This is a genomic window from Paulownia witches'-broom phytoplasma, assembly GCF_019396865.1.
GTDB classification, from domain to species: Bacteria; Bacillota_I; Bacilli_A; order Acholeplasmatales; family Acholeplasmataceae; genus Phytoplasma; species Phytoplasma asteris.
Genome location: NZ_CP066882.1, coordinates 519044 through 634386, shown reverse-complemented (window position 1 = coordinate 634386; position 115343 = coordinate 519044). Strand labels below are relative to the sequence as shown.

The following is a 115343-nucleotide window of genomic DNA, read 5'->3' as shown; positions in this document are numbered from 1 at the left end:
ATATATATATTGTACATACTTCTTATTAGGTTAAACCCGTGGGTAAACCTAAACACCAATTCAAAAAGCCCTACAAGGCTTTTTTGAATTGGGTTGTGATAAATAATACTTAATTCGGGTTAACCTAATAAGAAAGATGTATCATTAATATTATTATATTTAATATTAAATATAATAATATTAATGATAATAATTAAATATAAAAACCCTTGATAGGTTTTTAATAGGTTTTTATATTTAATTATAAATAATAAATTTATTATATTATATCATGATTTATAATGTTTAAATTATTATATTATCTAACCAAGTGCCCGTCAAATTTTTAAATTTAACGGTCAAATTAAAATACCCCCCTAAATCCCCAAAGGGGACTTTATAGGGGGGTGTAATATATTAATTGTATCCTCGGCTGGCCGCCTAGTTCGCTACGCTCGTCTTGGAATACTAATAACATTATATAATAATTTAATAAATATATTTTAATTTGTAACTTTTAATGCATTTTTTAGTTATAATTATTTTTGGAATTGATAAAAAAATATTAAGATAATTGGTGTTAATAATGCAAAAATTAAAGAAAAAAATAAAATTATTACAAAATATGGTTTCTCACATTCAAACTATTAATAAAAAAATAGTTTTTCAATTGGTTAAACAATTTGCAAAAGACCTAAATTTAACTACCATTTTAAAAACAATTCGTATTAATCGAAGTACTTATTATTGGCTAAAAATTGAAAAAAAGTTAAAATTAAAAGAAACAAAACATTTTTTGCAACAACAACGTATTCAAACTTTATGTTTACAACATGAATATTTTTACGGTCATCGTAAAATTACTGATTTATACCAAGAAATTTTTAATGAATTTATTACTAAGAAAAAAGTTTATCTTATCATGAAAGAAAATAATATTTGTTGCAAGTTAAGGCCTAAAAAAAATAAATATTATTATAAAAATTTAGAATCTAACCTCAAAGTAGTCCCAAATTTAATTAATCAAAACTTTACTACCTCCCAACCCATGAAAAAACTATTTACCGATATTACTTATTTTCCCACTCCCCAAGGATTTATTTATTTTTCGTGTATTATTGATTCTTTTAATAAATTGCCTCCCACACTTCAAACCGACAAAATAAAGAATTAATTTTAAATACAATCAAAAAAAATCCTGCTTTAAAACCCCCTTTTATTATTCATTCTGACCAAGGTAAAGTTTATCAATCTCTAAAAGTACAAAAAGTTTTAACTAAAAAAAGGGTTTTAATTAGCATGTCTCGTAAAGCAACCCCACGTGATAACGCTGTCATTGAAAATCTTTTTGGCCAGATGAAAAGTATTTTATCCAACCAACATCCTTTTTTATTCCAAAAAACCTCAACTAAAATCAAAAAAATTATCAATCAATTTCCTTCTTTTTGGAATAATAAATGGTTATTAACTAAATTAAACAATTTATCTCCCTTACAGTATTTGCAAAATAGATAATATTTGTTAATAATATATAAACTTATAACCTTTGGAAAAAGGTTGTTTTGTTGTACATTTTTTTCTATAAAAATCAAAAACTCCGCATTATTGTGTAAAAAAAATGAAACCCATGTCGTTTTTATAGCAACTTTTTCTTTTTTTCGGCCTATATATATAGTGTAGGGATAAAATATTTAAAAAAAATATCTTTTGAAACTAGCAAATTATGAAAAAACATTAGACACTTTTTAAGTTTAATGAAATTATTTGTTAGTTTGAAAAGATAAGAAATTATCTATTTAATTTTAAATCTTAAAGAGTAATTTTGAAATAAAAAAGTGTCTAAAAAAACGGAACAGTTCAGTTGCTCCCATTAAGACAATTTTTTTATTACTACTATTAAAACCATCTAATTTATCTAATAAAGTATTAATCACATTGACTCCTCCTGAAGAAATGTTGGAATCATTACGATTTTCTAAACCTTCAATTTCATCAATAAAGATGATGGTTTTATCATGACTTTCGGCTTCTTGCCACACTTTCTCCACTTCTTCCCCCCCCCCTTCTCCGATATATTTTTGTCGGAATTTGGCAGGAATTAAATTAATAAAGTGAACGTTAGCCTCACCACAAAGGGCTTTGATTAAAAAGGTTTTCCCTGTTCCTGGCGGACCATAAAGTAAATAACCTTTGGGGCGGACTTGATCGAAGTTAATTAAGGATTGGTTGGTGCGAAAATAAGTCAATAAATCTTCTAATTCTTCTTTTTCTGTTTCCATACCGCAAACGTCTTTGAATGTCACTTTCTTTTTAGTATGAGGAAGCGGTTTATTTTCTTTTAAATGATTTAATTGGATAGTTAAATTTTTCTTTTGTTTTTCAAAAGCTAATTTTTTATCAGTTAAGAAAAGTTGAAAATCCTTGAAATTTTTTAATTCGGTTTGATTTTTTTGATATTCTTTTTTAGTTTTTAATTCTTCAATTCTTTTTTGGATTAACTTCCACATAATTAAGGGCTTGATTTAATTGAAAAATTTGTTGCTGGAGGTTTTCTTGGGTTTGGTGTTGGGCTTTTTCTTGTGCTAATTTTTCTAATTCTTCTTGTTTTTCTTTTTGATTTTGGTTTCTTTGTTCTAATAAATTATCGACTAAGGTTTGTTGGGTTTGTTGTTGGGGTTTTAGTTCGGTTAATTGTTGTTGTTTTTGGGTTTTAATGATTGGAGTTAATTGCGGATTATTAGTTAATTCGGTTTGGAGAGTTTTGATTTTAGTAATAATGTCGGTTAAAGTTTTAACATTTTCATCAATTTGGGTTTTTAAGGTTTGATCTTTTTGTTGTAATTCTTTGATTTTAGCTTGTTCTAACTTGATTTGGTGGTCGATCTCTTGTGGGTTTGTTTATGAGGGTTGTTTAGTTAATGATGGAGTTTTAGTTGTTGAACGAGAATGAGTGATACCAAAGATTAATAAAATCAAGAAACCTAAACTTAATAATCCGATCAAACTCAGATATTTTTTTTTATTTAATTTCATGAATAACCTCCTTTCTTAGGTTTTTAAAAGAAAATAATTGGGTTATTTTAAAATTAAAGTTTTCGCTTGGTCTTTGATGGTTTTAGAAAGTTTGAAAGTTACTACGGTTTTGGCAGGAATTTTTAGTTTTTTCTTTGTTTTAGGATTTATGCCAATGTAGGCTTTTCTTGATTTTAATTTGAATTTGCCAATTTTAGAGGATAAAGACACTTCTTCATTTGATATGATTGCTTTGATTAGAGTATTCTCAAATGAGTTATAAAAATCTTCTGTTTTAGAAATTGAGGTTTTATTTACCTCAGCGATTTTTTTAATTAATTCTTTTTTTGTCATAATGATTTGACTCCTTTTTTGATTTTTTTTGAAAATTAATGTTATTTAAATTAAAATAGAGTTTCGCTTAAAATTTAATGATGTGAAACGATAGTGAAAATTTTAATTCTACTCATAATTTTTAATAATGATTTCTTGATTGATGTTTTTATTGGTGAGATGATGGCTAGTTGTTGTTTTTATTTTAATGATGTTATATTTTGAAAATAAATTAATAATTGGGGTTGTTTCGTAATTGGTATATAACCATTTGACACCCCTTTTGGTTGCTTGGTGTAATTCTAAGGCTAATTGTTGATGATCAGTAAAAGAAAATGGTTTTTGGTAAAAATCTTTAACTTTAATCCCTTCATAATAATATGGTGGATCGATAAAAAGAAAATCGCCTTGTTGACTATTGGCGATAACTTTACGAAAATCCATGCAATATAAAACATGTTTTTTCTTTTGGAATTGATGTTGGAAGGCGATCAATTCCTTTAAATTGATGATTAGAGTTTTTTGTTTGGGTTTATAACCTAAATTTGTTTTTAAATTACTTTGCTTATCATAACGAGTAATACCACGAAAAGCGTATTTATTTAAAACATAAAAGATAGCTGACCTGGTTAATTTTTTTCTTTTTTTTTGGCATTTTGATTATATTGGTTTAATAAATGCTTAAAAGTTTGTTTTTGGTTCTTTTGGTTTTGATATTGGTAAATATAATTTTCTATGGCTTTGACCTTGTTAACAAAATGATGGGTATTTTGGAGACTTTGTTTCCACATAGTGATTAATTGGTTATCATTATCGTTTAAAATCGCTTTTGATGGTTGTAAATAAAAATAAAGAACCCCACTTCCTAAAAAAAGGTTCGTAATAGGTTTTAAATTTAGAAGGTAAATGAGCAATAATTTGTGGTAAAAGTTTTTTCTTACATCCAATCCAATTGATTTTCATCTTTCTTCTCCTTATTCCATAAATAAAATAAAAAGAAAATATCAGAAAAGATGGTAATTGTAGCGTTAAATTTTAATCCTAATTCCAAATTGAAAAATAAAACCATGATATTACTGATGATGAAAAATAAATAGGAAATGGTTAATAAAATAGGATATCTTTTTTTCATTTTGTCTCCTTTATTTTTTTATTTCTTTTGGTATCCTTACCAATTTGTTGTTTTTTCAAATAAAAAACCCCTTTTGAAAAGGGGTTAAATGATTAAGTTTATTTGATTATTATTGATTTTTATGAATTGATTGTTTTAAAAAGGTAAAGTTTCTTGAGGTTTATTATCTAAAAAGATCACGTTTTGAAGAATAACTTTAGTGTTAGTTTTAGTTTGTCCTTCATTATTCGTGTATTTTTGGATAGATAAACCTCCTTCAAGATAAATTTTTGAACCTTTATGTAAATATTTCTTCATGTTGTCAGCTTGTTTTCGAAAAGCGACACAGGGGATGAATTGGGTTATCTCTTTGTTATTAACCACTAATTGAAAATCGATTTTAGCTATTTGTTCGTTGTTTGAATTGATATATTGTTTTTCTAAATCATGGCTTATACGGCCGATTAATTGAACTTTATTTAACATAATTTTATTTTTCCTTCTTTTTGATATATATTCTTTTTATTTATTCATAGATAAAATTTTTGAAAACGAATGTATTGAACGACTAATTTGATTGATTGATGTTGGAATCATTTATTACTGTTGTTTCAAAAGTTTTATGCTTGATTTTGATATAAAAAAAGATTACTTTGAAAGTAATCTGGTTTTTATTTTTTTATTGTTTCAAATAACTAGTTTAACGTCATTACAGACGAGAAAGGTTAACGTTTTTTGTTTTTTTTAATTTTTTGATAGCGATGTTTTTAATATTTTCTACTTGTTTTAAAGATAAATGGAGTTTTTGGGCTATTTCTTCATTCGAATAACTAGTTTGATAATTTTCGTTGATATTTCCTAAAGGAACACTAAAACTTAAATGGATAATTTGAAATTCGTTTTCACTTAATTTAGCTTTCATTTTTTTTAAAAAGTTTTCATGCTTAACTTGTTTTAACCATAATTGATGAGGATTTAGTTTATTTATTTGATATGGTTCGAAAAACTCTTCTTGAAAAGAAAGATTATCCTTTTTATGATTTTTTTGTGGGATTGAAGGAGAATGGTTTTTTCTTATTATTTTTCTGATTTCCGATTTGATGGTTGTAGTAGCATAAGCGATAAAGTCATAACCTAAATCTACATAATTATCTAAAGCCTTGATCAATCCTAAAACCCCTTCTTGGTATAAATCCTCTTTTTGAAGGATACGCGGATAATATTTAAATTGCTTAACTAATTTATTTACTAATGGCAAATGTAAATCGATTAGTTGATAACGAATTGTTAAATTCTTTTTATTTTTTAAAAAATCTTTAAATAATTCTTCTCTTAACATTTAATCCCTTTCTAAAAACGTTTTTTAGAAAAGATAAGAAATTATTTTTTTTTAGTCTTAGAAAAAAAAGACTAACTTAATAGTTATTCTTAAAGAATTTTTAAAAAGCAAAAAGTGTCTAAACTTTTGGAACACCTCACCACCACCACCAGCTTATGATATAAATATAAATAAAATATTTAGAAAATTCCCAACTAAGGAATCCACTGCTTCCATTAATATTTAAATTTAATATTTTTACCCAATAATTATTAGTTTCTTCATTACCATCTTCTTTAATTCGAATAATTGTTTTAAAAAATCATTTTTATTCTTTTCAATTATATATAAAGAACCAAACCAAGTTATGTGTTGAATTAAAACAATAAATAAAAACCATAATATATATTTTTTAAGATATTTATTTTTACTATTTGTTTCTTTTTTTCTAAATTGTTTCTTTGTAAAGTTTGTTTTTCCATTTTTAATAATTTAAACTCCTGTTATTTTTGTTATTTATAATATTGGATTTTATAATGATAATTTATTAAAAATTAAAAAAACGATATAAAAAAATAATAAAAATAAATTATTTTATAAAATTAAAGAAAACAAAAAAAAGAAAGAACCAAAATACTTAAAAAATAAAACCACCTTTTATATTTTTTGATAACTACAATATCATTATTTTTGATGATTTTATTTTTTAAAATAATTGTATAGAAACTAATTATTAATATCATTATAGAAGTTAGAAAAGCATAAATAAAACAATAACATAAACTCGTTAATTTCATATTTTGTTATTTCTCTCGAATAAGGATTTAACTTTTCATTATCAATTTTTATAAGTATAAACATCATTAAAAAATAAATCAAAGGATATATTATTCCTACATAATTTTTTTTTTAATTTTATTATGCTTTTGTTTCGTAAAAAATAATAAAATATAAACATCAAAGATAAAATTTTGTGTTCAAAAAAATAATTAATTTGCAAAGTACCTGTTTTTGTTTCAATTAAACAAAAAAAACATCACTATTAAACAATTAATCAAACAAACAAAACTTAAATAAAGGTAATATTTTGATTTTTTAAATTTATTATTTAAAGATAAGGGTAAAAAGATATTCACCGATAATGTGTTTTGTCTTGTGAATAAACCTAAAGTAAAAAAATTTCTTTTATTTTTATCATATGAAATTGTATCAATAGCCAAAAGAGAAGTGATACAAGAAATAATTAAAGGCACATAAACTAAAAACTTTTTTGAAAAAACATTTTTTGCTTTTCTGTTTGTATTTGTATCTAAATTATTTTTATACATAAACATAAAAAATCCTTTATAATATTGTTTTTTAATTTTTAGATAAATAATATTTGATTAATTTAGAAAAACTTTTACTTATTTTTTTAATCCTTTTTTATTTTTAATAATTTTTTTATTTCTTGTTAGTATAATGTTGTTTTTAAAAAATTATTTAAAAGTATAACAGTAATATTATAACATTTTTATATTTTTGAAAGTTTCTTTTTTTAAAATATGATTTTTATTGACTCTAACTATTTTATTTATTTAGTCAAATTAATATTTATTTTTTTTGCTTACTTTATTTTACTAAGTAATAATTTATCCTTATTTTGCCTTTGAATCTTATTTTTGCAATATTTTTTGTGGTATAATAAACTTGTATTTACAATTTTAATTTATTATGTAGTTCAAAATAAGTTAATAAAAAACTAATAAAAACAAATTTACAATAGATATTAAAAATTCAAAAAAACAAAACAATTTAAAAAACACCTTAAACAAATACATTCTATCAAACATTTAGTAATTTAAAAAATTTAATAATATCAAAGAAATCCTAAATATAAATAAATGCAGACAAACGGAAAATAAAAATGATTACTGAAATAACTAGCATAAAAGAAGCTATTTTGTGGATTGAAAAAAGAGAAATTTTAGGCATGCGTTTAGGACTTTTGCGTGTTTTGGCTTTGTTAAAATTATTACATCATCCTGAAAAAAAATTAGCTATGATTCATATTGCAGGTACTAATGGCAAAGGTTCAACTGTTAATTATTTAAGTTCTTTATTGCAACAAAGTTGTTCCAAAGTAGGAACTTTTATTTCTCCTCATATTCAAAATTACAATGAAAGAATTAAAATTAATGGCGAGACTATTTCTTGTAATGATTTAATAATTTGGGTTCGTAAAATTAAAAAGTTAGTAGACCAAGCAAGCCCCAATTCTGCTTTATTTAGCATTACTCCGTTTGAAATTATCACCGCTATTGCTTTTGATTATTTTTATCATAAAAAAGTTGATGTTTGTGTAATTGAAGTAGGTTTGGGAGGTCTTTTAGACAGTACCAATGTTATTTATCCCATCTTAACTGGAATTACTACCATTGGCAAAGATCACGAACATATTTTAGGAAAAACTCTTAAAGAAATTGCTTTTCAAAAAGCAGGAATTATTAAACCCAAAATTCCCTTAGTTACAGGAAATATTTCTCCAAAAGCTTTGTTAGTTATTGAACAACAAGCCATCAAAAACAAAACTCCCATTTATAAATTCAAAAAAGATTACAACATAACTTATTTAGGAATGCAAACTTGGCAAGAATGTTTTAATTTTAAAACAAAACAAATCACAATAAAAGCCATCAAAACTCCTTTAATAGGAAAATATCAACCTGAAAATGCTGCAATGGCAATCAAACTTTATTATTTATTTTGTCAGCTGAAAAAATTTCCTTTCTTAGAACAAAATGTTTTTACAGGCATTAGCAAAATTCAAATTCCAGCCAGAATGCAAAAACTAAATTCAAATCCTTTAATTATTTTAGATGGTGCTCACAATGTGCATGCCATAAGAAAATTAGTCCAAACAACAATCAAACAATTTAGTAACTACCGCATTTCTATTTTATTTTCTGCTTTGGAAAACAAAAATGTAATTTCTATGTTGTACCAATTATTAAAAATTCCCAAAGCCCACATTTATTTAACAACTTTTAATCATCAAAATAGTATTGAATTAGTACAAAAATATTTGTTTATTGCTCCACAAAGAATTACAAAAGTTTTTGATTGGCAAGATAAATTGAAGGATTTTTTACAACAAAACCAAACTCAAAATTGTAAAGATTTATTGTTAATTATAGGCTCTCTATATTTTGCCTCAGAAGTAATTCATTTTTTTGATATTTAAATATTTTTAATATTTTAAAAACATCAAATTTAATTTATACAACTTTAAAAAACTTAAAGAGGAGTCAAAATGAAAATAGGTTTTTTACTGATACATACTTACCAATTATTGGAGGTATTCCTATCTCTGTTAAATCTCATAAAGATAGTTTAGAAAAATTAGGACATAAAGTTTATATAATTACTCCTCAAGGACCTAAGAATTATGAAGAAAAAGATGCTTCAATAATAAGAATTAAAGGAATACCAATACCTTTTAAAGGTATTGAAGGTCATCGTGTCGTATTGAGGTTCAAAAAATATTTATCTCTTGTAAAAGATCTTAATTTAGATATTATCCATATTCATACTGAATTTCCTATGGGTAAATTAGGTATTTATGCTTCTCAAAAATTAAATATACCATCCGTTTATACTATGAACACCATGCACGAATATTTTTTTAATAAAAGCAAAAATATTGGAATAAAAATATTTAAATTATTTTTTATATTAGCTAATAGAAAAGCTTTAAATAATTTTATTTTCAAAACACATTCTACAATTGTTCCTACTCATAAAATTTTAACTTTATTAGAAAAAGATTATAATATCAAAGGAAAATATAATGTTGTTCCTACAGGAATCAATTTAGAACAATTTTATTCCCAAAACCACCCTTTAGAAGAAATTCAAGCTTTAAAAGTTAAATTTAATTTAGTAAATGATTTTGTTTGTCTTTATGTAGGTAGGTTGTCGCCTGAAAAAAGACATTTCTTATTTGATTAGTGCTTTTGATTCTTTTTGTCAAAATCATCCTCAAAATAAATTTGTGATTGTTGGCGATGGTCCTGAAAAAAAAGCTCTCAAAAAACAAGTAAAACAATTACAAATCGAAAATAATGTTTTGTTTTTGGGACTTTTTCCTTATGATAATTTAGGAATTTATTATCAATTGGGAAATTGTTTTTGAGTGCTTCTTTATTTGAGACTCAAGGTTTAACTTTTGTAGAAGCGATGGCATCTTCTTTGGTTTTGTTAGCTAGACACGATCAAGCATTATATGGTTTAATTGATAATGGAAATAATGGCTTTTTTATCATCAAAAAGAAGAATTAATCAATTATTTAAGTCTTTTATACAATGATAATAAAAAACTAAAACAATGTCTATGAATGCCAAAAACTCAATACTTAATTATGATCAAACAAGTTTTGCTTCTAAAATGATCCAAATTTATAAAGAAGCGATAAAAACTAATAAAGAAAAAATAACCATAATTAATTATTTTTACCCTTTTTATTATTTTTCCTTATTCCCTAATTATTTCAACTTTTTAGTTATTAAAAAATATAAATTTATTTTTTATTTTTGTTGCTATTACTATTACAATTTGCTATGTTTTCATTAAGATAAAAAAGTATGACAATGACAATAATAAGGAGGTTTTTGCTTGAAAATAGGAATTTTTACCGATTCATATAAACCTTTAATTAGTGGTGTTGTTGTTTCTTGTGATTCTCTAAGAGAAGGTTTGGAAGCTTTGGGACATGAAGTCTATATTATTACAACTAACTGTCCAAAAGTCAAACAAGAAAAAGATTCTCGCGTAATAAGAATTAAAGGAATGCCATTGCCTTTTAAAATTTTTAAAGATCATCGTTGGGTTTTAAGTTATAAAAAACATCTTTTTAAAATCAAAGCCCTTAATTTAGATGTAATTCATGTTCATACTGAATTTGGGGTAGGTTCTTTAGGGTTTTTAGCTAAACAAAAATTAAATTTGCCTTTAGTTTATACAGCACACACAATGTATTTTGCCTTTTTTGATACTCAAAAATCTTTTATTGTTAAATGTTTTAAAAAACCCATTTTAAAATATGTAGACTATCTTTTTACTAAATTTATTTTTAATAGTGATGTCAATATTTTACCTACTAAAAAAGTGTTGTATTTTTTAGAAAATCGCTATTCTAATAAAGTTAATGATACTTCTAAAATCAATTATCAAATTGTTCCAACAGGTTTTAATTTAGAAAAATTTTATTGTCACAATCATTCATCAGAAAAAGTTTTTTCATTAAAACAACAATTAGGACTTAAAGATTCATTTTTATGTCTTTATGTAGGAAGAATATCTGCTGAAAAAGAAATTGATTATTTGATGGATGCTTTTACTTCTTTTCACCTTCAAAATCCCAAAAGTAAATTTTTAATTATTGGTGATGGACCTGAAAGAAAAAATTTAGAAAAAAAAGCCAAAAAACTTAATTTAGATGATAAAATCATTTTTTTAGGATTTGTTGCTTATGATAAGTTAGGAATTTATTATCAATTAGAAAATGTCTTTATTAATGCATCTTTATTTTGAAACTCAAAGACTTACATATATTGAAGCACTAGCTGCTTCTTTGCCTTGTGTAGTGCGTTTTGATCAAACATTAGAAGGAGCAATTAAACATTAACAAAATGGATTTTTTTATCATAACCAAGAACAATTAATTACAATTCTTACTTCCTTATATCAAAATCCAGATAATTTTAAACAATTATCATATCAAGCTCAAAAATCAGTTAATTTATATACTCAAAAGACTTTTGTAACTAATGTTTTAGAAGTTTATAATCAAGCTATTAATAATCATAAATTAAAAAAACAAAAATTAATTCAACATCAAAAAGAAACTTCAGATAAGATTTAATTATAAAGAACAAAAAAAAGATTAAATTATTTATTTTTAATAAGTAATTTAATCTTTTAATATTTTATTTATTATGATGTTATTTTGAAAGTTTTCAAAAAATTATTTTACTATTTTGAGAATCTAAATATATTTCTATTAATTGAGATACATTAAAAACACTTATCCAAAACCATTTTTTATTTGATAAAGGTATTTTATCATACCAATTTTCTTTATAAGTTCCTTTTGTTTTTATTTTTGAATACACTTTTATTTTAACTAAAAAAACAATTAATAAAACAACAAATTATTTATTTTTCATCAATTTTATTCACATCTTATTTCATTTTTACAAAAATTCCCAACTTTAAAATTACTTTTTTATTTTTTTATTACCTTATCCAACTAAAAAACCTATAAATATTAAAGTTTTGTCATCTAATTAACTCAAAAAAATATTTTTTTGTTATAATATTAATGTCTTATAAATTATAAAATAAAATGCTTATTCCTTGTCTTTACAATTTAGAGATAAAGACCGCGTAGGCCATAAGGAGAAAAAAATGAAAAAATACGAAATAATGTATATTTTACGCCCCAATTTAGACACCAAAGACGTTAAAAAAATTAATGACACTTTGCAAAATGTTTTTTTACAAGCCCCAAATCAAATTTTGGAACAAAACGAAATAGGATTAAAAGACCTAGCTTATCTTATTGATAATCATAAAAAAGGATATTACAATTGGTTAATGGTAAAAGCAGATAATGATGCTGTTTTAGAATTTAATCGTATTGTTAAAATTACTGAAGAAATTATTAGATTTATCTTTATCAAAGATAAAGAATAAGGAGTTTAATTCATATGATTAATAAAGTTATTTTAGTAGGTCGCATTACCAAAGACCCAGAACTAAAAAATACTAATAGTGGTACTTATGTTGTTAAATTTACTTTGGCAGTTAATAGAATTGTAAGTGCTTCTAGCGAAAAAAAAACTGATTTTATCAATTGTACTGTTTTTGGTAAACAAGCTGAAAATTTAGAAAAATATATTTCTAAAGGTGCTTTAATAGGTGTTGAAGGAAACATTAGAGTAGAAACTTGGGAAAAAGACGGTGTAACTAATTGGCAAACTAGTGTTGTTTGTAACAATGTCCAATTCTTAGAATCTAAAAAAAATCCTGATAATGCTTATGACAATTTCTAAAATTAAAAACAATTCTTAAATTAACTGATATAAAATAATAAACAAATATCACAATCAAATCTTAAAACAAAAACATTAAATACAAGCGAACCAAACCAAACAACAATAAATATTTTCAATTTCAAAAGGAGCTACAAATGAAATTTAATAATAAAAAAAATACTTTTAAAAAACGTCGCAAAGTTTGTTTTTTTACTGAAAACAAAGTAACTAAAATTGATTTTAAAGACATAGAGCTTTTACAAAGATTTATTACTGACCGTGGAAGAATTCTTTCTAGAAGAGTAACAAATACTTCTGCTAAATGGCAACGTCAATTGGCAATTGCTATTAAAAGAGCTCGCCATATGGCTTTAATTCCTTTTATCCAACAATAAAAACAGGTGTTGCATCCTGTTTTTTTTATTAATTGCAAATATTAAAAACCAAATTTATCTAATTATTTAAATGCAAATGAGGGCAAAAAAAATTATGTTTTCTAAAAATAAACATAACACAAAATTTATTGTAATTGCTTGTGTAATTGTTGTTTTAATTTTAATTCTTTTTTGTTTGGATTTCCAAAATATCCAAGAAATTATCGAAACAATTAATCAATTAACCAACAATCAAAACCCAAACCAAAATACTGCCAGCGAAATGAGTGGTATGCGTCGTAAAATCATTTTTTTCATTTTTAACTTTTTTGGAAAAATCATTTTAGCATCCTTTGTTATCAGTTTTTTGCTTCACATTAAAAAAAACGCCCAAATTAAAAGATTAAAAAATAAACTTTCTTTATGGTCTAAATTATCTTTTCACGTAAGTCAAATTGGAGAAGAAGTACTTAACGAACTTCCTATTGGTATTGTTTTAATTGATATTTCTAGTCAAGAAATTCAGTGGCTCAATCCTTACGCCAGTTTTATTTTGAAAAATCCTGAAATCAATTCGCCCTTAGCTCAAATTAATGAAAATATGGCACAACTAATAAGCACTTCTGATGCAATCCCCAAAACTATTATCACTTTGGAAAACCAAAAATTTGAATGTTTTTATAAAAAAGATTTAAATGTTTTTTACTTGTTTGATGCTACCGAAAAAGAACAAATCAAACATTTATTTTTACAAAAAACCTTAGCTCTTGCCATGATTGCTTTTGATAATTTAGCAGAATCCTTAATTCGTTATGATCTTTCAGAACAATCACAAATACAAGGTGAATATTTAAGTGCTTTATCTGATTACATTGAACCTTATGAAGGTTATTTAAAACAATTTATAGACGACCGTTTTTTACTTCTTCTTAACCGCCAAAACTTAGATAAAATGTTAGAAAATAAATTTAGTATTTTGGATACCATCCGCAACATTTCTTACAAATATCAATTAAAAGTTACTCTTTCTATGGGAATTGCTTGTTGGAATTTGTCATATGAAAAACTGGCTACCTACAGTCAAAATGCAATTGAATTAGCCCAAAAAAGGGGTGGCGATCAAGTAGTTGTTAATATTGAAAATGAAAAAATTAAATATTTTGGTGCCAAAATTGCTTCTTTAAGTAAACAATCCAAAGTTCATGCCCGTATTAATGCCCAAAATTTGGTCGATATTTTGAAAAAACACCCCCATTGTTTTATCATGGGACACACTCACACCGACCTTGATGCTTTGGGTTCTGTCATTGCTTTTTACAAAATTGCAACCACTATCCATCCTGAAAGCAACAATTATATTATCCTTGATGAAGAAAAATTAGACAAAAGCCTCATTCCTGTTTATCATCAATTAATTAAAACTGAGGCAAAAACATCTCTAAATATTATTACAACCCAACAAGCCTCCAAAATGATTAAAAACAATTCCTTAATTGCAGTTTTGGATACTCAAACTAAAGATATGTTAAATAGTCCCGAACTTTTGTCACTAACGTCCAATATTGTAGTTGTTGATCACCACCGCGCTACCGAAGAAATTATTACTTCTATTTTTTCTTACGTCGAATCATCTGCTTCTTCAACTGTTGAATTGCTTGTTGAAATTATGGGATTTTTGGAAAAAGAAGTCCACATTACTGCTTTTGAAGCAAGCATTATGTATGCAGGTATTTTAATTGATACTAACGCTTTTATTTATCGTACAAGTTCTAGAACTTTTGAAGTAGCTTCCAAATTAAAAGATTTAGGCGCTGATGCAATTGAGGTTAAAAGTTGGTTACGTAAAGACTTTGATAAAGTTTTAGAAATTAATAAACTGATTTCTGAAATGGAAATTTTTATGGATAGATTTGCTATTATTCAAAGTTCTGAAATTTATGAAAATCGTTCTTTTTTAGCTCAAGTGGCAGAAAGTGTTCTAAACATTCGCAACGTTGATGCTGCCTTTATGATAGCTCAAATAGCAGATAATAAAATAGCAATTAGTGCTCGTTCTTACAATGAAATTAACGTTCAAACTATCATGGAACAAATGGAAGGCGGAGGACATCTCAATAGCGCTGCTACTCAATTAGAAGGAACTAATATCAAAACAGTTACAGACACTTTAAAACATTTTTTAAAATTAGAATATGAAAAAGGTGAAAAGAATATGGAAATTATTTTGTTAACTGACATTCCTAATAAAGGAAAAAAACACGAAATTATTAAAGTTAATAATGGTTATGGCAATTTTTTAATTCAAAATAAAAAAGCTCTTTTAGCAGACAAAACCAATTTAGCTGCAATTAAACAATCCCAAATGTTAGAACAAGAACAAAAACGTAATCACGAACTTTTAATGCATAAATTAAAACAAGAAATTGATGACAAAAAAATTACTCTAGATATTCAATTAGGACCTAAAGGAAAAATTTATGGAAAAATTACTCTCAAACAAATTGCTGAAGAATTTTTAAAAGTTCATAATATTACTCTTGACCGCAAAAAAATATCTTTAGAAGGCGAAATCATTACTATTGGTATTTATCCTGTTGATGTTTTTCTAACTGATCAAATTAAGGCTACTTTTTTCCTTAATGTGACTGAAAGAAAAAGCAAATGACCAATTATTCTAAAAATGTTCCTTCAAGTCCTGAAGCAGAACGCGCTTTGTTAGGAGTTTTACTTTTAAGCCCTGAAAAAATAGCTTTTACCTTAGATATGATTGCAGAAACTGACTTTTACAGTTCTCATCACCAACATATTTTTAGAGCAATGAAAACTTTGCATGAAACTAACAAACAAATTGATTATTCTTCAGTAAGTGCTATTTTAGACAATGAAAAATTATTACAACAAATAGGAAATATCGATTATTTAAATGAATTATCTGATTTGATGCCTTCTACTCAACATATAGAAACCTATATTGATTTAATTAAGGAAACTGCTTTAAAAAGAGAAATTATCGAAACTGTCACTTCATTAGCACAAAAAGGATACGAAAACATTGATGTCCAAGAATATTTGGATTTTTCAGAAGAAAAAATCTTTAATTTAACTAAAAACAAAAAAACCAGTGAATTATTAAAATTAAAAATTTTGTTAAAAGACACTAAAGAAAAAAATATTCTTGCCAAACGCCATAAAGATTTAGTAGGTCTTTCCACTGGATATGATAATCTCAACAATATTACTTTAGGATTTAAGCCCGAAGAATTTATTATTTTAGCTGCTCGTCCTTCCATGGGGAAAAGTACTTTTATGCTTAATTTAGCTCTCAGAATTGCAAATCCCAAACACAATTATCAATCCCCTCATATTGCTATTTTTAGTTTAGAAATGTCAAACGAACAATTAGCTATGCGCATGTTAAGCACTCAATCAAAAATACAGCACAAAAAAATTCAATTGGGTAACACAAACAGAGAAGAAAAATTTTTGTTAGAAATATCAATGGAAAAAATGGATGATCTAAATATTTATTTTGATGATTCAGCTACAGTAAATATTTTAGATATTAAAGCTAAATGTCGCAAACTTAAAAGTCAAAACAAACTTGATATTGTAATGATAGATTATTTGCAACTTATCCGCAAAAATAATAAACACAACCGTCAAGAAGAAGTAGCAGAAATTTCTCAAAGTTTAAAACAAATGGCACGTGAATTAAAAATTCCTGTTATTGCCCTTTCACAATTATCAAGGGATGTAGAAAAAAGAGAAGACAAACGTCCCATTTTGGCTGACCTCAGAGATTCAGGTTCAATTGAACAAGACGCCGATATTGTAATGTTTTTGTACCGAGAAGGTTATTATGAAAAGGACAAAAAACCCGATTCTTCTGGACACACCCAAGTTATTATTGCCAAAAATCGTCAAGGATCAATTGGTATTAGAGAATTTATACTTGATTTTGATCATATGTTTTTTTCAGAAATCGAACCCAATATAAATGAATAAAAAAGCATTTTGATTGATTAAAATATTTTTTTACCCCCCCATTCTTTTTTAAAAAACAAAGAGGTAAATATGCTTGACAGATTAAAAATAATAAAACAAAAATATCAAGATTTACAAAAACTTTTGTTAAACGAACAAAAAATAAACCAAAAAATTGACATTTTAAAAAAAATATCCAAATTAGAACCCACAGTAGAACTTTTTAACCGATACTTAAATTTAGAAACCGAATTTACTCAAATACAGACCATTTTAGAAACCCAACAAGATCAAGAATTATTGCTTTTAGCACACCAAGAAAAAGATACTATTTTGTCAGAAAAAAAAACTACCTTAGATCAATTAAAAATTTTGCTCTTACCCCAAGATCCTTTTGATAAAAAAAATGTTGTCTTAGAAATTAAAGGTGCAGCTGGTGGCAACGAAGCAAATCTTTTTGCAGCTGATTTATTACGAACCTATGTTAAATACGCCGAAAGCAAAAAATGGAAAGTCGAAATCCTCAATCTAAATCCCAGCATTAAAGGCGGTCTTTCTTCCGTAGAACTTTTAATTTCTGGACAAAATATTTATTCTTTTTTAAAGTATGAATCAGGTGTGCATCGCGTCCAACGTGTTCCTGCTACCGAAGCCCAAGGGCGAATTCACACTTCTACTGCTGTTGTTTTGGTAGTTCCCGAAGCAGAAGAATTAGAATTAAAAATTGATTGGCATGACATTCGCACCGACACTTTTAATTCTAGCGGACCTGGTGGACAATCAGTAAACACTACTAAATCAGCTGTTAGACTTACTCATATACCTTCGGGAATTAGTGTTGCTTGTCAAGAAGGAAAAAGCCAGCACGAAAACAAAGATAAAGCATTTACCCTTTTAAAAACACGCATTTATAATCAAATGTTAACCACTAAACAAGAAGAAGAAAACAAACACAGAAAAAATTTAGTAGGAACTGGTGAAAGAAGCGAAAAAATAAGAACATACAATTACCCCCAAAATCGTATAACAGATCACAGAATTGGACTTACTTTACAAAAATTAGATATTATTATGGAAGGTAAACTCGATTTAGTTATTGAACCTTTGATTCATGAAACCCAAAAAGAACAACTTGCCCAAAGTTAGTTTTGATCCAATTTCTTTTAAAAAACCAAAATCAAAACAATTCAATTAAAAAAACCAGTTTAAGATAAATAAAGGAATTATTGTGAAACCAAAAGATATTATTATTTTTCCAACCGATACAGTTTATGGTATGGGCGCTAAATTATATGATAAAAAAGGACTCAATTGCATTTATCAAATTAAAAAAAGACCTTTAAATAAAAGTATTGTTGTTTTGTGTGCATCTTTACAACAAGCAAAAAAATTGGTCCAATTTAGTCCCCAAAGCCTTAAATTAGCTCTGCATTTTTGGCCAGGCCCTTTAACTTTAATCCTGCCTACCACTTTGAAATATTTTTCTAAAACAAAGGCAAAAACTTTAGGAGTAAGAATTCCCAATCATCCTTTAGCTTTGGAAATTTTAAAAAAAAATGGTCCTTTAAAGACCACTTCTGTTAATCAAAGCAATCATCCTCCATTAAATGATTACCAAACTATTTTTAATATTTATCACAATAAAGTCGCCTTAATTTATCAAAACTATCACCCGATTTTAAAAATATCTTCCACTATTGTTGATCTAACCACTTTTCAACCAGTTATTTTAAGGCAAGGAAAAATTACTCAAGAAGAAATTTTACAAATCTTAAAACCTTTGTGACCGTCAAAAAATTGTAAGTTATGTAATTAGTTTTCAAATTACAAAAAAACCTTTTGCTTACCCAATAAAAACATTTCCAAACCGATATCTTTATTTACAGCACCCATTTTAATTTGATATTCTAATTCTATTAATTCTAAAAACAGTGTATTTAATTTTTGCGTTTCAATCAATTTTGCTTCTTTCATTAAAAAAAATACTTTGCCTTGTGAAACTGGCAAAACTTTTTGCACTTCTTCTGGGCTTTTTTTTTGTTGCAACATTTCTTTTACCAATAACAATTCTTTAATTTTATGAGTTAATTGATTTATAACATGAAAAGCATTGATTTTTTGCGTTTTTAAGGTTTGATACATTTGATAAGCATCAATATAATTTTGTTTTAAAAAAAGATTAATTAATCCAAAAATATTGTCATTTTCTTTAAAAGCATTGATTTTTTGTACTAATTGCCAAGTTATATTTTTATCATTTGATTGAAATAATTTGATTTTTGTTATTTCTTGATGCAATAAATAAAGATTATAGTTAGTTTTGCTCACTAATTCTTGGATAGCTTTGGTATCAATTTGAAAACCATCTTTTTGAAAAACTTCCATGATATATTTAAAAAAATCTTTTTGCTCCAAACTGTTTGTTGTTTTGCAAAGACAATATTTTTCCCAAATTTTTTGAACTTCAGATGCTTTAGTTGTTTTTTCTGCAAAAAAATATAAATCTAAATTGTTGTAAGGATTTTGTAAATAAGAAATTAAAAAAGCCATTTCTTGAGGTTTTTTTTGAAATAAAATTTCACTGTGATCCACCAAAACTACTTTTTTCCATGCGCTTTCAATCAAAGAAGTGGTTTGTAGTTCTTTTTGCAGCTCTGTTACAAGATCTTTTTGCATACAATAATAAACTACATCTAATTGTTTTTGTTTGCAAATATTAATTATTTTTTTTATTTTTTTTTCTAGAAAAAACCTTTGTTTTCCCCAAATTAAATGTATGTTATTTGTTTGTTCCAAATTAAAAACCTCATTTTGCCCTTTTATTATTAATTAATTGTTTGTTTTTTAAATGTTTTGCAAAAGATCAATTCAACATTATTATCATTATCACTATTTTTATTTTATCAAAAAAATATTATTATAAAACGATATCACAAAATATAAAGCAACAAAAATAATAATTTGCTATAATAATATTTGAAAAGGAAAAACCAAAATGATTAAAAAAGCCACTTTTGTGCGTAGTATTGTCCATTTTAAAGATATTCCTTTGAAAAAACAACCCGAAATTGTTTTAATGGGCAGAAGCAACGTTGGCAAAAGCACTTTCATCAATGCTTTAACTCAAAGAAAAAAATTAGCTAAAATTTCTCAAACGCCTGGCAAAACCATCACCCTAAACTACTATGACATTAACGAATCTTTTTATTTGATCGATACTCCTGGATACGGTTATGCTAAAAAAAGTAAAGAAATTCAAAAGCAGTTATTGCCGATGATTATTTCTTTTTTGGAACAAACTTCTCATCTCAAAGCAGTCTTTCAGCTAATTGATTTTAAAGTGGGCGCTACCCAAGAAGACGATAGAATCCATCAAGCTCTTTTGCAAGCGGGTTTTGAGGTTGTCTTGTTATTTGTTAAAAAGGATAAAGTTAAAAAAAATCTTGTGCCCAAACAATTAAAAATGCTTGTTAATCACTTTCCCCAGATTAAATATTTTTTTTTGATTTCTTCAAAACAACAAGAAGGGTTGGAAGAATTAAAACTGTTTTTAAGTCAATTAATGGATCCAAATGCCAATGATTAAAAAAGGAGTCCCTTATTTTTTGGCTCTTTTATTTTTAGTTTTTCCAACTTTTTCACTTTGCAAAAAAATTTGTAATTTTTTTTATTTCCTCCAATCCATTTAAACATTTTCAAAACCCCAAACATAACCCCCAAAAAACTTTTAAAACCCAAAAAACTTCAACCCTAAAAAAAGAAAATAGAAAGAAGCTAGCTTTTATGCAAACTAAATATGATTTTAAAAAAGTAGAACATCAAAGATACCAACAATGGTTAGAAAAAAAATATTTTTGTGCCAATCCAAACGCCAACAAAAAAACTTTTACTATTTTAATTCCGCCTCCCAATGTAACAGGAAAACTGCATTTGGGACACGCTTGGAATAACACCATTCAAGATATTATTATAAGATTTAAAAAAATGCAAGGCTTTGATGTGCTCTTTTTGCCTGGGATGGATCATGCAGGAATTGCCACTCAAAATAAAGTTAAAGAACAATTAAAACAAGAAGGGCTTTTGACCAAAACTTTAAGTAAAGAAACTTTTTTAAAATATGCGTGGCAGTGGAAAGAAAAACATGCCCAAAATATTAGGCAACAATGGCAAGTTTTAGGGCTGCATCTAGATTATAATTTTGAAAAATTTACCCTTGATCCTGATTTGAGCCAAACAGTTCAAGAAGTTTTTGTTAAATTATACCAAAAAAAATTAATTTACAGAGATTATAAAATTATTAATTGGGACCCCGAAACTAAAACAGCCCTTTCTAATGTAGAAGTAAATTACCATGAAACTGAAGGAAAATTATATTATATTAAATATTTTTTGGTTGATTTTCCAACTAATTCCAATTTGTCTGACGCTTCTTTGGTTCCTTCTTTTTTAGAAATTGCAACCACTCGCCCCGAAACCATGTTTGCCGATCAAGCTTTAATGGTAAATCCTAACGACCCTAGATATCAATCTTTTATTGGCAAAAAAGTTTTTATTTCTGATACTAACATCCAAATTCCTGTTATTAGTGATAATTACGTAGATATTAATTTTGGTACAGGAGTTGTAAAAGTGACACCTGGACATGATATTAATGATTTTGAAGTAGCTAAAAGACATCAATTAAAAGCTTTATTATGTATGAATGAAGATGGCACTATGAACGACTTAGCCTTGCAATATCAAGGATTAGACCGCTTTGTTTGTCGTCAAAAGTTAGTGCAAACTCTTAAACAAAAAGGATTTTTTACAAAAACCGAAAATCACCTTCATAAAGTAGGATATTCAAGCATTTCGGATGCCATCATCGAACCACGTCTTTCTTTACAATGGTTTTTAAAAACCAAAGCCATCGCCCAAATTGCTTTAAAAACGAACAAAATCAATTTTTTTCCGCTTCGTTTTGAAAATATTTTTAATAATTGGCTCCAAAATATCGAAGACTGGTGTATTTCGCGTCAATTATGGTGGGGTCATCAAATTCCTGCTTGGCATAAAGGACAAGAAATTAAAGTTCAAATAGAAAGTCCTGGTCCAGAATGGAGCCTTGATTGTGATGTTTTGGATACTTGGTTTTCTTCTGCTTTGTGGCCTTTTAGCACTTTGGGATGGCCTAATTGCAATGCCACTTTATTTCAAAATCGTTTTCCTACTGATGTTTTAGTAACAGGTTATGACATTTTAACTTTTTGGGTATCAAAAATGGTTTTTCAAAGTATTTTATTAACCCACAAAGACCCTTTTAAAGATGTTTTATTACATGGTTTAGTAAGAGATCACAAAGGACAAAAAATGTCTAAATCAAAAGGTAATGGTGTTGATCCTTTGGAAGTTGTTGCCAAATATGGTACCGATGCTCTTAGATGGTTTTTAACTACTAACGCTGCTCCTGGGTTTGATTTATTCTATGATGAGACTAAAGTTGCTTCATCTTGGAATTTTATTAATAAATTGTGGAATATTAGTCGTTTTGTAAAATTAAATACCAGCACCTTAGACACTGATTTTGATATCAATCTTTTGACTTTGACCCAAAAAGCCCTTTTAACACAATTGCATTTAACAACTCAAAAAGTAACAACTTTATATCAAAAATATGAATTAAAAGAAATTGGAAAAATTTTATATCACTTTGTTTGGGAAGATTTTGCTAATTGGCATTTAGAATTTGCCAAACATGATTTAGATCAGAATAACTCCAATTTAACAAACTTGCACAACAGTCAAAAATTTTTAGTTTATATGATGAAACATATTTTGCAACTCTTGCATCCTTTTATTCCTTTTGTAACTGATGCTCTTTATGAAAATTTTGACAATAAAACGAACATTACTCAAACCACTTTGCAAAAAACTTCTTATTGTAATTTAGATGCTTTAGCTGATTTTGAAAATCTTAAAAACTTAATTATTAAAACACGTCATTTAAGACAAAAATCCAATATCAATTGTAAATTAAATTTAGAATTAGAAGTTGCATCTCAATTTTCAACTATCCTCCAAGATTTCGTAAATTTGCAACAAGCTTTAGAAAAATTTTTCAAAACTTTACAAATTAAAATTACTAACAAAGTTACCAATTCAAAAAAAACTATTTGGTTAATTGAAAAAAATTTAAGTCTTTATATTGACCGCAAAACCCTAAACGAACTTAATGAAACCAAATTTGAAAGTAATTTTTTACAACAAAAAAATACCCTTCTTAAAGAAATTAAAAGAAGTGAAACCATTTTAAATAATCCATCTTTCTTGCAAAAAGCCGCAAGTGCCAAAATTGAAATTGAAAAAAAGAAATATGAAAGTTATTGTAAGCAATATCAAAAATTGTTAGAAAGTAAAAACAATTCTAATCCGCTAAATCCCAACAAAAAATAAAAAATTTAAATAAAACTATAAATGAATAATTTAAGCTTTGAAATTAAAAAACATTACAAGCAAAACCCCAACCCACTAATATTTTCCAAACCCAAACCATTTATTAAAGGAACTAACCAATGTCAAAAGATGATTCTATTAAAAAAACTGTTACTATAGGGCTGAGTGCTGCGATATTTTTTGTTTTAAGTTGTTTTGCCTCTATTCCTGTGGGATTTAATGTAAGTATTGAAACTTCAGTCGCTTTTTTAGCTTTCATTGCTGTTGCTTTTGGCCCTGCGGTTGGTTTTTATGTAGGACTTATAGGACACACCATTAAAGATTTTATTTTGTTTGGAAATGTTTCTTGGAATTGGGTTTTATGCTCTGCTCTTATTGGATTTATTTACGGATTGCCGCATAAAATAATTGATCTTAAATATCAAGTGTTTACCAAGAAAAAAATTGTTTACTTTTGGCTTTATCAGGTTGCTTGTAATTTTATAATTTGGGGTTTTTTTGCTCCTCAAAGTGATTTATTGATTTACGGACAACCACCTAAACTAGTTTATTTACAAAGTTTTTTGATAGTAATTTCTAATATTTTAGCTTATAGTGTAGTAGGAATTAAATTAATGTCTATGTATTCTTGTCATTACGCTAAACAAGCTACTTTAATTAAAATTAATAATTCTTAAATATTTTTAAACATCCTTAATCAATTTTTTTATTTTATAACTTCAAAGAGGAACTTTATGCCAAAACCATTAATCATTTTTAAAGATTTTAGTTTTCAATATTATAGCCAACAAACACCAACTCTAAATCAAATTAATTTAACTATTTATGAAGGACAAAAAGTTTTGATTGTGGGCAAAAATGGTAGCGGTAAATCTACTTTTTTAAAATGTATTAATGGTTTGATTCCTCATAGTTATCAAGGAAAAATTACAGGTACTGCTATTATTAAGGATAAAGTCTTGACACAAACCAATATCTTTGATCTATCTTTGGATGTGGGTACCATTATGCAAGATACAGATAATCAATTTGTAGGTTTAACAGTAGCAGAAGATATAGCTTTTGCCTTGGAAAATGATGATTTGCCTCAAAGTGAAATATATCAAAAAGTAAATATGTGGGCACAAGATTTAGGATTGCAATCCTTTTTAGATTACAAACCACAAGAACTTTCTGAAGGTCACAAGCAATTAGCATCGATGGCAGGAGTTTTAATTTATAATCCTTCTATTTTGTTATTTGATGAATCTCTATCCAATCTTGATCCTGCTTCAAGAGCCAAAATGACTGCTTTAATAAAAACTATTCATCAAAAATACCATTCGACTATTTTAGTTATCGAACATTATTTAGAAGATATTTTAGATGATTCTTTTGATAGGATAATAGTATTTGAAGATGAAAAAATTATTTATGATAATTCTCCCCAAAAATTAATTTTAGAAAATATTTTAACTAAACAAGGTATCCAAGAACCAACTTATATTAGTGCTTTGAAAAAGGTTGGTATCAATTTGGGGAGCCTTCCTTATTTATTAAATTTGCCTGCCTTACAATCCTTAGATTTTGTTCAATATTTTTCCAATCAATTAACAAATTTAAAAAAATGTGCTATTTCTCAAAACGACCCAACTCAATTATTGCCTTTTTCCCCCAAACAATTTGCCCCATTTTGCCCCATTTTGCAATTACAAAATATTTCTTATTGCTATGAATCCAAACAACCCAATATTTTAAATGACATTTCTTTGGATTTATTTCCAGGAAAAATGATTAGTATTGTTGGTAAAAATGGTAGTGGTAAATCTACTTTAGCCAAAGTTATTTGTGGTTTTTGTAATCCTCAAACAGGAACTATTTTATTAAATAATCAAGATTTAACACATTTGTCTTTACAACAAAGATCAGAAAAAATTGGTTTTGTCATGCAAAATCCCCACCATATGATTTCTCAAAAAACTGTTTTTGAAGAAGTAGCATTGGGGCTTTTAGGAAAACAACTTTCATTAACTGAAATAAAAACCAAAGTGCATGCCATTTTGAAAACTTGTAATTTGGATTGTTTTGTTAACTGGCCTATTTCTGCTCTTAGTTTTGGACAAAAAAAAAGACTTACCATTGCTTCTATTTTAGTGATGCAACCCCAAATTCTTATTTTGGATGAACCTACCATAGGACAAGATTTAAAACATCACACACAAATTATGACTTTTTTACAAAAGTTAAATAATAAAGGAATTACCATTATAATTATTACTCATGATATTTCTTTAATGCTTAATTATACTCAAAGAACTTTGGTTTTGGAACAAGGAAAAATTATTGCAAATACTACTCCTTTAAAAATTTTTACAGATATGTCTTTAATGCAAAAAACTTCTCTCAATCCTATCAGCTTGATTGTTCTTATCAATAAATTGCCATTTACATCAGAACAAAAAAATGTTTTGTTAACTCAAATGTTGGCTTTTTTAAAGGAGGATTGTTGTTATGGCAAATAGTATGTTACAATATTTACCAGGTAATACTTTCATTTATAAAATCCAAGGAGCAACTAAGTTATTGTTTTTAATTTTGGTTTCAGTTGCTTGTATGATGGTCTATCATGTATGGTTTTTGTTAGGACTTGTCTTTTTTTCTTTGTTTTTGTTTTGGTGTGCTCAAATTAAATGGCAGCAAGTAGCGTTTGTAGTTAAAGGAACTTTCTTTTTTTTGTTTGTAAACAATATTATTATTTTTTTTTGTTTTAGAAATTATGGTACTCAAATATATAACTCCAAAACCCCCATTCCTTTATTTTTTAATCTTTTAACCCAAGAACAATTATTTTATCAATTTAATGTGTTGTTAAAATATTGTTGTATTATTCCTTTATTTTTAATCTTTATTATAACTACTAATCCCAGTCAATTAGCTGCTAGTTTAAATAAATTAGGGGTTAGTTATAAAATTAGTTATGCTTTTGCCCTTACTATTCGTTATATTCCTGAAATTCAAAAAGATTTTAAAAATATTTCTCTCAATCAACAAGCACGAGGTATTAAAGTTGTTAAAAAAACTCATTTTTTGGCTCGTATTATTGTAGATATTAAAAGAATTGCCCTTATTATTCCTCCTTTGATTTTCTTTAATTTAGATAAAATTGATGTAATTACTAATGCTATGCAATTGAGGCGTTTTGGTAAATACAAAACAAGAACTTGGTATTATGAAAAATCTTTTAGTATTCTTGATTTTTTTACTTTTTTATTAGGATTGGCACTTCTTTTGCTTGGTGTGTGGCTTTTGTGCCTTTATGATAGGTTTTATTATCCTTTTGCCCAAAACCCTTTTTGATAAAATATTGCCAAATTATTAACATCAAACAATTAAATATTTTGAAAAATTATAAGATCAACTCTAAAAAGTTGGTTTTTTGTTATATAAAATTGCAAGGAAAAAACTCATGATATAAAGATGAGTGAGCAAAAAATTCCTTTTTTTGTGATAAAATGATGTAATAGCAATATTTTTTATTTTTAAATTGCTGTTGTAAAAAAAGATAAAGGGGTGAAAAAGTGTTAGGTGGTTAATAAAAAAATGTCAATATACTTTTAAAGTATTTTTGATGCAATTTAGCAAAAAAATTGTATTTTTGTATTTTTAGTGTATTTTTAATTTTTTAAGTTTTTAAATATTGAGTTTTTTGTTTTTAAAATATATTTTTATTTTTTAGTTTTATTTTTTAATTGTTAAATATTTTTCTTATGAATCTCAGTTTATATCAAAATAATACTAAATATTTATTTTTATTTTTAATTTTAAAAAAACTTAACTTATTTGGTGTCATGTGTTATATCTTTAAAATATTAAAATACGTGATACAATATTTAAATAGCAAAATTACTGCAATTTTACTATTTATATAAAACAATATTAGAAAGTATTTTTGCAATATTATATAAAACATAAAATCATATAAAAATCTTATAAAAAGAAAAGGAAATAAAGGGAAAATAAATGTCAAACAAAAATAAAGGAGTTCCAAAAGCCAATCAAGCAAATCGGAAATCAAAAGTAAAGAATTTTTTTAGTGCGTTAAAAAAATATTTTTGTACAGATTTTACCAAAAAAAGGTTGTTACATGGACAGTACTTGCATTATTAGTAGTATAGGTGGTGTACTTGGTTATCTTTTATGGCCTAAATCACAAGTTTTAAAAGTGAAATTTTATAATCAAGAAGGAAAAGTTGTCAAAGAGTTTAAAGTTGATAAAAATACTAAACTTTTAGATAAAGATACTAATAAACAAGATTTTGAATCACTTGGTAATAAATTTAGATGGTGTTTGGAATCTGATAAAAATAAACAAGTAGATTCAAACCGAGTTAAAGATTTTCAACCTTTATATGAAAAAGTAACTCAAAGTTTAAATTTATATCCGTTAGTTTTACCAGATGATAAAAAACTAGTTATTTTTAATTTTAAAAAAAGGTAATAAAGTTAATGCTTTGGTAGTTGATAAAGGTGCTGATAGTGCTGATGTAAAGACCAAAGTAGATCAATTAGAAAAATCTGCAAATGATAACTTGAATTTTTGTGGTTGGTTTCGTTTTGGATATGGTGGTGAATCTTTTTTTAGAACCGTATCAATTTGGAACAAAAGAAGAAAAAGAACAAAGAACAAAAGATCAAAAAACCTCTAATCAAGTAAATGATGATTTAGTTTCACATGCTTATTTAGAACCTAAAGATTCTAAAGCTGTAACTTATAGTGATGATGAAACTTTTAAAAGTAATATGAAAACAAATGTAGAACACATCAATCCTTTTACTTGGGGAAAAGGTACGCAAATTGATTTTTTAAAACTTTTATCTGCTTCTTTTGTAGATACAGAAGAAATAGATTGGGACAAAGCTGTTCGAGATGGACACGCTTCTTATGCACATGATTTTTCTAAATTTTCACAAGAACCTAATGGTTCAGGAAAAGTTCAAGAAGGCACAACTGGGACTTTATCAACAAAGGTTTTAAAAAAGAAATTTATGCCTGGTTTATTACAAGATTTACCATTTCATGAAGAATTAAAAGATCTTTCAGGTAATGAGTATTATGAAAAATCAAAAGAAGTAACTGCTACTAAGTTTACATTTAAGTTTAAAGAAGATTTAAAATTTGAAAATGGAGAACCTATTAACGCAGAAACTCTAAAATATACTCTTAAAAGAAGAATAGATCCAAATTGTAAAAATAAACAAGCAGAATATATATATATATATATATATATGATGATGAACGATATTTAGAATTGAAAAATGCTAAAAAGTATTATGAACAAAAATCAGAAACTAAAGTTGATTTTGAAGAAGTAGGTGTTAAAGCAGTTCAAGGGGGTCCTTTAACATTTGAATTACATTGCGATCAACCCAAAAGTTTATTCAAAGTAGTAAATAGTTTAAATATGGTTATTTTAGTGCCTCCCAAAAGTTATGATGCTGCTTTTCAAAATGATGCCCAAACCCAAAGTTCTTATGGAACTGTTAACTTCCCTTTCCAATCTTACGGACCTTATGTATTGAAAGAATGGAGTAATAATCAAAAATTTGTTTTTAATAAAAATTATAATTATTTTGATAAAAATAAAGTTGCTTATAAATCAATTGTTAAAAGAGTTGTTATGGAAAATAATGTATTTGAATCTATGTTTGAAGAGAAAAAAATTAACGCATTACCTTTAATGAATGATCCGATGTATCACAAATATAAACAACATCCTTTATTAAAAATGAGTCCTGTTGATAAAAGACAAACATTATGTTTTAATAATGTAAAAAGAGGAGATAAAAAAGCAACTCCTAAATTATTAGAAGATCTAGATTTTAAAAAAGCAGTTTTATTTGCTCTTAATAGAAGTGATGTAGGAGAAACTGTGGATGTATTTAGTGATGGAGAGTTGGCTGTTGTTCCTAAAATAACTTCTTTTTTAGAAGAACCTTTAATGTATAATGAAAGCGAAGAACACAAAGCAAATATTCAAGATTTTGAACCCGAAAATAAAGGTTATAATCCAACTAAAGCTTATGAATTATTTAAAAAAGCTTATAATCATTTATTTGATGCAGATAAACAAAAAACAGTTGAAATAGAATTTTTAGTTGCTAAAACACAAGAAGAAAGAGTTAACTTGGCTCGTTTTGTAAAAAAAACCAATTAGAAAATTGTTTTAATCAAGAAGGAAAAAAAGTAGAAATAAAAGTTAATGTGGTTGCTGAATGGAATAATTTTGTTAACCAACTATTGCTGCCTTATAATTATGATATGGTATTTGAACCTGTATCAGGTAGCTCTATGGATACATACTTTTTCAACATGCTAGAACTTAGCCCTAAAAAATGGAGTTTTGGAGTAGGATTTGAATTAGATAAAAAAGTCCTTGATCTAGATTTTGTAGAATTAAAAAAAGATCTAGATGCTTCTTCCAACAAACCAGCTTGGTACAAACAATTTACCCAAGGTCTAGATAGAGTTGTAGAAAAACAAAAAGTTAAAGTTTTAGATGGAACTGGCCAACCTCAAAAAGGTTCAGACGGTAAAGAAGTTTATCAAGAGCAAAAAGATGCAAATGGCGAAACTTTAAAAGATGAAAACGGAAATGTTATGTATGTAGAAAAAGAAGTTGAAATAGAACCTAAAGTGCCAGGAGTAAACGAACAAGGAAAATGGCAAGGAACTGTTTCACAATTTAAAACTTTTTTACTAAAACATTAAATGATTCTGCCAATTATTCTCAATATAAACAAAAAAACATTACTTTATGTTTTTGGAAAGTTAGAAAAAGTTGTTTTTGATAATTTAGTTGATGCGCCTTTGTCTACTGTAAGAGGTGGATCAGTATACAATGATATGAAATTTTTATTGCCTAATTTTAGTGCTGAATGGAGTTGGGGACCTGATTATTATAAACACTTAACAAGTGATCCAAATTATAAACTTTAATTATGTTAAAATATATTATTAAAAGATTGCTTTTAGCTATTTCTTGCTTTTTGTTAATTATTTTTTGTTGTTTTATTCTTACTAAAATATCAATTACAAAACCTTTACAACCTCCTTTAATGTCTGATTTAGCATGGAAAGATATGTGTGAAAAAGAAGGTTATGACAAACCAGCCCTAACTCAGTTTTGGAAATGGTTTAGTCATGTTTGTAAAGGAGATTTTGGTTTTTCAACTAAATTAAATCAAAATGTTTATGATGTTGTTAAAAGTAAAATCCCCATTACTTTTAAGATTAATATTATTCCTACTTTATTATCAGTTCCATTAGGGATTTTATTAGCAATATTAACTACTATTAAAAAAAATTCTTGGATAGATTATAGCATTATTTTTTTTGCTATTATTGTTATGACTTTAGGAACTTTAGTAATTGCCATTATGGCACAATATCTTTTTGTTCATGTGTGGCATTTATTTCCTTATCAAGTATCAACTTCGATGGAATGGAAAGAAAAAGGCTTTTGGTTTGGAGTTAATTCTTATTTACTTCCCTTAGCAGTTATGACTTTGTTAAGTATGGTTTTTTACATTAGAAAAATTAGAGCCGAGTTAATTGAACAAACCAATAAAAATTATTTTTTGTTAGTTCGCTCTAAGGGGCTAACTTTTAGCCAAACTATTAATCTTCATGCCTTAAAAAATTCCTTAGTACCTTATGCTCCTGTCTTTTTTGATGAATTCGTGGGTTTAATTACAGGCAGTTTTTTAATTGAAAGAATTTTTTCTATTGATGGTGTAGGAAGACTTATGATAGAAGCATTCCAAACTCAAGATTAACCTTTATTAATGTTTTGTTTTGGGTTTTATACCTTCATTAGTTTAATTGCTAATATTTTATGTGATTTATCATATCGCTTATTAGATCCAAGAATTAAGATAGGGAGTAAAAAAAGATGAAAATGCTTGATCCTAAAGATTTTGTTCTGATAAATCAAACTTTGCTTGATAAAAATATTACTTCTGAAAATAAAATTGTTGGTTATTATCGCAATACTTTTAAAAAATTATGGAAAAAGAAAAGTACCAAATCAGCTTTATTTATGATTTTGGTAGTCTTATTTTTTACTGCTGTAGGACCTTTTATTAATCCTCTTCCTAAAACTACTCAAGAAAAAGAAAAATCTTGGATTGCTTTATTACCTCCAAAAATCCCTTTTTTAGAAAAATTTGGTATTTGTGATGGTACTAAAAAAGTAGTTTTATATTTAGATGAAATTGAAAAAATTAAAAAATTTAATCCTAATATTATCAAAAAACAACAAGCCATTAAGGACAACAAACAAACAGTTATTTTAGATGCTTATCTTTATTGTGAATATGAAAAGTCATCTATTAATTTAACTTTTACCCAAAAAGAATATGATCGTGCCAAACAAAATAAAAGCCTTTATTGAAAGTACTCCTTTGCAAAATGGATTGTATAGAGTAAAAATTCGTTTGTTTAAATATGTATTTAACAAAACGTCTGAAAAAACTTATTTTTATTTTGGTACTACTCATGAAGGAAATGATTTGTTTACTCAAATATGGAAAGGTTCTTTTATTTCTCTTTCCTTTGCTTTTATTGTTTCGGTTTGTACTTTAATTATTGGTACTATTATTGGAGCTATTTGTGGTTATTATGGTGGCTTAGTTGATTTGATTGTTAATAGTATTGTTGATTTTTTAAGCTATTTGCCCTTTATGACTTTGGTGTTGGTGTTAATGCTAAAAGTAGGTATTGCTTTTTGGACTATTATTGGTGTTTTTCTAATTAAAGGTTGGATTTGAGCTTTTTATTATGCACGCGCTTCTTTTTATCGTTATAAAAATAAAGAATATATTATTTCTGCAAGAATGCTTGGAGCCTCTGATTTGCGTATTATGTTAAACATATTTTTCCCAACATCATAGGACTAATGATAACTAGTTTTGCTCTTGCTATTCCAGGATTTATTTTAACTGAGGCAGTTTATAGTTTTGTAGGAGTTATTAAATATCCTGAAGGATTTATTAGTATTGGTGAATTGCTTGATAAAAGTTTTGATAAAATTGGGTCTTTTTCTTATTTATTAATTTTTCCGATGAGTTATTTAATTTATTTAATGTTTGCTTTTAATTTGTTGGGAAACAACCTTAGAGAAGCTTTTGATCCTGCTTCTAATTAGTTAGAATGGTGCATTTTATTTGTAAATGTTTGATACAGTTTTGATATAATTAAATTTAATAAACAATTAAAATAAAAAAATATCCAAAATCATAAAAGAGGTTAGATAATGGTTGATTTTAAAAAAGAAGTTTGAAAAAGAAAAAATGCTTTAATCGAGACTTTTCAAAAATTATTAAGAATTAACACTGAACTTACCACCTTTGATCCTCATAGAAAAGGAGTTCCTTTTGGCGAAGGCAACCAACAAGCCCTTAATTTTATGTTGGATTTAGGTAACCAAAGTGGTTTCAAAACTCTTAATTTAGAAGGTTACGCAGGTCACATGGAATATGGAGAGCAAAAAGAATGGGTTGGTATGATTGGTCATTTGAATGTTGTTCCTGCAGGAACTGGTTGGACTTATCCTCCTTATGAAGCTTTAATTGTGGATGATAAAATTTATGGTAAGAGGTTCGCAAGATAACAAAGGGCCTGTGATAGCTTCTTATTTTGCTTTAAAAATATTAAAAGAACTCAATTTGCCTTTATCAAAAAGAATTAAATTTATTTTAGGTGTTGATGAAGAAACAGGATTTCGTTGTATGAAACACTATTTTACCAAATTACCTGAAATGCCTGTATCTGGTTTTGTTCCTGATAGTCATTTTCCTGCTGTTTATTGTGAAAAAGGACTTGCATTTTTTAATTTTGAAGGTGAAGTTTCAGATAACAAAATTGTAAGTATCCAAAGCGGGCAAGCCTCTAATGTAGTTCCTAATTTGTCAGAAGCACTTTTAGTTTATGATCCTGTTTATAAAACTTTATTTGATGAATATATGCAAAAAAGTGATATGAAAGCATCTTTAAAAATATTCTAATTTGTGGAAATTAAATGTTTATGGCAAATCAACTCATGTTTCTACTCCTGAAAAAGGAAAAAACGCTCTTTATGATTTGATGAAAATGCTAAAAGCATTAGGAATCAAAAATAATTTAGTTAATTTTTATGATAAATATTTAGTAGATAGTTTAGATGGTAAAAAATTAGGGATTGATCATTATGATGAAGAAACTTATAATATGGTTTGTTTTTCTGGAGTTTGTAAATTAGAAAAAAATAAAACTTCATTTGCTCTTAATTTGAGATATCCTAAAGGAATTATGTTTGAAAAAATCCTTTTTCAATTAGAAAAGGCAGCTAAAGAGAATAATTTTCTTTTAAAACAAGGGCTTCATTATCCTATTATTTATGTTGATCCCAAAAGTGATTTAATGAAAACATTAGTAAAAATTTATCAAAAACATACTCTTGATTTTACTTCTAAGCCTATGTGTATAGGAGGTGGTTCTTATGCAAAATGTGCTCCTAATTTAGTTCCTTTTGGAGCTGCCTTTATTGACTTAAAAAAATTATCTCATCAAGTGGATGAATTCTTTACAATTGATCAATTACTTACTTTAACTACAATTTATACTGAAGCTTTATATCTTTTATCTAAATAAACAACCAAAAAAACATCTAATAAACAATCAATCCCCCAACTAAAATATATTTATATACAAATTAAGCAAATATATAAAGGAGTTATTTTTGAAAAAAGAAATACTTAAAATATGTGATCTAAATCTTAATTTTCGTGTTAAAAAACATTTAATCTATGCACTAAGAGGGATTAATTTGTCTCTTGGTGAAGGCGAAATTTTGGGGTTAGTAGGAGAATCGGGGAGTGGTAAAAGTGTTATTTCTAAAGCTTTAATGGGACTTTTACCTGATAATGCCTTTAATACAAAAAGGTTCTATCCTTTATAAAGACCTAGATTTAGCCCAAATGAAAGACAAACAATTTAATAAAATTAGAGGAAATGAGATTTCTAATTATTTTTCAAAATCCTCTTTCAAATCTTAATCCTTTAATTAAAGTTGGTAAACAAATCTATGAAAGCCTACAATTAAAAAAGACTAAAAGCACTCATCAACAACGCAAAAATCAAGTATTAAAATTTATGGAAGAAGTAGGAATGCCCGAACCTATGAAGGGTTTTTCAATCAATATCCTCATCAACTTTCAGGTGGGTTGTGTCAAAGAATTGTAATTGCTATTGCTCTAGCTAATGAAGCCAAAATTTTAATTTGTGATGAACCTACTACAGCTTTGGATGTAAGTGTGCAAAAAAAGATTTTGGATTTGATTAAAAAATTACAACAAGAAAAAAAGGTTTCCATTATTTTTATTACTCATGATTTATAAGTAGTTAAATATGTAGCTGATAGAATAGCTGTTATTTATGCTGGTAGGATTGTTGAATATGGGACTACTCATGAAGTTTTTATAATAGTAAACATCCCTATACTTGGGTTTTGTTGCAATCTATGACTGTTTTTGCCAAAGAAAGGCAACAAGTTAAAAAGTATTCAAGGAAATCTTCATCTGCTTACTGCTCCTATTTTGGGGGGGATGCTTTTGCTCCTCGTAATCATTATGCTTTAAAAATTGATTTTGAAAAAGAACCTCCCATGTTTAAAATCTCTGCTACTCATTATGCAAGTAGTTGGTTATTACACAATTTTGCTCCCCGAATTGAAGTCCCTGATTTAATTTTGGAGTTGCAAAAGAAAGGAGGATATTGTAATTAAAAACAATAAAATTATTTTGGAAATTAGTAATGTTTCTAAAATTTTTCCTAATAAATTTCAAGGATTAAAAGATGGTTCTCTAATTATTTATAAAGGTGAATGTTTTGGATTAGTAGGACAATCAGGTTCAGGCAAAACTACTTTAGGACGCATTATGGCAGGTATTATTCATGCTACTGCAGGAACAGTTTTATTTAGTGGTAGCGTGGATAAAAAAAACATATTTAGTTCAACAAGGTTTTAAAAAATCCCCAAAATCTTAAAGATAAACAAAAATTAAAAGAGATTCAAATGATATTTCAAGATCCTGATCAAGCTCTTAATCTAAGAATGATTGTAAGAGATTTAGTAGAAGAAGGTTTGATTTGTCAAGGAATTAAAGATAAAAATCAAAGAAAAGTACAAGTTTTGGGAATGATTAAATTAGTAGGATTGCAAGAAAGTGATTTGGCGCGTTATCCTCATGAATTTTCAGGAGGACAAAAACAAAGAATTGTAATTGCTAGAGCCTTAATTGTAAAACCTACTTTAATTATTGCTGATGAACCTGTTTCTGCTTTGGATGGTTTCCATTCAGGCACAAATTCTTAATCTTTTAAATGAATTGAAAGAAAAATTAAAACTTACTATTGTCTTTATTTCTCATGATTTATCCATAGTTAAGTATTTTTGTGATAGATGTGCTATCATGGTAATGTAGTAAAAATGGCAAATGTTAAAGATATTTTTGTCTTTCCTCAATATCAATATACTAAAACTTTATTGAAAGATGCTAATTTAAGTTAAGTTGAAGTGTGGGAAAATAAATCAATATACTAAAAACAAGATATTAAGATAAAAAGAGACTTAAGTCTCTTTTTTTTATTTAGTTCTAAAAAGACAAAAAATATTGTAATTTATATACAATACTGTATTTTATCTTTAAAACTTTTGATATCTATTATTACAAAAACTATAATGCAAATAAAAGTCCATATTAAAAATATTGCTATTTTGGCATTAGTAATGTTTAGCATTTTATTTGGAAAAATATTATTTTTGGGAAATGTAATAAAAGGAAATTGACTTTTGTGTAGATGATAAATATCTTGTTGAGAGCAAATATTAATTAGATTTCCTTGAGAATCAAAGGCAAACCAATTATTATAATAAAGGCTTTCTTCTAAGTTAAAATAATTTTCTAAAAAAGTACTATCTATTGTAATTGCTTGGCTGTTTGGGTTATCTAGTAATGCTAAATGGCTTTGAAAAATATGAGGCGCTAAGGCTTTATCAGAGATGTTATTATGATTACTAATTAAATATATTTTTTCTCCTAATAAAAGTTTTTTATTAGGAACAAAGGTACAAACAGGATAATTTGTTCTAGATTCAAAAGTTATGTAGCTAAAAGGATTATTGTGGGTGGCTATGGTTTTGTATTTTCCTTTTTCATCTTGTAAGCCAAAAGGTGTTTGGACAGTTATTTTAACGTTTTCATTACAAATATTTTGGAAAGCATCTAAGAGATAAGAAGTGTCTAGGTTTGTTCTATTTTTTTGTAAAATGACAGTATATATAAAAGTATTATCGGAATTATTTACAGTTTTTTTATCAATAATAACTCCTAAGTTGATATTTTGGGAATTGTAATAATCTTGGCATAAAACTATAGTTTTTAATATATCTTCTTTAATTATTTGTTCTTTGTTATCAAAAAGATTATAAAAAGTATTTGGTTTTGTGGGGCTTTGGAAGGTGGTTTTTGCCAATTTGATATTAGTTTCTAAAATCTTTTTTTGGTTTTCTAAAATGTTGTTATAAGAAAAAGTTTGTTTAGTAAATGATAAAAACATTTTATCTATGTCAATTTTAGGGATTTTAATTGTTTCTTCATAACTTTTTTTATTGTTATAATCAAAAATTTGAATTTGTAAAGAGATACTAAATTGATTAGTGTTTGCTAAACTAATTTCTAATTGCTTGTATTTGTGAGTATCAAAATTAACTAATTGTATTGTTTCTAAACCATGACAATTTATTGTAAGTAGAGTTTCTTGGTTGTCTTTATTTTGAAAAATTATTTTTTGTTCGGGCTGTTCTTTTATATAATTATGGAGGTCTTCTAAAAAGATGTTGGTTTGGATGTGGGTTTTTTTTTCGTTTAGTTTTTCATTTTGTAAGATGTTAAGTTCGTTTGCAATATGATTTGTATTAGTGTTAGTCGTTTGGAATGCAATATTATTTGGGTTGTTATTTGCTATGTTTTCTTTTTTGGATTTGAGTAAAGTATAAAATTGTTGTTTGATGTAGTTAATGTTAATTGATTGAGAAATACGCAAAATTGTATTATAACTCCTATTTATGCCTATTAATTTTCCTTCAGCATTAAAAAGAGGTCCTCCGCTATTGCCTGAATCTAGGGTCATATCAGAGTTAATTTCTTTTTCATTGAGAAAAGCAATAACTCCTGTTTTAAATAAATTTTGTCTAAATGGAGGTCTTTGGTGAGGCATTAGGTCAAAATACCATTGTTTCCATGTGAGTTTTGTTGGTTTTTGGAATTGGTTAGTTTGTAAGCCTTTTTGGCAACCTAATACCCAAACTTGTTCTCCTTGATGGATAGGTATTTGTATATCTTTATCAAAATTAATGTATTTGGCAAGAACTTCATCTAATTTTTTAGTAGTATCGGAGTTAGGAATAGTAAAAGTTATGATAGCTATATCGTCGTATTCACGATTGTTATTAATAAAAGCATATAGTTTTGCTTGCTTGTTTAATCCTTGATTGTTTTTGATTGTTATTTGTTTTTGGTGATTTGATGTATGATAAAAACTTTCAATTACATGACGATTAGTTAGTGCATAATATATGGTGTGGTTATTTATTTGTTCTTTGTAAACAATTATTCCTGTTCCTAGGCTATAACCAGTATTGATAAATAAAGTAATTAAATTGATGTCTTTTAGTATTTGGTTGTTGGGCGGTTCTTTTTCCTTTGTTTTTGTTTCTGTATCTTTATCTACTATATTATTTATATTATTGGGGTTGATAATTGCATTGATAAGTTTTATTATTGGAGGTTCGTCATTTATTATAGGCTTATTAAAATTTATGGAAGGAATCGCTTTAATATATTTAATTCCTTTTTCTTTTTTTATTTCAGGAGTTATTAAAAAACCAATTAAATTGCCTTTTTCAGTCCAAAAAATAGTTTGTTTATTTTTGGAATTACAACGACTAGAAATAGCAATAAATATTTCATCTAATTCATTGTTAACTTCAATATCTTCACTTATATGACTTTGTTGAAAGGCAATTGCTTGTGGTATAGTTGTAGAAAAAGAATGAATTGGTTGTCCTTGGTGATATTTGTTTTGTCTTTGTAAAGGAGTAATTATATATTGTTTGTGAGATTTAAAAGTGATAATATCAAAATCTTTTAATAAGGGAGTAAAAATATTATATTGAGTTAATACTTGATTTTGAATAGTGCCCCATTCTTCTCCTTGGGGATTTGATAATTTTATAATGTTGTTTGGTTGTATGATATTTTTAGGAGTAAGAGCAAAATATATTTTTTGTTCTGAATTGTTAATTGATGGTGTTTTTTCATTTTCATGTTCACTATTGTTTGTGATTTTGAAACTATAAAAAATAATTCCCAAAGCAGTTTTATCATTTTTATGTATTTGCCAAATTTGGTCTTTGTTGGTTTGTATTTGATTAGTATTTTTAATGTGTTCTTCCTTAATATCTTTTTTAATGTTTTCTTTTAAAATGTCTTTTTCTTGTTCCAAAGCTTTAATAGTTTGTTTAATAATTTTAGTTTGGCTATTTTCATGTAGTTTATCAAAATATAAGGAATTATTCATAAATTGACTAGTATAAGAGTAATTTTGTAATTGAATAAAACTTAGCCAAAAAAGAATAGATATGTTAAAAAATAAGATAAATTTACGATAAAAATTAATTCTTTTCATAAAACTCTTTTCTAATTATGAGCGATGCTAAATAACATATAAATAAAAGTATTTTTTTTCTTTTGGGATTTATTTCAAATGTAAAACATCCTTCATTATTATTTTACCCTAAAATTTATTTATTAGTTTGTAAAAAAATAGCAATAATGTATTGACAGTGCCAAAAATTTTTGTTAAAATAAAATTGAGCTTAAAGGATTAAATGTTTTATACATATTATAAAAAATAAAATAAATATAAGAGATTATCAAAAAAGAAAGTAAAGATTTATATTTTCATCTAAAATCGCTTTAAGTTCGAATGAACAAATTATAGAAAATCGTTTTTTCATTTTTTAAGTTAGAAAGAATAAAAAAGGAGTGATAAAAATGCTATTTAGTTTAATTAATCAAAATCAAGATTTATTAGAAAATTTATTTGAAGATTTTAAAACAAATTCTTTAACTAACAACAACAATATTATGAAAACTGATATTCAAGAACAAGATAATCAATACCTTATTACTATTGAATTACCAGGTTTTCAAAAAGAAGATGTTAAAGTTGCTTTGGAAGAAGGCTATTTAGTAGTTGAGGCTAAAAATTCTAAAAAAAATCAAATTAAAGAAGCTAATTTTATACGTAAAGAAAGATTTCAAGGATTTTTGAGACGTAGTTTTTATTTAGGTGATGATTTTCTTTTAGAAGATATTAAAGGTTCTTTGGAACAAGGTTTATTAAAATTAAGTGTTCCTAAAAAAGAAGTTAAACCCAAAGAAAAACATTATATAAAATTAAATTAAGATATAATAAAAACAAGTTAAGTAATTAACTTGTTTTTATTATATATATGATTAATATTATTAAAAGAAATAACCTCTTATAAATAAGAGGTTATTGTGAAATGCTTCAATTATGAAAATAATCATTGGTAGTTGTATTCTTAGGTGATGTAATTATCTTTTGTGCCATTGGATTTATATTCTTGTTTTTGATTAGTTTTCCTTGTGGAGTTTGGGTTTGAGTTGGTTGAGAGTTTGTTGTTTGTGGTTGTGATGTGGTTGTAAATGTTTGAGAAGGCAAGTAAGGATTTTGATTGACTTGAATTCCTGTATAAGTTCCTTCGTTATTACTATAATTAGGTTTGTAAGTTTGTGTGGGCGGTTTTAAATGTTTCTTCTTTTGTTGGTTCTTGTTTAGATTTTAAAACCCAACAAACACCTAAAATTAATTCTAACATTAATACTGTAAATGCTATTGTAAGTACAATAAAATTTTTATTGTCTTTTTGTGGTTGTTGCATATTTTTTGTTTCCTTTATCATTTCCTTTTAGTTTTATAGGGAACAAAAAACATTTCCCTTACTTTTATTTTACTCTTTTTTTTGCGTAAAGAACGCTCAATAATAGTTAAAAAAGTAGTTTTATGAGTTTAGGAGACTTAATAATTATATTAATAAACAAAAAAAGACCTCTAAAAAAGAGGTCTTTTATAAATTATTTAATTATAAGTATTAGTTTATTTTTGATTGTTTTTGGTTCTTAAATGCAAATACTTTTTTCCAGATAGTATCAAATAATAACATAACTAAAGGACATAATAATAAACATAAATAATGAGATATATTAATATCCTTAGTATGGAATATATCACTTAAAGAACTAAATTTAGTAATTAATACAAAGAATAATACTTCAATTATAATACCGTAGTACAATATTTTATTAGGTTTTTTGATAGTTTGCCAAAAGTAAAGTTTGTTAGAACGACAAGCAAATGCGTTTCCTACTTGAGCAAAGATAACAGCTCCAAATGCCATAGTAGAAGCTAGGAAGAAGTTGTCTTTTGTATTAAAATTGTAAACTGCACAAAAAAATGCTAAAGACATTAAACCTTCAACTATTCCTAAAAAGCCATAACTACGTTTTAATACTTTAGCGTCCATTAGATGGTCGTTTTTAGTACGTGGTTTTTGGACTAATAAACTTGGGTCAGTTTCTTCAGCTCCTAGAGCAATAGCAGGAATTAAGTCAGTTAAAAGATCAATTGCTAAAATTTGTAAAACATATAAGTAAGGTTCTGTAACTCCTAAAAAAGCAATAGCGACGAAAGGAAAGATTTGAGGGATATTAGAAGCAAATACATAAGTCATGAATTTTTTGATGTTTTCATAAATACAACGTCCTTCTAAAACAGCTTTAGAAATAGTTGCAAAATTATCATCTAATAAAATCATATCAGCAGCATTACGAGCAACATCAGTGCCTGCTTTTCCCATAGCAATTCCTATGTGAGCTGCTTTAAGGGCTAAAATGTCATTAACTCCGTCGCCAGTAACTCCTACTACTTCTCCATTGTTGCGGTATGCTTGAACAATTTTTAATTTATGTTTGGGAGTAGTGCGTGAAAAGACAACTGGATGAGGGCTTTTGAGGACTTCTTGTAATTGTTCTAAAGACATTTTGTCAAGGTCACAGCCGTCTAAACCAACGAACTTGTCTTGGATGATTCCTACTTGTTTACCAATGGCAGCAGCAGTAAGACTGTAATCTCCTGTAATAATAGTAATTTTTAGTCCTGCTTGAGTTAAGTTTTTAACTGCTTCTTTAACTTCTTCTCTTGGTGGGTCGTAATTAACTGCAAAACCTAAGAAAACCATATCTTCTTCTAGGGGAGGATTTTGTTCAATTTTTTTGTAAGCAAGAGCAAGAACGCGGTATCCTTGGCTTGCAAATTGGTCGTTTTGTTTAAGGAAAGATTCTTTTTCATGAGGGCTAAAAGGACTTACTTGAGAACCTTTGTATTGCATTTGACATTGTTCAAGGACAATATTAGGAGCTCCTTTAATAAAGAGATATTGTGAATTGGTGTCATATGCAGGTTCTTGGTTGTTTTTAACTAAGACACTCATTTTTTTACGTTCGGAACTAAATGGGTTTAATTGGATGATTTCTAAGTTGTTTTTTACTTCTTCAATGTTGTAACCGTATTTTTTAGCAGCAATTAATAAAGCTCCTTCAGTAGGATTACCGATTAATTCAAATTTGTGGGGGTTAGTTGGCGTAGGAACTAATTTAGCCTCAGAGCATAGAACTGATGCAATTAAGAATTTTTCAATTCCTTTTTTGGAGGCAGTATTGTTTGGGCAAACACTAAATGTTTGTTCGTCGTTATAGCCAGAACCTTTTAATTTGATAGTGCCATCAGGAGTTACAATTTTTCTTACTGTAAGTTGGTTTTGAGTTAGAGTTCCTGTTTTATCAGTACAAATAACAGTAGTAGAACTGAGGGTTTCTAGGGAAGAAATTTTTTTAACTAAAGCGTTTTGTTTAGCCATTCTTTGAGAACCAATTGCTAAACTTAGATTAACGGTAGGAAGTAAGCCTTCAGGAATGTTTGCAACTAACATACCAACTGCACAAACAATTGCTGCTCTAAAAGAATCTATATTATATTTTTCTGCTTTGAAAAAACAAATCATAAAGACCAATAAAGCTGCACAAGAAGCAATAATACTTACTTTTTTAACAATGTGGTGCATTTCTTGGTCTAGAAGGCTTTTGCCTTTTTCAATGCTTTGAACAATGCTTGAAACTTCTCCAATTTGGGTGTTATTTCCAATAGCATAAACAACTGCAAAACAACTACCTTGAGTAACTGTAGTACCTGCATAAACTAAATTAGGCATTTCAGCAATGGAATGATTATCTTCGAGGTTTGGCATTTCAGTACGGTTTAAAGGAATGGTTTCGCCTGATAACATTGAGTTGTCCACAAAAAAGCTATTAGATTGAATAATACGTGCATCTACTGGAACTTGGGTTCCTGTTTCTAAAAAGATGACATCTCCAATGGTAAGTTCAATAACATCCATTAATTCTATTTTTTTGTTGCGGTAAACTTGAACTTTTTTAGGAATCATTTTACCTAAGGAAGACAACATTTTATCAGCTTTGTATTCTTGGGAAAAAGAAAATAAGCCATTTACAATGATAACTAAAATAATAGAAATACCGATGGCTGCTTCTTTGGGATTAATTACAAAAATCATTAATGCTGCTATCCATAATAAAATAGCCATTACCGAGGTAAATTGTTTGATGAATTGTTGCCAAAACGGAAAAGATTCGGCTTGTTTGATAATATTTTTACCGTAGAGAGTTTGTCTTTCTTGGGCTTGTTTGTCAGTAAGTCCGCAAGCATCGGTGTTTAGATGTTTGACAACAGCATCTTTATCAAAACGACTGATTTGCAAAATTTCTTCTTTTTTATTCATATAAAGTTGTTTCCTTTGACTAAATTTTATATTTTAGTATTTTGTTAACTGATATATAAAAAATATTTGCAAGGCTATAATGGTGGATAAAATTCAATGGAATAAAGGAATTCAAAATAATAAGGATGATAATTGAGTAAGATAATTTTTTGGTGGGGGAGTTTGGTTGGGGTTTTGAGTTATGTGGTTTATGTGGTTTGTTAGTCTTGTTTGTGTGCAAAGTCATTTGTATGTTTTTTGCCTTCTTGTTCTTGCCTTTTTGTTTTGCATTTGCAAGTTTAATAAATTAGTTATATTGTTTTTATAACTACCAAAAATAAATCAAAAAAGTGCCACAACCAAAGTTATAAAGTATTATCTTGGGTCAATTTTGCAAAATTAAATTATTTTTTAGTTCGTTTATTCTAGTCATCTTTCTTTTGATGATCAATTATTTTTTATAAGCCTGATTAAATTATAACAAAACAAAAAATAAAAGCTAATAATAAATGTTAAAAAAATGCATTATTTTGGGAATTTGGAACCAAAAACCGTTATTTTGGGAATTATTTGGGTGGAATTGGGTGAATTCTGAAAAAAAATTGTTATTTTTTTGTATCCGTTTTAGTTAATTTTTGGCAGTTGTTGTGATTTGGGATTGGATGAAACAAAATAATAAATTTTTAAGGATGGAATTAGTTATAAAATTTTTTGAAAGTGGTTTTATTAAATATATAAATCACCCAAATGCATTCAAATTTATAATTCTTAAATCCATATTATAAAATATAATAATATATGATGTAGAATTTTAATATTTGTTTATTTGTAGTATATCATTTTGATAACTAATTATCAAGTATAAAATTTATCATCCAATTAATAAAGCACATTATTTATTATTTGCTATATGATTTTTTTTATCCAAAAAACTTTATTATTTCAAATAATATTAATCACTTTATTATGTTATTTTTTCATGTTAAATTTTAATTTAACTTTTTTAATTTTAAGGAGATAAAAAACTAAATATGATTTCTAAAATCCCAAAATTATTTTGGGCAAACATTGCTATTATTATTTTTGTAATAATTGGGATAAAAGAATTTATAGATTTGCCAAAAAAATTGTCAATTGATTTAAATACTAACCCAACCCATATTATTTGTGATGTTGTTCCTGTAGGGGCTTGTTTTACAAAACCTTCTATCAATATGTCATTAAAAAAACACCATTTATCTTCTGCAAAACCTCATTATAATATTTATACGGATGAAAAATATATTCCTTTAATGCCTGAACTTTTGGAAACTCAGTTAATGAAAGAAGGCAAAGAACACCGCGATAATAAAGCGATGCAAATTGCCATACAAGCCAAAGAGCACCAAAATAAAAAGTTTAATTGTTCTATTTTACAAGAAGAAAAAAATTTTTTAAGAGAAATCCAACCAAATGGCATAATTATTGAAGGTTTTTTAGACTCTTGTTTGCTTACACAAGTGATTTTACCAAGTGGATCTATTTTTAAATATTATATGCCAACACAAGACAATATACAAACTATTAAAGAAATTTGGTGTGCTAATGGACAAATCCTAAAACCTGATTTTTCTCATATTTTGCATTTTTCTATGATGCAAACACCAACACCCCTTACTCCTAGTCAACTAACAGCTTATCATGAAGCAGGACATGCCTTAATAGTTTTGCAATTTCCTTTTGCATTATGTTCGGTTGCCAAAATTTATATTCAAGAAAAAACTACTGATTTGACCGCTGATTCGATGTTTTTTTTTGGAAAAACAGTTGTTAGGCATCCAAAATTAAATCAAGGTTGGCAAAGATTAGTTTTACAAACTTTTGGAGGTGCAGCTGCGCAACAGTATTTAGCTAATCAAGGCAAAATTCCAAAAGAAAAAATATTTTCAGGAATTGATGATGATTTTCAATTTATAGAAAAACTTTTAATGGAAAATAATCAATTAAATAAAGTAGATTTGAATAAATTATTTCAACAAGCTTATAATATTGTTGCAAATAATAAAGATTTATTATATATTATTGCCCAAGAAATAGACCAAAAGAAACTTTTACAACAAATAGATATAGAAAGAATTATTAAAGATAATCATATTTTGGTTGCTAAATTAAGAATTGGATAAATAATTTTAATTTATTTTTTTGTTAATTTTATCGATTTATTTTTGTTTTTGTTATCAACTTAGAATTAAAATTATTGAATAATTAAAATATTTTGCCAAAATAAATCTAAATCCCAAAAAGAGGCTTTTTTAAAGTCTCTTTTTTTATTTATAAAATTGCAAGGAAAACTATCAGAATATAAGGATTAGTGAGCAAATTTTATCGTTTTTTTTGTGATAAAATGACATTAATAGCAGTTTTTTGAATCACTGCTGCTAATTTTAAAAGAGGAGCAAAAAGGATGTAAAAAATTTACCATGAAGAAAACAACAATTATTTTATTTTAACATTATCTTTTTTTAGTTTTTAGTTTTGCAATTGCAATTAGCTCATTTTATTTTAACATTTTTTAAAAAAGAAATAAATAGAAAGAAAAAAATATTGAAATTTATAAAAAATAATCTTGACAAATAAACCTAATTTCAAAGAAAATAAGACAAATTAACTATGAAAATTAAAATATTGAAAAAGGAAAGAAATGTATATGTATGGTTAGGAATTTTGGTGGTTTTAATTCTAATAGAAAGTAGCGTTTTTGGTTTTTAATATTAACAGACAAACTTCAATATAATGTTAAAAAATCTGAAGAACACACACAACCTAACTTTTCTAAAACTTTAGATTTTAATAATCTTGATTATAACCAAATTGATGAAAAAATGCTCAAAACGGCAGTACACGAAGCAGGACATACAGTTGTTGCTTTGAGTGTAGGCAGAATTATTAATTCAGTTTCTGCCCAAACTTTGAGTAATTATAATGCTGATGGTGGAACTTCTTATTATCGACTAGATGATAGCATTATGAAAGAAAAAGATTATTTAGATGAAGTTATTATTAATCTTAGCGGGCGTGCTGCTGAAGTACTTTTGTTTCAAACGGTTTTTGGTTCCAAATTCCCAAATAATCACTATTTACAACAAAGGGATGGCAATAAAACAAAAGCAACAAAAGATGTTTTAGATTATTGTTATAATGAAAGTAAAAAAAATTAATCAATCATAAATTAATATGGAAAATAATAATTCAAATGTTATTGTATAAGCAAACTTTGGATCAAAATGGCAATTTGCTCACTGATTCTATGAAAAATCTAGATAGACAACTTAATTCTTTATCTTGGATTTGGTAATAATTAATCTTTAATCATGCCAAATTAAAGCTGTATGAAGTTAAAATAAATATTTATCATTAAGAATAACTTTTTAAAAATTTATAAAATTTATAACATTTTTTATCAATTAAAAAATACTATTTAAATTTCAAAAAATATTTATAAAATAAAAGAAAAAGTGAAGGCCTTAAAGAATATGAACGATAATTTAAAACAACTTTGGATTAAAAAGAAAAAATTATTTTTAGTTACACTACTATTATTTTGTGTTGTTTCTTTGTGTTTAGGAGTTTATTTATATAAAAAATATGCCAAAACACCAATAAATAACCAAACTCAAACAGCAAATAATTTACAAGAAGTTAATCAAGATTTGATGAGAGTTGCTTTTCCTAAAGAATTAAGTCAGTTATGTCCTTTATATCCATTAGGTGCACACAATGCTGATCCTAGTGCCCTGTTCCAAAAGTTTAAACACTTTTTATTTTTTAAAAATTCTTTAAGGCTAACTATTAAGTTAGTCTTTTTTTCTTTTCTAAGACTAAAAAAAATAATTTCTTATCTTTTCTAAAAACATTTTTAGAAAGCGATTAAATGTTAAGAGAAGAATTATTTAAAGATTTTTTAAAAAATAAAAAGAATTTAACAATTCGTTATCAACTAATCGATTTACATTTGCCATTAGTAAATAAATTAGTTAAGCAATTTAAATATTATCCGCGTGTCCTTCAAAAAGAGGATTTATACCAAGAAGGGGTTTTAGGATTAATCAAAGCCCTCAATCATTACCAAGATTTAGGTTATGACTTTATCGCTTATGCTACTCCAACCATCAAAATCGGAAATAAGAGAAATAATAAGAAAAAGCCATTCTCCTTCAATCCGACAAAAAAATCATAAAAAAGATAATCTTTCTTTTCAAGAAGATTTTTGTGAACCATATCAAATAAATAAACTAAATCCTCATCAATTATGGTTAAAACAAGTTAAGCATGAAAATTTTTTAAAAAAAATGAAAGCTAAATTAAGCGAAACCGAATTCAAAATTATCCATTTAAGTTTTGGCGTTCCTTTAGGGAATATCAACGAAGATTATCAAACTAATTATTCGAATGAAGAAATAGCCCAAAAATTCCATTTATCTTTAAAAAAAGTAGAAAATATTAAAAACATCGCTATCAAGAAATTAAAAAAATATATCAAAAAGAAAGAAAAATAAAATTATGTTAAACAAAGTTCAATTAATCGGCCGTATAAGCCATGATTTAGAAAAACAATATATCAATTCAAACAACGAACAAATTCCTAAAATCGATTTTCAATTAGCGGTTAATAACAAAGAGATAACCCAATTCATCCCCTGTGTCGCTTTTCGAAAACAAGCTGACAACATGAAGAAATATTTACATAAAGGTTCAAAAATTTATCTTGAAGGGTTTTTATCCATTCAAAAATATACGAATAATGAAGGTCAAACTAAAATTAACACTAAAGTTATTCTTCAAAACGTGATCTTTTTAGATAATAAACCTCAAGAAAATTTACCTTTTTAAAAAAAATAAATTCATAAATAAAGGAACAAAATAACTATGACAAAAAAAGAATTAATTAAAAAAATCGCTGAGGTAAATAAAACCTCAATTTCAAAAACAGAAGAATTTTATCATATCTTCGAAAAGACTTAATCGAAGCAATTAATACTAATGAAGAAGTAGTTTTATCACCTCAAATCGGTAAATTCCAATTAAAACCAAGAAAAGCCTACATCGGTAGAAACCCTAAAACAAAGAAAAAACTAAAAATTCCTGCCAAAACAGTAGTCTTTTTTAAACTTTCAAAATCCATTAAAGATAAAGCGAAAACTTTAATTTTAAAATAAAAAAAGAGATTAAAAATGGAAAACCAATCGGCCAAAATCATTTTTGAAATAGTTTCGACAACTAGTTTCTTTATTGTTTTATTGATTATCTTTTTCAACTTCCAAGAAAAAACCAAAAACAATCACAATAAAAAATAAAAAAATAAATAATTTTAAAAACTCAAAGGAGAAATAATATGTCAAAATTAATTATTAAAAAAAATCAAAAAAAAGAAAAAACTAACAACAATTTATCAACTTGGTTAAAAATCAGTGCTTATTTCTGTATCATTTTAAATTCACTTTTGTCTTTAATCACTCTTTATTATGAAAACAAAATTCCTTGGTTTACTACAAAAATTAATGACTTGATTAATTTAATTATCTCAGGAGAAAAATAATTTTGAAAAATAAAACTAAAAATAAGGTTTTTGTCACTTTGGTGGTTTTATTAGTTTATTTTTCGCCATTACTTCCATTTATGCCTTAACAAATTACTTCGCTCAACAAAGAAAAGAAAAAATTCAATTAATGAATAATTACCCTTCTTTTACTATTGAAAGAACAGGAGGGAATAACGAAGACAAAACCCTTTTGCCTATTCCCGTTCCAAACTTAAATCAACAAAAATATCAACATTTAATTACAATCGAACATAAAGCTATTTTAAATTCGAACGGGATGGAAATTACCGCTCCTTTATATTTAAAAATAAGTACTTCTTATGATACTTTAAATACTTTTATTCAACCTGAAAAATATTTTAATTTTTCATTAAAAACTAATGGCTTTAAATATCAAGATACCCAACATCCTTTAATGATTTTAAACAATGATGGTATCGGAACTATTAACATTCAAATCTTTATTGAACAAAAAGAAATTATTAAGGCAAATAATCCTCAATTAGAATTAAATTGTAATTATGAATTAGTTGATGCCCAAGGAAAAAGTTTCGGCGGCGGCATTCAAACTATTGAAAACAAAATCACTCAATTAGCTTAATAAAGACCAAAAAAATTGGTCTTTTTTTCTTTAGAAAGGAACAAAAATGAATAATCCAGAAAAAAAATTATAAAAAACAAACAAAATAAAATACAATCATTATCATTACATTTGATGTTAACTATTGTCCTCTTATTTTTTCTTTTTTCTTAGGTACTTATGTGTTGATTCACCATCAAACTTTAAACAAAAAAGAAGAAGAATTAGTCACTCATCAAAATGAAATCAAAAACCAAAAGAAAAACTTAGAAATTACCACAAAACAACTTGAAAAAAACCTAAGTGAATTAGAACAAAAAATAACTCCTCAACCAACAGCATTCACAACCAATCCTGAACAATCTGCGGAAGGAGAATCACTTTTTAAACCATCTAATCCTCAAAAATTTTTATCTTTCGATAAACTAATTGGTTTTAAAAAAGAATTAGAGGCTGCTTCAGGATTTATGGATTATCTTAAAAATAAAGATAACTACCAAGGAATTGGTGAAGTGGAACCCCCATTAGGAATTTTAATGTATGGTGTGCCAGGCACAGGGAAAACCACTTTAGTTAGAGCCTTAGCCAAAGAAACTAATTTACCTTTCTTTGAAGTTTCTAGTTCTTTATTCTCACAAAAATTTAAAGGCTTAGCTCCTTGAATGGTCAAAGATTTATTTGAAGCAGCCAGAGAAGAAGCAGACAAAAAGAACGGCGCCATTATCTTTTTAGATGAATGTGAAACCATTTTTACTGATTTAAAAAAATTAGAAGCTGGTTCAGAAATCGCCAATGTAGTTAATCAATTCAAAACAGAAATGACCTCATTTGAAAATAACCCTGAAAAACCTATTTTTATTATTGGGGCAACTAATCATGAGGAACAAATTGACGAAGCCATTAAATCAAGATTTACTTTTAATATCGAAGCAAAACCTGATGATAAAGAATAACGTAAAAAATTCTTAGATTTTATTATTAAAAAAACGTAAAAATCCTTATAGCGAAGAAGCTAAACAATACTTATTTGAAGTTATCAATGAAGCTTTAGAAAACTTACCTAAAAATAAAGCATTTTTAAAATCCAATCGCACTTTAGAAAATCTTTTAAAAACAACAGTAACCATCTTCGCTAAAAACAGAGGAACTGACAAAAATAAAAGAGTTCAAATCAATCCCAAAGAATTAAAACAAGCTTATCAAATGATTATTTTTCAAAACACAGAAATATTAGATAAAATCCAAAGTTCAAAAAAAAGGAGGCGATAAATAATGTTATCGCCTTTAGATTTATTTAAGAGTTATTTTAATTTTAAATCTTATTACAGTTGTTTTTTTTTTTTTTAGCTATCTTTTTTTTGAGTGTTTTACGTTTTTTTAAAAAAAAGATTTTTACACTCATCGCCCTAGGAAAGGATATTTAATTTATTTTTTAATTATTCTTGTGTTTTTTGGTTTTGTTTATTTTTCTTTCTTTCATAAACCAAAAGAGCCAGCCTCTAAATATGTTGGGCAATTAATCAATGAAATCGATAAAGCCATTGACAAATACGACCAAATAATTAATAATTACCAAGGTCTCAAATCCGATTGGGAAGGTGAATTAAAAAAATGTGAAGATGAATTAAAAATATTATATGAAAAACAAGAACTTAACCAAGAACAAAAAGAAAAAATAAAAGAAGCTTTATCTAAAAATGAAGAAAAGATTAAAGAAATCAAAGAACAATTAAAAGAAACATCAGGTAATATTGCAATTTTAAAAGGTAAATTAATTGATTTAGAAAAACAAAAAGCTGAAAAAGAAAAAGAAATTAAAAAAACCGAAGAACAAATAAAAGATACTAATGATCAAACTGAAAAACAAAAATTACAAAAAAGATTAGAAGAACTTTGTTAAAAAAATATAGAATTAGTTCAAAAAATCTCTTATATCCGAAGAGATATAGGAATTTTAGAATCCAAAAAAAAATGTACGAAGGAATGAAGTTCAACGCCATTAAATTAAGAGGTTTTTTAGAAAGACAATATTATGACATGACTTCTAAAGAACAAACATTATTTGGCAAAATCAAAACCTTGCAAGAACGTAAAGAAAAAATCCAAAAAAATATCGACGAAATAGACCAAAAATTAAAAGAAATCGAAACTGAACTAGATTTATATAAAGTCCTTGAAAAAAAATACCTAGAAATGCATAATCGTCTGATAACCTATGAAAAAGAAAATTCCTTTTCATTCCGGTAACGCCTTTAAATTTGGTTTCAAGGCTTTCGATAAAATTACCGATTTAATTCCTGCTAAATTCGGAATTAAAACATTAGGAAAAACTATTAGCGTCACCAGAAAATATGCTCAAGGTATGGGTAAAGCCACTTTAATTCTTCACGAAGGACACCGTTTATGGCATATGTATAACGAAGTAGCAAACGAAAACAAAGAAAGTCCATTAATGATCACCAAAGAAACTTTAGACATATATCTTAACAACATCGACCGCGACTTAACCAAACTCAACGCTGATTACAAAGAATACAAAAAGAAAAAAGAAGAATATATACTTGAACAAAACGATTCTCATTTAAAAAATGAAATCGATAAAGAAAATCAACAAGAAGAAAAGATAATAGAAAGAAAAAGAATCGTAATTTATGAATATCAAAAAATTGTTTTTGAATTAGATGAAAAAATCAAACAAATAGCAGATATTCCGCATTTAAAAGAAAACGAATATGATTTTAATTTACAATTAGAAAAAGTTAAAGAAGAAAAAAAATTAGTTGAAGAGGAATTTTACAAAGAATCAAACCCTAACTATAACCGCGTTCAAAAACGAATCCAACAAAAACGCCAAACTAAAATTCCTGAAATGGTTATGATGCCTAATAAATAAAAATTTTTAAACATATTATAAATAAAATTGTATAATAGTGATATATTCAAATTTCAAGATTTGATAATAATCGCTATTATCAGAGGAGAAACAAAATTGATGAATAATAATAATTTTTTCAAAAAACATTTAGTAACTATTATTACTTTTCTTATTATCGGATCAGTCATTATTGGTTTTTATCAAATTATCAATAATAAAAAAAATATTACATATTCTAAATTTGAACATTTCGATAAAAATATTCAAAACGAAATAAATTTAACAAATGAAAAAAATCCAAGATTTTAAAAATTGGTTATTTTTATTAGAAAAAGAACTAGAACCCAAACTTATTAATTCTTCTCAATATTTTATAAAAACAGTGGAACAAGATAAAATTGTTGCTCTAAAAAAAATAAATGAATTTGAAAAAGGACAATTTGAATGGCTAATATCTAGAATTCAATATCTTATTAAAGACACCGAAACTGAAATACAAAGATATCTTTATTATTTAGAAGTTGATTTTAGTCAAAAAGTTTTAAATTTTTCTAAAGTTAGAATGAACACAAATTTATTAGATATTGAAGAATATTTAAATAAACTGAAAAATGATATTAATAACATTAAACCTAAATTTAAAACTAATTTAGAGAATTTTGAAAAAATCTCAAATTATGTTTATTCAAAAACAAATGATAAAAGTTTATTACCTTCTAATCTTACCGAAGAAGAAGAAAAATATTGCGAAACAATAAAAGAATGGTACGACCCTATTTATTGTGAAACAATAACCCCTGAAATTATCTATATCGTCTCCTCAACTGAGGAATAAATAAAATAAAGGAGTATTTGTTAAATGTTTAAATTTAAAAATAATTTATTATTATTAAATGTATTTTTATTTATTGGTTTAAGATTGTTTTTTTAATGACTAATAATAATGTAATTATGGTGATGGAAAATAATAATCTTTTAAAAATAATTTATAACATTAAAAGTAAAAATATTAACGAAAAAAGTAAACCTATAAAAATTTCTTACTATGTTAATGATAAAAATTTATCATTAGAAGATATGGTTAAAAAAATTGATATAATAAATTCAAAAAAACCAATTAGTAGATTATAAAAAAATAAAAAAGGATAAACGATAAAAATGCAAGAATTAAAACAATATTTTAAAATTTTTTTTTTGTTTAATCAGTATTATTATGTCCATTGGTATTGCTTTTTATTTTACTAATCATAATAATTTAAAAGAAAATATTAATTTGAACAGTGAACATCTAAAAAACAATATTAATCAAGTTGAAAAGAAAGTAGATGAATTAAGAAAAGAAACTAATGACAATTTCAATAAAATAGATAAAAAAAATTGGTAAATTAACAGAAACAATTATGAATATTAAAGGAAATAATAAATAAGATAGGTTATAAAAATGGATTTAAGAAAAAATTTATCTAAATATATCCTTTATATGTTTTATATTTCGATGATGATTTTATCTAATGTTATTGTTGTTAAAACTTTTTTATTTTTTCAAACCCAAAATAAAATTACAAAACTAAATCAAAGTAATTGTAATGAAATGAAAAAACAAATTAAAAAATTAGAATCAGACCTTACTGATTTAAAAATATTAATAAATGAATTTTTAGAAAAAAAACAAAAACAAATAGAAAATTTAGAATCTCAAAAAGAAATTATAAAACAAAAAAACATTAACAAAAAAATAACTAACTTTAATACAATTCTAGAAGAAACAAAATAATTTAATATAAAAATTTTATTTTTCATAATATTTACAAAGACTCTTCAGGGTCTTTTTTTATTTTGCATTCAAAAATTAGTAAGGAAAATAAACTACCTAACTGGTCAGGCCATAAACAAAATTAGGCAACATGTTCATTACAATTTTAAACACAACTGTTTCTTAAAAAACTATTTCACAAACCATATTAAATTAGGAGGTTATGAACTGTTCCAAAAGTTTAGACACTTTTATTTTTTAAAAACACTTCTTTAAGACTAACTATTAAGTTAGTCTTTTTTTCTTTTCTAAGACTAAAAAAAATAATTTCTTATCTTTTCTAAAAACGTTTTTTAGAAAGGGATTAAATGTTAAGAGAAGAATTATTTAAAGATTTTTTAAAAAATAAAAAGAATTTAACAATTCGTTATCAACTAATCGATTTACATTTGCCATTAGTAAATAAATTAGTTAAGCAATTTAAATATTATCCGCGTGTACTTCAAAAAGAGGATTTATACCAAGAAGGGGTTTTAGGATTTAGATAATTATGTAGATTTAGGTTATGGCTTTATCGCTTATGCTACTCCAACCATCAAATCGGAAATAAGAGAAATAATAAGAAAAAGCCATTCTCCTTCAATCCCACAAAAAAATCATAAAAAGGATAATCTTTCTTTTCAAGAAGATTTTTGTGAACCATATCAAATAAATAAACTAAATCCCCATCAATTATGGCTCAAACAAGTTAATCATGAAATTTTTTTAAAAAAAATGAAAGCTAAATTAATCGAAACCGAATTCAAAATTATCCATTTAAGTTTTGGTGTTCCTTTAGGAAATATATCAACGAAGATTATCAAAGATGTTATACCAACAACGAAATAGCTGAAAAACTTAATTTATCTTTAAAACAAATAGAAAATATTAAAAACATCGCTATCAAAAAATTAAAAAAACGTTAAAACCCATCGCTTGTCCGTAATGACGTTAAACAGTTATTCGAAACAATAAAAAAACCAGATTACTTTCAAAGTAATCTTTTTTTGTATCAAAACTCAACATAAAAAGTTTTATTTATTAATAATGAAATTTATTTATCAATAATTAAAAAAAGTAAAGAAGATAAAAAATGAAAACAAACAAAAAAATATTATTAGAATTTTTGCCACCAATAACATATTTATTAGATGAAGCAAAAAATTTAATTTATCGTGAATTTTTAGATGCTGTAAATGAAATTTTTTGGAATGTAGAAGTTTCAGATGAAATCGAACATTCAAAAAATTTAACTGATGATGACAAAGAAGAAATTAATTACTTTTTATCATCAATTCAACATTATTTTTACAAACTTAAAGATGACATTAGTAAAAATGTGTTTGAATCACTTAATGATGAAGTTAATAATTTATTAGAATATTGTAAAGATGAAAACATTGGAATTGTTTATGAAAATGACGATGATGACTACGAAAACAACGACGATAACGATGATGATCTAACTGTTTCATTTTTTTAAGACAACTTAATATTTTTTAATAATATAAAGACCAACTTTTGAGTTGGTCTTTTTTTTAAAGAGTTTTCTTGCATTTCTAAAAGCCCATTTGCATGTTTTATCCCCTCCTACATTCATGTTTTTCTTACTTTGTTTTTCATTTTGCATCTGCTCAATTACCTAAATAGTTTGGTAGCTTAAATATTTATTCTATACTGGGACGAATTATTTTGACGAATAAGCCTTTTCTAAAATATGTTTTTTAAGCCATTTAATGCTGCTATATTTTTTTCTTTTGATATAATATTAATATAAAATACATATTATTAGAATAATAATATAATGCATGCAAATTTAATTTATTATTTAAAATACGTAATATATTTGATAGTAAGCTAACTTATTTCAAACAATTTTAACTTTTTCATGTATTAAATTAACTGAAATGCATTATTGAAATGCAAATATGAATTAAATCAAACTGCAAAAAAAATCACAAAAAAGCCAAAGAAGCAAAAGGAGTTTTTAATGCCAGCCTTATTTCCCAAAAAAATTAAAGTTATTTATGATGGTCTCTTTCAAGGTCAAGTTTATGAAATGGCTCAAAGTTTAGACTTTTCCTTTCAACATATCCAAGATGCCCTTTCCAAATTAACCGATGAAAACGTTTTTTTACTTACTCGCAGTGTGAAATTTGGACAAGTATCTGATGATGCCAAAACTTTTTTAGACAAAAACGCTACCAAAGTAATAGGTGTTGCTGTGTCTGGCAATAAAAATTGGGGCAAAAACTATGGCAAAGCAGGCGACACCATCGCTTCTACTTACAATGTGCCTTTGGTTCTCAAATTCGAAGGTTCGGGCATGCCAGAAGAAAGAGCTTTTTTAAAAAAATGGCTTGCTTGCTATTGTAACGACCAAAAATTGCCTTCTTATCAATCCCAAACACAAGCACAACTTCAAACACTCACCCCAAAAAAAACCGTCTTGCCACCTTGGATTACACTCAACAATCAAATTATTGACGAACAAGGAAACATCAAAGACCTCAATAAAGATAAAGAAGCTTTACAAAGTTTTTTGCAAGAAGGAGTTTTGCCCAAACTAAAACGTTTTGCCACTTTGCAAGAAAAATTAACTTTTTTACAAGAAAACGAATATTATGAAAGTGCTTTTTTGCAAAAATACACCCACTCGCAAATTAAAGAAATCTACCAAATTGCCTACCAAAAAAATTTCACTTTCCCAACTTTTATGGGAGCTTTCAAATTTTACCACGATTACGCTCTTAAAACTCGTAACAAACAACACTATTTAGAAACCTACGAAGACCGCTTGTCAGTAAACGCCCTTTATCATGCCAAAGGTGACTTTGAAATTGCCAAACGCCTCATTGTATCCTTAATCAACCAAGACTTTACTCCTGCAACTCCCACTTTGCTCAACACAGGCAAAAAACATCGTGGCGAATTTGTCTCTTGCTTTTTGTTAGAAGCTGGTGACTCTTTAAACGACATTGCCCGCATTAATGAATTTTCGATGCAACTTTCCAAAATTGGCGGTGGCGTTTCGATTAACATCACTAATTTGCGTGCCAAAGGTGAATCTATCAAAGGCATCAAAGGCGTGTGTAAAGGTGTTGTAGGTGTGTGCAAATTATTAGACCACAGTTTCCGTTATGCTGATCAAATGGGACAACGTACAGGTGCTGGCGCTGTTTATTTGAACGTTTTTCACTCCGATATCATTGATTTTTTAAGTACGAAAAAATTAAGCGCTGACGAGGATGTTCGTGTCAAAACTTTATCTTTGGGCGTTGTAGTTCCTAATAAAATGATTGAACTTGCCCGCAACAACGAAGTTATGTATACCTTTTTCCCGCACACTGTTTTCTTAGAATACGGCAAAAATTTTGCTGACATCGCAGTTGATATGGACTATTGGTACGATATTTTAGTTGCCAATCCCAAAGTGCAAAAAAAAGCCATCAATCCACGCCAACTCTTAGAACTTATTGCCCACATGCAAGGCGAATCAGGCTATCCTTACTTAATGTTTTGCGACAACACCAATCAAGCAAACACTTCCGATCTGAAAGTCAAGTTTTCTAATTTATGTACTGAAATCCTCCAACCCACTATCACTTCACATTACAAAGATTACCATCAAACCCAACAAGACGAAATTGGTATGGACGTTTCATGTAATCTAGCATCAGGACACATGGGAAACATGATTACTAACAATACCATTCAAGAAACTGTTTTTATGGCGATGGAAGTAATGAACTGTGTTTCTGAAAACACTAACATTAGTTATGTGCCAGCTGTTGCCAAAGCTAATTTTCTTAACCGCAGTGTAGGTTTTGGAATTATGGGTCATCACGGTTTTTTAGCTCAAAATTACATTGCTTTTGGAAGTGAAGAAAACAAAGATTTAATTGATGTTTTTTTCAATGCCGTTAATTTTTACAGCCTTCTTCATTCTTGCAATAAAGCTAAAACCACAGGTAAAAAGTTTTATCGTTTTGAACAATCCAAATACGCTGATGGTAGTTATTTTGACAATCGCGGTGAAATTTTACCCAAAACTGCCAAAATCAAAAAAATGTTCCAAAACATCACCTTGCCCACGCAAAACGATTGGCACCAACTCAAACAAGATGTTATGCAATTTGGGCTCTACAATTCTCATCGCCTCGCAGTGGCTCCAAACGGCTCAATTGGATACATTATGGGAGCAACTCCTTCTTTGACTCCTGTAAAACAATTAGTAGAGGAACGCACCTATGGCAACTCCAAAACTTACTGTCCAATGCCTGCCTTAAAACAAACTTCCTTTATGTACAACACTGCTTATAAAATGAACAAATACGACCTCATTGATGTTATTGCCATTGCCCAAAAGCACGTTGATCAAGGTATTTCGTTTGAACTTGGTATTACATCTGATATTACTACGCGTGAATTACAAAAATACTATCTTTATGCTCATCATAAAAAGATAAAAACCCTTTATTACACACGAACCCAAAAGCTAAAAATTAATGAATGTGAGGCTTGTGGTGTTTAAAAACACCCTATAAAACCGAATAAAAAATAATTAATGGAATAAAACTTTCATTAATACACTATATTTATAAATCTCAGGCAATTTTGATTGCTTCTCGTACTTGGTTTTTGTGATTTTGTTTTTGCTAAAATAAGGCTATCAAATGGATAGTCTTTTTTTATTCTTAACAACGATTATTTCTTGCCTCAACCCTTTTTATATCAAAATAAATACCTTCATTATTTTCCAAATTACAATCCCAAATCACAACCCTTTCAATTTTATCCCAATTAATTTATACTAAAAAATTCAAAAACCCTAAAAGCAAAAAGGAGTAAATCAATGAAAACCAAAAATTCCCAACCCCACCCAACTTCTAAAAGCCCTTTTCAAGGAGCTAACTGGAATGTGTTAGAAGACAAATATACCCATTTTTTTTATGAACAAAATTTAAGCCAATTTTGGCGTCCTGAAGATATCAGTTTGCAAGGTGATCTTGCTGCTTGGAGTGAACTTACCTTAGAAGAAAAAACTGCTTATTCCCGCAATCTTTTAGTTCTTACTTTTTTAGATACTTATCAAGGTGATTTGGGTATGCCTGTTATTGCTCGTTCGTTAGAAGAACATGAACACCAAAAAAAAGCTACCCTTAATTTTATGGGAGCTATGGAAAATGCAGTACATGCTAAAAGTTATTCTAATATTTTTATGAGCTATTTAACTAACAAAGAAATTAATCAACTTTTTTTGTGGGGCAACCAGCAAACAAGCCTTCAAACTATGATGCAAGTAATTGTAAAAGTTTATGAGGCTTTGGAAGACCAAATTTATTTGAAAAAACAATCCTCCTTGCAATTTAGTGAATTGGAATTTAAAAAAACTCAGTGGCAAGCTATGGCAGTATCGGTTTTTTTAGAAACTTGGTTGTTTTACAGTGGTTTTTACTATTCTTTATATTTTTATGGTCAAGGTAAATTGATGCAATCAGGAGAAATTATTAATTTAATTATTCGTGATGAAAGTATTCATGGTGTTTATGTGGGGCGTCTTGCAACTGAAATTTATCAACTGTTTGATAAGCCTACCCAACAAACTTTAAAAACATGGTTAGATGATTTGATGCAACAACTCTATCAAGCCCAAACGTCCTTAGTCCATGCCATTTATCATAAACTAAATTTAGAAGATGATGTTAATAAATTTGTGCGTTATAATGCCAATAAAGCTTTAATGAATTTGGGATTTGATGCTTTTTTTCCATCCGAAAATGTAAATCCTGTTATCATTAATGGACTTAATACTGAGACTAAAACTATGGATAACTTTTCTATGAAGGGAAACGGTTATCAAAAAATGCGCTCTGAGGCGTTGCAAGATGAAGATTTTTATTTTTAAGACACAATCAACAATAAAAAAAAAGACTAGTTTTTAAACTAGCTTTTTTTGTTTTAAAAAACATTTAATTTTATCATAATTCCTTTCTTTTTATACTAAAATAAGTATTTTTGTGTTGCAAACTTTCTTTTCAGTGGTAAAATAAAATAAATTCATTTGCGTTTTTTTGGTAAGAAAAAAACATATCAATGAGGGAAAGATTAAAAAGGAGGTTATAAAACATGTTACAAGAAAATAAAACATGCGAATGTAATAAATAATTTGCTGTTTTTTTTGTTTCTTATGTGTTTTATAATTTTGTAATTTATCATTTCTAACAAAAAATTAATTCATAATTTATTATATTTATTGTTATAAATATTTATCATTACTCTTATCCTTTATTTTGTTGCACTAATCTATCCCAAAGAAAATAACTTATTTTATTCCAAATATATAACTTTCAAATCAAACCCAAACCTAAATCATTTTCGCCATAAATTTATTTTAGAAAACAAACAACTTATAAATTCTAAAAAAGAGGTATTTAATATGGGCTTTTTTGAATACTTAATTGATCCTTCTAAAAGAGTAAAAAAAATATTAAAACCACGTAATCCTGATGACGATATTACTTTTTTAGTACAAGAAAAAATTGAAAAAATTAAAAATCAAAAAAAATTACCAATTAAGTAAAAAAATCAAATTAGTAACTCATAATACTGTTTTTTATTAAATTTTTTATTTTATCATGTGTTTTTGTATTTGTTGGGTTATCTGCTTATCTTTTTTTCAAAACCGAATCTAATATTTATAAATATTTAGAATTTATTAAATCTTTAAAATTAAAAATTTATATTATTGATATCTCTGCATTTTGTCAACTTGCTATTGATGATTTATTAAAAGTAAATAATATAGATGCTAAAATAAAACTTTATTTTGGTATCTTAATGGTGCCCTGGGGTTTGATTTTTAGCAATTTCATCATTTCTTGTAGGCATTGGGCTTTATCTTTTCAATCCTTTATTAAAATTTGGGATTTCATTATTTGCTTTAGTTTCAGGTTTTATTTTTATAGGTTTTGTCCCTACTCTCTTGGAATTAAATAATGATCCTTTTTTAAAATCTTTGTCTTTGGTTGATCATAATCCCTATTATAGAAACTTCCTTAATTGTTGCTTTTGCCACTTATTTATATAATATTAAAAAAACTCAATTTAGTCCTCAATTTCGTTTGCAAACCAAAATCCTTTTATGATTTCTTTTTTTGGTACAATATTATTAGCTTTATTTGGTTTGGGTATCAATTTACAAAATCCATGGACTATTTTTGTTTCTTTATTGTGGTCTTTTTTTAATTTAATTATAGGTATTTTAATGTGGACTATTACTTTAGAAAATCTCGATCTTTTTGTAAAAGAACAAATTCCTAAAAAATATGAATGGTTTATTATATGTCTTTTGTTTGGTAGTTTTTTCAAATTTTTCTTTCTGTTTTTAAAATTTTAACATGCTTTGCATTGTTATTTAAAGAAAAATAACTTTTGGCACTAAAATTAAATATTTTATATTATTAAATATTTATATAAATACGCTATAAACATGATATAATAAAAATAATTCATCACGATAATGTATAAAGAAATTATGGACGATTATATTATGTGTTGTGAACTAGATAATTATTTGATTGATTTATATATTTTTATAAATTCAATAAAATGGTGGTGGTTTATATGAAAGTAATCAATCTTTTTTAATTAATATTTTAATTATGCTAAATATAAAATACATAATAAAATAAAATTTAAAAAGAGGTTATATTGTTTTTATTAAAAAAACTTTATTTTAAGAAATTACAATTATTTAGTTTTTTATTTTTAATATTATTCTATTCATTTACAAGTTCTAAAGTTATGGCTTTTAATCCTGATGATTATGAACCAAGATTATTCTCAAAAACATAATGTATTTGATTGGCGTCATTCCGATGGGAATACTTTTTCAGATAATGCTAGAGTTTTTTATGGTCTTTCAGGAATCAAACCCATTCCTTGTCATTCATATAAAGAATTTGTAAATGCAAATCATTTAATAAAAAATACTGCTTTAATAGCAAGTAATTTTGTCCCAATTCCTGGTTTTAAAAAAGTAGTTAGCTTTGGGTTTGATGCTAAAGATGAATTTTTGCCAAGTTCTAAAATTGCTATGTTTAACGATGTGCTAGATTATCATTTTAATTCAAATGTAGAACAAGGTTTTTTCTTTTTTGATCTTTCTCAATTAGACGAAATTAAACAAGTAGAACTTACTTTTTGTGATTGTACTACAGATTCTACCCTTTTTAGAAATAGCTAAAGATTTTTTTGAAGGAATAATAGATAACAATTTCGAAGCAACTGAACTGTTCCAAAACTTTAGACACTTTTTATTACTTTTTAAAAATTCTTGAAGACTAACTATTAAGTTAGTTTTTTTTGTTTCAAAGACTAAAAAAAATAATTTCTTATCTTTTCTAAAAACGTTTTTAGAAAGGGATTAAATGTTAAGAGAAGAATTATTTAAAGATTTTTTAAAAAACAAAAAGAATTTAGAAATACGAAATCAATTAATCGAGATTTACATTTGCCATTAGTAAATAAATTAGTTAAGCAATTTAAATATTATTCGCGTGTCCTTCAAAAAGAGGATTTATACCAAGAATGGGTTTTAGGATTAATCAAAGCCCTCAATCATTACCAAGATTTAGGTTATGACTTTATCGCTTATGCTACTCCAACCATCAAATCGGAAATAAGAGAAATAATAAGAAAAAGCCATTCTCCTTCAATCCCACAAAAAAATCATAAAAAGGATAATCTTTCTTTTCAAGAGGATTTTTGTGAACCATATCAAATAAATAAACTAAATCCTCATCAATTATGGTTAAAACAAGTTAAGCATGAAAATTTTTTAAAAAAATGAAAGCTAAATTAAGCGAAACCGAATTCAAAATTATCCATTTAAGTTTTGGTGTTCCTTTAAGGAATATCAATGAAGATTATCAAAGATGTTATACCAACGCCGAAATCGCTGAAAAACTCCATTTATCTTTAAAACAAATAGAAAATATTAAAAACATCGCTATCAAGAAATTAAAAAAAACGTTAACCTTTCTCGTCCGTAATGACGTTAAACTAGTTATTTGAAACAATAAAAAAAAAGATTACTTTCAAAGTAATCTTTTTTTTATATCAAAACCAAACATAAAACTTTTGAAACAACAGTAATAAACGATTCCAACATCAACAAATTAGATAATCGTCCAATACATTTATTTTCAAAAGTTTTAATAATGAAAAAATTAAAAAATATATCAAAAAAGAAGGAAAAATAAAATTATGTTAAATAAAGTTCAATTAATCGGCCGTCTCAGCCATAATTTAGAAAAACAATATATTAACAGTAATAACGAACAAATCCCTAAAATCGATTTTCAATTAGCTCTTAACATGAAAGATAAAACCCAATTTATCCCTTGTGTAGTTTTTAGAAATCAAGCCGAAAACATGAAGAAATATTTACATAAAGGTTCGAAAATTTATCTTGAAGGGCTTTTATCCATTCAAAAATATACGAATAAATGAAGGTCAAACTAAAACTAACACTAAAGTTATTCTTCAAAACGTGATCTTTTTAGATAATAAACCTCAAGAAACTTTACCTTTTTAAAAAAATAGATTTAATAACAACAAAATAAACTTTAATCATCTAACCCCTTTTCAAAAGGGGTTTTTTATTTCAAAAAAACACACAATTATTGGTAAGGACACCAAAAGAAATAAAAAAATAAAGGAGACAAAATAAAAAAAAGATATCCTATTTTATTAACCATTCCCTATTTATTTTTCATCATCAGTAATATCATGGCCTTATTTTTCAATTTTGAATTAGGATTACAATTTAACGCTACAATCGCCATCTTTTCTGATATTTTCTTTTTATTTTATTTATGGAATAAGGAGAAGAAAGATGAAAATCAATTGGATTGGATGTAAGAAAAAACTTTTACCACAAATTATTGCTCATTTACCTTCTAAATTTAAAACCTATTACGAACCTTTTTAGGAAGCGGGGTTCTTTATTTTTACTTAAAACCATCAAAAGCGATTTTAAACGATAATGATCACCAATTAATCACTATGTGGAAACAAAGTCTCCAAAATCCCCATCATTTTGTTAACAAGGTCAAAGCCATAGAAAATTATATTTACCAAAATATCACAACCAAAAGAACCAAAAACAAGTTTTTAAGCATTTATTAAATCAATATAATCAAAATGCCAAAAAAAAGAAAAAAATTAACCAGGTCAGCCATCTTTTGTGTTTTAAATAAATACGCTTTTCGTGGTATTACTTGTTATGATAAGCAAAGTAATTTAAAAACAAATTTTGGGTATAAACCCAAACAAAAAAACTCCCATCATCAATTTAAACGAATTAGTTACATTCCAAAGACATTTCCAAAAGAAAAAACATGTTTTATATTGTATGGATTTTCGTCAAGTTATCCCCAATAGTCAACAAAGCGATTTTCTTTTTATCGATCCGCCATATTACTATGAAGGGATTAAAGATAAATAGTTTTACCAAAAACCATTTTCTTTTACTTAATCATCAACAATTAACCTTGAAATTACACCAAGCAACCAAAAGGGGAGTCAAATGGTTATATACCAATTACGAAACAACCCCAATTATTAATTTATTTTCAAACTGTAACATCATCAAAATAAAAACAACAACTAGCTATCATTTCACCAATAAAAACATCAATCAAGAAATCATTATTAAAAATTATGAGTAGAAATAAAAATTTTCACCATTATTTACCATCATTCAATTGGATATGAAACTCTATTTTAATTTAAATAACATTAATTTTCAAAAAAAATCAAAAAAGGAGTTAAATCATTATGACAAAAAAAGAATTAATTAAAAAAATAGCTGAGGTAAATAAAACCTCAATTTCAAAAACAGAAGAATTTTATAACTCATTTGAGAATACTCTAATTAAAGCAATCATATCAAATGAAGAAGTGTCTTTATCCTCTAAAATCGTTAAATTCCAATTAAAACCAAGAAAATCCTACATCGGTAGAAACCCTAAAACAAAGAAAAAACTAAAAATCCTTGCCAAAACAGTAGTCATTTTTAAACTTTCCAAAACCATCAAAGATAAAGCGAAAACTTTAATTTTAAAATAACCCAATTATTTTCTTTCAAAAACCTAAGAAAGGAGGTTCTCTATGACATTAAAAAAAATTTATTTGAGTTTGATCGGATTATTAAGTTTAGGTTTCTTGATTTTATTAATCTTTGGCATCACCCATTCTCACCCACCAACTAAAAACCCACCATTAACTAAAAAACCTCCATCAACACAACAACAAGAGATCGACCACCAAATCAAGTTAGAACAAGCCAAAATTCAAGAACTCCAACAAAAAGATCACACCTTAAAAACCCAAATTGATGAAAATGTTCAAACTTTAACCGACATTATTGCCAACATTAAAACTCTGCAAAATGAATTAACTAATAACCCACAATTACCCCCAAGCACGAAAACCCAAAAAAACAACAATTAACAGAATTGAAAAACCAACAACAAACTCAACAAACCTTAGTAAATAATTTAATGGAACAAAGAAAAGCTTTAAACCAAAATCAAAAAGAAAAACAAGAAGAATTAGAAAAATTAGCGCAAGAAAAAGCCCAACACCAAACCCAAGAAAACCTCCAGCAACAAATTTTTCAATTAAATCAAGTCCTTAATTATGTGGAAGCTAATCAAAAAAGAATTGAAGAATTAAAAACTCAAAAAGAATATCGAAAAAATCAAACCGAATTCAAAAATTTCAAGGATTTTCAACTTTTCTTAACTGATCAAAAATTCGCTTTTGAAAAACAAAAGAAAAATTTAACTATCCAATTGAATCATTTAAAATAAAACAAACCTCTTCCTCACACTAAAAAACAAGTGACATTCAAAGATGTATATGGTATGGAAAATGAAAAAGAAGAATTAGAAGACTTATTAACTTATTTTCGCACCAACCAATCTTTAATTAACTTCGATCAAGTCCGCCCCAAAGGTTATTTACTTTATGGTCCACCAGGAACAGGCAAAACCTTCTTAATCAAAGCGCTTTGTGACGAAGCTAATGTTCACTTTATTAACTTAATTCCTTCCAAATTCCGACAAAAATACATTGGTGAAGGGGAAAAAGAAGTGGAGAAAGTGTGGCAAGAAGCAGAAAATCATGATAAAACCATTATCTTTATTGATGAAATTGAAGGTTTAGAAAATCGTAATGATTCCAACATTTCTTCAGGAGGAGTCAATGTGATTAATACTCTTTATTAGATAAATTAGATGGTTTTAATAGTAGTAATAAAAAAATTATCTTAAAGGGAGCGACTAATAACCTTCATAAAATTGATACGGCTTTACGCAGTCGTTTCAGTAAAGAAATCTATATCGGTCATTTAAAAGATCATGAAATTGAAGGTTATTTAAAACATATTATTGTTCCTTATCAAATTAGTTATCATACTTTCTTAGCTTTAAAAGAGATTACCCAAATTATGTCAAGGCAAAAACCTATCTAACCGTGATTTAACCACGATCATCGAAGAAGCTTACAAAAAAACCGCTAAATGGGCTCAACAAAACCCTCAAAACCACGGAGTTATTTTGCCTTCTGATATCGAAGAAGTCTTACAACTAAAATTAAAAACAAAACCCGATCATCAACAAGTGAAAAAACTCCGAACAGCTTGTGAAAATCAATACGCTCAATGGCGAGAAGGATTCAATCAATATTTAGATAAACCCAAAGACGAAACTAAAATTGAATGTCGTTATACCTTTGATGGTTTAAACGGAATTAACTATTACAATCGTCGTCATTATCAAATCCAATCTGAATTAAATGATATTAAAAGTCAATTAACTAAAATCCACCAAGAAAATAAAATTCCACAATTAGAACAAGAGTTAGTCGTTTTAAACCAAACGCTTGACAAATACAAACAAACCATCAAAGATAAAAATCAAGGGGTTTTTTGTAGGCGATTACTGAGTTTTTTCAAAATATTGTTTCTTTTTAAAAAAAATCTTTTTCTTATTACTTATATTATAGCATTAATAATTTTAATAATTTAAAGTTTTTTTAAGTTTTTAAAATTTATAAATAATTTTATTTATTTTTTCCCAACAACAAAAGCCGTCCAATAATTAGACAGCAAAATTAATTAAAAATATTGAATTTAAAATAATTTAATCAAATTAAATTAAGGAGAAAGTTGAAAACTTTGAATATAATTATTTTCAAGATATCTATACCCATATTGACATTTAACTTTATTTAATATTTTAATATCTTTTTTTTCATAATCTTTTTTAAGTTTTAATTTAAGTTTTTGTAACTTAAAATATTTTTTAAAATTCTTATTAAGAAAATGATTTTTTGGTTGAATACTAGATAAATTTAAACTAAAATAATTAGAATTTTGAAATTGATCTGAATTCATATAAGATTTAAACAATAAAGTTAAATTATGTGGAATTTTAATATTTCTTCCATTAACTCTTTGTTTAATATTCCAATCAAATATATTAGAAAAGTTAAAATTAACAATTGGAAATGGACTTAATTCTATTTCTTTAATTATATCATAAGGAAATAATGCCAAAAAAGATTTTTGCGGACAAGTAAAACATGTACGAGAAAATCCAAACAAATGACGACTATAAAAATCAATTCCTTTATTAGAATTTGTTTCAATTAGTTTATCATTTTTAGAAACATATTTACTAACATATGAAACAATTTTATTGACATAATCTTTTTTATCAAAAGTACCTTTATAAAAAGCTTTACATTTACTAATTTCAATTTTTTCAAATAAAAGATTTTTTTGATGGTCTAAAAATTTGAACGTTTTGACTAATTGGATTTAAATGTTTATAATGTTTTATATTATTTTTATTCATAACAGATGCATAAGCATTAGCCCAAAGCAAAGTAATTTTTGGCACTTTAACATTATTTTTCTCGTAATAATTTTGAGGTATTTTAATATTACCTTTTTCATCTATTTTATGCATTAAATAATCATCATAAAAAATACTCTTATTTCCTTTAATAGGTCGGTTTTTAAACCCAAAGCATAATCTTTATCAGTACATAAATAACGTGAGTATACGCCAAAAGAATTTAAAACATCAATATTAAAAATAATATGGTAATGAATAACTCCTAATTTAGTAGTTTCCAAAGACCAAAAATATCGAAAATCTTGCATTTTAGAATAAACCAACTCTTTTTTAGAGAATTGTTGAAATAAACTTGATAAATAATTTTTTCTCACTAAACGAATAAAACGTTTCCTTACTTGCCCCATAATATCAGGTTCATGAGTATATTTTATAGTTTTACCTTGTAAATCATCATAAGGAGCTGTCAAAGTAATAAAAGATATTTTTTTAGAATCTTTGAAATTATATAAAAGTTTATCCTTAGCATTTTGTGAAGAATCTCGATAATGCCTTAAAATTTTTGATTTTGGTTTAATTTCTTGAAATTTATTTTCTTTTAATTGCTTTTTTAAAGAATAATCAAATTTCAAATCATCATCACTTAATGACAAATATCTTTCTTCTTTTTTTTCTTTTGAATGTTTTTTATAACATTTAATTCGTTCCAAAGGTTCAAACATAAAATAATTAAACCCTTTTAAACGAGTTTCATAACCATTATCTTTTTTATTTACTTTATAAATATTTTTAGAAATTTCATTAAATAAAACACATAATTTTAAATAACATTTCTTATAATAAGATTCAGTAATTTGATTAAATTTATGTTGTTTTTCTAATTGGTTAACTTTTTCATTAAAAATTTTAATAGTAGTAGATAATTCATCATAATTTTCTATATCTTTTGAATTAGGTAAACAAATTTTTAAATAATCTAAATCAAAAATTTTATCGTTTAATCCTTTTGTAAAATCATCAGAAATTAATTCTTTTTTTATTAAAGAATAAAAATAATCTATAAAAATAGAAGAATCATTCAAAGTTAAAATTTCAATATCACGTTTAGCACGTGTTATTGCAGTATAAATTATTTTTTTTCTAAAACTTCATCTTGTGATTCCTTTCGATTTTGCCAATCAATTAAATAAACGGATTCTTTTTCATATCCTTTATATCCATGTATAGTTGACAAAACAATTTCATTTTCTTTACTATTATTATAAGATGTAGTAAAAGGAATTTGGTTTTTGTAAAACTCATCTTTAAGTTTTTGTAATTCACCATTACTACGGCAAAGAACAGTTGTAGAATAAATTAAAGATTTTTTAATTTTTTCACACAAATAATTAATTTGTTGATAAAAATTATCAAAAAAAGAAAAATTTATAAAATCTCTATATTTTTTTTCACTAAAAGATAATTGTAAATATTCCTTATTATCAATTAATTCATTAGCTGCTTTAACAATATTAATACCTTTGGAACGATAATTAACATTTAAAAAATGTTTTTCAGGTTTAAAATCTTTTACAAAAAGTTCCAAAATACGTTCACTAGAACCAAAAGAACTATAAATATTTTGAGTATAATCACCAAAACAATATAAAGAATTTGGTTTATTAAATAAAAGTTCTCTTATAATAAAATAATAAAAATAATTTAAATCTTGAAATTCATCAATAAAAACAGGACTATTATAAATTAAACCATTATTTCTTTCAACAAATTCAATAAAATCACTAGTTTCAATTAATAAACCATCAAAATTTATTAAATTATAATAATTTAATTTTTCATTATACAAATTTAATAACAATTCAAAAGATTTTTTTAAAACTTTATCATCAATTTTAATAAATGAATAACAGTTTTCTTTTTGAAAAGTTAAATGTATTAAATTATTTAATTCCTGTAAAAGCTTTCTAAATGAATATTTTCTTTGTTCTTTAAAATACAATTTTAAATCTTGATTTTCTTTTAAAATCAGTTTTAAAATATTTAATTTAGTTTCATCATCAATAAATTTTCGTTGTTTTGCTGTTTCATTAAAAATATTATATTTTAAATAACAAGAATAAGCAAAACTATGAAATGTTCTAATTTCATAATTATCTTTTAAATATTTTTCTAATTCATCATCATTATAAGAAGGATAATCTTCTTTTAATGATGAAAATAATTTATCATAAATAATGTTTTTAGTAGCATTAGTAGCTACCAAAATTAAAGGTTTTTCTTTTTCTTTTTGTCTTAATTTTTCAATTAAAATAGTAGTTTTGCCAGAACCAGCTCCACCATGTATATACATGCAAGAAGCATCTGAATTGATAATATCTTTTTGTTCTTTTGATAAATTAAATAACATCTTATTCTCCTTTATAATATTAAAAACCCCCTAAATCCCCAAAGCGGACTTTATAGGAGGGTGTAATATATTAATTGTAATATTCCTCGGCTGGACGCCTAATTCGCTCTGCTCGTCTTTGGATACTATTATTTATTATCTAAAAATTTATATATCCAGCAATTCTTAATTTATTCAAATCATATGAAGGCCAAACATTTATTATTTGTTGAATACTAATATATCCCATAGATTTTAATTCATACAAATTATATCCAGATCTTTCTAATTTATCTAAATTATATCCAAGATTTTCAAATTCTTTTATACTAATATATCCAACATCTTTTAAATCTTGCAAACTATATCCAACAGATATTAAATGTTCTAAAGTATATTCATTTCTTATTAAATCTGTTATTTTTCTAATGGCATATCCAGCATCTTTTAAATCTTGCAAACTATATCCAACAGATATTAATTGTTCTGAAGTATATCCAGAAGCTTTTAAATCTTTTAAATTAAAAATACGAGATTTTAAAAAAGAAGTTTCTAAATTTTTGTCATTAATAAATATTTTCTTAAAATCTGAAATATTTTTATAAAGTTTAGTTTTGAAAAATTTAACTTTACCGTTTTTATCTATTTCTTTAAATTTTTCTTGACTATCATCAAATTCTTCAATAGAACCATCAATATTTTTACGTTTGATTAATTTTGAATTAATAGGATTATATTCCATCCAAACGCCATCTGATAAGGTTTTTTTGATTAATTTACCGTGTAAACTGAACTCTTCAACATTATTATATTTATCAGTTTTTTTCAACAAAAAACCATTATTTTTATCATATTCCCAAATTGTATCATCTTTATCGATTTTTTTAACTAATTTGTGAGTAAATAAATTATAATATTCTTTTTCTCCATTATCTCTTATGAATTCATAAGGTGCAGATTCTAAATGATTAATTTTATCTTTTAGTTTTTGATTTTCTTGATGTAATTGTTCATTTAATTCCCTTGCTTTTTGTTCAATATCAGTTTTTAATAATATTCTTCTTTCTTCGGTTTCTAAATGATATTTATAAGCAAGCCCACCTATCCAAAACACAAAAAACAGTAATGTTCCGGTAGTAATTAAAAAAGGAATTATTTTATAATGTTTATTGCCTATTCTAAAACTTGACATTTTTAAACCTCTTTTCTATTACTAAAAATAATTAAAGAATTTTTTTAGCATTTTCAAATACCCATAAATATAGGAAATTAATAAAAAATGATAAAACGAAACTCAATATTATTATAACCTTTTTAAACAAAAATAAAAATAATTTTAAAACAATTGAAATAATATCTAATATTCTTAAAACAATTTTAAACAACAAATCACCTATTTTAATGAAAGAGTTTAAAAGAAAACTATTAACTTCTTTTAAAAAATAAATAACAGACCCAACAACAGTAACATTAAAAATGATCTTTGCTATTTCTTTTAATTTTTCCCACATACTTTCACTAGGGTCCATTAATTTTTGACCGGTAAGACTTGTTATAGAACTTTTAATATAACCTATAATACTACCAAAAACATCAATAAAAATTTTTAATATTTGCATTAAAAAATCAAACAATGAACTAAATAATTTTAAAGGATAAATTAAAGTTGTTAATTGTTCCCATATAAAAACAATTGCTTTTTTTATCATATTAAAAATAATTAAAAAATTATTATTCCAACCAACATTAAAACCAAATAAAAAAGATAATTTAGTAAAAAAAATACTATAAAAAATACTATATAATAAATAAAAAAAATCTTTAAAATCAAAGGAAATTAAATATTTTAAAAAATTAAAACTAAAAATCATTTTCAGTGTCATCAACAGATTCCACAATTAAAGGATTTTTTATATTATTTAATTGATTTTTTAATTTTAAATTTTCTTTTAAAATTTCATCTAAATTATTATTTTCTTTATTTTCTTGATTATTATCTTTTTCATCAAAAATACCCTCAGAAAAATTAAGTCCTCCATGTTCTCCAAATTCTTTAATCATTGTTTCAACATGTTTTCTATATATACCTAAGTAATTTCCCATATTTGCCATTAATCTAACTAAGGCACCATATTCACTAATACTAATTTTACCTTTTTTAAGATAATGGTTTACTACATCTCGTAATTCATCACTAAAATCATATTTACTTTTTTCCATTCTTTAATATAAAAATAAAGCCAATAAATAAAAATACCAAAGATAAAAGAAGTAAAAGAAATAAATATTTTAGATTCAACAATATTAATAATTGTTTGTTGTATATCCATCAATTATTCCTTTCTATAAAATTATTTAAAATTATTTAAAATGTTTTCAATATCTTTTTTATATAAATAATTTTGGTTATTATAATTTATAAAATTATTTTTTAATTTCTTTATTAAATCTAATTTTTGAGAATCAATTAAATTAACATATTTAATAATTTCTATTGGCTTTTCAATTTCCTTTATTATTTCAACTGGTTTATTATTTTGTTTAATTATTTCTATTTCTTTATTATTTTTGATAAAAAAATTAATATATAAAAATATACCAATAATTGAACCCATCAATAAACAAAAAAAATTATCAAATAAATTATTTTTTTCATATACTTTTTCAACCTTTTCATAATCTACTTTTTCAAAAAGTAATTTAGGCATAAAGTGAATTATTAAACAATATGAAAGAATACCAATACCAAAAATATCAATGAGAGTTGTAAAAATTTCATGATTAATTTGAAAAAATGAAAATAAACTCGAAAAACCAAATAATACAAAAATGCCAACAAAACTAATTAAAATCATTAAAGCCATTATTACACCAAATAAAGTAAAATCAGCATAATCCACACTTATTCCCAAATCAGTTCCGAAACATTGACAATGTTCGTAAAATTCTTTTTTTATTTTTTGTTTTTTATCCATTTTAAAAAAAACCTTACTTTTAAATTAATTTATTCATATATTATCTCTTAATGAGTGTTTTTTTTAAAAAAAACACTCATTATTTAATCCATGTAATTTTAGTTGCAACAGGAACAATAAAACCAAATTTATAAGCTGCAAATATAAAAATACAACCAAGAGCAATTAAATTTAATATTTGTCTTGAAGTCATTTTTATCCTCCTTTTTATTATTTAGCTATTGATAAATAACCTTTTGAAGCAAAATAAACAATCAAAGGAATAACAATGCCTAATGTAGCCTAATGTAGGTAAAATCCAATATGTAAAAAAACTGCTTAAAGTTAATTTATTTCTTCTAAAAGATTTTTTACTGAAATAAGAACGTCTGTAATTTCTCGCCATTTTAATCTCCTTTTTTATTATTTAATAAGAAAAATATTTTTTAGTATTTAGAAACAATAAGGAAACCAACTTAAAAGTTGGTATTTTTTTAAATGGTTCTTTAATCGCCTACAATATTCAAGAAATCATCGATATTAAAAATAATCTTAAAACTTTTCAAACTCGTGAAGAAAATTTAAGAAAAGAATTGAAATTGGTTGAAAGCCGTCGTGAACTTCAAAAAGAACCCTCTAACCTCGCTAACTACATCAAAGACCGTCATCCCTTCGACCGTTGGAATAACAGAGGTTTAACTTATGAGAAAACCTCAGTGAATGGATTTGAATTTTCTAGTTTTTATAAAGAAGATGACAGTCAATTATATTTATATTTTAGATTAGAAAAACAACTCAAAGAAGACTCAAGCGGTAATTGCTTAATCCTTAAATATAAAGGCCCTAAACACATCTTATACGACGACAAAGACTATTACCTTGGTCACGCTCATGTTTCCAACTCCAATTTCAAATTAACCGATTTCCACCTCCACTTCAACCCAAAAAGAAAAACTTTATCCCTTTACCAAGATAAACACAATAATGATAAAGCCGAAGAAACAGAAATGAAAAAAACCATCCTGGATGGACATAAAAACATTAACTTTCAAATATATTAAAAAATTAAAGGAGATTTAATAAAAAATGTTTAAATTCAATTTTATCCCCCTATCAAAAGACTCTCATTTAGAGTCTTTTTTATTTTAAAAAAACTTTTAAAACCAAAGGAGAAAACAGAAATGGAAATTATTCAAAAATATTCACCTTATATTTGTTTAATAATTTTTTTACTTTAACAACAATTATCATCTTTAATTTCAACAATCATAATTTAAAACTTCAAAACAATCATCTAAAACAAAAAATTAACCTTATTGAAAAGGAAATAGATAAATTTCAACAAGAAACCCAAAGTAATTTTAAAAAAATTAATGAAAATATAGATAAATTAGAAAAAATGATAATAAATCAAAATAAATCCAACAAAGAAAGCGAGTAAAATCATATGGTGAAACGAACAAATAAAAACAATCAAAATCAATCCAAAAACAATAAATCTAACAAAATAATTATCAAAAGAAAAACTCAAATCCCTAAAATAATTATCGAAACTCAAACTAACAAAGAAAACTGGTTTCTTAAAATCATTAAAACTTTCTTTAACATCCTCAAATGGCTCATCCCATTATTATTAATTGGTGGGGCGTTTTATTGGACTCTTTTTAAATTCTTTCCTGAAGTTTTAAACTAAATCAACACTTTTACAGCTAATGCTGCTACTAAAACTAAATTGTTTTACGATAAAGCTACTCAACCAATTCGTCAAGTTATCGAATATATCTATAATAAAGTAACAGGCAATGATAAAAATCCTAATCATACTCCTTCACCGCAAAATGAATTAGGTTATTATCTAGCAACTACTTTAAGCGTCATCGGGATTTGTTTAGGATTTGGGAAAATCGGTAATTGGTTCAAAAGTGGAAAGAAAAAGACTATCAAAAAAGGGACTAAAACTATCATTCAAAAAAAAGCTACTTCAAAAATAGCGAATGTCGGCGGTAAAATCCTTAAAATCGGTAGTAAAGTTTTATTTTGGGTTTCTTTAGCTTCAACCGCTTACGAACTTTATCAATTTCATCACGAAGAAACAAAAATACCTAATCCACCTCAACAATTAACCAATAAAATGAAAAACCCCCAATATTAAACACACAAGCGCCATCTATCCAACAACAACCAGACACTGAATTACCAACTATAGTTAACCCAACTCAAGAAGAAACAACAACAGAAGAAACAGAAGAAGAAGAAAGTAAAATTGGTAACTTTAACAATCCCTGATAATGGTTCAGTTGTTCAATCAACAACTGAACCTACCTTATTACAACAAGAACAACACCAACACACACCACCTCTTGGTGAGGAATTAAAAAAAAATAACAAAACAACGGAAACACAACAACTAACTCCTGAAGAAATCATCAAAGCCAAAAACTTATTAGAAATTCAACTTCAACAAGAAAAAATTAATAGTTTAACTTTAGAAACTCAAAAAGCTAATTTAGAACATGATTTAACTCAAAAACAAGAAGAATTAGAAAATAATCAAAAACTTTCTGAACAAGAAAAACAAGAACTTCAAAAAGAAATCAATCAACAAACTGACAAAATCCGTTCTAAAGAAAACGAAATCTTTATCCAAGATCAAAAAATTAATCAACTAGAAACTGATCTTCACCAAGAAAAAACTCTTAACACTGAAAAAGAAAAACAAATTAATGAATTAATCAATCAAATCAACGAACAAAACCAAATGACCGAAAAACTCCAAAATCAACTCCAAGCACAAAAATCCTTAATTGAAACTAAAAACCAAGAATTAATAACTAATCAAGCTTTATCTCAACAAGAAAAACAAGCACTCCAACAGGAAATCAATCAATTGACTAATAATTTTCAACAAAAAGAAAAAGAATATCAAGCAACTATCTACCAAAAAGACCAAGAAATCACCCACTTAAACCAAATAATCCACGAACAAGCCAATGAAATTAACCGTTTAAGTGAAGAATTAGAACAACAAATCGATAAATGGGCGCAACAAGGCCTTCACATTGAAGCTTTAGAAGGAACCATTAAGGCTTTAGAAAACGCTTCAGGCAAATATATCGAAGAAAACACCGAACTCCGTCATAAAATCAATAAACTCAAAGAAAAAAAGACAAGTCCTAACAAAAACCATACATGATAGACCATCATACAAGCAACTGAAACCAAAATTAAAAGAAAAGCTAGATGATTTAGTTCAAAAACAAAAAAAATTAAAAAAAATCAATTTAACTATACAAGAACAAAAGGTTAACTATAGTGACGCAATTCAACCTTTAAAAGCTTTGAGGTGTTCCTTTTTTTTAGACACTTTTTTATTTAAAAATTGTTCTTTAAGACTTAAAATTAATAGATAATTTCATATCTTTTCAAACTAACAAAGTAATTTCATTAAACTTAAAAAGTGTCTAATGTTTTTACATAATTTGCTAGTTTCAAAAGATATTTTTTAAAATATTTTATCCCTACATTATATAGTTAGGGCAAAAAAACGAAAAACTCACCTATAAAACGACATGGATTAAATTTTTTTGCGTAATAATGCGGAATTTTTGATTTTGGGTCGGTTATGCTATATAATAACAGGGTTAAATAGCAAAATGCTCACCATAAACACTAGCGAAAATGATGATAGAAGAGATAAAAAATGGAAAAAAGTGAAAAAAAATAAAACAACATACCCCCCCTCAAATGAGGGGGTCTAAATTAGGTTAAAAAAATGATTCGTTTTAATTTATGCCAAAATTGTAAAAAATAAAAGTACGCATTTACAAGGGTTTTGAAGGTCACTTAGAGGCTAAATTGAATATAAAGGGGGTCTAAATCAATCCTATGGCAAAATTTACCCTAATTTTAATTAAATCAAAGCGAGAGGGCCAAAATAATGCGTTTAAGAGCATTCCTGATTTAGGGGGGTATTTTAAAATAGTCAGTAGAAGAAATTATAATTATAATGTTTGTTGTAAAAATTAATCTTAATGGGTGTGTGTTTAATTTATTAGATCGATGAGTTAAAAAATACAATTTTATTTTATTTTTTTTAAAAATTCTTGAAAACGATGGATATTGAATAAAACATTGGTTTCCGTTAAGGTTTTTTCCAACAAAGATGCGTTTTTTCAAACCTGGACCTTCTATCACATAAATAAATTGAATATTTTTGAATTTATTGATAGTTTTACTAAATTCTACCAAACGTTTTAATTCGCTATTAATTTTGGAGCCTGAAGTGTTAAAAAACTACATTCTAAAAGATAATTTATATTATTATGTTTAAAAACAAAATCCACTCTTTTTGTTTCTTTTAATTCAACACCTTTTATAAAATGTCTGTTAAAAGAACTTCTTCTTGAAAATTGAAATTATTTGTTTTTAAAAGAGTTTTAATTAAATTAGGCAACAAAACCCCTGATTTATTTTTTCTTGAATATTGTAGGCGATTAAAGAACCATTAAAAAAAATACCAACTTTTAAGTTGGTTTCCTTATTGTTTCTAAATACTAAAAAATATTTTTCTTATTAAATAATAAAAAAGGAGATTAAAATGGCGAGAAATTACAGACGTTCTTATTTCAGTAAAAAATCTTTTAGAAGAAATAAATTAACATTAGGCAGATTTTTTACATATTGGATTTTACCTACATTAGGCATTGTTATTCCTTTTATTGTTTATTTTGCTTCAAAAGGTTATTTATCAATAGCTAAATAATAAAAAGGAGAATAAAAAATGACTTTTAGACAAATATTAACTTTAATTGCTCTTGGTTGTATTTTTATATTTGCAGCTTATAAACTTGGTTTTATTGTTCCTGATGCAACTAAAATTACATGGATTAAATAAATGAGTGGTTTTTTTAAAAAACCACTCATTAAGAGATAATATATGAATAAATTAATTTAAAATTAAGGAGTTTTTTAAAATGGATAAAAAACAAAAAATAAAAAAAGAAAACGAATATTGCGAAACTGATTTGGGAATAAGCGTGTGTTATTCTGATTTTACTTTATTTGGTGAAATAATGGTTTTAATGATTTTAATTAGTTTAGGTGGAATTTTTGTATTATTTGGATTTAAGTTTATTTCATTTTTTCAAATTAATCATGAAATTTTTACAATTCTTTTTAATATTTTTTCTATTTGTGGTCTTTCATTTTGTTTAATAATTCACTGTATACCTAAATTGCTTTTTAAAAAAGTAGATTATGAAAAGGTTGAAAAAGAATAAAGGAAAATTAGATGAAAAAATATAATTTATTTGATAATTTTATTTGTTTATTGATGGGTTCAATTATTGGTATATTTTTATATATTAATTTTTTTACCAAAAATAATAAAGAAAAAGAATTAGAAACAATTCAAAAAGATAATAAGCCAGTTGAAATAATAAAGGAAATTGAAAAGCCAATAGAAATTATTAAATATGTTAATTTAACTGATTCTCAAAAATTAGATTTAATAAATAAATTAAAAAATAAATTTATAAATTATAATAACCAAAATTATTTATATAAAAAAGATATTGAAAATATTTTAAATAATTTTAAATAATTTTATAGAAAGGAATAATTGATGGATATACAACAAACAATTATTAATATTGTTGAATCTAAAATATTTATTTCTTTTGCTTCTTCTATCTTTGGTATTTTTATTTATTGGCTTTATTTTTATATTAAAGAATGGAAAAGTAAATATGATTTTAGTGATGAATTGCATTGTGTAGTAAATAAATATATTAAAAATGGACAAATTACTGTTAGAGAGTTTGGAGCTTTAATTAGGATAATATCTCAAATGAGTAATTATTTGGGTATATATAAAGAACATGTTTATAAAATGATTAAAGAATTTGGAGAACATGGAGGACTTAGTTTTTCTGAGGGTATTTTTGATGAAAAAGATAATAATAAAGAAAATAAAGAAAATAATTATAATTTAGATGAAATTTTAAAAGAGAATTTAAAATTAAAAAATCAATTAAATAATATAAAAAATCCTTTAATTTCGGAATCTATTGATGATACTGAAAATGATTTTTAGTTTTAACTTTTTAAAATATTTAATTTTCTTTGAATTTAAAGATTTTTTTTATTTATTATATAGTATTTTTTATAGTATTTTTTTTACTAAATCATCTTTTTTATTTTATTTTAACGTTGGTTGGAATAATAATTTTTTAATTATTTTTAATATGATAAAAAAAGCAATTGTTTTTATATGGGAACAATTAACAACTTTAATTTATCCTTTAAAATTATTTAGTTCATTGTTTGTTTTTTTAATGCAAATATTAAAAATTTTTATTGATGTTTTTGGTAGTATTATAGGTTATATAAAAAGTTCTATAACAAGTCTTACCGGTCAAAAATTAATTGACCCTAGTGAAAGTATGTGGGAAAAATTAAAAGAAATAGCAAAGATAATTTTTAATGTTACTGTTGCTGGTTCTGTTATTTATTTTTTAAAAGAAGTTAATAGTTTTCTTTTAAATTCTTTTATTAAAATAGGTGATTTGTTGTTTAAAATTGTTTTAAGAATATTAGATATTATTTCAATTGTTTTAAAATTCTTTTTATTTTTGTTTAAAAAGGTTATAATAATATTGAGTTTTGTTTTATCATTTTTTATTAATTTCCTATATTTATGGGTATTTGAAAATGCTAAAAAAATTCTTTAATTATTTTTGATAATAGAAAAGAGGTTTAAAAATGTCAAGTTTTAGAATTGGCAATAAATATTATAAAATAATTCCTTTTTTAATTACTACTGGAATATTACTGTATTTTGTGTTTTGGATAGCTTCTCATACTTATAGATATCATTTAGCAACCGAAGAAAGACGTAAATTACAAGAAGTAGATATTGCAGCAAAAGCAAAAGAGTTGAATGATGTTATACATAATGAAAATAAAAAACTTAAAGAAGAAAACGAAAATTTAAAAAGTGTTCCTTATGAGTTTATAAGAGAAAATGGAGAAAAAGAATATTATAATTTATTTACTCGCAAATTAGTTAAAAAAATTGATAAAGATGATACAATTTGGGAATATGATAAAAATAATGGTTTTTTGTTGAAAAAAACTGATAAATATAATAATGTTGAAGAGTACGATTCACTCGGTAAATTAATCAAAAAAACTTTATCAGATGGCGTTTGGATGGAATATAATCCTATTAATTCAAAATTAATCAAACGTAAAACTATTGATGGTTCTATTGAAGAATTTGATGATAATGAAGAAAAGTTTAAAAAAACATTTTATCTTCAAGATGGCAAAACAATAGATGAAATAGAAGAATATAATTCTCAAGGTAAATTAATTAAAAAAACTATTTATAAATTGGATGGCAAAACAATATATAAAATAGAAGAATATAATTCTCAAGGTAAATTAATTAAAAAAACATTTTATCTTCAAGATGGCAAAACAATAGATAAAATAGAAGAATATAATTCTCAAGGTAAATTAATTAAAAAAACTATTTATAAATTTGATGGCAAAAAAATAGATAAAATAGAAGAATATAATCCCGAAATAGGTAATAAAATTAAAAAAAACTTATAATTCAGACGGAACTGTTAAAGAAGTAAGAAATCATTAATCATGAATAAAAAAAGAAAATTAATATTAAAAGTATTCCAAGACGAGCGTAGCGAACTAGGCGGACAGCCGAGGAATATTACAATTAATATATTACACCCTCCTATAAAGTCCCCTTTGGGGATTTAGGGGGTTTTTTGTATCGAGCGCCTTACCTGTGAACTATCAGGTAAGGAGTAGCGAGAACGAACCAACCGCCTTCGCCGTGAACTATCGGTGAAGGAGTAGGTTGGAGAGTCTATTAAAGGAGAATAAGGTGTTATTTAATTTATCAAAAGAACAAAAAGATATTATTAATTCAGATGCTTCTTGCATGTATATACATGGTGGTGCTGGTTCTGGCAAAACTACTATTTTAATTGAAAAATTAAGACAAAAACAAAAAGAAAAACCTTTAATTTTGGTAGCTACTAATGCTACTAAAAATATTATTTATGATAAATTATTTTCATCATTAAAAAAAGACTATTCTTCTTATAATGATGATGAATTAGAAAAATATTTAAAAGAAAACTATGAAATTAGAACATTTCATAGTTTTGCTTATTCTTGTTATTTAAAATATAATATTTTTAATAAAACAACACAACAAAGAAAATTTATTGATGATGAAACTAAATTAAATATTTTAAAACTGATTTTAAAAGAAAATCAAGATTTAAAAATGTATTTTAAAGAACAAAGAAAATATTCATTTAGAAAGCTTTTACAGGAATTAAATAATTTAATACGTTTGACTTTTGAAAAAGAAAACTGTTATTCATCTATTAAAATTGATGATAAAGTTTTAAAAAAATCTTTTGAATTGTTATTAAATTTGTATTATGAAAAATTAAATTATAATAATTTAATAACTTTTGATGGTTTATTAATTGAAACTAGTGATTATATTGAATTTGTTGAAAGAAATAATGGTTTAATTTATAATCGTCCTGTTTTTATTGATGAATTTCAAGATTTAAATTATTTTTATTATTTTATTATAAAAGAACTTTTATTAAATAAACCAAATTCTTTATATTGTTTTGGTGATTATACTCAAAATATTTATAGTTCTTTTGGTTCTAGTGAACGTATTTTGGAACTTTTTGTAAAAGATTTTAAACCTGAAAAACATTTTTTAAATGTTAATTATCGTTCCAAAGGTATTAATATTGTTAAAGCATCTAATGAATTAATTGATAATAAGGAATATTTACAATTATCTTTTAGTGAAAAAAAATATAGAGATTTTATAAATTTTTCTTTTTTTGATAATTTTTATCAACAAGTTAATTATTTGTGTGAAAAAATTAAAAATTCTTTAATTTATTCTACAACTGTTCTTTGCCGTAGTAATGCTGAATTACAAAAAATTAAAGATGAGTTTGAAAAAAACCAAATTCCTTTTACTATATCTGATAATAATAGTAAAGAAAATGAAATTATTTTGTCAACAATACATGGATATAAAGGATATGAAAATGAATTTGTTTATTTAATTGGTTGGCAAAATCGAAATGAATTACAAGACAAAGTTTTAGAAAAAAAAAATTTATACTGCAATAACTCGTGCTAAACGTGATATTGAAATTTTAACTTTAAATGATTCTTCTATTTTTATAGATTATTTTTATTCCTTAATAAAAAAAGAATTAATTTCTGATGATTTTACAAAAGGATTAAACGATAAAATTTTTGATTTAGATTATTTAAAAATTTGTTTACCTAATTCAAAAGATATAGAAAATTATGATGAATTATCTACTACTATTAAAATTTATAATGAAAAAGTCAACCAATTAGAAAAACAACATAAATGTAATCAAATTAATGAATCTTATTATAAGAAATGTTATTTAAAATTATGTGTTTTATTTAAGGAAATTTCTAAAAATATTTATAAAGTAAATAAAAAAGATAATGGTTATGAAACTCGTTTAAAAGGGTTTAATTATTTTATGTTTGAACCTTTGGAACGAATTAAATATTATAAAAAACATTTAAAAGAAAAAAAAGAAGAAAGGTATTTGTCATTAAGTGATGATGATTTGAAATTGGATTATTCTTTAAAAAAACAATTAAAAGAAAATAAATTGCAAGAAATTAAACCAAAATCAAAAATTTTAAGGCATTATCGAGATTCTTCACAAAATGCTAAGGATAAACTTTTATATAATTTCAAAGATTCTAAAAAAATATCTTTTATTACTTTGACAGCTCCTTATGATGATTTACAAGGTAAAACTATAAAATATACTCATGAACCTGATATTATGGGGCAAGTAAGGAAACGTTTTATTCGTTTAGTGAGAAAAAGTTATTTATCAAATTTATTTCAACAATTCTCTCAAAACGATTTGTTTTATTCTAAAATGCAAGATTTTCGTTATTTTTGGTCTTTAGAAACTACTAAATTAGGAGTTATTCATTATCATATTATTTTTAATATTGATGTTTTAAATTCTTTTGGTGGATATTCTCGTTATTTGTGTACTGATAAAGATTATGCTTTGGGTTTAAAAAACCGACCTATTAAAGGAAATAAGAGTATTTTTTATGATGATTATTTAATGCATAAAATAGATGAAAAAGGTAATATTAAAATACCTCAAAATTATTACGAGAAAAATAATGTTAAAGTGCCAAAAATTACTTTGCTTTGGGCTAATGCTTATGCATCTGTTATGAATAAAAATAATATAAAACATTATAAACATTTAAATCCAATTAGTCAAAACGTGCAAATTTTTAGACCATCAAAAAAAATCTTTTATTTGAAAAAATTGAAATTAGTAAATGTAAAGCTTTTTATAAAGGTACTTTTGATAAAAAAGATTATGTCAATAAAATTGTTTCATATGTTAGTAAATATGTTTCTAAAAATGATAAACTAATTGAAACAAATTCTAATAAAGGAATTGATTTTTATAGTCGTCATTTGTTTGGATTTTCTCGTACATGTTTTACTTGTCCGCAAAAATCTTTTTTGGCATTATTTCCTTATGATATAATTAAAGAAATAGAATTAAGTCCATTTCCAGTGGTTAATTTTAATTTTTCTAATATATTTGAATGGAATATTAAACAAAGAGTTAATGGAAAAAATATTAAAATTCCACATAATTTGACTTTGTTGTGTAAATCTTATATGAATTCACAACAATTTCAAAATTCTAATTATTTTAGTTTAAATTTATCTGGTATTCAACCAAAAAATCATTTTCTTAATAAGAATTTTAAAAAATATTTTAAGTTACAAAAACTTAAATTAAAACTTAAAAAAGATTATGAAAAAAAAGATATTAAAATATTAAATAAAGTTGAATGTCAATATTGGTATAGATATCTTGAAAATAATTATATTCAAAGTTTTCAAATTTCATCTTAATTTAATTTGATTAAATTATTTTAAATTCAATATTTTTAGTTAATTTTGCTGTCTAATTATTAGACGGCTTTTGTTGTTGGAAAAAAATAAATAAAATTATTTATAAATTTTAAAAAACTTAAAAAAACTTTAAATTATTAAAATTATTAATGTTATAATATAAGTAATAAGAAAAAGATTTTTTTTAAAAGAAACAATATTTTTAAAAAATCAGTAATCGCCTACAAAAAACCCTTGAGTTAGAATCCAACCCCACCAAAACCCCAAAAATATAATCTTTAATATTTTGATTAAAATTTGAATTTACAAAAACATTAGTTAGAAGTTTTGATTCTTTAATAAAATTAATGACAACTTCTTTATCTTGGCGGTCAAAAGTAATTTCTTGGTTTTGGTTGTTAAAATAAATAAATTTTTCGTTTTTCGCAAAACGATTGTTAGCTAATAATATTGGCAAAAATTCAAAAGCATTTGATAATTCTTGCCATTGTAATTCAAATTTATCATAAAATTCTTGCTCAGTTTTGGATTTAAGTTTATTCCATTTTTTAATAATTTCTTCATTTTGGTTTATAAAATGATTAACTTTTTTTTCCCACGAAACATAATCCTTTAAAAAATAAGATGTAGATTTTAACTCTTTGAAAAACAATAAATTATTTATTTGTTTAATTTGGTCATCTCTTAATGTAAAATTCGTAATAATTGTTTCGTAGGTGTTATTTTTCCGATTGCAGCTTTGGGAATTGATAAAACGATTAACAGGAATTCTTATAAAATTAAAATCTTTGTATAAGTGGTTAATTAATTGAGTGTCGTGATTAGTTAAAACCCATTTAACTCCTCTTAAATGAGCTGCTTTTAAAGATTCAAACAAATCTTTTTGGTTTGTTTGATTAAAAGGGGATGCATTATAGCTGTTAAAAGTTTGAGTATCTGAATCATAAGGAGGATCACAAAACAATAAATCATTAATTTGTGTTTGAGCAACTATTGTTGCGTAATCTTGGTTTTGGATTTTAATTTCATTCTTTTTTAACAATAATGTGATATTTTTAAGATTAGATTCGTTAATGATAGTTGATAAACAAACATCATTTTTCCCATTAAATGGAGAGTTAAATTGATTTTTAGAATTAACACGATAAAGACCATTAAAACAAGTTTTATTAAGAAAAATAAAGCGAGCAGTTTTTGAAATATTATCCAACGAAGAGGTTTTTTGGTCGCGCAATTGATAATAAAAATCTTTTTTTCTAATTTTAAACGTTTAATATATGTTTTTAATAAATTAACAACATCACGAGATTGTGATTTTAAAGTATGCCAAGCAGTTATCAATTCTTCATTAATATCAGACAAAACAGCTTTTTGAGGTTCCAAACTAAAAAAAAACACTCCCACCTCCTAAAAAAGGTTCAAAATAAGTTTCATATTTAACATTCATAACAACTTTCAAAAATGGCCAAAGTTGGGTTTTCCACCCGACCATTTGACAAATGGTTTTAGTTTTAATGTATTTGACATTTTGATAACCTCTTTCTTGTTTTTTAACTATTTTTCTACAACTTAAAATTTTAAGATAAATAGAGGCATTTACCCTACTTAAATTGAAATTAGTTATATAAACTATCCTAATTATACCTCAAATCAAGATTATAACATTAAAATTTTGATTGTTTATTTAAGAAGATATCACATTTCATTAAATTAATTAAAAAGACCAACTTGAAAGTTGGTCTTAATATTATTTTATCCTCTTGTTCTTGGTTATAATGATTTTTTAGTTTCTTTAATATTAAATTTCTTGGTATAAAGGGTAATGTATTTTTTGACTGGATTGAAGTGAAGATAGTAGTTTTTTTATCTAAATTTACCATCAAAATTTTTAATACTTTCAAATTCACGACATTTAAATTCATCTATGTAAAAATCTTTATCTTCTTCAAGTAACCATTTTGGTCCTTCGTAGTTAAGTTCTATAGTGTGGTTGGTTGGGTCTTGGATTAATGATACCGTGAATTGTGAATCTCCGCGTTTACGTTGGATGCTAAAACCGTCAAAATAATCAATTTGGTCGTTTTTATATTTCCATTTATTGAAAGGATTTTTGTAAAAAGGTGGGATGTCAGTTGGTTCGTATTCTTGGTGTTGTCCCTTGCCTAAACCATTTAAGCCATAGAAGGTGTATTCTATATTAATTTGAATGTTACTTTTGGGTGGGTTCAAGTATTTTAACAAATCTTTTTCCCATTCTACATATTGATCTTCACATTCTTTTCTTCTAACTTCTTTAGTTGTTTCAGAAACTTTAATATTTTGGAAAATATTAATAGCTTCATCCAAATCAGAAGCTAACATCACTTCATGATTAGGGTTTTTACGTTTATATTTTTTGGCTTTAATATAAGCACTATCAATTATTTTTTCTTTTAAATTTCTAGTAGAATAATTTTTGCCTTTGCATCTATTAGCAATTTCTTTTAAATGAAGGTAAGTGTGATAACTAATTTTATAATCAGTTACTAAAAATTGTAAAAATCCTTCAATTTCATCATCTTTTAATAAATCAATTTTAATTTCTTTGCTAAATCTACTTCTTAAAGCACTATCAATTTTGTCTAAATGATTGGTAGCGCCCATTAAGACAATTTTTTATTACTTCTTTTAAAGCCATCTAATTTAGTTGATAAATTATTAACAATATTAATACTTGTTTTGTTAGATTGGTTATCTTCGCGATTGGCAAGTCCGCTAATTTCATCAATAAATATAATAGTTTTATCATGATTTTCTGCTTCTTGCCATATTTTTTCTAATTCTTCATTTCCTTCACCAACGTAAGTCTTATCAAATTTTGAAGGTTCTAATTCAATATAGTGTATTCCTAATTCATTGCATAAAGCTTTAATTAAAAAACTTTTGCTTGTTCCTGGTGGAAATATCCTCTAGGAATTAATTTGTCAAAATTAACCATAGAAGTGTCGTCGTCTTGAAAAGATTCTACTAAATCTTCTAACTCTTCTTTTTCTTGTTTCATTCCATAGACATCAGAAAACATAACTTGTTGTTTTGGAGGGTGAAAAGGAATATTATTTTGTAAAGTTTTAATTTCTTCTTGTAATTGTTTGATTTGTTTATCGAATTTAATTAATTGACCACCTAAAAACAAATCATAACTTTTTAAATTTTGAAATTCTTCAACATTATCTTTGTTTTGAATCATTAAATCTTTAATGATGTTTTTATTAGCGTTATTCAAAACCATTGCTTCTTTCAAACTTTGAAGTTTTTCATTAATAAATAAATTTTTACTAGTTTTGGTGATTTGAGAAGTAATAGTTTGAATTCTTTCTTGGTTATTAGTTTTTGTAGTTAATAATTGTTTTTTTTGTTCGATTAAGTCTAAAGTTTTTTTATGAATAGATTCTTTTTTTATCTTTATTTTCTTGGAGTTTTTGGGTTAAAGAGTTAATTTCTTCTTGTAATTTGGTTTTATCTTCTTCTTTTAAGTCTTTGTTTTTGAGGTTAGTTTCTTTTGTTTCTTTTTTTGTTGTTAAGTTTTTTTCTTCTATATTAAAATCATTTATTATGTCTAAATTTAATTTAATTTGTTGGTCTAAATGTTGTATTTGTTGAAGGGTTTTCTTTGTTCTTCGATTTGAATTTCATTAGTTTTTTTGAATTCTTCGAGATATTTTGATATTTCATCTAATTCTTGGTTTTTTGAGGTGTTAACGAATTATTTTGCGGCAAATCGTTTTGTTTGGAAGTTTGGGAAAAAAAACCTTAAATCCATAAACCCAAAACCGCTAAAATACAAACACCCAAAAAATTAAATAAATTTTTTTTAATTTCATATTTTTTCCTTTCTTTTTTTATTCAACATCATAATATAAAGTGCGATGTTGTCCAAAACGTTTTTCATATAAATCAATCTTTTTTAAAATTTAATATGATTATTTGACCATAATAATCCTTCTTGAATATAATTATAATAAGGAAATTTTAGAACAAAATCATAATTATAAATATAAAAAGGTTCTTCAATTTTTTGATTAATTGGGTAAACGGCTACAATTTTATCCTTTTGAATATCTTTAATAATTATTTTATCTATTGCTAAATAACTAGGGCCACCAAAATTAGTTCCTTTATCATATATAATTTCTAAATGATAATTTTCAGGAGCAAAAGAAGTTGATTCTGAGACATAAGGTTTGTTATTGCTCCAAAAAAATACAAATTAGAAGCACCATTACCCAATTGGGTTAAATTGTCTAAATTATAAACATTATTGGTGCCATTTCTAGTTCCTCCATCAAAATACACTAACAAAAAATCTTTAGGGGGTTGCTCTTTAATGCGGTATTGAAAATTAATTTCATTATTTAAAGAATTATTATTATAAAGGGCGTAACTAAAATTACTTTTAAAAGTTTTTTGTTGGGGAAATGATGATGAAGCCACCCTAAAGCATCTTTTCTATCGCTGTTTTCTCCTAAAAACACATTATAAAGTTTCATATTATTTATTTCTTTTTCTTTTATGGGGATGATTTTATCATAAAAATAATTATCTATGAGATAAAATTTTCAAATGTTCTGCTATTTTTGTATGAATTATATCTACTTTTTTTCTAATGAGTTTATATTTTCTTTTAAATGTTCGCTTTTAAGATTGATATGTTCTTTTAAATTATTTGTTGAATTAATGGGTTGTACAAAATCATTTTTTGGGGGTTGATAAATAATATTTGCAAATCCAAAAACAATTAAAATACAAACAAAACAAATAAAGATTTTTTCAATAAATGTTAATGTAATCATTTATTTTATTGTTGTTCTAAATTAGTTATTTTGGTTTGGGTGTTTTCTTTATATTTAATTAAATATTTTTTTAATTCAGGAGAAATTTGAGGGTCTTGTAATTCTTTTTCAATGGCATTAAGATTGGTTTGTAAATTAATGGTATTTGTTTTTTTAGTTATTTGTTCATTTATGTTTTTGATTTTATTTTGAGCTTGGATTTTTTGGTTTTCTAAAGCATTCTTAGTTGTGCTAATTAAATCGGGTTGAACTAATTTTTCTTCTAATTGTTTAATATTAACAATATTTATTTCTTTATCTTTTAATAAATTTTTATATTTAATAATTTCTTTTTCTTTAAGTAGTTTTGTTTCTGTAAGCAAATGTTTTTCTTCCAGTTGATTTGTTGTTTTGATTTTGTTATCAATTTCTAAAATTTCTTCTTCAGATTTTTTTAAGAATTTTTTTAATAATAAATCAGTTTTTAATTCTTCTTTTTGTTGATTTTTCAATTTAATAATTTCTTCTATTATTTTTTTTCTTGGGAAGATAAATTAGAATCTTTCAATTCTTCATTTTTAATAGTTATTTCTTCGTTTAATTGTTCAATTTTGTTATTATCATCATCAAAACAACCATTATTGTTTGATTGTAAAAAAGTTTGTTTGTTGACAATAATTTCACAAATGGGATTATTATTATTTTTAATAAAGTAATAACTAACTCCTCCTATAATTGAAATTATCATTGTTAAAAGTAAAAAGAGATTGAAAAATATCTTTTAGTTCGAATATTTTTTGTGTTAATAACTTTTTTTGTTTTTTGGATTTTTCTCATTTTAAATTAAATTTCCTTTCTTTTGTTTTTTTCTTCTGTTTTTTCTAAATTATCTATAATTTAGTTAATTTTTTTATCTATTTTATTAAATTTTTCTTTTAATTTCTTGTTTTAATTCATCTACTTTCTTTTAAAGAATGAATTATTATTATTTAAAATTACGATTTAACAAAGATACCCAATTATGGATGCTGTTAAAATAAGTATTATTAAATTGATATAAAATAATTTTTTTTAATTATTTCCATCCTCCTTTTCATTAATTGGATTGTTTTTTTCTTTTGATTCGTTATTTGGATTTGTAATAATTGAAAATAAACTTTTAGTTTTATTTTCTTTTTTTGGCTCATTTAATTCATCGTTTTCTGGCGATGGAAGAAAATTAAAAAATATTTTTTTAATGATAAACATTAAAGAAGTTGTAAATAGAGCGCCAACGATAAATCCAATAGAGAAATTTAGATCATTCATTTCCATCCTCCTTGTTTATAATTGAATTGGTGTTTTTTGATTTAAGTTGTTTTTTCTTCTTTTTTTCTCTTTCCAATTAGCAACTTTGACTTTTTGTATTTCTATTTGGGATTGGAGTTTTTCTTGGGTTTCATTGATTTTATCTATTTTTTGTAATAATTTTTGCTCTAAATATTCTTGTCTGGCATTTTGGATTTCTAAGTTTTGTATTTTTTTGAAAAAGATAGCCAAAATTATATCTTTGATGAAAATTAAAGTGTTTGTAATTAATTTAAAAATAGGTTTGAACCCAGAAACAATAAGAATAGTGAAAATTGTTGTTTGGATTCCATCCATTCTTCGTTCAAGTATTTCGGTAGTGCTAAATCCTTTGGTATAATTTAGAATAAAATTGCTAATTGTTGTAACTATTGAAAATAACCACATATTTTTTTACCTTTCTTAATAATTTTTAAGAATTTTACTTCGTTTTTTAAACGATTTCTTTTTGTTTTAAAAGTTTTATTGGGGTGGGATAAATTAAGCCATTTCACTTTGGGTTGGCGGTATTTGTTGATTTTTTTCTTGGTTATTGGTTTGCTACAGTCTTTGAAATAAGTCCCACGGTATGCTTCTGTCAATCCATCACTCATGTTTTTATCTCCTTTTTATTCTAATTTAAGGGTTTTGACTTTATCTTTGAGGTTTTTTGGTAATTTGAAAGTTACCACAGTTTTTGAAGGGATTTTGAGTTTTTGCCTGTTTGGGGGTTTCGTCCCACGCGTGCATTGCGGGATTTGAGGACGAACTTGCCGAGTTGAGGTGATAAAACTACCTCTTCGTTGGATGTGATTGATTCAATTAAGGTATTTTCAAATGAATTGTAAAATTCTTCGGTTTTTGCAACTGAAGTTTTAGTTGCTTTGCAACTTCTTTGATTAATTCTTTCTTAGTCATTGTTTTGTCCCCTTTTTTATAATATTTTTTTATTAATTAAAGTTTTGATTATTTGGGCTAAATTATCTTTTTGTGAGTTGGTTGCATTAATTAAAAAATGCTTGCAATTTTGGTGTTTACAATTTGCATCATTACAGTATTTATGTTGTTTTAAATAATTTTGACGAACATTTTCAAAATAATTTAATGGTTTTTTTTCAATGAGATCTAATTTATGATTTGATTAGGTTTGTTTTCGTTGTAATCCAATTTGGGGGTCAATATCTAGATAGAAAGTTAAATGAGGTTTGAGTAAATGTTGATTAATAATTTTTTGATGTTATTTCATCATCATAATCTATGGAATTACCTTTTCTTTGATAAGCTATAGTCGAATCATACCAACGGTCAACTATAACAAGATGGCCACTAAGTAGATTAGGAATTATCAGTTCATCTTGAATTTGAATCATGTTGGCAAAACTAAGAAAATATTTAGTTTTTGTGGTTGTTGTTTTTTGGTATAAAAACAAATTACTTATTTCGTTTCCAATAGAACTACTTCCTAAACCTTGGTAAACTTTTACTTTTTGTCCTTTATTAATTAAAGATTTTTTTAATTTATTAATCAAAGTAGTTTTGCCACTTCCATCTAGCCCTTCAAAAACTATTAATTTATTCCACATTTTAATTATTTCCTTTCGTATTTTTGATTAAATTAATATCTTTAAAAGATATAAATTGTCTTTGGAATAAGGTATTTACAAAGATATTAGCTTTTTGAGAAAAACAATCAATTACTTTATCAATTCCTTGGACTTTGTCGTTTTTAATTTTATTGTTGAGCCTTTGGGATTCGATAGCATCATTTGTTAATAAGTAATATTCAAAACGCGTATCGAGTTTTTTAGTTGTTGAGCTTCGATGATAGCTTGTTTGTAACGTTCACGGAGGCAAGTTTTAAAATTAAAAGCAACAATTCGTTTGTTTTGGGTAAACAATACTAAATCAAATTTGATATCAGGAATAAAAAATAAATATGTTTGGGGATATTGTTTGGTGATTCCACGATTTCGAAAATAAATTAAAATTAGATATGCGTTAATTTTACCACGCAGTACTTTTTGCTTTTGGGAAGTTGATTTGGTAATTTGAAAATAATAATTCAAACTTTGATGATTTAATTGCATATATTGATTAAAAGGATATTTAAAGTAATTATCAGGTTTGATTTGAGATAAAATTTTTTCTGAAATTAACATTACTTTTCCTCGATTCTTTGGATTTCTTTATCAAAATTAAAGTAACATTGGCCTAATTTACCTGAACGATTTTTAGCAACAATAAATTGGGTAAAATCTTCTACAACATTTGTAAATTGATCTTTTTCATAATAACTTTCGCGATGCAAAAACATAACCATATCGGCGTCTTGTTCAATTGAACCTGAATCTCTTAAATCTGAAAGATTAGGGATTTTAGATTCTCTCATTAAAGTTGCGCGGTTCATTTGGCTTAACGCAATAATAGTAATTTGTATTTCCATTGCTAATTTTTTCAATTCACGAGTAATAATCCCAATTGCTTGATTTAAATTAAGAAATTGGTCGTCTCTTAAAAGGTGTAGATAATCAATAAAAACTATATCAAGTCCTTGGTGAAATTTTAATTGACGGCATTTTCTTTTAACTTCTTCTATTTTGGTATTTCTGTCATCATCAATTAAAATATTTAATTCACTTAATTTTTCTTCTGTTTGCAATAATTGTAACTTTTCTTCACGATTTAATTTTTGTTGTTCCATTTTTTTTGATACTAATCTGAGATTCACAGCTTATTAAACGTTTAATTAATTCTTCGGATGTCATTTCTAAACTAAAAATCAAAATATTATGTTTTTAGGGATATTTTGAAAAACTTTAGCAATATTTGACAGCCAAATTTAACATAAAAGCAGTTTTGCCCATTCCAGTTCTTGCGGCTAAAATATTTAATTGTCCTGGTTTAAAGCCTCCAATTAAATCATCTATATTATTAAATCCTGTTTTAACTCCAACTAAATTATTTTTATTGTGGTTTTCCAAAATGTCTTTGATTACTTTAGAAACACAACTTTTTAAATCTTTAAACTTGGGAGTGAGTTTTTTTCTTAATTTTGCAGTATTTGTTTCTATTAATTCTAAAATCTCTTGGGGAGCTATTTTGCTTCTTGCAATTTGAGATAATTTAGCAATAATAACGCCAATTTCTCTTTTTAAAGATGGTATGTTTCTAAGTGTCGAGGAGAAGGCGTCAAATCAGATAATTCATTTAAATAATCAATTCCTCCTATTTGTTTTAATAATTTTTCATTTTCTAAAATAGCACTTATAGAAGCATAATCAATTTCTTTATTATTTTGATGTAAGATTTTCATGGCTTTAAAAATATATTTATGATGAGGACCGTAAAAGTCAGTTTCTGTAATTTCATTAAAAACTGAAGAAATTATTTCGGGGTTTAAAAGGACAACCCCCAACAAAGCGCGTTCTGCTTCAATCATCTTTCTAACTTCTTTTTTTAATTTGGGTATAAAAAATACCCCTTCAAAAAGGGGTTTAGTTTCTATATTGATTAAAAAGTTTTTCTTCTTTAATAGTTCCGTCAGAATTGTAATAGGTTTCTTTGATTGGTTCTTCTGTTATGGGATTATATTCAGTAATACAATCAATTGTTTTGCCATCTTTATTAAACCAGGTTGTTTTAATAAAATTCCATGTATCAGGGGCATGTTCGTGAATACCACAAATTGTTTTGCCATCAACATTGTAGTAAGTAGTTGTATTTTTTTGATAATTCATATTATTTATTTCCTTTTTATATTTTTTTTTAATTTAGCAATTGCTTTGTTTTTGATAATTTCTACTTGCCTTGGAGATAACTTCAACATTTTACCTATATTTTTGTTGGAATACTCAATTTGAGGGTATTGGTTTTGGTTTTTTAAAGGAATCCCAAAATTTAATCTAATAATTTCGAATTCCTGGAGATTTAAAATAGTTTTAAGTTTTTTGAAGAATAATTCGTGATTAATTTGGTTTAGCCAAATTTGATGGGGGTTTAGATTGTTTGTTTTAATAGATTGGTGTTGTTTTTCTTCAAAAGGAATATTACTTACTTGTTTTTCTTTCCGAAAAATCTTTATGGGAGTTGAAGTAGGTTGTAGGCCTCTGATAAGTTCTGTGATTTTACCTTTAATTGTTGGGATTGCATAAACAATGAAGTCATAACCTAAATCTTGGTAATTATTTAAAGCTTTGATTAGACCTAAAATTCCTTCTTGGTATAAATCTTCTCTTTGAAGTGCTTTAGGGAAATATTTAAATTGTTTAACTATTTTTTTACTAATGGCAAATGCATTTTGATTAATTGATCAAGAATTTCTAAATTCTTTTTATTTTTTAAAAAATCTTTAAATAATTTTTGTCTTAACATTTTATTCCTTCCTAAAAACATTTTTAGAAAAGATAAGAAATTTTTTTAGTCTTGAAAAGAAAAAAAGACTAACTTAATAGTTAGTCTTAAAGAATTTTTAAAAAGTAAAAAGTTGTCCAAAGTTTTGAAACACCTCACTTGTATTAAAGAAGATGTAATACAAATAATTGAGAGCGCAAAGGAAAAGTTAATAATGTAACTTCTTGGTTTAAAAAATGGTTTTAATTAAAATTAAAAAGTTAAATGTGTTAAAATATTGGTATGTTATAAATTACCCGAAAGGAACTAATCATGTTTAATATTAAAAAAATCATTAAATGGGTTTTTATTATTTTAGGAGTACTTCTTTTTTTATTGATTGGTTTATTGTTTTAACCGAAATGGGAATCATTAAATTACCAGAATTACCGAAAGAAGAAATCCCTATTTTAAAAAAAACCAAAACTGATATAAAAAAAGAATGGAAAGAAACTGATCACCGAGGAATAACTCAATCAATGATTGAAGTTCATTATACTTTTGATGGACTTAATAATGGTATTGGCTATTATCAACAACAACTCGCTAACAAAGATAACATCAATTTTTATGAATTAGGAACCATAAAAGACCGCCTTGAAACCCAAAAAGAACCCTCTAACCTCGCTAACTACATCAAAGACCGTCATCCCTTCGACCGTTGGAATAACAGAGGTTTAACTTATTAGAAAACCTCAGTGAATGGATTTGAATTTTCTAGTTTTTATAAAGAAGACGACAGTCAATTATATTTATATGTTAGATTAGAAAAACAATTCAAAGAAGACTCAAGCGGTAATTGCTTAATCCTTAAATATAAAGGCCCTAAACAAATCTTAGACGACGACAAAGACTATTACCTTGGTCACGCTCATGTTTCCAACTCCAATTTCAAATTAACCGATTTCCACCTCCACTTCAACCCAAAAAGAAAAACTTTATCCCTTTACCAAGATAAACACAATAATGATAAAGCCGAAGAAGCAGAAATGAAAAAAACCATCCTGGATAGACATAAAAACATTAACTTTCAAATATATTAAAAAATTAAAGGAGATTTAATAAAAAATGTTTAAATTAAAAAAGAATTTATTATTATTTAATATTTTTTTATTTATTAGTTTATTTTTATTTGTTTTCATTTATAAACAAAAGATCTATGCTTATCCTTTGTTAAACAAAGTTACAACTGGTATTTACACAGAACTAAAAACAGTTGAAAACGCTAAAGCGAATATAATTATTACTCATGGCATTGCTGAAAGTTCTAAAGAATATGAAAAACTAACTAACTATTTAAATCGATCTGGTTATAATGTTTTACTTTATGATATTAGAAGTCATGGACAAAGTAGAAGCGATAATAATAATATAGCGGATATTGATAGTTTTCATACTTTTGTAGATGACTTACATTTAATAGTTAATTCTTTAAAACAAGAAAATAATTTAAAAATTATTTTATTAGGACATAGTTTAGGTGGAATGATTAATAATTGTTATGTTTATAAATATAACGATATTGATGGTGTTATTAATAGTGGTTCTCCGACAAAAATAATAGATTCTGTAATTAATTTTATTAATCCAGAAAATATTCAAAATATGGATAACATTCCAGTAGGTATGAATTATGAAAAATTATCCAGATCACCTTTAACTACAGAAATGAAAAATTGTCGTACTATTAATTTTTTAACACCAAATTTTATAAGAAATACTATGATTTTAAGTATTCAATATTTTCAAGAAAAAATGATAAACGAATTATTTCAATATCCAGTTCCCATATTATTATTACATGGCGGTCAAGATCAAATTATTTTACCAGAAAATAGTCAAGAACTTTTTGATTTGATTCAAAATACAAATAAAAAATTAAAATTGTATCCTTTAAATTATCACAATTTATTTAACGATTTAGATAATGAACAAGTTTATCAAGATGTTATTGAATGGTTAGAACAATTTAATATTTGAAGACCCTCCTCAGGGTCTTTTTTTATTTAATAACACACAACCTTGGAAAGGAAACCAAAAAACCATGTTCATCAAAAAAATCTTTCATTCTTTTACCTAGTAATCTCATCTTTTCCATCATCACTCTACTTTTATTTATTCCAATTATCATCATTTATTATGTCATTAAATTTTATCTTTTCACCGTCAAACTAAGTATTCACTAACTAAAACAAGGAATAGTGGTTCAATTTTACCAATATTTAACCACGAAGCGACTTAATCATCATGTGGAATTTAATTAATACTTGGTTAACTAAGTTAAATAATAACCTTAATACTATCAGTCATTATTTCTTTACTTATCAAAATCAATGGTTAAATTTAGGTTTATTAACAATTCTTTTATTATTTCTTCCCCATCTTTTATATCTAATTGATTTTCTTTTTAAATGTTTTTATCATATAATTAAATTTATTTATTATTTAGGAAAATATCTTTTATTATTATTAAAGAAAATATTTAAGAAAGAATGAATATTATGAGAATAAAAAACTTAAATTAACGCACTAAATTATGGTACCAACACCGAAAAAAATACATCAACACTTCCGGAATCGCTTCCATTATGGGTTTAGACCCCTTTCGTTCCATGGAACAATTAGTCCATGATAAACTTTTCGGGACCACTTTTACCGCTAATTAATATACACTTCATGGACAAAAAATAGAACCTATTGCTAGAGAATTTTTCATACAAAAAAACTAATTTAATTTTTGAAGACACCATTTTTACTGATGATCAAGTTAACCTTTTTTCCGCCTCTTTAGATGGCTACAATGAACAACATCGAGCTGTTTTAGAAATTAAATGTCCTTTTGTGAATGAAAACCAAGAAGTTTCATCCACTTGGACTAGTTTTTTAACTCACCCTCAGTTAGAAAATATCCCCAAATACTACTGGCCCAAGTTCAATTTCAACTCTATTGTTCTCAAGCTAATTTAGCTTATTTTTTAGTTTATTTTACCAACCAAAGTTATCATGTAGTGCGGATTTATCAAGATAAAACATTTATCACTAAAATGATTCAAGCTAGTCAAAAATACTTAGCACTTTTAACTAAAGCCAAAGACGAATTAGAAAAAACAACTTATTTAAACCAATTAAGTAAAATTAAATAATTAATACTTTGAGACCTTCAATTTGAAGGTCTTTTTTTATGCCCAAATATAAAAATCAAAGGAGAAAAGAAATGATGAAATTAATCGTTTTCGAAGGACTTGACGGGAGTGGGAAAACTTCTCTTATTCACGCCCTTCAACCCCTCTTAAAAACCCCTCATCAACTGTATCAAGGCTTAGGGAGTAGTTCACTTGGGAAGGGAATTAGAGATTTATTTTTAAATTTTCAACAAGTAGATGATTTCACTTGTTTTTATTTAAGTCTGGCTAATATGGCTCAAATCCAAGCGGAATTATTTAAAAATCATCAATTAATTATCTTAGACCGTTGGTTACCATCTACTTATGCTTATCAATTATTTCCTTTTTCCAAGGAAAAGAAACAACTTTTCCCTTTAAAAAAGATCTTTAAATTGAATCATGAAACTATCTTAAAAAAACTGATTTATTAATTTATTTAGATATTGACCCTATTATCGGAAGAACTAGAAAGAAAAAACAAAAAAACCATCAAAGAGATCTCATTGAAAGACAATCATTAACTTATTTTCAAACCGTTCGCCAAGGATACAATCATTATCTCACTCATTATACTAGTGGAGTTAATAAATTAATTTTAAATGGAAGTGATTCTATCAAATCCAATGTCAAACAAATTATTAAACAAATAGGAGTACTATCAAATGGCGATCATAATTAAGAAAAAATGCCAAAATGGTAATACCTACTTCTATTTTTCTAATGGAAAAATCAAAACCATTCATAAAGATGGCACCATTACCTGGAAAACAAAAAGAATTTTTAAAACTAAAAAAACCAACAAAAGACCTTAATTTAAAGGTCTTTTTTTATTTAAAGAAAGGAATATCAAATGTTAAATAACCAAGATTTTATGAATATTCAACAATTTAATACTAATATCCAAACTGTGGAGATCTTAAAATGTTTTTTTAACAAAGACACCTTTAATCTTTCTATTAACGAATATATGAAAACCAATCACCCACAATTAAACCATTATTTTAACCAAAATAACATCAACTCTCAAAATCAAAAAGTCATCCGTGGTAAAATCAATGAATATCTTATTTTACTCTATTTTCAAAACCAAGGAATCATTCATTTATATCCTCAAGCTTATTTATTCTTCATCCCCGACATTAAATTTGATTTAGTGTTATTTACGAAAAATAAACGGATTATCGCTTTTAATTTTAAAACATGTCTGCGTGATCGCTATAAACAAGCCATGGTAGAAGGACAACAATTAAAAAACTCGATACTCGTTTTGAATTTTATTTATTAACCAACAACGAACCAGAAACTCAGAGATTAAATCATAAAATCAATCAAGGAAAAGTCCAAGGCATTAATCAAGTAATTAACTTATTTTCCAATTCAGCCAACAATTTCTTACAAAACTTAATTACCCGTCAATTCATCGCTTTTTCTAACATTAACATCATTAAAAAAGAAAAAAAGGAGTTAATATAAAATGTTAACCAACGAACAAAAAGCGTTAAGACAAATTTTAGTCTATCTGAACCAAAATAAAGTTGACCAATTAAATTTTTATTTTCAGCTCATTGCTCCACAATCTTTTTTAGATAAACAACATACCACAATCTTTCAAGCCTTAAAATATTTAACTTTAAACCAGACAAATACTCATCCCTTTGATAAAATCCAATCTCAAACTAAGATCATCAAAGAATTGCTCGCTTATCTTCGAACTCATTTCCCCCAAGATCACTTTACGAAAGAATCATTATCTTTTTTAAGTAATGATTTTAGTAAAGAAAATAACCTTAATTTCTTAGATAACTTAAAACATACCTATACCCAAGAAAAACTGTTCCAACAACTCTTAAAAATTATTAGTCCTTCTTTTGAAAACAAAGATCCTTATTATAAACATCTATACTACCAAGAAATCTTTGATAAATTAAGAAAATTTATGGCTTTGATTCCGCATCAATCAGATAAAACCTTATTAACTTTAAATCAAATGTCCTCTTATCATCCTGAATTTTTTGAAACTGATAACCAAGCAAAACAAAAAATTCAAGAAGAATATTACCGTTTATCAGAAACTTTCCGAGGTTTAAATCAAGCCACAAAAGGCTTTAAAAAAGGTCAAATCATCACCATTGGTGGCTATACTGGTTTAGGAAAAACTACTTTTGTCTACAATCTTCTTTTAGATATCACCAAAACTAAGTATCAAGAAACTCATCATCACCCTCATCTCTTAGTTTTTTCTTATGAAATGACAATGGAGGAAAATTTAAGTCGTTTATTAGCCCACCAAACTCAAATTCCCTTAGATGTTATTTTAGCTAAAAATTGGGAAGACTCAAACATCACTCAACATACCTACATGGAAAGGATGAATGACACTCAACAATTCTTTTCCCAGCTTAACTTATCCTTTAGTTATGATCAAGGTAAAAAAATAGATTATAACATTGATTTAATTTATCGCCTTCATTTAGAAAAACAAGTAGAAATCATCGTTATCGACCACCTTCAAATTACTAAAGCTAGTAATCATTTAGAAAATGACCGTCTAGCCATTGATGAAATTATGACAAAACTCAAACAATTAGCCATGGAATTAAATATTGTTATTATCATTCTCTCACAATTTTCCAGAGATACATACAGTAATTTTGAAGGAAAATCCCCTGAAATCGCCGCTTTAAAAGGAAGTGGTGGCATCGAAACTAACTCTGATATTGTTTTAATGATGTCTGAATTTCAACCCAAACTATCCAAAGACCAAGACAAGCCCTTAAATATCTATAATCAAAATTGTAATCAATTATATTTAGCATCAAAAAACAACGAATCTCAAAAAATCATTGAATTATCTATTAAAAAGAATCGCAGTGGTACCAAAAAGAATTTAGTTTATCACTTTGAAATGACTACGCAAACCTTACAAGAAATCGGTTATATTTTGCCTTATTCATTAGAAAGTTATTAAGGAGTTCATCAATGAATTATCAAGATAAAATAAAATACATTCAAACCCATTTCCCCATGTAAGTTTTATTAAAAAAATTAAATATAATACCACTAAATTTTAACATCAACCACCGTTTCCCTTGTCCCATTCATCAAGGAAAAAATCCTACTTGTTGTCATTTCACTTCTACTAACAAAATTCATTGTTGGAAATGTGTTCGCGATTACGATCTGATTGATGTTTATATGACTATCCGTCAAATTAAATCTTTTTCTAAAGCGATTCAGAGAATAGAAGGATTTATGAATTCTTTCGAATTTAAAACCTTAATCCAACAAGAAAAAGAAACAACGAAAATAACTACGAACCCTTTTCAACAGTTATATCAACCTATTAAACCAAAACCACCAGTTGACGAACAGGGAATTAATATCAAAAAGAAACAATTATTTAAAAAAATCTCACCCTTATTTAACCAAATTAGAGATTATTATCATTATTTATTAATTTCCAACCAAAATAACGAAAGTCAATCAGGAATAGAATATTTAAACTCAAAAAAGAAAACTCACTCTAGAAACTATTAAAGAATTTCAACTAGGTTATGCCCCCTTATCTGATAAACCTTTATCTTTTAGGTTAGTAAATTACTGTCAAAAGAAAAATATTAAGATCGATCAATTATTAGAATATGGTTTTATCAAAGAAAAAACCAATCAACAAAATAAAAAATATTTTCATGATAATTTTCATGGTTCTATTATTATCCCTATTGAAAATGGTTATCATCAAACTTTTCATTTTTATCAAAACCATTTTCGCGAAATTTCTTATTTTCAACCTAAATACCAAGCTTTAACTAATTTCAGTCAAACCCCCACCTTTCATTTTAGTTATCGGTTTTTTTGAAGCGTTACCTTTTATCAAACAAACAAAAACCATCATCATTCATGAAGGTTTTTGATGTCATTAGTTGTTGGCAAAACAATATTAAAAACGTGGTTGGTCTCATTTGTGTCACTCAATTACTTTCTCAATCTCAACTAGAAATTCTCAAAAAAGAGAAGATTAAAGTGATTATCGCTTTAGATAATGATGAAACAGGCCGAAAACGCAGTGAAGTGTTAGGATTACAACTTAAAGAAACAAACATTTTATACGAAATTAGACGTATTTTACCGCCTTACGACCAAACTTGTAAAGATGTCGATGATTTATTGGGTCAATACGGAAAAGAAGCATATCAAAAATGTTTTTTAGACTCTTATCTTTCATATGAAGAGGCCAAAAAGAAAATCATCGTCGATTTAGCGGTTCATTTCTTTGGAGAAGACAAAGTAGAAATAATTAATTAAATTACTTTTTTTACACCAAAATATATAACATCTACACATATAAAAACATTAATACACTCTCATAAAAGTATATATATATATATATATATATATATATATATATCCTAAATTTAACTATTTAGGGTTTTATTTTTATAACAAAAAACCAAATTAAGGAGAAAAAAATGAAAAACGACACTAGCCAAGAAATTAGAATCGGAGGTTGGAACGCGAAAACCACCCCTAACAATTTAACTCAAATTAAAAACTTTTTAAAAATATTAAAAGAAGATTTAATTAATCTCACTATTATCTATCATTCTAAAAAGAAAAACACTTACCAAGAAGCTAATTGCCGTCCCAAAAACCAAACTCTCTTCGTCGATCCTCAAATCTTAGAAGAAATGAAACAAACAAAAATAACCTTAATTAATGATAATTTCTCTTCTAGTAATAGTAAACTATTACTTTCTGATTTAACCCCTCTTAAAAGCCAAAATAACCCCTTAAACACCTCTATCCCCTTTTTCAAATCAATTATCAAAATGAAACTAAAAACCGTATCAAAGAATTAATTGGGAAAATTGATGTCAATAAGTTAGAAACTTTACAGTTATATCAATTAGACCCTCAAAAGCTAGATAAATATCATAAACCTATGAAAACTAACTATAAGAAGAGGTTAAACATCATCTATTATCGAAAAGAAGATTTAAAATATCTTCAATTCTTTTTGACAAAAGATAAACAAGGTTATCGGGTGAAAAAGTTACGTTCTGGTTATTTATCAAATTTAAATAAAAAAGAATTAAAAACAAATAAATAATTTATAAAATTACCATTTTATTACCATTAAGTTACCTTTTTATTGCCACCTTATTACCATGTTACTTTTCATATATTCTTTTTAACAAAAAGCTTATTTAAGGAGTGATATTTGATATTTTATATCGATAATGAATAATGATACTCAATATTTGATATTATCGCATTATCATTTTTCATATCATTATTATTTATCGATATCATAAAAACCTCTTTTGAGGTAATTTTATTTTTTTAATTTATTTCAATCATTAAATCAACTTTAATTTTTAAACTTAACTGCCTTCCCAAGTATTACTATATGTATTATTAAAAACAAAAGATAAACGCACTGAAGCGCTTTATTTATTCCAATAAAAAATCTTTTAGAGTTATAATAGTTGATATATTTAAAATAATTTATAAAGATAATTAGTATTAAGATGCAAAAATTAAAACAAAAAATTAAATTATTACAAAAAATGATTGAAAAAATTAAAAAAATTGATAAAAAATGGTTTTTCATTTAATTAAGCAATTCAATCAAACCCTGAATTTAACCACCATTTTAAAAACAATTCAAATTAAAAGAAGTACTTATTATTGGTTGAAAATAAAAGCTAAACTAAAAGAAAAAGAAGAAAAATACCTGTTACAACAAAAACGGATTAAAGCTTTATGTTTCCATTACCCATATTTTTACGGTCATCGGAAAATCACTGATTTATACCAAAAAACCTTTAACGAATTCATCACCAAAAAAAAGTTTATCTCATCATGAAAAAAAACGACATTAGTTGCCGTTTAAGAATCAAAAAAATTTTACTTGCCATAATTTAAAAAATAATCTCCAAATAATTCCTAATTTAATCAATCAAAATTTTATGGCCACCAAACCCCTCCAAAAACTCTTTACTGACATCACTTATTTCAAAAGGAATCAAGGTTTTCTCTATTTTTCTTGTATTATTGATTCTTTCAACAACCAAATAATTGCTTCTCACACTTCAAACCAACAAAATAAAGATTTAGTTTTAAATACTATTAAAAAACTTCCAAAAATTATTAATCCTTGTATCATTCACTCCGATCAAGGAAAAGTTTATCAATCGCTCCAAATTCAACAAACTTTAACAAAAAAAGGTTTTTTAATCAGCATGTCGAGAAAAGCCACCCCTCGTGATAACGCCATCATTGAAAACTTTTTCGGCCAAATGAAAACAATTTTACAACATCAAAATCCTTTTTATTTCAAAAATCTCCTGATAAAATGAAAAAATTAATTAATCATTTCCCGAAATTTTGGAATAATAAGTGGATTTTAAGTAAATTAAACCATTTAACTCCATCTCAATATATTCAAAATCTAAGATAAATTTTTAGTTGAATTAATTATAAAATATAACCTTGAAAAAGGTTACTTTAGTGCGCTTTTTTTACCTAAAAATAGTAAAATTTAAAAAAATATCATTTTCTTTCATTTTGTTGACGAGTTTTTCATTTTTTTTACCTAACTAGATAGTGAAGCGGTAAAATATTAAAAAAATATCTTTTGAAACTAAAGAATTATCAAAAAAAGTTTAGACACTTTTTTAAACGAAAAAAATATTTCTTTAGTTTGAAAAGATAGGAAATTATCTATTAATTTTTAGTCTTAAAGAACAATTTTAAAATAAAAAGTTGTATGAAAAAAAGGAACAGGGCATTTATTTTGACGGTTTGAAGTGTGGGAGGCAATAATTTGATTATTAAAAGAATCAACAATACACGAAAAATAAATAAATCCTTGGGGAGTGGGAAAATAAGTAATATCGGTAAATAGTTTTTTCATGGGTTGGGAGGCAGTAAAGTTTTGATTAATTAAATTTGGGACTACTTTGAGGTTAGATTTTAAATTTTTATGATAATAATATTTATTTTTCTTAGGCCTTAACTTACAACAAATATTATTTTCTTTCATAATAAGATAAACTTTTTTCTTAGTAATAAATTCGTTAAAAATTTCTTGGTATAAATCAGTAATTTTTCGATGACCGTAAAAATATTCATGTTTCAAACATAAAGTTTGAATTCGGTGCTGTTGCAAAAGATATTTTTCTTGTTTTAATTTTATTTTTTCTTTAATTTTTAACCAATAATAATAAGTACTTCTTTTGATTTGGATAGTTTTTAAAATGGTAGTTAAATTGAGATCTTTGACAAATTGTTTAACCAGTTTAAAAACAATTTTTTTATTAATGGTTTGAATATGGAAAATCATATTTTGTAATAATTTAATTTTTTGTTTTAATTTTTGCATTATTAACACCAATTATCTTAATATTTTTTTAATTACAAAAACAATTATAACTCAAAAATGCATTAAAAATTAATTTTAAAATATATTTATTAAATTATTATATAATATGATTAGTATTCCAATACGAGCGTAGCGAACTAGGCGGCCAGCCGAGGAATATTACAATTAATATATAATTTATTGAATTAAACATTATAAATTTATTATAACATATAATAAATTTATATATACTAATTAAATATAAAACCTACCAAGAGGTTTTATATTTAATTAGTATCATTAATATTATTTTATTTAATATTAAATAAAATAATATTAATGATATATGTTTCTAATAAGGTTAAACCCGAATTAAGTATTAATTATTATAACCCAATTCAAAACAGCCTTGGAGGCTTTTTGAATTGGTGTTTAGGTTTACCCACGGGTTTAACCTTATTAGAAACATACCATTATATAGTTAGGCCGAAAAAATGAAAAAGTTGCATATAAAACGACATGGGTTTCATTTTTTTACACAATAATGCGGAGTTTTTAATTTTAGGTCGGTTATGCTATATAATAACAAGGTTAAATGGCAATATCGCCACCATAAACACTAGCGATTTTTCCTGGAAGAGACAAAAAAATGAAAAAAAGTTGTCAAAAAAACGATCAAAAAAAACCCTTAAAAATAAAAAAAATGCCCTCATTTGAGGGGGGTCTAAATTAGGTTAAAAAATGATTCATTTTAATTTATGCCAAAATTGTTAAAATTAAAAGTAAGTGTTTTCCTAGGGTTTTGAGGACTGCTTTTTCATTAAATCAAATTTAAGGGGGGTATAAATCAATCCTAGGGTAAATTACCCTAATTGTATTTAAATCAAAGCAAGAGGGGCAAAATAATGCGTTTAAAGGGCATTCCTGATTTAGGGGTTATTTTAAAATTAAAATTTAGATTGTTTATTTAAGAAGATATCACATTTCATTCAAATTAATGAAAAAGACCAACTTAAAGTTGGTCTTAATTATTATTTATTTATTATCTTGTTTAGTATTAAATTTCTTGGTATAAAGGGTAATGTATTGTTTGACTGGGTTGAAGTGAAGGTAGTAGGTTTTGTACTTAAAATCATCCTTAAAGTTTTCAATACTTTCAAACTCAGTACATTGAAATCCATCTATGAAAAAGTCTTTATCTTCTTCAATTAACCATTTTGGTCCTTCGTAGTTAAGTTCTATAGTGTGGTTGGTTGGGTCAGGGAGTAATAATACTTTGAATTGTGAATCTTCGCTTTTTCGTTTGTCGTGAAAGGTGCCAAAATAATCAGTTTGTCTGTTTTTATATTTCCATTTATTGAAAGGGTTTTTGTAAAAAGGTGGGATGTCAGTTGGTTCATATTCTTGGTGTTGGCCTTTGCCTAAGCCATCTAAGCCATAGAAGACGTATTTTATATTAATCATTGGTCTACCTTTAAGAGTTTCGCGTGAATTTTTATATAAATACCATGTTTCCCCATCAGCTCCTAAATATGGTTTTTCATTTGAAGGTATGGCGTATTTTTTGTCAATTGGGTATCGTTCATGAATTTGATGACCGTAAAAATATTCTTCTTTTACTTCAGTTGTTTTATCGGGGATGGGATAAATTTTAGGTTTGGAGTTTGTTATGTCGTATTTATTGTCTAAAAATATAAAACCACCAAAAATAGCAAATATACTTAGCATAATACCATAATATATAATTATAATTTTTTTAGGATTTGTTTTTTTAAAGTTTTTTATTTTTAATTTGCCGAGTGAAAACTGAATTTGAGATAAATCTGTTTGTTGTTGGTTTAATTCAGTTTGGATTGAATTTATTTCAGTTTGTAATTTTGTTTTATCTTGGGGTGATAAAATTTTATTATTTGATAATTCAGTTATTTTTTGATTTAATTTTTCTTGATTAATTTCAATTTGTTTTTTTATATTTTCTAAGTTATTTAATTTATTATTGACATTTTTTGAGATAAAATATATCCACAAAGGAGCCACCACAAATGACCCCCCAATTAAACTTAAAATAACTATTATTCCTATAATATACATAATTAATTTCCTTTTTTCATTTTTTTTACTAATTACTAATTAATACAAAAACTAACAAACTTATTTTATCACAAATACTAAATTAGATAGCTTTATTGTTAATATTTACCAAGGCCACCACCTTTTAACTGTGTCCCACTTAGTAGCTATAGCAGTTCCGCCACCAATTATGCCTCCCAAAAAACCACCTGCAGCCGTTCCGAGACCAGGTAAAAGTGCACTTCCAATTATAGCTCCTGATTTAGCTCCTGAGTATGTAACTCCTCCGATGTTTGCTGCTGTTATTGTGCTATCTACAGTTATTTCCCAAGATTCTGAGGATTTTGTAAATTTATCTTTATTATTTTCTAAATTAGTTATTTTGGAATTTAATCCAGTTATTTCATTTTCCAAAGTTATTTTGGTCTTTTTATGTGCTAATTTTTCGGCTTCTAATTCGTTTTTTAACTTATCAATTTGATGTTGTAATTCTTTATTAGTTCCACTTAAGCCACTATTGGCATCTTCTAAGGCTTTAATTGTTCCTTCTAATTGTAAAATCTTTTTACCTTGTTCGACAAATAAATCTATTTGGCGTTCTAATTGAACTGTTAATCTTTGAATTTCTTGGGCTTGAAGTTGGATAGTTTTTTGTAATTTTTCGATTTCTTCGTCTTTTTGTTTAATTATTTCTTGCAATTGAGTTTCATTAGCTTCTAAGTTATTAATTTTACCATTTAGCTCTTTGATTTTAGATTGTTTTTCGTTTAGTTGTTTAACTAATGTTTCATCAGCGTTACCGTTTTTAACCAATTCATCTTGAATTTCTTTGATTTCTTTGAGCTGTTTCCTTTTTTTAAACAAATTTAATTTTTAAAATGACTCTTTAAGACTAAAAATTAATAGATAATTTCCTATCTTTTCAAACTAAGGAAATATTTTGTTGAATTAAAAAGTGTCTAAACTTTTTTTGATAATTCTTTAGTTTCAAAAGATATTTTTTTAATATTTTAACCCTTCACTATATAGTTAGGTAAAAAAAGTTAAAAACTCGTCAACAAAATGAAAGAAAATGATATTTTTTTTAAATTTTACTATTTTTAGGTAAAAAAAGCGCACTAAAGTAACCTTTTTCAAGGTTATATTATTTTATGTTCATTCAACTAAAAATTTATCTTAGTTTTTGAATATATTGAGATGGAGTTGAATGGTTTAATTTACTTAAAATCCACTTATTATTCCAAAATTTAGGAAAATGATTAATTAATTTTTTCATTTTATCAGGAGATTTTTGAAATAAAAAAGGATTTTGATGTTGTAAAATTGTTTTCATTTGGCCGAAAAAGTTTTCAATGATGGCGTTATCACGAGGGGTAGCTTTTCTTGACATGCTGATTAAAAAACCTTTTTTTGTTAAAGTTTGTTGAATTTTGAGCGATTGATAAACTTTTCCTTGATCGGAGTGAATGATACAAGGTTCTTTTAATTTTGGAAGTTTTTTAATAGTATTTAAAACTAAATCTTTATTTTGTTGGTTTGAAACATGTGAAGCAATTATTTGGTTGTTAAAAGAGTCGATAATACAAGAAAAATAGAGAAAACCTTGATTCGTTTTGAAATAAGTGATGTCAGTAAAGAGTTTTTGGAGGGGTTTGGTGGCCATAAAATCTTGATTGATTAAATTAGGAATTATTTGGAGATTATTTTTTAAATTATGGTAAGTAAAATTTTTTTTGATTCTTAAACGACAACTAATGTCGTTTTTTTTCATGATGAGATAAACTTTTTTCTTGGTGATGAATTCGTTAAAGATTTTTTGGTATAAATCAGTGATTTTCCGATGACCGTAAAAATATTGATAATGGAAACATAAAGCTTTAATCCGTTTTTGTTGTAACAGGTATTTTTCTTCTTTTTCTTTTAGTTTAGCTTTTATTTTCAACCAATAATAATAAGTACTTCTTTTAATTTGAATTGTTTTTAAAATGGTGGTTAAATTCAGGGTTTGATTGAATTGCTTAACTAAATGAAAAACCATTTTTTTATCAATTTTTTTAATTTTTTCAATCATTTTTTGTAATAATTTAATTTTTTGTTTTAATTTTTGCATCTTAATACCAATTATCTTTATAAATTATTTTAAATATATCAACTATTATAACTCTAAATAAGCGCTTCAGCGCGTGCATCTTTTTGTTTCATAGATAATAATCAATACTTGGGAAGGCAATTAATTTAAAAATTAAAGTTGATTTAATGATTGAAATAAATTAAAAAAATAAAATTACTAAAAAGAGGTTTTTATGATATCGATAAATAATAATGATATAAAAAATGATAATGCGATAATATCAAATATCGAGTATCATTATCATTATCGATATAAAATATCAAATATCACTCCTTCAATGAGTTAATCTTTATATAGATTATTTTCAAAGTCAAATTGTCATAAAAGTGTCAGTGAAGTGTCATAAAAACGTCAATAAAGTGTCATAAAAGCGTCAATGAAGTGTCATAAAAGTGTCATTCTTGTTGTTTAGGTATATATTTATATTTGGGATGTAGCTTTTTAACCCGATAACCTTGTTTATCTTTTGTTAAAAAAGATTGAATGTATTTTAAATCTTCTTGGCGATAATAGATGATGTTTAACCCTTTCTTATAGTTTGTTTTTATGGGTTTATGATATTTATCCAGTTTTTGAGGGTCTAGTTGGTATAATTGTAAGTTTTCTAGTTTATGAAGATTGATTTTGCCAATTAATTTTTTGATGATATTTTTAGATTCATTTTTATAATTGATTTGGAAGATATTAAATAGGTATTTAAGGGAGTTATTTTGTCTTTTAAGTGGGGTTAAATCAGAAAGTAATAGTTTGCTATTACTAGAAGAAAAATTATCATTAATTAAGGTTATTTTTGTTTGTTTCATTTCTTCTAAGATTTGAGGATCGACGAAGAGAGTTTGGTTTTTGGGACGGTAATTAGCTTCTTGGTAAGTATTTTTCTTTTTGGAATGAGCAATAATAGTGAGATTAATTAAATCTTCTTTTAATATTTTTAAAAATTTTTTAATTTGGGTTAAATCATTAGGGGTGGTTTTTGTGTTCCAGCCCCCGATTCTAATTTCTTGACTAGTGTCGTTTTTCATTTCTTTTCTCCTTTTGTTTGGTTTGTTATAAAAATAAAAAACCCGAATTTGCGAAAAATAAAATCGCAAAATTTAGGGTATATGCGCTTATTTTGGGGTATGTTGATATATTTATATGTGTAGATGTTATATATTTTGGTGTAAAAAAATAATTTAATTAATTACTTCTACTTTGTCTTCGCCAAAGAAATGAACCGCTAAATCGACGATGATTTTCTTTTTGGCCTCTTCATAAGTAATGTATGGAGCTAAAAAACATTTTTGATATGCTTCTTTTCCGTATTGACCGATTAAATCATCGACATCTTTACAAGTTTGATCATAAGGGGGTAGAATTCTTCTAATTTCATAAGGGATTTCTTGTAAGGTTAGTTGTTCTCCTAAGGCTTCGCTTCGTTTTCGGCCTGTTTCGTCATTATCTAAGGCAATAATTACTTTGATATTTTCTTTTTTTAGAATTTCTAGTTGAGATTGAGAAAGTAATTGAGTGACACAAATGAGCCCGACCACGTTTTTAATTCCGTTTTGCCAACAACTAATGACATCGAAAAAACCTTCATGGATGATGATAATTTTCTTTTGTTTAATATATGGTAACGCTTCAAAAAAACGATAACTAAAATGAAAGGTCGGTGTTTTACTAAAATTATTTAATGATTGATATTTTGGTTGAAAGTAAGAAACTTCGCGAAAATGGTTTTGATAAAAATGAAAAGTTTGATGATAACCATTTTCAATGGGGATAATAATTGAACCATGGAAAGTATCATGATAATATTTTTTTCTTTGTTGATTAGTTTTTTCTTTGATAAAACCATATTCTAATAATTTATCGATATTAATATTTTTCTTTTGACAGTAATTTACTAACCGAAAAGATAAAGGTTTATCAGATAATGGGGCATAACCAAGTTGAAATTCTTTGATGGTTTCTAGGGTTAATTTTCTTTTTTGGGTTAAATAAGTTAATCCTGGTTGGCTTTCGTTGTTGCGATTAATGGTTAATAAATAATGATAATAATCTCTAATTTGGTTGAATAAGGGTGAGATTTTTTTAAATAATTGTTTCTTTTTGATATTAATTTCCTGTTCGTCAACTGGTTGTTTTGGTTTAATTGGATGATATGGTTGTTGAAAAGGGTTAGTAGTTGTTTGCGTTGTTTCTTTTTCTTGTTGGATTAAGGTTTTAAATTCGAAAGAATTCATAAATCCTTCTATTCTTTGAATCGCTTTAGAAAAAGATTTAATTTGACGGATAGTCATATAAACATCAATCAGATCGTAATCTCGACCACATTTCCAACAATGAATTTTGTTAGTAGAAGTGAAATGACAACAAGTAGGATTGTTTCCTTGATGAATGGGACAAGGGAAACGATATTTGGGGTTGAAGTTTGGTGGTATGATATTTAATTTTTTTAATAAAACTGACATGGGGAAATGAATTTGGATGTGTTTTATTTTTTCTTGATAATTCATTGATAAATTCCTTAATAATTTTCTAATAGATAAGGTAAGATATAACCTATTTCTTGAAAGGTTTGGGTGGTCATTTCAAAGTGATAAACTAAGTTTTTTTTAGTACCACTTCGATTCTTTTTAATAGATAATTCAATGATTTTTTGAGATTCATTGTTTTTTGATGCTAAATATAATTGATTACAATTTTGATTATAGATATTCAAAGGTTTTTCTTGGTCTTTGGATAGTTTGGGTTGGAATTCAGACATCATTAAGACGATGTCGGAGTTGGTTTCGATACCACCACTTCCTTTTAAAGCGGTGATTTCAGGGGATTTTCCTTGGTAATGGCTATAAGTATCTCTCGAAAATTGTGAGAGAATGATAATAACGATGTTTAATTCCATGGCTAATTGTTTGAGTTTAGTCATAATTTCGTCAATGGCTAGACGGTCATTTTCTAAATGATTTGTGGCTTTTGTAATTTGAAGATGATCGATGACAATCATTTCAACTTTTTTTTCTAAATGAAGGCGATAAACTAAATCAATGATATAATCAATGTTTTTACTTTTGTCATAACTAAACGATAAATTAATGTTAACAAAAAATTGTTTGGCTTGTTTCATCCTTTCCGTGTATTTGAGTAGTGTGATGTTTAAATCTTTCAAATTTTTATCTAAAATAACATCTAGAGGAATTTGAGTTTGGTGGGCTAATAATCGACTTAAATTTTCTTCTAAGGTCATTTCATAAGAAAAAACTAACATATGGGGATAATGTTTAGTTTCTTGATGTTTGGTTTTGGCGATATCTAAAAGAAGATTGTAGACAAAAGTGGTTTTACCTAATCCAGTATAGCCCCCAATGGTGATGATTTGACTTTTTTTAAATCCTTTTGTGGCTTGATTTAAGCCTCGGAAAGTTTTTGATAAGCGGTAATATTCTTCTTGGATTTTTTGTTTGGATTGTTGATCGGTTTTAAAAAACTCAGGATGACAAGAGGACATTTGATTTAAAGTTAATAAGGTTTGGTCTGATTTGTGAGGAATCAAAGTCATAAATTTTCTTAATTTATCAAAGATTTCTTGGTAATATAAGTTTTTAGTGTAAGGATCTTGATTTTCAAAAGAAGGACTAATAAATTTTAAGAGTTGTCGGAACAGTTTTTCTTGGGTATAGGTATGTTTTAAGTTATCTAAGAAATTAAGGTTATTTTCCTTACTAAAATCATCACTTAAAAAAGATAATGATTCTTTAGTAAAGTTATCTTGGGGGAAATAGGTTTGAAGATAGGTGAGTAATTCTTCGATTATCTCATTTTGAGACTTTATTTTATCAAAGGGATGATTAGTTATTTTTCCTAAAGTTAAATATTTTAAGGCCTGAAAGATTTTTGTATGTTGTTTATCTAAAAAAGATTGTGGATCAATGAGCTGAAAATAAAAACTTAATTGTTCAGCTTTATTTTGGTTCATATAGGAAATGATTTGTTTTAACGCTTTTTGTTCGTTGGTTAACATTTTTATATTAAATCCTTTTTTATTTTTTTAATGATGTTGATGTTAGAAAAAGGGATGAATTGACGGGTAATTAAGTTTTGTAAGAAATTGTTGGCTGAATTGGAAAATAAGTTAATTACTTGATTAATGCCTTGGATTTTTCCTTGGTTGATTTTATTGTTTAGTCTTTGAGTTTCTGGTTCGTTGTTGATTAATAAATAAAACTCAAAACGAGTATCTAATTTTTTGAGTTGTTGGGCCTCTATCATGGCTTGTTTATAGCGTTCACGAAGACATGTTTTAAAATTAAAAGCGATGATTCTTTTCTTTTTAGTAAATAAAACTAAATCAAATTTAATGTCAGGGATAAAAAATAAATTTACTTGAGGGTATAAATTAGTGATTCCTTTATTGTTTAAGTATAATAAAATTAAATATTCATTGATTTTACCACAAATGACTTTTTGACTTTGAGAGTTGATGTTATTTTGGTTAAAATAATGGTTTAATTGTTGGTAATTGGTTTTCATATACTTGTCAACAGAAAGATTAAAGGTAGTTTTTTTAAAAAAACATTTTAAGATTTCCACAGTTTGGATATTAGTATTAAATTGTTGAATATTAAAAAAATCTTGGTTATTTAACATTTGATATTCCTTTCTTTAAATAAAAAAAACCTTTAAATTAAGGTCTTTTGTTGGTTTTTTTAGTTTTAAAAATTCTTTTTGTTTTCCAGGTAATGATGCCATCTTTATGAATGGTTTTGATTTTTCCATTAGAAAAATAGATGTAAGTATTGCCATTTTGGCAGGTCTTTTTAGTTATGATCGCCATTTGATAGTGCTCCTATTTGTTTAATAATTTGTTTGACATTAGATTTGATAGAATCACTTCCGTTTAAAATTAATTTATTAACTCCACTAGTATAATGAGTGATATAATGATCATATCCTTGGCGAACATTTTGAAAATAAGTTAATGATTGTCTTTCAATGAGATCTCTTTGATGGTTTTTTTGATTTTTCTTTCTGGTTCTTCCGATAAGAGGGTCAATGTCTAAATAAATTAATAAATCAGGTTTTTTTAAGATAGTTTCATGATTTATCTTAAAGATCTTTTTTAAAGGTAAAAGTTGTTTCTTTTCCTTAGAAAAGGGAAATAATTGATAAGCATAAGTAGATGGTAACCAACGGTCTAAGATAATTAATTGGTTATTTTTTAATTGAGGAACAATTAATTCCGCTTGGATTTGAGACATATTAGCCAGACTTAAATAAAAACGAGTGATATAATCTACTTGTTGAAAATTTAAAAATAAATCTCTAATTTCCTTCCCAAGTGAACTACTCCCTAAACCTT

Annotated in this window: 124 protein-coding genes and 24 pseudogenes (1 of these 148 cut by a window edge); 93 read left to right on the top strand and 55 right to left on the bottom strand. The window is 25.8% G+C overall.

Features of this window, described 5'->3' with window-relative positions; translation table 11 throughout:
- Window positions 1–565: 565 nt before the first annotated feature.
- Window positions 566–1494 (top strand): annotated as a pseudogene (locus tag HGD80_RS03405) (IS3 family transposase).
- Window positions 1495–1838: 344 nt separating this feature from the next.
- On the opposite strand, the pseudogene HGD80_RS03400 reads toward HGD80_RS03405, so the two are convergent.
- From HGD80_RS03400 to HGD80_RS03365, 9 genes and pseudogenes are all read right to left on the bottom strand, one after another.
- Window positions 1839–3012 (bottom strand): annotated as a pseudogene (locus HGD80_RS03400) (AAA family ATPase); the annotation flags it as partial.
- Between the two features lie 42 nt (window positions 3013–3054).
- Window positions 3055–3345: an HU family DNA-binding protein gene (locus HGD80_RS03395; protein ID WP_219474476.1), complete on the bottom strand. Its 291-nt coding sequence runs from the start codon at window positions 3343–3345 to the stop codon at window positions 3055–3057.
- Window positions 3346–3453: 108 nt separating this feature from the next.
- A complete protein-coding gene (locus tag HGD80_RS03390) occupies window positions 3454–3906 on the bottom strand; it encodes a DNA adenine methylase (protein WP_264081112.1) in 453 nt (150 codons plus the stop codon).
- Between the two features lie 47 nt (window positions 3907–3953).
- A complete protein-coding gene (locus HGD80_RS05145) occupies window positions 3954–4115 on the bottom strand; it encodes a hypothetical protein (protein WP_225904322.1) in 162 nt (53 codons plus the stop codon).
- A 19-nt stretch (window positions 4116–4134) separates the two neighbouring features.
- Complete coding sequence (locus tag HGD80_RS03385) at window positions 4135–4287, bottom strand: DNA adenine methylase (protein ID WP_219474473.1); 153 nt, start codon at window positions 4285–4287, stop codon at window positions 4135–4137.
- Window positions 4262–4456, bottom strand: coding sequence for a hypothetical protein (locus HGD80_RS03380; RefSeq protein ID WP_219474470.1), 195 nt, complete (start codon window positions 4454–4456; stop codon window positions 4262–4264). The genes HGD80_RS03385 and HGD80_RS03380 overlap by 26 nt, the downstream gene beginning before the upstream one ends.
- 135 nt (window positions 4457–4591) lie before the next feature.
- Window positions 4592–4921, bottom strand: coding sequence for a single-stranded DNA-binding protein (locus HGD80_RS03375; protein WP_219474468.1), 330 nt, complete (start codon window positions 4919–4921; stop codon window positions 4592–4594).
- A gap of 223 nt (window positions 4922–5144) precedes the next feature.
- Window positions 5145–5774 carry a sigma-70 family RNA polymerase sigma factor gene (locus HGD80_RS03370; RefSeq protein ID WP_219474465.1) on the bottom strand — a complete coding sequence of 210 codons (630 nt, stop codon included), beginning with the start codon at window positions 5772–5774 and terminating at the stop codon, window positions 5145–5147.
- Window positions 5775–6769: 995 nt separating this feature from the next.
- Window positions 6770–7081 carry a hypothetical protein gene (locus HGD80_RS03365; RefSeq protein WP_219474463.1) on the bottom strand — a complete coding sequence of 104 codons (312 nt, stop codon included), beginning with the start codon at window positions 7079–7081 and terminating at the stop codon, window positions 6770–6772.
- A gap of 578 nt (window positions 7082–7659) precedes the next feature.
- Between HGD80_RS03365 and HGD80_RS03360 the strand changes: the two genes are divergently transcribed.
- The 12 genes from HGD80_RS03360 (at window position 7660) to HGD80_RS03305 (ending at window position 18974) form a co-directional block, all read left to right on the top strand.
- Entirely contained in the window at window positions 7660–8976 is a 1317-nt protein-coding gene (locus HGD80_RS03360; RefSeq protein ID WP_219474462.1) for a bifunctional folylpolyglutamate synthase/dihydrofolate synthase, read from the top strand.
- A 2-nt stretch (window positions 8977–8978) separates the two neighbouring features.
- A complete protein-coding gene (locus HGD80_RS03355; RefSeq protein ID WP_219475621.1) occupies window positions 8979–9743 on the top strand; it encodes a glycosyltransferase in 765 nt (254 codons plus the stop codon).
- Window positions 9736–9927 (top strand): glycosyltransferase, encoded by a 192-nt coding sequence (locus HGD80_RS03350; RefSeq protein ID WP_219474459.1) that lies wholly within the window; start codon window positions 9736–9738, stop codon window positions 9925–9927. The genes HGD80_RS03355 and HGD80_RS03350 overlap by 8 nt, the downstream gene beginning before the upstream one ends.
- Entirely contained in the window at window positions 9924–10073 is a 150-nt protein-coding gene (locus HGD80_RS03345) for a hypothetical protein (protein ID WP_219474458.1), read from the top strand. The genes HGD80_RS03350 and HGD80_RS03345 overlap by 4 nt, the downstream gene beginning before the upstream one ends.
- 334 nt (window positions 10074–10407) lie before the next feature.
- Window positions 10408–11325 (top strand): glycosyltransferase, encoded by a 918-nt coding sequence (locus HGD80_RS03340; RefSeq protein WP_225904321.1) that lies wholly within the window; start codon window positions 10408–10410, stop codon window positions 11323–11325.
- Window positions 11326–12201: 876 nt separating this feature from the next.
- Window positions 12202–12489: a 30S ribosomal protein S6 gene (rpsF, locus tag HGD80_RS03335; RefSeq protein WP_219474455.1), complete on the top strand. Its 288-nt coding sequence runs from the start codon at window positions 12202–12204 to the stop codon at window positions 12487–12489.
- A 14-nt stretch (window positions 12490–12503) separates the two neighbouring features.
- The gene (locus tag HGD80_RS03330) at window positions 12504–12848 is read left to right on the top strand and encodes a single-stranded DNA-binding protein (RefSeq protein WP_011160385.1); all 345 of its coding nucleotides are present in this window, start codon (window positions 12504–12506) and stop codon (window positions 12846–12848) included.
- 137 nt (window positions 12849–12985) lie between these two features.
- Complete coding sequence (gene rpsR, locus HGD80_RS03325) at window positions 12986–13225, top strand: 30S ribosomal protein S18 (RefSeq protein WP_011160386.1); 240 nt, start codon at window positions 12986–12988, stop codon at window positions 13223–13225.
- Between the two features lie 94 nt (window positions 13226–13319).
- A complete protein-coding gene (gene rplI / locus HGD80_RS03320; protein ID WP_219474452.1) occupies window positions 13320–15869 on the top strand; it encodes a 50S ribosomal protein L9 in 2550 nt (849 codons plus the stop codon).
- Window positions 15866–17209 (top strand): replicative DNA helicase, encoded by a 1344-nt coding sequence (gene dnaB, locus HGD80_RS03315; RefSeq protein ID WP_219474450.1) that lies wholly within the window; start codon window positions 15866–15868, stop codon window positions 17207–17209. The genes rplI and dnaB overlap by 4 nt, the downstream gene beginning before the upstream one ends.
- Window positions 17210–17278: 69 nt before the next feature.
- Complete coding sequence (gene prfA, locus HGD80_RS03310; RefSeq protein ID WP_219474448.1) at window positions 17279–18334, top strand: peptide chain release factor 1; 1056 nt, start codon at window positions 17279–17281, stop codon at window positions 18332–18334.
- Between the two features lie 82 nt (window positions 18335–18416).
- The gene (locus HGD80_RS03305; RefSeq protein WP_219474445.1) at window positions 18417–18974 is read left to right on the top strand and encodes an L-threonylcarbamoyladenylate synthase; all 558 of its coding nucleotides are present in this window, start codon (window positions 18417–18419) and stop codon (window positions 18972–18974) included.
- A 38-nt stretch (window positions 18975–19012) separates the two neighbouring features.
- On the opposite strand, the gene holA is transcribed toward HGD80_RS03305, so the two are convergent.
- On the bottom strand, window positions 19013–19984 hold the full coding sequence (holA, locus tag HGD80_RS03300) for a DNA polymerase III subunit delta (RefSeq protein WP_219474443.1): 972 nt from the start codon (window positions 19982–19984) through the stop codon (window positions 19013–19015).
- A 199-nt stretch (window positions 19985–20183) separates the two neighbouring features.
- Here holA and yihA point away from each other — a divergent pair, with 199 nt between their 5' ends.
- The 23 genes from yihA to HGD80_RS05475 all read left to right on the top strand — a co-directional run bounded on the left by yihA (window position 20184) and on the right by HGD80_RS05475 (window position 36012).
- The gene (gene yihA / locus HGD80_RS03295) at window positions 20184–20774 is read left to right on the top strand and encodes a ribosome biogenesis GTP-binding protein YihA/YsxC (RefSeq protein WP_011160392.1); all 591 of its coding nucleotides are present in this window, start codon (window positions 20184–20186) and stop codon (window positions 20772–20774) included.
- A 197-nt stretch (window positions 20775–20971) separates the two neighbouring features.
- Entirely contained in the window at window positions 20972–23620 is a 2649-nt protein-coding gene (locus HGD80_RS03290) for a valine--tRNA ligase (protein ID WP_219474440.1), read from the top strand.
- A gap of 119 nt (window positions 23621–23739) precedes the next feature.
- On the top strand, window positions 23740–24297 hold the full coding sequence (locus HGD80_RS03285; RefSeq protein WP_219474438.1) for an ECF-type riboflavin transporter substrate-binding protein: 558 nt from the start codon (window positions 23740–23742) through the stop codon (window positions 24295–24297).
- A 57-nt stretch (window positions 24298–24354) separates the two neighbouring features.
- A complete protein-coding gene (locus HGD80_RS03280; RefSeq protein ID WP_219474436.1) occupies window positions 24355–26121 on the top strand; it encodes an ABC transporter ATP-binding protein in 1767 nt (588 codons plus the stop codon).
- On the top strand, window positions 26111–26956 hold the full coding sequence (locus HGD80_RS03275; protein ID WP_219474434.1) for an energy-coupling factor transporter transmembrane component T family protein: 846 nt from the start codon (window positions 26111–26113) through the stop codon (window positions 26954–26956). The genes HGD80_RS03280 and HGD80_RS03275 overlap by 11 nt, the downstream gene beginning before the upstream one ends.
- A gap of 787 nt (window positions 26957–27743) precedes the next feature.
- Window positions 27744–28097, top strand: a complete 354-nt coding sequence (locus tag HGD80_RS03270; protein ID WP_219474432.1) for a hypothetical protein — start codon at window positions 27744–27746, stop codon at window positions 28095–28097.
- Window positions 28098–28225: 128 nt separating this feature from the next.
- A complete protein-coding gene (locus HGD80_RS03265) occupies window positions 28226–28906 on the top strand; it encodes a hypothetical protein (RefSeq protein ID WP_219474430.1) in 681 nt (226 codons plus the stop codon).
- Between the two features lie 2 nt (window positions 28907–28908).
- A complete protein-coding gene (locus HGD80_RS03260; protein ID WP_219474429.1) occupies window positions 28909–29814 on the top strand; it encodes an ABC transporter substrate-binding protein in 906 nt (301 codons plus the stop codon).
- Between the two features lie 47 nt (window positions 29815–29861).
- The gene (locus tag HGD80_RS03255; RefSeq protein ID WP_219474427.1) at window positions 29862–30368 is read left to right on the top strand and encodes a hypothetical protein; all 507 of its coding nucleotides are present in this window, start codon (window positions 29862–29864) and stop codon (window positions 30366–30368) included.
- Window positions 30369–30596 (top strand): hypothetical protein, encoded by a 228-nt coding sequence (locus tag HGD80_RS03250; protein WP_219474426.1) that lies wholly within the window; start codon window positions 30369–30371, stop codon window positions 30594–30596.
- Between the two features lie 2 nt (window positions 30597–30598).
- Entirely contained in the window at window positions 30599–31435 is an 837-nt protein-coding gene (locus HGD80_RS03245; protein WP_219474424.1) for an ABC transporter permease, read from the top strand.
- A gap of 116 nt (window positions 31436–31551) precedes the next feature.
- Window positions 31552–32052, top strand: a complete 501-nt coding sequence (locus HGD80_RS05140; RefSeq protein ID WP_225904320.1) for a hypothetical protein — start codon at window positions 31552–31554, stop codon at window positions 32050–32052.
- Window positions 32024–32428, top strand: a complete 405-nt coding sequence (locus HGD80_RS05135; RefSeq protein WP_225904319.1) for a hypothetical protein — start codon at window positions 32024–32026, stop codon at window positions 32426–32428. The genes HGD80_RS05140 and HGD80_RS05135 overlap by 29 nt, the downstream gene beginning before the upstream one ends.
- A 128-nt stretch (window positions 32429–32556) precedes the next feature.
- The gene (locus tag HGD80_RS05130; RefSeq protein ID WP_225904318.1) at window positions 32557–32805 is read left to right on the top strand and encodes a hypothetical protein; all 249 of its coding nucleotides are present in this window, start codon (window positions 32557–32559) and stop codon (window positions 32803–32805) included.
- A gap of 261 nt (window positions 32806–33066) precedes the next feature.
- The gene (locus HGD80_RS05125; RefSeq protein ID WP_225904317.1) at window positions 33067–33270 is read left to right on the top strand and encodes a hypothetical protein; all 204 of its coding nucleotides are present in this window, start codon (window positions 33067–33069) and stop codon (window positions 33268–33270) included.
- Window positions 33248–33664 (top strand): M20/M25/M40 family metallo-hydrolase, encoded by a 417-nt coding sequence (locus tag HGD80_RS05120; protein ID WP_225904316.1) that lies wholly within the window; start codon window positions 33248–33250, stop codon window positions 33662–33664. Before HGD80_RS05125 ends, HGD80_RS05120 begins: the two co-directional genes overlap by 23 nt.
- A gap of 1 nt (window position 33665) precedes the next feature.
- A complete protein-coding gene (locus tag HGD80_RS05115) occupies window positions 33666–34289 on the top strand; it encodes a peptidase dimerization domain-containing protein (RefSeq protein ID WP_225904315.1) in 624 nt (207 codons plus the stop codon).
- 88 nt (window positions 34290–34377) lie between these two features.
- Window positions 34378–34596: an ATP-binding cassette domain-containing protein gene (locus HGD80_RS05645; protein ID WP_219474423.1), complete on the top strand. Its 219-nt coding sequence runs from the start codon at window positions 34378–34380 to the stop codon at window positions 34594–34596.
- 53 nt (window positions 34597–34649) lie between these two features.
- Complete coding sequence (locus tag HGD80_RS03225; RefSeq protein WP_219474421.1) at window positions 34650–34880, top strand: hypothetical protein; 231 nt, start codon at window positions 34650–34652, stop codon at window positions 34878–34880.
- Window positions 34862–35035, top strand: a complete 174-nt coding sequence (locus HGD80_RS03220) for an AAA family ATPase (protein ID WP_219474420.1) — start codon at window positions 34862–34864, stop codon at window positions 35033–35035. The genes HGD80_RS03225 and HGD80_RS03220 overlap by 19 nt, the downstream gene beginning before the upstream one ends.
- Before the next feature lie 110 nt (window positions 35036–35145).
- Window positions 35146–35421, top strand: coding sequence for a hypothetical protein (locus HGD80_RS03215; protein WP_219474418.1), 276 nt, complete (start codon window positions 35146–35148; stop codon window positions 35419–35421).
- A 16-nt stretch (window positions 35422–35437) separates the two neighbouring features.
- Window positions 35438–35665, top strand: coding sequence for an ATP-binding cassette domain-containing protein (locus HGD80_RS05480; protein WP_219474415.1), 228 nt, complete (start codon window positions 35438–35440; stop codon window positions 35663–35665).
- A gap of 47 nt (window positions 35666–35712) precedes the next feature.
- Entirely contained in the window at window positions 35713–36012 is a 300-nt protein-coding gene (locus HGD80_RS05475; RefSeq protein ID WP_264081076.1) for an ATP-binding cassette domain-containing protein, read from the top strand.
- Window positions 36013–36317: 305 nt separating this feature from the next.
- On the opposite strand, the gene HGD80_RS03200 is transcribed toward HGD80_RS05475, so the two are convergent.
- Complete coding sequence (locus HGD80_RS03200) at window positions 36318–39278, bottom strand: S1 family peptidase (protein ID WP_225904314.1); 2961 nt, start codon at window positions 39276–39278, stop codon at window positions 36318–36320.
- 476 nt (window positions 39279–39754) lie between these two features.
- On the opposite strand from HGD80_RS03200, the gene HGD80_RS03195 reads away from it, so the two are divergent.
- Entirely contained in the window at window positions 39755–40168 is a 414-nt protein-coding gene (locus HGD80_RS03195; RefSeq protein ID WP_219474413.1) for an Hsp20/alpha crystallin family protein, read from the top strand.
- A gap of 106 nt (window positions 40169–40274) precedes the next feature.
- Here HGD80_RS03195 and HGD80_RS03190 read toward each other — a convergent pair whose 3' ends face one another.
- The 3 genes from HGD80_RS03190 to HGD80_RS03180 form a co-directional block, all read right to left on the bottom strand.
- Window positions 40275–40448 (bottom strand): hypothetical protein, encoded by a 174-nt coding sequence (locus HGD80_RS03190; RefSeq protein ID WP_219474411.1) that lies wholly within the window; start codon window positions 40446–40448, stop codon window positions 40275–40277.
- Window positions 40449–40503: 55 nt separating this feature from the next.
- Entirely contained in the window at window positions 40504–40668 is a 165-nt protein-coding gene (locus tag HGD80_RS03185) for a hypothetical protein (protein ID WP_219474409.1), read from the bottom strand.
- Window positions 40669–40878: 210 nt separating this feature from the next.
- Window positions 40879–43641, bottom strand: a complete 2763-nt coding sequence (locus HGD80_RS03180) for a cation-translocating P-type ATPase (protein ID WP_219474406.1) — start codon at window positions 43639–43641, stop codon at window positions 40879–40881.
- 1010 nt (window positions 43642–44651) lie between these two features.
- Between HGD80_RS03180 and HGD80_RS03175 the strand changes: the two genes are divergently transcribed.
- From HGD80_RS03175 to HGD80_RS03095, 20 genes and pseudogenes are all read left to right on the top strand, one after another.
- Window positions 44652–45782 carry a hypothetical protein gene (locus HGD80_RS03175; protein ID WP_219474405.1) on the top strand — a complete coding sequence of 377 codons (1131 nt, stop codon included), beginning with the start codon at window positions 44652–44654 and terminating at the stop codon, window positions 45780–45782.
- 699 nt (window positions 45783–46481) lie between these two features.
- Complete coding sequence (locus tag HGD80_RS03170) at window positions 46482–46817, top strand: hypothetical protein (RefSeq protein ID WP_219474402.1); 336 nt, start codon at window positions 46482–46484, stop codon at window positions 46815–46817.
- Between the two features lie 315 nt (window positions 46818–47132).
- Entirely contained in the window at window positions 47133–47507 is a 375-nt protein-coding gene (locus tag HGD80_RS03165; protein WP_219474400.1) for a hypothetical protein, read from the top strand.
- A gap of 23 nt (window positions 47508–47530) precedes the next feature.
- Window positions 47531–48155: pseudogene (locus HGD80_RS03160) on the top strand (sigma-70 family RNA polymerase sigma factor).
- Between the two features lie 4 nt (window positions 48156–48159).
- Window positions 48160–48489, top strand: a complete 330-nt coding sequence (locus HGD80_RS03155) for a single-stranded DNA-binding protein (protein WP_219474398.1) — start codon at window positions 48160–48162, stop codon at window positions 48487–48489.
- A 36-nt stretch (window positions 48490–48525) separates the two neighbouring features.
- Window positions 48526–48815, top strand: a pseudogene (locus tag HGD80_RS03150) (HU family DNA-binding protein).
- 176 nt (window positions 48816–48991) lie between these two features.
- On the top strand, window positions 48992–49195 hold the full coding sequence (locus tag HGD80_RS03145) for a hypothetical protein (protein ID WP_225904313.1): 204 nt from the start codon (window positions 48992–48994) through the stop codon (window positions 49193–49195).
- Between the two features lie 130 nt (window positions 49196–49325).
- On the top strand, window positions 49326–49799 hold the full coding sequence (locus tag HGD80_RS03140) for a hypothetical protein (protein ID WP_318839868.1): 474 nt from the start codon (window positions 49326–49328) through the stop codon (window positions 49797–49799).
- Between the two features lie 114 nt (window positions 49800–49913).
- Window positions 49914–51047 (top strand): annotated as a pseudogene (locus tag HGD80_RS05730) (AAA family ATPase).
- Between the two features lie 175 nt (window positions 51048–51222).
- Window positions 51223–51678, top strand: a complete 456-nt coding sequence (locus HGD80_RS05100; RefSeq protein ID WP_225904312.1) for a hypothetical protein — start codon at window positions 51223–51225, stop codon at window positions 51676–51678.
- Window positions 51679–51749: 71 nt separating this feature from the next.
- Window positions 51750–52025 (top strand): hypothetical protein, encoded by a 276-nt coding sequence (locus HGD80_RS05095; RefSeq protein WP_225904311.1) that lies wholly within the window; start codon window positions 51750–51752, stop codon window positions 52023–52025.
- The gene (locus HGD80_RS05090; RefSeq protein ID WP_225904310.1) at window positions 51994–52671 is read left to right on the top strand and encodes a DNA double-strand break repair protein Rad50; all 678 of its coding nucleotides are present in this window, start codon (window positions 51994–51996) and stop codon (window positions 52669–52671) included. Before HGD80_RS05095 ends, HGD80_RS05090 begins: the two co-directional genes overlap by 32 nt.
- Before the next feature lie 99 nt (window positions 52672–52770).
- Window positions 52771–52962: a hypothetical protein gene (locus HGD80_RS03125; RefSeq protein WP_219474396.1), complete on the top strand. Its 192-nt coding sequence runs from the start codon at window positions 52771–52773 to the stop codon at window positions 52960–52962.
- Window positions 52940–53488 carry a hypothetical protein gene (locus HGD80_RS03120; RefSeq protein WP_219474395.1) on the top strand — a complete coding sequence of 183 codons (549 nt, stop codon included), beginning with the start codon at window positions 52940–52942 and terminating at the stop codon, window positions 53486–53488. Before HGD80_RS03125 ends, HGD80_RS03120 begins: the two co-directional genes overlap by 23 nt.
- 24 nt (window positions 53489–53512) lie before the next feature.
- The gene (locus HGD80_RS05725) at window positions 53513–53584 is read left to right on the top strand and encodes an SVM family protein (RefSeq protein ID WP_225904450.1); all 72 of its coding nucleotides are present in this window, start codon (window positions 53513–53515) and stop codon (window positions 53582–53584) included.
- 26 nt (window positions 53585–53610) lie between these two features.
- Window positions 53611–53784: a hypothetical protein gene (locus HGD80_RS05080; RefSeq protein WP_225904309.1), complete on the top strand. Its 174-nt coding sequence runs from the start codon at window positions 53611–53613 to the stop codon at window positions 53782–53784.
- An 82-nt stretch (window positions 53785–53866) separates the two neighbouring features.
- Window positions 53867–54037, top strand: coding sequence for a hypothetical protein (locus HGD80_RS03110; protein WP_225904308.1), 171 nt, complete (start codon window positions 53867–53869; stop codon window positions 54035–54037).
- A gap of 96 nt (window positions 54038–54133) precedes the next feature.
- On the top strand, window positions 54134–54427 hold the full coding sequence (locus HGD80_RS03105; protein WP_219474393.1) for a hypothetical protein: 294 nt from the start codon (window positions 54134–54136) through the stop codon (window positions 54425–54427).
- Between the two features lie 347 nt (window positions 54428–54774).
- A pseudogene (locus HGD80_RS03100) lies at window positions 54775–55371 on the top strand (sigma-70 family RNA polymerase sigma factor).
- A 167-nt stretch (window positions 55372–55538) separates the two neighbouring features.
- Window positions 55539–55928: a hypothetical protein gene (locus HGD80_RS03095; RefSeq protein ID WP_219474391.1), complete on the top strand. Its 390-nt coding sequence runs from the start codon at window positions 55539–55541 to the stop codon at window positions 55926–55928.
- A gap of 6 nt (window positions 55929–55934) precedes the next feature.
- Here HGD80_RS03095 and HGD80_RS03090 read toward each other — a convergent pair whose 3' ends face one another.
- A complete protein-coding gene (locus HGD80_RS03090) occupies window positions 55935–56075 on the bottom strand; it encodes a hypothetical protein (protein ID WP_219474389.1) in 141 nt (46 codons plus the stop codon).
- Between the two features lie 360 nt (window positions 56076–56435).
- Here HGD80_RS03090 and nrdE point away from each other — a divergent pair, with 360 nt between their 5' ends.
- From nrdE to HGD80_RS03030, 12 genes and pseudogenes are all read left to right on the top strand, one after another.
- Window positions 56436–58979 (top strand): class 1b ribonucleoside-diphosphate reductase subunit alpha, encoded by a 2544-nt coding sequence (nrdE, locus tag HGD80_RS03085; protein ID WP_219475616.1) that lies wholly within the window; start codon window positions 56436–56438, stop codon window positions 58977–58979.
- A gap of 321 nt (window positions 58980–59300) precedes the next feature.
- A complete protein-coding gene (gene nrdF / locus HGD80_RS03080) occupies window positions 59301–60353 on the top strand; it encodes a class 1b ribonucleoside-diphosphate reductase subunit beta (RefSeq protein WP_011160430.1) in 1053 nt (350 codons plus the stop codon).
- Window positions 60354–60884: 531 nt separating this feature from the next.
- Window positions 60885–61028, top strand: a complete 144-nt coding sequence (locus HGD80_RS03075; protein WP_219474387.1) for a hypothetical protein — start codon at window positions 60885–60887, stop codon at window positions 61026–61028.
- A 561-nt stretch (window positions 61029–61589) separates the two neighbouring features.
- Window positions 61590–61844 carry a hypothetical protein gene (locus HGD80_RS03070; RefSeq protein ID WP_219474386.1) on the top strand — a complete coding sequence of 85 codons (255 nt, stop codon included), beginning with the start codon at window positions 61590–61592 and terminating at the stop codon, window positions 61842–61844.
- Between the two features lie 423 nt (window positions 61845–62267).
- Window positions 62268–62693 carry a hypothetical protein gene (locus HGD80_RS03065; protein ID WP_219474384.1) on the top strand — a complete coding sequence of 142 codons (426 nt, stop codon included), beginning with the start codon at window positions 62268–62270 and terminating at the stop codon, window positions 62691–62693.
- 184 nt (window positions 62694–62877) lie between these two features.
- Window positions 62878–63523: pseudogene (locus HGD80_RS03060) on the top strand (sigma-70 family RNA polymerase sigma factor).
- A gap of 192 nt (window positions 63524–63715) precedes the next feature.
- A pseudogene (locus HGD80_RS03055) lies at window positions 63716–64046 on the top strand (single-stranded DNA-binding protein).
- A 300-nt stretch (window positions 64047–64346) separates the two neighbouring features.
- Window positions 64347–64639, top strand: a pseudogene (locus HGD80_RS05720) (DNA adenine methylase).
- A 127-nt stretch (window positions 64640–64766) separates the two neighbouring features.
- Window positions 64767–64958, top strand: a complete 192-nt coding sequence (locus tag HGD80_RS05070) for a DNA adenine methylase (protein WP_225904307.1) — start codon at window positions 64767–64769, stop codon at window positions 64956–64958.
- Window positions 64936–65181 (top strand): hypothetical protein, encoded by a 246-nt coding sequence (locus tag HGD80_RS05065; RefSeq protein WP_225904306.1) that lies wholly within the window; start codon window positions 64936–64938, stop codon window positions 65179–65181. Before HGD80_RS05070 ends, HGD80_RS05065 begins: the two co-directional genes overlap by 23 nt.
- A gap of 109 nt (window positions 65182–65290) precedes the next feature.
- Complete coding sequence (locus tag HGD80_RS03035; protein WP_219474381.1) at window positions 65291–65581, top strand: HU family DNA-binding protein; 291 nt, start codon at window positions 65291–65293, stop codon at window positions 65579–65581.
- A 42-nt stretch (window positions 65582–65623) separates the two neighbouring features.
- Window positions 65624–67545 (top strand): annotated as a pseudogene (locus tag HGD80_RS03030) (AAA family ATPase).
- Window positions 67546–67673: 128 nt separating this feature from the next.
- Here HGD80_RS03030 and HGD80_RS05060 read toward each other — a convergent pair.
- The 10 genes from HGD80_RS05060 to HGD80_RS03000 form a co-directional block, all read right to left on the bottom strand.
- A complete protein-coding gene (locus tag HGD80_RS05060) occupies window positions 67674–68123 on the bottom strand; it encodes a hypothetical protein (RefSeq protein WP_225904305.1) in 450 nt (149 codons plus the stop codon).
- Window positions 68124–68283: 160 nt separating this feature from the next.
- A complete protein-coding gene (locus HGD80_RS05055; RefSeq protein WP_225904304.1) occupies window positions 68284–68490 on the bottom strand; it encodes a hypothetical protein in 207 nt (68 codons plus the stop codon).
- Entirely contained in the window at window positions 68490–69461 is a 972-nt protein-coding gene (locus tag HGD80_RS05050; RefSeq protein ID WP_225904303.1) for a hypothetical protein, read from the bottom strand. The genes HGD80_RS05055 and HGD80_RS05050 overlap by 1 nt, the downstream gene beginning before the upstream one ends.
- A 47-nt stretch (window positions 69462–69508) precedes the next feature.
- On the bottom strand, window positions 69509–70786 hold the full coding sequence (locus tag HGD80_RS05045) for a UvrD-helicase domain-containing protein (protein ID WP_225904302.1): 1278 nt from the start codon (window positions 70784–70786) through the stop codon (window positions 69509–69511).
- Window positions 70787–70925: 139 nt separating this feature from the next.
- Complete coding sequence (locus HGD80_RS03020) at window positions 70926–71957, bottom strand: DUF2963 domain-containing protein (protein ID WP_219474379.1); 1032 nt, start codon at window positions 71955–71957, stop codon at window positions 70926–70928.
- 31 nt (window positions 71958–71988) lie between these two features.
- Window positions 71989–72648 (bottom strand): hypothetical protein, encoded by a 660-nt coding sequence (locus HGD80_RS03015; protein ID WP_225904301.1) that lies wholly within the window; start codon window positions 72646–72648, stop codon window positions 71989–71991.
- Window positions 72626–72985 (bottom strand): hypothetical protein, encoded by a 360-nt coding sequence (locus HGD80_RS03010; protein ID WP_225904300.1) that lies wholly within the window; start codon window positions 72983–72985, stop codon window positions 72626–72628. Before HGD80_RS03010 ends, HGD80_RS03015 begins: the two co-directional genes overlap by 23 nt.
- On the bottom strand, window positions 72940–73095 hold the full coding sequence (locus HGD80_RS05040; RefSeq protein ID WP_225904299.1) for a hypothetical protein: 156 nt from the start codon (window positions 73093–73095) through the stop codon (window positions 72940–72942). Before HGD80_RS05040 ends, HGD80_RS03010 begins: the two co-directional genes overlap by 46 nt.
- Window positions 73096–73116: 21 nt before the next feature.
- Entirely contained in the window at window positions 73117–73740 is a 624-nt protein-coding gene (locus HGD80_RS05035) for a hypothetical protein (protein WP_225904298.1), read from the bottom strand.
- 214 nt (window positions 73741–73954) lie between these two features.
- On the bottom strand, window positions 73955–74125 hold the full coding sequence (locus HGD80_RS03000) for a hypothetical protein (protein WP_219475653.1): 171 nt from the start codon (window positions 74123–74125) through the stop codon (window positions 73955–73957).
- A 187-nt stretch (window positions 74126–74312) separates the two neighbouring features.
- On the opposite strand from HGD80_RS03000, the gene HGD80_RS02995 reads away from it, so the two are divergent.
- The 13 genes and pseudogenes from HGD80_RS02995 to HGD80_RS05015 all read left to right on the top strand — a co-directional run bounded on the left by HGD80_RS02995 (window position 74313) and on the right by HGD80_RS05015 (window position 84745).
- Window positions 74313–74780: a hypothetical protein gene (locus tag HGD80_RS02995; protein WP_318839866.1), complete on the top strand. Its 468-nt coding sequence runs from the start codon at window positions 74313–74315 to the stop codon at window positions 74778–74780.
- Window positions 74781–74932: 152 nt separating this feature from the next.
- Complete coding sequence (locus HGD80_RS02990; RefSeq protein ID WP_225904297.1) at window positions 74933–75160, top strand: hypothetical protein; 228 nt, start codon at window positions 74933–74935, stop codon at window positions 75158–75160.
- 6 nt (window positions 75161–75166) lie between these two features.
- Window positions 75167–76005: pseudogene (locus tag HGD80_RS02985) on the top strand (hypothetical protein).
- The gene (locus HGD80_RS05030) at window positions 75983–76912 is read left to right on the top strand and encodes a hypothetical protein (RefSeq protein ID WP_225904296.1); all 930 of its coding nucleotides are present in this window, start codon (window positions 75983–75985) and stop codon (window positions 76910–76912) included. The pseudogene HGD80_RS02985 and the gene HGD80_RS05030 overlap by 23 nt, the downstream one beginning before the upstream one ends.
- Before the next feature lie 1404 nt (window positions 76913–78316).
- Window positions 78317–78481: a hypothetical protein gene (locus tag HGD80_RS02970; protein ID WP_219474376.1), complete on the top strand. Its 165-nt coding sequence runs from the start codon at window positions 78317–78319 to the stop codon at window positions 78479–78481.
- Between the two features lie 211 nt (window positions 78482–78692).
- Entirely contained in the window at window positions 78693–78998 is a 306-nt protein-coding gene (locus tag HGD80_RS02965) for a hypothetical protein (RefSeq protein ID WP_219474374.1), read from the top strand.
- A gap of 11 nt (window positions 78999–79009) precedes the next feature.
- On the top strand, window positions 79010–79321 hold the full coding sequence (locus HGD80_RS02960) for a hypothetical protein (RefSeq protein ID WP_219475652.1): 312 nt from the start codon (window positions 79010–79012) through the stop codon (window positions 79319–79321).
- A gap of 21 nt (window positions 79322–79342) precedes the next feature.
- Window positions 79343–79813 (top strand): hypothetical protein, encoded by a 471-nt coding sequence (locus HGD80_RS02955; protein WP_225904295.1) that lies wholly within the window; start codon window positions 79343–79345, stop codon window positions 79811–79813.
- Window positions 79791–80450: a hypothetical protein gene (locus tag HGD80_RS02950; protein WP_219474369.1), complete on the top strand. Its 660-nt coding sequence runs from the start codon at window positions 79791–79793 to the stop codon at window positions 80448–80450. Before HGD80_RS02955 ends, HGD80_RS02950 begins: the two co-directional genes overlap by 23 nt.
- A 31-nt stretch (window positions 80451–80481) precedes the next feature.
- On the top strand, window positions 80482–81339 hold the full coding sequence (locus HGD80_RS02945) for a DUF2963 domain-containing protein (protein ID WP_219474368.1): 858 nt from the start codon (window positions 80482–80484) through the stop codon (window positions 81337–81339).
- A 292-nt stretch (window positions 81340–81631) separates the two neighbouring features.
- The gene (locus HGD80_RS05025; RefSeq protein ID WP_225904294.1) at window positions 81632–82933 is read left to right on the top strand and encodes a UvrD-helicase domain-containing protein; all 1302 of its coding nucleotides are present in this window, start codon (window positions 81632–81634) and stop codon (window positions 82931–82933) included.
- A gap of 382 nt (window positions 82934–83315) precedes the next feature.
- On the top strand, window positions 83316–84251 hold the full coding sequence (locus tag HGD80_RS05020; protein ID WP_225904293.1) for a hypothetical protein: 936 nt from the start codon (window positions 83316–83318) through the stop codon (window positions 84249–84251).
- A 44-nt stretch (window positions 84252–84295) separates the two neighbouring features.
- Complete coding sequence (locus HGD80_RS05015) at window positions 84296–84745, top strand: hypothetical protein (RefSeq protein ID WP_225904292.1); 450 nt, start codon at window positions 84296–84298, stop codon at window positions 84743–84745.
- Window positions 84746–84947: 202 nt separating this feature from the next.
- On the opposite strand, the gene HGD80_RS05635 is transcribed toward HGD80_RS05015, so the two are convergent.
- The 20 genes and pseudogenes from HGD80_RS05635 to HGD80_RS02865 all read right to left on the bottom strand — a co-directional run bounded on the left by HGD80_RS05635 (window position 84948) and on the right by HGD80_RS02865 (window position 95250).
- Window positions 84948–85397, bottom strand: coding sequence for a type II restriction endonuclease (locus HGD80_RS05635; RefSeq protein ID WP_225904449.1), 450 nt, complete (start codon window positions 85395–85397; stop codon window positions 84948–84950).
- A 102-nt stretch (window positions 85398–85499) separates the two neighbouring features.
- A pseudogene (locus HGD80_RS05630) lies at window positions 85500–86192 on the bottom strand (DNA adenine methylase); the annotation flags it as partial.
- A 416-nt stretch (window positions 86193–86608) separates the two neighbouring features.
- The gene (locus HGD80_RS05625; protein ID WP_318839865.1) at window positions 86609–87388 is read right to left on the bottom strand and encodes a hypothetical protein; all 780 of its coding nucleotides are present in this window, start codon (window positions 87386–87388) and stop codon (window positions 86609–86611) included.
- Window positions 87388–87630: an ATP-binding protein gene (locus HGD80_RS05620; RefSeq protein ID WP_318839887.1), complete on the bottom strand. Its 243-nt coding sequence runs from the start codon at window positions 87628–87630 to the stop codon at window positions 87388–87390. The genes HGD80_RS05625 and HGD80_RS05620 overlap by 1 nt, the downstream gene beginning before the upstream one ends.
- Before the next feature lie 26 nt (window positions 87631–87656).
- Window positions 87657–88025 carry a hypothetical protein gene (locus tag HGD80_RS05615; protein ID WP_318839864.1) on the bottom strand — a complete coding sequence of 123 codons (369 nt, stop codon included), beginning with the start codon at window positions 88023–88025 and terminating at the stop codon, window positions 87657–87659.
- 890 nt (window positions 88026–88915) lie between these two features.
- Window positions 88916–89215, bottom strand: a complete 300-nt coding sequence (locus HGD80_RS05000) for a hypothetical protein (protein WP_225904291.1) — start codon at window positions 89213–89215, stop codon at window positions 88916–88918.
- Between the two features lie 158 nt (window positions 89216–89373).
- Window positions 89374–89574 (bottom strand): hypothetical protein, encoded by a 201-nt coding sequence (locus HGD80_RS04995; protein WP_225904290.1) that lies wholly within the window; start codon window positions 89572–89574, stop codon window positions 89374–89376.
- 5 nt (window positions 89575–89579) lie between these two features.
- On the bottom strand, window positions 89580–90065 hold the full coding sequence (locus tag HGD80_RS02915) for a hypothetical protein (RefSeq protein WP_219474361.1): 486 nt from the start codon (window positions 90063–90065) through the stop codon (window positions 89580–89582).
- A gap of 17 nt (window positions 90066–90082) precedes the next feature.
- Window positions 90083–90301, bottom strand: coding sequence for a hypothetical protein (locus HGD80_RS02910; protein ID WP_219474358.1), 219 nt, complete (start codon window positions 90299–90301; stop codon window positions 90083–90085).
- Between the two features lie 323 nt (window positions 90302–90624).
- On the bottom strand, window positions 90625–90861 hold the full coding sequence (locus HGD80_RS05455; RefSeq protein WP_264081074.1) for a hypothetical protein: 237 nt from the start codon (window positions 90859–90861) through the stop codon (window positions 90625–90627).
- Window positions 90854–91287, bottom strand: a pseudogene (locus HGD80_RS02900) (hypothetical protein). Before HGD80_RS02900 ends, HGD80_RS05455 begins: the two are co-directional and overlap by 8 nt.
- Window positions 91269–91493 carry a hypothetical protein gene (locus HGD80_RS02895; protein WP_225904289.1) on the bottom strand — a complete coding sequence of 75 codons (225 nt, stop codon included), beginning with the start codon at window positions 91491–91493 and terminating at the stop codon, window positions 91269–91271. The pseudogene HGD80_RS02900 and the gene HGD80_RS02895 overlap by 19 nt, the downstream one beginning before the upstream one ends.
- A gap of 15 nt (window positions 91494–91508) precedes the next feature.
- Window positions 91509–91797 (bottom strand): annotated as a pseudogene (locus tag HGD80_RS02890) (HU family DNA-binding protein).
- 16 nt (window positions 91798–91813) lie between these two features.
- Window positions 91814–92462, bottom strand: a pseudogene (gene tmk / locus HGD80_RS02885) (dTMP kinase).
- 1 nt (window position 92463) lies between these two features.
- Window positions 92464–93038, bottom strand: a pseudogene (locus HGD80_RS04990) (hypothetical protein).
- Entirely contained in the window at window positions 93038–93580 is a 543-nt protein-coding gene (locus HGD80_RS04985; RefSeq protein ID WP_264081073.1) for a DnaB-like helicase C-terminal domain-containing protein, read from the bottom strand. The pseudogene HGD80_RS04990 and the gene HGD80_RS04985 overlap by 1 nt, the downstream one beginning before the upstream one ends.
- Before the next feature lie 115 nt (window positions 93581–93695).
- Entirely contained in the window at window positions 93696–93860 is a 165-nt protein-coding gene (locus HGD80_RS05610) for a DnaB-like helicase C-terminal domain-containing protein (RefSeq protein WP_318839863.1), read from the bottom strand.
- A gap of 170 nt (window positions 93861–94030) precedes the next feature.
- The gene (locus HGD80_RS04980; protein ID WP_225904288.1) at window positions 94031–94318 is read right to left on the bottom strand and encodes a DnaB-like helicase N-terminal domain-containing protein; all 288 of its coding nucleotides are present in this window, start codon (window positions 94316–94318) and stop codon (window positions 94031–94033) included.
- A 55-nt stretch (window positions 94319–94373) separates the two neighbouring features.
- Window positions 94374–94616: a DUF2963 domain-containing protein gene (locus tag HGD80_RS02870; protein ID WP_219474352.1), complete on the bottom strand. Its 243-nt coding sequence runs from the start codon at window positions 94614–94616 to the stop codon at window positions 94374–94376.
- Between the two features lie 5 nt (window positions 94617–94621).
- Window positions 94622–95250: pseudogene (locus HGD80_RS02865) on the bottom strand (sigma-70 family RNA polymerase sigma factor).
- A 291-nt stretch (window positions 95251–95541) separates the two neighbouring features.
- Between HGD80_RS02865 and HGD80_RS02860 the strand changes: the two are divergent.
- From HGD80_RS02860 to HGD80_RS02805, 11 genes and pseudogenes are all read left to right on the top strand, one after another.
- Window positions 95542–96311: pseudogene (locus tag HGD80_RS02860) on the top strand (effector).
- 25 nt (window positions 96312–96336) lie between these two features.
- Window positions 96337–97248, top strand: a complete 912-nt coding sequence (locus HGD80_RS02855) for an alpha/beta hydrolase (protein ID WP_219474349.1) — start codon at window positions 96337–96339, stop codon at window positions 97246–97248.
- Window positions 97249–97515: 267 nt separating this feature from the next.
- Complete coding sequence (locus tag HGD80_RS02850; RefSeq protein WP_219474346.1) at window positions 97516–97764, top strand: hypothetical protein; 249 nt, start codon at window positions 97516–97518, stop codon at window positions 97762–97764.
- Between the two features lie 65 nt (window positions 97765–97829).
- Window positions 97830–98411, top strand: a pseudogene (locus HGD80_RS02845) (lambda-exonuclease family protein).
- Window positions 98412–98449: 38 nt separating this feature from the next.
- On the top strand, window positions 98450–98863 hold the full coding sequence (locus tag HGD80_RS05445; protein ID WP_264081072.1) for a dTMP kinase: 414 nt from the start codon (window positions 98450–98452) through the stop codon (window positions 98861–98863).
- A 231-nt stretch (window positions 98864–99094) separates the two neighbouring features.
- Entirely contained in the window at window positions 99095–99244 is a 150-nt protein-coding gene (locus tag HGD80_RS02830) for a hypothetical protein (RefSeq protein ID WP_219474344.1), read from the top strand.
- 38 nt (window positions 99245–99282) lie between these two features.
- Window positions 99283–99905, top strand: a pseudogene (locus HGD80_RS02825) (hypothetical protein).
- Window position 99906: 1 nt separating this feature from the next.
- Window positions 99907–101400: a replicative DNA helicase gene (locus HGD80_RS02820; protein ID WP_219474341.1), complete on the top strand. Its 1494-nt coding sequence runs from the start codon at window positions 99907–99909 to the stop codon at window positions 101398–101400.
- Window positions 101401–101411: 11 nt separating this feature from the next.
- A pseudogene (locus tag HGD80_RS02815) lies at window positions 101412–102737 on the top strand (toprim domain-containing protein).
- A gap of 164 nt (window positions 102738–102901) precedes the next feature.
- Window positions 102902–103542: pseudogene (locus tag HGD80_RS02810) on the top strand (phase variable surface lipoprotein).
- Window positions 103543–103963: 421 nt separating this feature from the next.
- Window positions 103964–104895: pseudogene (locus tag HGD80_RS02805) on the top strand (IS3 family transposase).
- Window positions 104896–105225: 330 nt separating this feature from the next.
- On the opposite strand, the pseudogene HGD80_RS02800 reads toward HGD80_RS02805, so the two are convergent.
- The 10 genes and pseudogenes from HGD80_RS02800 to tmk (HGD80_RS02755) all read right to left on the bottom strand — a co-directional run.
- Window positions 105226–105831, bottom strand: a pseudogene (locus tag HGD80_RS02800) (IS3 family transposase); the annotation flags it as partial.
- A gap of 1002 nt (window positions 105832–106833) precedes the next feature.
- Window positions 106834–107889: a hypothetical protein gene (locus HGD80_RS02795; protein WP_219474339.1), complete on the bottom strand. Its 1056-nt coding sequence runs from the start codon at window positions 107887–107889 to the stop codon at window positions 106834–106836.
- 105 nt (window positions 107890–107994) lie between these two features.
- A complete protein-coding gene (locus HGD80_RS02790) occupies window positions 107995–108732 on the bottom strand; it encodes a hypothetical protein (protein ID WP_219474336.1) in 738 nt (245 codons plus the stop codon).
- Between the two features lie 307 nt (window positions 108733–109039).
- Entirely contained in the window at window positions 109040–109978 is a 939-nt protein-coding gene (locus HGD80_RS02785) for an IS3 family transposase (RefSeq protein WP_121463834.1), read from the bottom strand.
- A gap of 416 nt (window positions 109979–110394) precedes the next feature.
- Window positions 110395–111021 carry a phase variable surface lipoprotein gene (locus HGD80_RS02780; protein WP_121463833.1) on the bottom strand — a complete coding sequence of 209 codons (627 nt, stop codon included), beginning with the start codon at window positions 111019–111021 and terminating at the stop codon, window positions 110395–110397.
- Window positions 111022–111174: 153 nt separating this feature from the next.
- Complete coding sequence (locus HGD80_RS02775; RefSeq protein WP_219474334.1) at window positions 111175–112500, bottom strand: toprim domain-containing protein; 1326 nt, start codon at window positions 112498–112500, stop codon at window positions 111175–111177.
- A gap of 11 nt (window positions 112501–112511) precedes the next feature.
- Window positions 112512–114005, bottom strand: coding sequence for a replicative DNA helicase (locus tag HGD80_RS02770; protein WP_121463831.1), 1494 nt, complete (start codon window positions 114003–114005; stop codon window positions 112512–112514).
- Window positions 114006–114007: 2 nt separating this feature from the next.
- The gene (locus HGD80_RS02765; RefSeq protein ID WP_121463830.1) at window positions 114008–114631 is read right to left on the bottom strand and encodes a hypothetical protein; all 624 of its coding nucleotides are present in this window, start codon (window positions 114629–114631) and stop codon (window positions 114008–114010) included.
- A 37-nt stretch (window positions 114632–114668) separates the two neighbouring features.
- Complete coding sequence (locus HGD80_RS02760; protein WP_201736602.1) at window positions 114669–114818, bottom strand: hypothetical protein; 150 nt, start codon at window positions 114816–114818, stop codon at window positions 114669–114671.
- On the bottom strand, window positions 114802–115343 hold the 3' portion of the coding sequence (tmk, locus tag HGD80_RS02755; protein ID WP_219474331.1) for a dTMP kinase. Its footprint extends 97 nt past the window's final position; the window shows 542 of its 639 coding nt (coding positions 98–639); its start codon lies beyond the right edge, outside the window; its stop codon occupies window positions 114802–114804. The genes HGD80_RS02760 and tmk (HGD80_RS02755) overlap by 17 nt, the downstream gene beginning before the upstream one ends.

Coding starts and splice junctions, on each gene's coding strand:
- HGD80_RS02780 (WP_121463833.1), bottom strand. CDS start 111,021: ATGAAAAACGACACTAGTCAAGAAATTAGAATCGGGGGCTGGAACACA.
- HGD80_RS02870 (WP_219474352.1), bottom strand. CDS start 94,616: ATGAATTATCAAAAAAATACAACTACTTACTACAATGTTGATGGCAAA.
- HGD80_RS03385 (WP_219474473.1), bottom strand. CDS start 4,287: ATGAAAATCAATTGGATTGGATGTAAGAAAAAACTTTTACCACAAATT.
- HGD80_RS03125 (WP_219474396.1), top strand. CDS start 52,771: ATGAATAATAATAATTTTTTCAAAAAACATTTAGTAACTATTATTACT.
- HGD80_RS03010 (WP_225904300.1), bottom strand. CDS start 72,985: ATGGAAAAAAGTAAATATGATTTTAGTGATGAATTACGAGATGTAGTA.
- HGD80_RS03095 (WP_219474391.1), top strand. CDS start 55,539: ATGAAAACAAACAAAAAAATATTATTAGAATTTTTGCCACCAATAACA.
- HGD80_RS05065 (WP_225904306.1), top strand. CDS start 64,936: ATGAAGGGATTAAAGATAAATAGTTTTACCAAAAACCATTTTCTTTTA.
- HGD80_RS03330 (WP_011160385.1), top strand. CDS start 12,504: ATGATTAATAAAGTTATTTTAGTAGGTCGCATTACCAAAGACCCAGAA.
- HGD80_RS02960 (WP_219475652.1), top strand. CDS start 79,010: ATGAAAAAATATAATTTATTTGATAATTTTATTTGTTTATTGATGGGT.
- HGD80_RS02955 (WP_225904295.1), top strand. CDS start 79,343: ATGGATATACAACAAACAATTATTAATATTGTTGAATCTAAAATATTT.
- HGD80_RS03170 (WP_219474402.1), top strand. CDS start 46,482: ATGCTCAAAACGGCAGTACACGAAGCAGGACATACAGTTGTTGCTTTG.
- HGD80_RS02820 (WP_219474341.1), top strand. CDS start 99,907: ATGTTAACCAACGAACAAAAAGCGTTAAGACAAATTTTAGTCTATCTG.
- HGD80_RS03375 (WP_219474468.1), bottom strand. CDS start 4,921: ATGTTAAATAAAGTTCAATTAATCGGCCGTATAAGCCATGATTTAGAA.
- rpsR (WP_011160386.1), top strand. CDS start 12,986: ATGAAATTTAATAATAAAAAAAATACTTTTAAAAAACGTCGCAAAGTT.
- HGD80_RS02965 (WP_219474374.1), top strand. CDS start 78,693: ATGGATAAAAAACAAAAAATAAAAAAAGAAAACGAATATTGCGAAACT.
- HGD80_RS05130 (WP_225904318.1), top strand. CDS start 32,557: ATGATAACTAGTTTTGCTCTTGCTATTCCAGGATTTATTTTAACTGAG.
- HGD80_RS02910 (WP_219474358.1), bottom strand. CDS start 90,301: ATGATAATTTCAATTATAGGAGGAGTTAGTTATTACTTTATTAAAAAT.
- HGD80_RS05080 (WP_225904309.1), top strand. CDS start 53,611: ATGGAAAATAATAATCTTTTAAAAATAATTTATAACATTAAAAGTAAA.
- HGD80_RS03120 (WP_219474395.1), top strand. CDS start 52,940: ATGAAAAAAATCCAAGATTTTAAAAATTGGTTATTTTTATTAGAAAAA.
- HGD80_RS02895 (WP_225904289.1), bottom strand. CDS start 91,493: ATGAGTGATGGATTGACAGAAGCATACCGTGGGACTTATTTCAAAGAC.
- HGD80_RS05020 (WP_225904293.1), top strand. CDS start 83,316: ATGTTTGAACCTTTGGAACGAATTAAATATTATAAAAAACATTTAAAA.
- HGD80_RS04980 (WP_225904288.1), bottom strand. CDS start 94,318: ATGATTGAAGCAGAACGCGCTTTGTTGGGGGTTGTCCTTTTAAACCCC.
- HGD80_RS02765 (WP_121463830.1), bottom strand. CDS start 114,631: ATGTTAAATAACCAAGATTTTTTTAATATTCAACAATTTAATACTAAT.
- HGD80_RS02950 (WP_219474369.1), top strand. CDS start 79,791: ATGATACTGAAAATGATTTTTAGTTTTAACTTTTTAAAATATTTAATT.
- HGD80_RS03280 (WP_219474436.1), top strand. CDS start 24,355: ATGCCAAAACCATTAATCATTTTTAAAGATTTTAGTTTTCAATATTAT.
- HGD80_RS05035 (WP_225904298.1), bottom strand. CDS start 73,740: ATGGATAAAAAACAAAAAATAAAAAAAGAATTTTACGAACATTGTCAA.
- nrdE (WP_219475616.1), top strand. CDS start 56,436: ATGCCAGCCTTATTTCCCAAAAAAATTAAAGTTATTTATGATGGTCTC.
- HGD80_RS03110 (WP_225904308.1), top strand. CDS start 53,867: ATGTCCATTGGTATTGCTTTTTATTTTACTAATCATAATAATTTAAAA.
- HGD80_RS03290 (WP_219474440.1), top strand. CDS start 20,972: ATGCAAACTAAATATGATTTTAAAAAAGTAGAACATCAAAGATACCAA.
- HGD80_RS02775 (WP_219474334.1), bottom strand. CDS start 112,500: ATGAATTATCAAGAAAAAATAAAACACATCCAAATTCATTTCCCCATG.
- HGD80_RS03155 (WP_219474398.1), top strand. CDS start 48,160: ATGTTAAACAAAGTTCAATTAATCGGCCGTATAAGCCATGATTTAGAA.
- HGD80_RS03395 (WP_219474476.1), bottom strand. CDS start 3,345: ATGACAAAAAAAGAATTAATTAAAAAAATCGCTGAGGTAAATAAAACC.
- HGD80_RS02970 (WP_219474376.1), top strand. CDS start 78,317: ATGGCGAGAAATTACAGACGTTCTTATTTCAGTAAAAAATCTTTTAGA.
- HGD80_RS03090 (WP_219474389.1), bottom strand. CDS start 56,075: ATGCAAAATGAAAAACAAAGTAAGAAAAACATGAATGTAGGAGGGGAT.
- HGD80_RS05055 (WP_225904304.1), bottom strand. CDS start 68,490: ATGCATAAAATAGATGAAAAAGGTAATATTAAAATACCTCAAAATTAT.
- HGD80_RS03185 (WP_219474409.1), bottom strand. CDS start 40,668: ATGCAACAACCACAAAAAGACAATAAAAATTTTATTGTACTTACAATA.
- HGD80_RS02830 (WP_219474344.1), top strand. CDS start 99,095: ATGGCGATCATAATTAAGAAAAAATGCCAAAATGGTAATACCTACTTC.
- HGD80_RS04995 (WP_225904290.1), bottom strand. CDS start 89,574: ATGATTACATTAACATTTATTGAAAAAATCTTTATTTGTTTTGTTTGT.
- HGD80_RS02945 (WP_219474368.1), top strand. CDS start 80,482: ATGTCAAGTTTTAGAATTGGCAATAAATATTATAAAATAATTCCTTTT.
- HGD80_RS02760 (WP_201736602.1), bottom strand. CDS start 114,818: ATGGCGATCATAACTAAAAAGACCTGCCAAAATGGCAATACTTACATC.
- HGD80_RS05145 (WP_225904322.1), bottom strand. CDS start 4,115: ATGTGGAAACAAAGTCTCCAAAATACCCATCATTTTGTTAACAAGGTC.
- HGD80_RS02855 (WP_219474349.1), top strand. CDS start 96,337: ATGTTTAAATTAAAAAAGAATTTATTATTATTTAATATTTTTTTATTT.
- HGD80_RS02795 (WP_219474339.1), bottom strand. CDS start 107,889: ATGTATATTATAGGAATAATAGTTATTTTAAGTTTAATTGGGGGGTCA.
- HGD80_RS05120 (WP_225904316.1), top strand. CDS start 33,248: ATGGTAAGAGGTTCGCAAGATAACAAAGGGCCTGTGATAGCTTCTTAT.
- HGD80_RS03250 (WP_219474426.1), top strand. CDS start 30,369: ATGATTCTGCCAATTATTCTCAATATAAACAAAAAAACATTACTTTAT.
- HGD80_RS05445 (WP_264081072.1), top strand. CDS start 98,450: ATGCCCAAATATAAAAATCAAAGGAGAAAAGAAATGATGAAATTAATC.
- nrdF (WP_011160430.1), top strand. CDS start 59,301: ATGAAAACCAAAAATTCCCAACCCCACCCAACTTCTAAAAGCCCTTTT.
- HGD80_RS05625 (WP_318839865.1), bottom strand. CDS start 87,388: ATGGGCGCTACCAATCATTTAGACAAAATTGATAGTGCTTTAAGAAGT.
- HGD80_RS03065 (WP_219474384.1), top strand. CDS start 62,268: ATGATTATGAACCAAGATTATTCTCAAAAACATAATGTATTTGATTGG.
- HGD80_RS03000 (WP_219475653.1), bottom strand. CDS start 74,125: ATGGCGAGAAATTACAGACGTTCTTATTTCAGTAAAAAATCTTTTAGA.
- HGD80_RS03360 (WP_219474462.1), top strand. CDS start 7,660: ATGATTACTGAAATAACTAGCATAAAAGAAGCTATTTTGTGGATTGAA.
- HGD80_RS05475 (WP_264081076.1), top strand. CDS start 35,713: ATGATATTTCAAGATCCTGATCAAGCTCTTAATCTAAGAATGATTGTA.
- HGD80_RS05040 (WP_225904299.1), bottom strand. CDS start 73,095: ATGGATATACAACAAACAATTATTAATATTGTTGAATCTAAAATATTT.
- HGD80_RS05095 (WP_225904311.1), top strand. CDS start 51,750: ATGTACGAAGGAATGAAGTTCAACGCCATTAAATTAAGAGGTTTTTTA.
- HGD80_RS03270 (WP_219474432.1), top strand. CDS start 27,744: ATGGACAGTACTTGCATTATTAGTAGTATAGGTGGTGTACTTGGTTAT.
- HGD80_RS03105 (WP_219474393.1), top strand. CDS start 54,134: ATGTTTTATATTTCGATGATGATTTTATCTAATGTTATTGTTGTTAAA.
- yihA (WP_011160392.1), top strand. CDS start 20,184: ATGATTAAAAAAGCCACTTTTGTGCGTAGTATTGTCCATTTTAAAGAT.
- HGD80_RS03195 (WP_219474413.1), top strand. CDS start 39,755: ATGCTATTTAGTTTAATTAATCAAAATCAAGATTTATTAGAAAATTTA.
- HGD80_RS03075 (WP_219474387.1), top strand. CDS start 60,885: ATGGGCTTTTTTGAATACTTAATTGATCCTTCTAAAAGAGTAAAAAAA.
- HGD80_RS02850 (WP_219474346.1), top strand. CDS start 97,516: ATGTGGAATTTAATTAATACTTGGTTAACTAAGTTAAATAATAACCTT.
- HGD80_RS03145 (WP_225904313.1), top strand. CDS start 48,992: ATGTCAAAATTAATTATTAAAAAAAATCAAAAAAAAGAAAAAACTAAC.
- HGD80_RS03175 (WP_219474405.1), top strand. CDS start 44,652: ATGATTTCTAAAATCCCAAAATTATTTTGGGCAAACATTGCTATTATT.
- HGD80_RS03245 (WP_219474424.1), top strand. CDS start 30,599: ATGTTAAAATATATTATTAAAAGATTGCTTTTAGCTATTTCTTGCTTT.
- HGD80_RS05045 (WP_225904302.1), bottom strand. CDS start 70,786: ATGTTATTTAATTTATCAAAAGAACAAAAAGATATTATCAATTCAGAT.
- HGD80_RS05090 (WP_225904310.1), top strand. CDS start 51,994: ATGAAAAAGAAAATTCCTTTTCATTCCGGTAACGCCTTTAAATTTGGT.
- HGD80_RS05140 (WP_225904320.1), top strand. CDS start 31,552: ATGAAAATGCTTGATCCTAAAGATTTTGTTCTGATAAATCAAACTTTG.
- rplI (WP_219474452.1), top strand. CDS start 13,320: ATGTTTTCTAAAAATAAACATAACACAAAATTTATTGTAATTGCTTGT.
- HGD80_RS03285 (WP_219474438.1), top strand. CDS start 23,740: ATGTCAAAAGATGATTCTATTAAAAAAACTGTTACTATAGGGCTGAGT.
- HGD80_RS03070 (WP_219474386.1), top strand. CDS start 61,590: ATGATTTCTTTTTTTGGTACAATATTATTAGCTTTATTTGGTTTGGGT.
- HGD80_RS03225 (WP_219474421.1), top strand. CDS start 34,650: ATGAGATTTCTAATTATTTTTCAAAATCCTCTTTCAAATCTTAATCCT.
- HGD80_RS05455 (WP_264081074.1), bottom strand. CDS start 90,861: ATGAATGATCTAAATTTCTCTATTGGATTTATCGTTGGCGCTCTATTT.
- HGD80_RS03165 (WP_219474400.1), top strand. CDS start 47,133: ATGAACGATAATTTAAAACAACTTTGGATTAAAAAGAAAAAATTATTT.
- HGD80_RS03020 (WP_219474379.1), bottom strand. CDS start 71,957: ATGTCAAGTTTTAGAATAGGCAATAAACATTATAAAATAATTCCTTTT.
- HGD80_RS03380 (WP_219474470.1), bottom strand. CDS start 4,456: ATGAAAAAAAGATATCCTATTTTATTAACCATTTCCTATTTATTTTTC.
- dnaB (WP_219474450.1), top strand. CDS start 15,866: ATGACCAATTATTCTAAAAATGTTCCTTCAAGTCCTGAAGCAGAACGC.
- HGD80_RS03015 (WP_225904301.1), bottom strand. CDS start 72,648: ATGACACTGAAAATGATTTTTAGTTTTAATTTTTTAAAATATTTAATT.
- HGD80_RS03140 (WP_318839868.1), top strand. CDS start 49,326: ATGAATAATTACCCTTCTTTTACTATTGAAAGAACAGGAGGGAATAAC.
- HGD80_RS03200 (WP_225904314.1), bottom strand. CDS start 39,278: ATGAATAATTCCTTATATTTTGATAAACTACATGAAAATAGCCAAACT.
- HGD80_RS03365 (WP_219474463.1), bottom strand. CDS start 7,081: ATGTATAAAAATAATTTAGATACAAATACAAACAGAAAAGCAAAAAAT.
- HGD80_RS04985 (WP_264081073.1), bottom strand. CDS start 93,580: ATGGAACAACAAAAATTAAATCGTGAAGAAAAGTTACAATTATTGCAA.
- HGD80_RS05125 (WP_225904317.1), top strand. CDS start 33,067: ATGTTGGATTTAGGTAACCAAAGTGGTTTCAAAACTCTTAATTTAGAA.
- HGD80_RS03275 (WP_219474434.1), top strand. CDS start 26,111: ATGGCAAATAGTATGTTACAATATTTACCAGGTAATACTTTCATTTAT.
- HGD80_RS02770 (WP_121463831.1), bottom strand. CDS start 114,005: ATGTTAACCAACGAACAAAAAGCGTTAAAACAAATCATTTCCTATATG.
- prfA (WP_219474448.1), top strand. CDS start 17,279: ATGCTTGACAGATTAAAAATAATAAAACAAAAATATCAAGATTTACAA.
- HGD80_RS03180 (WP_219474406.1), bottom strand. CDS start 43,641: ATGAATAAAAAAGAAGAAATTTTGCAAATCAGTCGTTTTGATAAAGAT.
- HGD80_RS03370 (WP_219474465.1), bottom strand. CDS start 5,774: ATGTTAAGAGAAGAATTATTTAAAGATTTTTTAAAAAATAAAAAGAAT.
- rpsF (WP_219474455.1), top strand. CDS start 12,202: ATGAAAAAATACGAAATAATGTATATTTTACGCCCCAATTTAGACACC.
- HGD80_RS02785 (WP_121463834.1), bottom strand. CDS start 109,978: ATGCAAAAATTAAAACAAAAAATTAAATTATTACAAAAAATGATTGAA.
- HGD80_RS03035 (WP_219474381.1), top strand. CDS start 65,291: ATGACAAAAAAAGAATTAATTAAAAAAATAGCTGAGGTAAATAAAACC.